Raw genomic sequence first — 115,343 nt, 5'->3', positions numbered from 1 at the left:
GCAGCCCGCTGTCCTGGTCGAAGACCCGTAGTCCACCGGTCACCGTGTCGACCGCGGTGATGCGCAACGCGCGGTCGGGCCACTCCGGTGAGACGAGCCGGGTCTCGATCGCCGCGCGCCGGGCCGCCCCGTGGGGCGTCCTGGCGGCGAGTGCCATACGGCCGATCTTCCGCCCGTACGCCTCGGGAGTGCGCGAGGTCACGGTCGCCCAGGCGTAGCGGAGCAACAGCCCCGCACCGAGTCGGCCGGGGATCTCGCCCTCGGGGACGGCGAGTTGACGCTCATAGACCTCCTTGAGCGTGGCGGCCCGCAGCTGGGCGCCGACGGTCGAACCCGCCGACGTACCGATCACGACATCGGCGTCCGAGAGATCGACGCCGGTCTCGCCCAGCCCGTACAGCACCCCGGCCATCCAGCCGATCCCACTGCTGCCCCCGCCACCGAGCACAAGTGCCCTGCCCGCCATGGTGCCCCGCCTTCCCCGCGCCTCGCCCCGACTGCCGCCGCGATCAAGTCTTGCGCACGCCACTGACAATCACGGATGCGAGCCCCTGATCTCGGACACACGGGGCCACACACATGGGTGCCCGCCCCCGAAGGGACGGGCACCCACCCCGCTCGACCTACCGCGCTCAACCCACCTTCGTCACCGTCCCCGCCCCCACGGTCCGCCCGCCCTCGCGGATCGCGAAGCCGAGTCCCGGCTCCAGCGGGACCTCACGGCCCAGTTCGACCGACATCGTGACGGTGTCGCCGGGGCGGGCGACCGCCGTCTCGCCCAGGTCGATGTCGCCGACCACGTCCGCGGTGCGGATGTAGAACTGCGGCCGGTAACCGGTCGACACGGCGGTCGTGCGGCCGCCCTCGCGGGCCGACAGGACGTACACCTGCGCCGAGAAACGGCGGCTGGGGACGACGCTGCCGGGCGCCGCGACGATGTGCCCGCGGCGGACCGCGTCGCGTGGGACACCGCGCAGCAGCAGCGCCACGCTGTCGCCGGCCTGCGCCTCCGTCATGGGCTTGCCGAAGGTCTCCAGGCCGGTGACCACCGTGTCGACGGCGGCGCCGAGCACTTCGATCCGGTCGCCCACCCGGACCGTGCCGCGCTCGATCGCACCCGTGACGACCGTCCCGCGCCCGGTGATCGTGAGCACGTTCTCGACCGGCAACAGGAACGGCGCGTCCAGATACCGCTCGGGCATGGGCACGTACGTGTCCACGGCGTCGAGCAGCGCGTCGATCGAGGCCGTCCAACGGGGGTCCCCCTCAAGGGCCTTGAGGCCGGACACCCGTACGACGGGTACGGAGTCGCCGCCGTAGCCGTTCGCGGTGAGCAGTTCGCGGACCTCCAGCTCGACCAGGTCGGTGAGCTCGTCGTCGCCCGCGTCGGCCTTGTTGAGCGCGACCACGATGTGGTCGACGCCCACCTGCCGGGCGAGCAGCACGTGTTCGGCGGTCTGCGGCATGATCCCGTCGAGCGCGGAGACGACGAGGATCGCCCCGTCGAGCTGCGCGGCCCCGGTGACCATGTTCTTGACGTAGTCGGCGTGGCCGGGCATGTCCACGTGCGCGTAGTGCCGGGTGTCGGTCTCGTACTCGACGTGCGCGATGTTGATGGTGATGCCACGCGCGGCCTCCTCCGGGGCCCGGTCGATCCGGTCGAACGGTACGAAGGTGGACGCGCCGCGCTCGGCGAGGACCTTGGTGATGGCGGCGGTCAGGGTGGTCTTGCCGTGGTCGACATGGCCCATCGTGCCGATGTTCAGATGCGGTTTCGTGCGGACGTATGCCGTTTTGGACATGGGGGTACCTCGAAGCCTCTCCAGAGGTGAAAAGCCCAGTGGTGAAAAACGGGACCCCGAGGACTCGCCGACCCTCCCCCTGCGGGGTCCGCCGGACGATCCGGAGAGGGTCAGCTTCGGGCGCCGTCGACTGCGGCGACGAGAGCGGGAACGGCAGCCTTCGGAGCACCCGCGACAGGGGGTGCTGCGAGGTGGAAGGCGTACCGGAACATGAGGCCGATCATTGCCGACGCTTTGCCCGGCGTCGAACGATTTATCAGTACGTGGGACCTCAGGCGTTTTCCGTACGTGGGGCTTCAGGCCCCGATGTTCTTCAACGCCTCGCGCACCGACAGCGGCGCGAACCGCCCCTTCTCCCGGGCCAGGAAGCCGCGTACCGCCTCCGGGTCCGTCTTGGCGTACTCGCGCAGGCACCAGCCGATCGCCTTGCGGATGAAGAAGTCCGGGTGCCCGGACTGGAGCAGGCAGTACGCGAAGAGGCGTTCGGTGTCGGTGCGCTCCTTGTAGCGCAGTTGGTGGAGGAGGGCGGTACGGGCGACCCACATGTCCTCGTCGACGATCCACGCGTCCATGTCGGTGACCAGTTTCGGATCGGCCGCGACCAGGCCTCCCACTACGTGGGAGGCGAGTGCGTCGACGGTGTCCCACCAAGGAACCGTCGAGACGAGGTGGCGGGCGATCGGCAGGAAGCCGGATGTGCAGTGCTTCACATGGCGGCGCAGATAGTCCACCGCGAAGTACTGGTACTCGCGCTCGGGCAGCTCCCAGCAGCGCAGGGCGATCGCGGTGCAGTCGGTCTCGTCGGGGCGGGGTGTGCCCTCCAGGACCGTGCGGGACAACGCCCTGCGTACGGGTGTGGTGAGGCCCAGGAAGGGCGCGATGTCCTTCATGTACGCCCGCATGGGCACGGCCCGTTCCGGGTCGGCCACGGCGGCGTACGTGGCCGTGAGCCGCTCCAGCACGGTGTCCGCGAGAACGCTGCCCGGCACCCGCACGGTGCCCGCACCTGTGACGCTCATGAGACGAACCATACGGCGATCACATACACAGGTCGGTTAGTGTCGCCGACATGCTCGCCGATGCCACCACCCACTCTGGGGGCACCCGCTCCGGGGGCACCGCCACGGCCACTCCCCAGGTCACTCCCCAGGCCACTGACCGGATCACCGGCACGGATCTCGCCGCCGCCGTGGCCGTCCCCGCGGTCATGCCCGTCGCGCCTCTGCTGCCCGTCGTGCCCTTGCTGCCCGTCACCCCGGCCGGCTTCGCCGCGCGCTGCACGAGAGCCCTGCTCTCGCCGTGGTCGCGGCTGTCGCTGCTCCTCGTGCTGCTCGCCGGGGCGGCGTCGACCGTGCTGCTGTTCCACCCGCAGCGGCTGCTCTCCGACGGCTGGCCGCCCCAACTCAGCGGCGCCATGGCCGCGTTGGTGTTCGCGGCGGCGTACGGCCTGTGCAGCGTGGCGTTCGTGCCGCGCCCCCTGCTGAACCTCGCTGCGGGCGCGCTGTTCGGCTCCCAGCTGGGCACCGGCGCGGCGCTGGCGGGCACGGTGCTCGGCGCCGGGATCTCCTTCGGCCTGGGCCGTGTGCTGGGCCAGGACGCCCTGCGCCCGCTGCTGCGGGGCCGGTGGCTGAAGGCCGCGGACGGCCAGCTCAGCAAGCACGGCTTCCGTTCGATGATGGCGGCACGGCTCTTCCCGGGACTGCCGTTCTGGGGCGTGAACTACTGCGCCGCCGTCTCCCGTATGCGATGGACACCGTTCCTGCTCGCGACGGCGCTCGGCTCGCTCCCGAACACCGCCGCCTACGTCGTCGCCGGCGCCCGCGCCTCCAGCCCCACGTCGCCGGCCTTCCTGATCGCGATGGCCTGCATCGCCCTGCCGGCCCTGGGCGGCGCGGTGGTGGCCTGGCGCAAGCGCCACCACCTGCGAGCCCCCTGAGGGATCAGACCGCCTCAAGGATCATCGCGTTGGCGAGGCCGCCCGCCTCGCACATCGTCTGCAGTCCGTAACGCGCCCCGCGATCCCGCATCGCGTGCACCAGTGTGGTCGTCAGCCGCGTACCGCTCGCCCCCAGCGGATGCCCGATCGCGATGGCCCCGCCGTGCACGTTGACCTTGGCGAGATCGGCGCCCGTCTCCTGCTGCCAGGCCAGAACGACGCTGGAGAACGCCTCGTTGACCTCGAACAGGTCGATGTCGTCGAGGGTGAGCGACGCCCGGCGCAGCACCTTCTCGGTGGCCGGGATGACGCCGGTGAGCATGAGCAGCGGGTCGGAACCGGTCACCGCGAAACTGTGCAGCCGGGCGAGCGGGCGCAGACCGAGCCGGGCCGCCGCCTCACTCGACGTGATGAGGACCGCGGAGGCGCCGTCGTTGATCGGGCTTGAGTTGCCGGCGGTGATGTTCCATTCGATCTGCGGGAAGCGCTCGGCGTACGTCGCGTCGTAGAAGGCGGGCTTGAGGCCGGCCAGGATCTCGGTCGTACTGCCGGGCCGTACGCACTCGTCGCGCGAGGCACCGTACAGCGGCGCCACCTGCGCGTCGAAGAGACCCGCGTCCCAGGCGGCGGCCGCCTTGAGGTGCGAGGAGACCGCGAAGGCGTCCAACTGGTCGCGTGTCATCGACCACTTGGCGGCGATGAGTTCGGCGCTGATGCCCTGCGGGACGAGGCCCTCCGGGTAGCGCCCCGCGACACCGGGGCCGAAGGGGTCCGTGCCGGGCAGAACGCTCGACCCCATCGGTACCCGCCCCATGGACTCCACTCCACAGGCCACGACCATGTCGTACGCCCCGGAGATCACGCCCTGCGCCGCGAAGTGCACGGCCTGCTGGGAGGAACCGCACTGGCGGTCCACCGTGGTCGCGGGTACCGACTCCGGGAAGCCCGCCGACAGCACGGCCTGCCGGGTGATGTTCACGGCCTGCTCACCGACCTGGGTGACCGTGCCGCCGATGACATCGTCTATGAGGGCTGGGTCGATCCCGGTGCGCTCGACGAGGCTGCGCAGGGTGTGCGAGAGGAGTTCGACGGGGTGGACCTGGGCGAGGGTGCCGTTCGGCTTGCCCTTGCCTACGGGCGTGCGTACGGCTTCGACGATCACTGCGTCACGCATGGGACGGGCCTCCGCTGTTTCCAGTGCTTCCAGCCAGAACTACCAGCCTGAATTACCAGCCAGAACTACCAGCCAGAACTACCAGTGAGTAGGAAATCCAAACTCACCATAGCCCTGTCAGTTGGAAAATCAAACCCACCCTTGAATCGGCCCTAGACTGGACGCCATGCCCGCCCCCAAAGACCCGCGCCCCTGCTCCATCGCCGACGCCCTCGCACTCGTCGGCGAGAAGTACTCCCTGCTCGTCCTACGGGAGGTATGCCTCGGCAACCGCCGCTTCGACCAGCTGGTCCGCAACATCGGCGCCCCGCGCGACGTCCTGACCACTCGGCTGCGCCGCCTCGTCGACGCCGGGATCCTCACCCGGCGGACGTACAGCGAACACCCGCAGCGCTTCGAGTACCGGCCCACGGAGGCGGGACTCGAACTGGAGCCGGTCCTGATGACTCTCATGGCGTGGGGCGACCGCCATCTTCGGAGGGATCAACTGGACCGCCCCATGGTGATCGAGCACATCTGCGGCAACGAACTGGTCCCCGCCGTCACCTGCACGGCCTGCGGCGCCCCGGTCCACCACCAGGACCTGACGGCGCACCCGCAGACACCCGGCTGGACGGTGGCAGGTCCCACCGCGGCCTGAGATCCAGACCTACACCCCCTTGTAGACGTCCAACCGCCCGCACATCCCGAACTTCCCGTACGCGGACGGCTGTTCAGCCCGTACACCAGCATCGGCAAGGTGCGAGAAGTCACCCCGTTCGAGCCGGTCGAGCTGCTCCCCCGTGGCCGTGGCGGCGGCCCGCGCGCCCCGCTCCCAGCGCTCGCGCCACTCCGCGAGCCGGGGTCGTACCAGCGCGGCGGCGGCCCGGTGGAACGCGGCCAGCGCCTCCGGACCCTCCGCGTCGCGCAGCGCCCGGTAGCCCTCCAGGGCGAGGTCGCGCCGGGCCCGGGCGACGCGTTCCTGCTCCGCCTCGGGCGCGTCGGCCGGGATCACGGTGACGGAGGCGTACGTCTCCGGGTCGGTGAGGTACTGCGGAGGCAGTGTGAGCACCGCGTCCCCCGCCTCGGGCAGGCCGCTGTTCTGCATGAGGACGGTGATGCGCAGGTCGTCCTCGTTGACCAGCCGGTGGATGGTGCCCGGCGTGAACCAGGCGACCGTTCCGGCCGCGAGCGGCGTCACCTCGTACCCGGATGTCGTGAGCGTCTGCACCGCACCCTGCCCGCCGGTGACGACGTACCCCTCCGAACAGGTCAGGTGCATATGGGGAGTTCCGCCGCACACCCCGCCATCGACCTCGGCAGGCCAGTCGTAGACGGACAGATGCGAGACGGCGACCCCACCCGGCAGACCAGAAAAACCGCTCACCACGGACGCGCCTCCAGATACTTGGCGATCTCCTCCCGCTCCCACGCCCCGTCGGCCACGACGACCCGGTAGCGCCGGGTGAGTGTGTCGCCGGGGTCGAGCACCAGCTCGTCGTAGAAGGCGTAGGAGGGGGCGATTCCCGCGAACGGCTCGTTGCGTACGAACCAGTGATCGGGGTGAGTGCCCTGGGCGCCGGTGTGGTCGTTCTCGGGGGCGTGCGCGAAGACGATCGTCGCGTGCCCGTCGGTGCCGTCGTGCTCGCCGGAGACGGCGAGCCAGGGGCCTTGGGAGCCCATCAGGTCGGGGCCCTCGCCCTCCGGGCCGATGATCCGGCCGTCGCGGAAGGCGCGCGGGCCGCGCCAGAAGAGGCCCGTGTAGCCGGCCGCCTCACGCCCGTGGGTGGTCGGGCTGCCGAACAGCAGGGGCTCGTCGCGGCGGTTCGTCACGGAGCTCGTCCAGGTCAGCGCCCACGAACCGGACTCCGTGTCGACGTCGTGGACCTCGATCCGGCGCTGCTCGTCGGCCCAGAGTTCACCGCTGTACGGGTGCCAGGTCAGCCGTTCGGCGATGACGAGACGTTCGGCGCCCGAGTCGGAGTGGGTGTCGATCTCGTCGAAGGCGACATGGGCCATCGACCCGACCCGCTCCGGGAGTTGGAGATACCCCTCACCGTGAACGTATGTGTTGCCGCCCCACAGGTTCTGGCCCGACAGATGCGAGGCGGTGAACTGCAGGCCCTTGTGCCAGCGGTGGTCGTTGGGCCGGTAGTCCGTGACGACGTCACCGGCAAGGGTCCTGATCGGGTGGAGGTACGGCTTCGGCGCCTCCCAGGCGGCCTCGGGCCGGTACACGTAGCTGAACAGCTCGACGCCGGTGGACGGTTCGGTCACCGTGATGCGGTCCCCGTGGGCATGGACGATACGCAGGCCGGTCACGCCGACACCTCCTCGCGCGCCACGGGCGCCCAGCCGGGGGCGCCGCCGTGCAGCGCCGTGTAATAGGGGTCTCCGGGGCCGATCTCGCCGGCCCGTACGGTCGTGTCCGTGAAGGCCGACTTGTAGAGCGCGGTGATCAGTTCGAGGCTGGTGCGCCCGTCCGTGCCGCTGCTGCGCGGCCGTTCGCCGGCCCGCATGCTCACGACGAGTTCACGCAGCTGCTCCAGGTGCGAACTCGGCACATCGGGCCCGAAGTCCTGCCAGGCCGCGGTGTCCTCGCCGGACACGTCCGGGGCGGGCGTGATGCGCCAGTTGTCGTTGCTGTGCCCGTACAGGTGGGTGAGTTCGACGGTGGCGCGCTCGCAGTCGATGCGGATACGGCTGACCTCGTCGGGGCTCAGCACGCTGTTCACGACGGTCGCCATCGCGCCGTTCTCGAAGCGGACCAGCGCGGTCGAGACGTCCTCGGTCTCCACGTCGTGGACCAGCCGTCCGGCCATGGCCTTCACCTCGCTCCACGGCCCGAGCAGATCGAGCAGGAGGTCCATCTGGTGGATGCCGTGTCCCATGGCGGGTCCGCCGCCCTCGGTCTCCCAGCGCCCGCGCCAGGGCACGGCGTAGTAAGCGGTGTCGCGGTACCAGGTGGTCTGGCAGTGCGCCACCAGCGGCCGCCCCATCGCCTGCTCGGCGAGCAGCCGGCGCACATGCCGGGAACCGGACCCGAAGCGATGCTGAAAGACGATCGAGGCGTACGGCCCGCCGTCCTTCCCCTCTTCGTCCTCCACGGCGTCGAAGTCGGCGAGCGTCGGGACTGGGGGCTTCTCGCACCAGACCCAGGCGCCGGCCCGCAGCGCGGCGACGGTCTGCGCGCGGTGCAGGGTGGGCGGGGTGCAGATGGTGACGAGGTCGGGCCGCTGTTCCCGGAGCATCTGCTCCAGGTCGGTGTAGGCGTGCGGGATCCCGGCCTCGGCGCAGAAGGACCCGACCGCGTTGGCATCGATGTCAACGGCGGCGACGACCTCGGTCTCGCCCTCTTCGGCGAGCCGGGCGAGCGCGGGGAAATGGGAACCGCGGCCGATGGCGCCCGCGCCGACCACGGCGGCCCGGACGCGTCGGCCGGTGAGCGGGGGCAAGGGCGGGAGGGCCCCGGGGTTGGTGGCGGGTGTGGACATGGTCGTGATCAGCACTCCTCCGGGGACAGCGAGCGCATGCAGCAAGCGCTTTCCTCCGCTGCAACGTATGCGCCGCCCCCGCAGCTGGTCAACACCGCGAACCCGGAGTCGTCGGACCACTCGTGAAACCTCTGTGTACGGAGTCGCGCAACCGCCCTGAAACCTCCGTGCCGGAGTCGCCCGACCGCCGTGAAACCCCTGTGTCCGGCCTGTCACACCGGGACGCTACGCTGCCCCTCACACACACTCGTTCACCGCGCGCGGCGTTTTGGTGTGTCCTTTGCCCCTCCTCGATCAGCACTTGGACGCCGTAACTCCATGTCTTGGTTTGAATCCCTCATCCTCGGACTCGTCCAGGGGCTGACCGAGTTCCTCCCCGTCTCCTCCAGCGCGCATCTGCGGCTCACGGCGGCCTTCTCGGGCTGGGAGGACCCGGGCGCGGCCTTCACGGCGATCACCCAGCTCGGCACGGAGGCGGCGGTGCTGATCTATTTCCGCCAGGATGTCGGGCGGATTCTCGCCGCGTGGTTCCGGTCGCTCACGAACAAGGAGATGCGGCGCGACCACGACGCCCAGATGGGCTGGCTGGTGATCGTCGGCTCCATCCCGATCGGCGTGCTCGGCGTGACCCTCAAGGACCAGATCGAGGGCCCGTTCCGCGACCTGCGCGTCACCGCCACGATGCTGATCGTGATGGGCGTCGTCATCGGCATCGCCGACCGCCTCGCGGCCCGCGACGAGAACGGCGGCCGGCATCGCGCCCCCAAGCAGCGCAAGACCCTGCTGGACCTCAACACCAAGGACGGCCTCCTCTACGGACTCTGCCAGGCGATGGCACTGGTCCCCGGCGTCTCCCGCTCGGGCGCGACCATCAGCGGCGGCCTCTTCATGGGCTACACCCGCGAGGCGGCGGCCCGTTACTCCTTCCTCCTCGCCATGCCGGCCGTACTGGCCTCGGGCGCCTTCGAGTTGAAGGACGCGGCGGAGGAAGGGCATGTCGCGTGGGGGCCGACGATGTTCGCGACGGTGATCGCGTTCGTGGTCGGTTACGCGGTCATCGCCTGGTTCATGAAGTTCATCTCCCACAAGAGCTTCATGCCGTTCGTCTACTACCGCATCGCCCTCGGCATCGTCATCATCGCGCTGGTGACGGCGGGCGCGCTGAGCCCGCACGCGGCGGAGTCTGCGGGCTGAGCCAACTCATGGCGCGGACGCGGCAGTTCGCCTGCGTGACGTCCGGGTACCTCGTCCGACGCGGCACCGGGCCGGGATGCCCGCGTCCGCCCAGGTCGCGGCCGCCGTCTGCGGATTCGACCCCCGGTTCACCGCGCCCGTGACCAACCCCATACGGTCTGAGTAGCCGTCCGGTAGCGCAGTGTCAGTCCTTGCCCCTAGGCTGTTCGCATGTCCCCCGATTTCGTGGCCCCTGGTTCCGTGCGGTCTGCTTCCGAGGTGAACGAGCAGATCCGGGCACTCTGGCTGCGTGCGGGCGGCTCGCTCTCGACCCAGGAGCGGGAGGAATACGAGCTGTTGGTGGTCGAGTGGGCCGCGGCGATACGGGACGAGGTCATCGCGGCCGCCTGAATCCCCGAGCCCGGACCGGTTCAGCGCGCCCCGGTCTCTCGTCTGTCGGCTCATCGCCCGCCCGAGACCCGTACCACCGTCCCCGTCGCGTAGGACGCCTCCGGTGACATCAACCAGGCGATCGCGGCGGCGACTTCCTCGGCCTGACCAGCGCGGCGCAGCGGGATCGACTCCGCCAACCGCTCGGCGCGGCCCGGGTCGCCTGACCTCCCGTGGATCTCCGTGTCGATGACGCCGGGCGCGACCGCGTTGACGCGGATGCCGGCAGGGCCGAGTTCCTTGGCCAACCCGAGCGTGAGGGTGTCGACGGCGGCCTTCGTCGCGGCGTAGTGGACGTACTCACCGGGGCTGCCGAGGGTCGCGGCGGCGGACGAGACGTTCACGATCACGCCGTTTCCTCGTGCCGTCATCACCTGTGCGGCGCGGCGTGAACACAGCAGTGTGCCCAGCAAGTTGACCTCGACGACGCGGCGCAGGTCGGCGGGGGCGATGTCGGCGAGGCGGCCGAACGGGCCGGTCACCCCGGCGTTGTTCACCAGCCCTGTGACCGGGCCGAGTTGCTTCTCGGCCACCGTGAAGAGCCGCTCCACGTCCGCCTCGACGGAGGTGTCCCCGGGCACGCACACCGCACGGGCCCCTGCCCGCCGTACGGCCCCCGCGACCTCCTCGGCCGCCTTCGCGTCCCGGAGGTAGCCCACGACCACGTCGTGCCCGTCCTCCGCGAGCCGTCGGCAGGTCGCGGCGCCGATCCCCCGGCCGCCCCCGGTGACGACCGTGACAAGACGTTTCATGGGTACTCCTCGCAACGAAAAACGACGGACGACAACAGAACACGATGACGAAGTCCGGCGAAGAACCGTCGAACACCACCGAATGTTCCCCACCTCGTATCCGCGTCCCCCTTGGCGCGACACGCTCCGTAGCCAACACTGAGCCGATGACGCAGCGTGTGGAACTGGCGATTGTGATGGACCGGCTGGCCGTGGACGAAATGGTCACCGAATACGCGGTGGCGGTGGACGACGGCGACTGGGAGGCGTACCGGAAACTGTTCGCCCCGGACGGGCGTGCCGACTACCGGTCCGCCGGAGGGATCGAGGGGAACGCGGAACAGGTCGCCGGGTGGCTCGCGGAGAGCCTGCAACTGTTCTCGATGCGGCAGCACCTGATCGTGAACCGGCGGATCCGCTTCGGAGCCCTGGACCAGCACACCGACGACACCGCCCGCGTCCAGGCCGACTACGTCAATCCGATGCGCTTCGCCAAAAACGAGAACGGCGACAGTGACAGCAATGGCGACAGTGACTCCTCCACCGCGCCCGACTTCGTGTGCGGCGGGCGGTACTCGTTCGGGCTGCTGCGGACGGACGACGGCTGGCGGCTGACCGAGGTCGTCGTGGAGGAGAAGTGGCGGCGCCTTCCCGAGCGGCGCCCGGAAGCCGTGGTCCACTGATACGACCGGTTCGGCGTCCGCCGTCCGGGATGACCGGCCGCGGCACGCACACCGGAGTCACCAGCGGGTAGGGGGTTCGCATGAGGAACTTCGGCGACTGGCTCGTCTCCCCCTGGCGGCGTTCCCTGCTCGCCGTGCTCGCGGGCGCCCTGCCCGTGTTCGCGTTTCCGGCGCCGTCCCTGTGGTGGTTCGCCTACGTCGCGCTCGTCCCCTGGATCCTGCTGACGCGCTCGGCGCCGACCGGGCGGCGGGCGGTCTACGACGGCTGGTTCGGGGGGCTCGGCTTCATGCTGGCGGTGCACAGCTGGCTGGTGCCGAGCCTGAGCGTGTTCATCGTGGTCATCGCGGGGCTGCTGGGCGTGCTGTGGGCGCCGTGGGGCTGGCTGGTGCGCCGCTTCCTCGGGGGCGTGCCGTCGCCCCGGCGGGGCGGTGCCGCACTGCTTGTGCTGCCCTCGGGCTGGCTGATGGTCGAACTCGTGCGGTCCTGGCAGGGGTTGGGCGGTCCCTGGGGGCTGCTCGGCTCCACCCAGTGGCAGGTGGAACCGGCGTTGCGGCTCGCGTCCGTCGGCGGGGTGTGGCTGCTGAGCTTCCTGGTGGTGGCCGTCAATGTCGCGGTCGCCGTGCTGGTCGCGGTCCGTGCGGTGCGGGTGCCCGCCGTCGCCGGGCTCGTGGCCACCGCCGCCGTGACCTCGGCGGCCTGGGTGTGGTCGCCGCGCCCCGACGTCGACGGCCACGTGCGGATCGCCGTCGTACAGCCCGGTGTCATCGCCGGCGCCGACAGCGATGTCCGGCGCTTCGACCGCGAGGAGCAGCTGACCCGCCAACTCGCCGGTCAGAACGTCGACTTGATCGCCTGGGGCGAGAGCAGTGTCGGCTTCGACCTCGGCAAGCGGCCCGATCTCGCACGCCGTATCGCCGCCCTCTCCAAGGAGACCGGCGCCGACATCCTGGTCAACGTGGACGCCCAGCGCTCCGACAAGCCCGGCATCTACAAGAGCTCGATCCTGGTCGGCCCGAAGGGTCTCACCGGCGACCGCTACGACAAGATGCGGCTCGTCCCCTTCGGGGAGTACATCCCGTTCCGCTCGCTGCTCGGCTGGGCCACCTCCGTCGGCAAGGCGGCGGGCGTTGACCGCAGGCACGGCACCGAGCAGGTCGTGATGAACGTGGGGCACGGGCTGCGCATCGGCCCGCTGATCTGCTTCGAGACCGCGTTCCCCGACATGAGCCGCCACCTCGCCCAGGACGGCGCGGACGTCCTGCTCGCGCAGTCGTCGACCTCGTCGTTCCAGAACAGCTGGGCCCCCGAACAGCACGCCACCCTCGCCGCCCTGCGCGCCGCCGAGACCGGCCGCCCGATGGTCCACGCCACCCTGACCGGCGTCTCCGCCGTCTACGGCCCGAGCGGCCAGCGCATCGGATCATGGCTGGGCACGAACAAGAGCACCACCCAGGTCTACGACGTCCCGCTCGCCCACGGCATCACGCCGTACGTCCGCTACGGCGCCTGGCCGGTGGGCCTGGCCCTGCTGGTGCTCGCGGCGATGTGCGCCGGTGAGGGCGCGCAGGCGTTCAGGCTGCGGCGGACCGGTCCGCGACCTCTCGTACCACCCGCTCGCACAGTTCATGAGTCGCCAGCGCGTCCCGGGCGCTGAGCACCTTGCCGGCGCGCACGGCGTCGAGGAACGTGAGCACGGCCTGCTCGATGCCGCGCTGGCGGGCCACCGGCACCCAGTCCCCGCGCCGCCGTACGGTCGGCTGGCCCTTGTGGTCGACGACCTCGGCGAGGTTGAGGACCTGCCGCTTGGTGTCCTGGCCGGAGACCTCCAGGATCTCCTCGACCGAGCCGCTGAGCCGGTTCATCACCCCGAGCGCGGTGAAGCCGTCACCGGAGAGCTGGAGCACGAGGTGGTGCAGCAGTCCGTCCTGGGTGCGGGCGCGCACGGTCACGTCCTCGACCGGGCCCGGCACCAGGAACCGCAGGGTGTCCACGATGTGGATGAAGTCGTCCAGGACCATCGCGCGCGGCTCCTCCGGGAGCCCGATCCGGTTCTTCTGCATGAGGATCAGCTCGCGCGGGTGGTCGAGACACTGCGCGTACCCGGGGGCGTAGCGGCGGTTGAAGCCGACGGCGAGCGACACGTTCCGCTCCTCCGCGAGCCGCACCAGCCGCTCGGAGTCCGCGAGTTGGTAGGCGAGCGGCTTGTCGACGTACGTCGGTACGCCCGCCTCCAGCAGCCGGGTGACGATGTCGGGGTGCACGGCCGTGGGCGCGTGTACGAAGGCGGCGTCGAGGCCCTGCGCGAGGAGCGCGTCGAGGTCCGTGTGCCGCCGGTCCGCCGGGAGGTGCAGGCCGTCCCCGACCCGGGCGAGGGTGGCGGGCGTGCGGGTCTGCAGATGCAGTTCGACCCCGGGCAGCCCGCCGAGGACCGGCAGGTAGGCCTTCTGCGCGATGTCACCGAGCCCGATGCAGCCGACCTTCACGGAGTCTCCCTAACGCTCGCCCGGCGGTACCTCCCGTACCTCCTCGGAAGCATACGGCGAGGGGATATCCGCTGGTGCGGGCGGTCGGAGCACGCGAGGATGCGGGCATGACGATCGAGCGCAGTGAACCCGGGACCACCGCCGACGAACGCACCATGCTGGAGGGCTGGCTGAAGTACCACCGGGACACCCTCGCCTGGAAGTGCGAAGGCCTGACCGACGAGCAGTTGAGGACCGCTTCCGTGGAGCCGTCCACCCTGTCGCTCCTGGGCCTGGTACGGCACATGGCGGAGGTGGAGCGGGGCTGGTTCCGCTTCGTCATGGCGGACGAGCGGGTGGACCCGATCTATTACACCGACACGGACCCCGACGGCGAGTTCCATCTCACCGAAGCGGACACCTGGGCCGAGGCGTACGCCACCTGGCAGGGGGAGATCGAGGCGGCGAAGGCGCACGCGGCCCGGTTCGCCCTGGACGACGTCTCCGTGGGCAAACACCGGCGCACCGGCGAGCGCTTCAACCTGCGCTGGATCTACACCCACATGATCGAGGAGTACGCGCGGCACAACGGCCACGCCGACCTGCTCCGCGAGCGGATCGACGGAAAGACCGGCGACTGACACCGGCCACTGACGTCACGTCACCCGGAGCGGGCGCGCGCCGTCCGTAAGGGGGCGGAGATCACCCGTGTGGGGCATCATCCGCCCGTCCGCTGTCCCCATCGGGTCCGGAACCAGCAGAGTTGCGCGGGTGCATCGAACGACGACCACCGCAACGCTCCTGGTCACCGTGGCTGTCTCGGCCCTCTCCGGCTGTGTGACGGTCCAGCGGCCGGCGGCCCCCGCTCCCCCGGCCGTACCGACCCAAGCGTCGGTGCCGCGCCCGGACGGCAGCGCGGAGCCGCAGGTCGTACAGGCCCCGGCGCGGGAGGCGCTGGAACTGATCAACCCGTCCCACCACCCGAAACCCGCCACACACCCGCCGCACCACGCACCGGCCCCGCCCCCAGCTGCGGCCCAGGCACCGGTTCCCCGCTCACACGCGCACGCCCACCCGTATCCACACCCCCATCCGCACCCGAAGCCGCACCACCCCCGGCAGTCGGGCGCGGACATCCCCGACGTGGTCAAGTCGGTGCCCAAGAACACGCAGGACGTCTGCGCTCTGGGCAAGAAGTACGGCGGCTGGCAGTCGGACAGCCCGCAGTCGATCATCTGCGGCCAGACGTACGGGCGTTGAGGCGAGCGGGGCCCCTTGGGGTTGGTGCCAGGACGAGTTGGTGCCAGGGCGGGACCCTACGGCCGCTGTCTCGGCGGACCCCAGGTCTCGCCCCCGCCCGCACCCTCGTCGCCCAGCCTCAACTCCAGCCGCCCGATCGCGGCCCGCACCCCGTTGCCGTAACCGTCGTCGGCGAGGACGGCGCAGGCGCTGCGGGCGCGGCGGATGTGGGTGCGGGCGGCGTCCGGGCGGTCGAGCTTCACGTAGTCGGCGGCGAGGTTGAGGTGCAGGGAGGGGTAGAAGGCGCGGATCGCGATCGCCCCCTCCTGACCGACGTCCGCGACATCCCCGGGGTCTCCAGGGTCAACCGCGTCCCGCCCGTCCGTCAGCTCGTCCGCCGCCGACAACGCCCGTAGATCCCAGGCCAGTTCGTCGGTCGGGTCGTCCTGGGTGTCGGCGAGGTAGTGGGCCAGTGTGCAGCGGTGGAGCGGGTCGCCGTCCTCGCCCAGCTCCGCCCAGAGGACCAGCAGGCGGTCCCGGGCCTCCTCGCGGTCGCCGCCGTGGTGCAGCATGACGATCTGTCCGATCCGCGTCAGCAGAGCGTCCGGTGCCGCCTGCTCCTGTCGCTCCGCCACCGCGTCCTCCGCACTCGCCAGCCACCCTGGCTGTCCCTCTCGACGCTAACCGGCGGCACTGACAATCCCCGTCAGGCGGCCCCGGACCGGCCCCGGTGAGGTCAGCCCAGGTTCGGGATGCGCCAGTCGATGGCGGTGTGGCCCTGCTCGGCCACCGCCTCGTCGATCTGGGTGAACGGGTGGGAGCCGAAGAACTTCTTGGCCGACAGCGGGGAGGGGTGCGCGCCCTTGACCACCACGTGGCGCTCCTCGTCGATCAGGGGGAGCTTCTTCTGCGCGTAGTTCCCCCACAGGACGAAGACCGCCGGGTCGGGGCGCTCGGCGACCGCGCGGATCACCGCGTCCGTGAACTTCTCCCAGCCCTTGCCCTTGTGCGAGTTGGCCTCGCCGGAGCGGACCGTGAGCACCGCGTTGAGCAGCAGGACGCCCTGCTGGGCCCACGGCATCAGATAGCCGTTGTCCGGGATCGGGAGGTCCAGCTCCTCCTTCATCTCCTTGTAGATGTTCCGCAGGGAGGGCGGGGTCTTCACGCCGGGGCGGACCGAGAAGCACAGGCCGTGGCCCTGGCCCTCGCCGTGGTACGGGTCCTGACCGAGGACCAGCACCTTCACCTGGTCGTACGGCGTCGCCTCCAGGGCGGCGAAGACCTCCTCGCGCGGCGGGTAGACGGGACCCTTCGCCCGCTCCTCCTCCACGAACTCGGTCAGCTCCTTGAAGTAGGGCTGCTGAAGCTCGTCGCCCAGGACCCCGCGCCAGGACTCGGGGAGCATGGAGATGTCGGTCACGTCAACTTCCTTACGGTGTGCGGCGACTGCGATGCGGAGCGACCGCGCGGTGCGGTCGCTGCCATGCCCAGAACCTACAGGCGGCCACTGACAACGGGTGCCGGAAGCCGTGTCACCAGCTGGTCTTGCGGTACAGCTCCCACATCATCATGATCGTCGACGGGTCGAGGGCCCGCTCCCCGCCGGAGACGTCCTCGCTGGCGGCCACGTACTGCCGGCCCTGCCACAGCGGCAGCAGCCGCGCGTCGTCGACCATGACCTGCTGGGCGTCCTCGAACTCCTTGACCACGTCGGCCCGGTCGCTCTCCTTGCGGGACTCGGGCAGCAGTACGTCGGTGATCCGGGTCGACGGATAGGGCGTACCGAGCGCGTTCTGCTTCCCCACGAACGGCGCGATGAAGTTGTCGGCGTCCGGGAAGTCCGGGGACCAGCCGCGCCCGAACACCGGGTACTCGCCCTTCTGGTAGCCCGTCACGTACGTCTTCCATGGGCGGCTCTTCAGGGTGATCGCGAAGAGCCCGGAGTCGTCCAACTGCCGCTTGATTTCCCCGAATTCGAGGGCGGTCTCGGAGCCGTAGCGGTCGGTCGTGTACCAGAGGGTGAGCGGGACGCGCCGGTGGATGCCCGCGTCGGTGAGGAGCTGGCGTGCCTTGGGGACGCTGGGGTCTCCGAAGTCGTCGAAGAAGGCGGTGGTGTGGCCGGTGAGGCCTTTCGGGACCATCGAGTAGAGCGGGTCCACGGTGTCGCGGTAGATCTTGTGGGTGATCGCCCCGCGGTCGACGAGCTGGGCGACGGCCTTGCGGACGGCGAGGTTCCCGGCCCATTTGTCCTTGGGATTGAACACCAGGTAGTTGATGTCGGTTCCGGAGCCGTCGACCAGTTGCAGGCTCTTGGAGGCACGGCCCTGGAGGGCGACGATGTCGTCGGCGGCGAGACCCCGGTAGGTGACGTCGATCTGTTTGTCCCGCAGCGCCTTCACCATGGCGCCGGAGTCCTGGAAGTAGCGGATCGTCACCGCGCTGTTCTCACGCTGGGCGAAGCCCTTGTAGCGGTCGTTCTTGACGAGTCGGGCCTGTTTCCCGTCGTCGTACGACTTCAGGGTGTACGGCCCGGAGCCGAAGACCTTGCCGTCCTTCCGCAGCGAGTGCGCGGGGTAGTCGTCGGGGTCGACGATCGACATGGCCGGGGTGGCGAGCACGAACGGGAAGGTGGCGTCGGGCTTGTCGAGGTGGAAGACGACGTCGCGGTCGCCGAGCACCTGTACCCGGTCGAGGCTGCCCAGCAGGCCGGCGGGTCCGCCCGGGACGTCGATCTGTCTGATGCGGTCGATGGAGTGCTTGACGGCCTGGGCGTTGAGGGGGTCGCCGTCGGCGAACTTCATGTCCGCGCGGAGTTCGCAGCGGTACGTCGTGTTCGAACTGTCCGTGAACGCACAGCTCTTGGCCGCGTCCGGCTCAGGTGTGGTCGCGCCGGAAGGGTAGGCGAGGAGCGTCTGGTAGATGTTGCGGAACAGCTCCCAGGAGCCGTCCCAGGAGGCGGCCGGATCGAGTGTGCTGGGGGCGCTGGTGGTGCCGACGACGATGGGGCCGCGGTCGTCGGAATTCCCGTCCGAGAACACTCCGCATCCGGCCGCCAGGGATATCGACGCGATCGCCGCGCCCGCCCGCAGGCCTCGGTTCCGGTTGAACACGCGCTCGCTCCTCGATCCGCCGTACCAAGGGTCGGCAGACCGTACCGCAGTTCCGCGGCCCGAAAAGGTGGTTCGGGAGGGGCTGTTGAGCAGCGTTTTTATGACGACGTTGTCATTCGGCTGTGCGCGTTCTTTGTCTCGACACGGGCGCCGGTTCCGTCAAGGGAACAGTGAAGAGACCGGCGCCCGGGCGGAGTCGGTCAGCCGACTCCGGCGTTGAGGAGGATGCCGCCGTCCACGATGAGGGTCTGGCCGGTGATCCAGTCGGACTGGTCCGAGGTGAGGAACGCGGCGGTGCCGCCGATGTCGGACGGGACGCCGAGGCGGGCCAGCGGGTAGGAGGCGGCGGCCTCCGCCTCGCGGCCCTCGTACAGGGCGGCGGCGAACTTGGTCTTCACGACCGCCGGGGCGATCGAGTTGACCCGGACGCCGGGCGCGAACTCGTGGGCCAGCTGGAGCGTCAGGTTGATCATCGCGGCCTTGCTGACGCCGTACGCGCCGATGAACGGCGAGGCGGAGACGCCGGCCAGGGAGGCGATGTTGACGATGGCGCCGCCGTTGTCCTTCTGCCAGGCGTGCCAGGTCTTCTGGGCGAAGCCGAGGGCCGAGATGACGTTGGTCTCGAAGACCTTGCGGGCGACGTTCAGGTCGAGGTCGGCGATGGGGCCGAACACCGGGTTCGTACCGGCGTTGTTGACCAGGAAGTCGACGCGGCCGAAGGCCTCCATCGTGCGCTCGACGACGACGGTCTGGTGGGCCTCGTCGTGAGCCTTGCCGGCGACGCCGATGACGCGCTCGGCGCCGAGGGCCTCGACGGCCTCCTTGAGGGCGTCCTCGCTGCGGCCGGTGATGCAGACCCGGTCGCCGCGGGCGAGCAGCGCCTCGGCGACGCCGTAGCCGATGCCGCGGCTGGCGCCGGTGATGACGGCGACCTTGCCGGAGAGTTCGGGGAGTTCAGTCATGGTTCCGTGTTCCCTAGTTGAGCGGTCCGCCGGCGACGTACAGCACCTGGCCGGAGACGAACCCGGCCGCCTCGTTCGTGAAGAAGGCGACGGCGTTGGCGATGTCGTCGGGCTCGCCGACGCGCTGCACCGGGATCTGGGTGGCGGCGGCGGCCTTGAAGTCGTCGAAGCCCATGCCGACGCGGGCGGCGGTGGCGGCGGTCATGTCGGTGGCGATGAAGCCGGGGGCGACGGCGTTGGCCGTGACGCCGAACTTGCCCAGCTCGATGGCGAGGGTCTTGGTGAAGCCCTGGAGACCGGCCTTGGCGGCGGAGTAGTTGGCCTGGCCGCGGTTGCCGAGGGCGGAGGACGAGGAGAGGTTGACGATCCGGCCGAAGCCCGCGTCGACCATGTGCTTCTGAACGGCCTTGGTCATCAGGAACGAGCCGCGCAGGTGGACGCCCAGGACGGTGTCCCAGTCGGAGACGCTCATCTTGAAGAGGAGGTTGTCGCGGAGCACGCCCGCGTTGTTGACGAGGATCGTCGGGGCGCCCAGCTCGGCGACGATGCGCGCGACGGCGGCCTCGACCTGTGCCTCGTCGGAGACGTCGGCGCCGACCGCGAGGGCCTTGCCGCCGGCCGCGGTGATCTTCTCCACGGTGTCCTTGCAGGCGGCCTCGTCGAGGTCGATCACGGCGACCGCACGGCCCTCGGCCGCGAGGCGTACGGCGGTGGCGGCGCCGATGCCCCGCGCCCCGCCGGTGACAATCGCGACCCGCTGCTCAGTGGTGGACATTGCTGGTTCTCCTCGCCCTTGAGAAACTCTCGCCCTTGCGCGGCCCGCCGGTGAGCGACCGCTTAGTACCTTCGGCAGACGTGACGCTAGAAGCCATGGCACTCGGTGTCAACGTGCGCGCGGCCCGGTGTGATCCATTACCTCACCAGAAGGTCGAGCAGGCGCTCCGTCTCGGCCGCCGGATCGACGGTGAGACCGGTGTGCACGGGCCCCGGCCGCACCACGGTGGACCGGGGCGCGATCAGCCACCGGAACCGCCGCCCGGCATCGTCGTCCGCCGCCTGCCCGGCCGCCGCACCCCCCGCACACACACCTTCCACGGCACCCAGCGCGGCCCGGATCCCGGCCACGTCGGCCGCCGGGTCGAGAGCGAGCAGCCTCGCCTCGTCCAGATGGGTGCGGGCGCCGACGTAGGACTGGGCGCGGCAGTAGACGAGCACGCCCGCGTTGATGCACTCGCCGCGCTCGACGCGCGGTACGACCCGGAGGAGGGCGTACTCGAAGACGTCCCGGGTGTTCGCCTCGCTCGGGCGGATGATGTGGCGCTCGGTCACTGGAGTCCCTCGATGCGCTCGTGGATGAAGGGCACGCGCGCGAGGAGGGGTGCCGCGTACGCCTCACGGAGGAGGTCCGGGGTGTCGAAGCCGGGTTCGTCGGTCAGCCAGGTGTCGGGGATCTCGGCGGTGACCTCGGCGAGGAGTTCCTCGGTGACGCGCGGGGCCAGGTCGGCGGCCGCGGTCGCCACGTCCGGGGTGAAGCGGGCGAGGGCGTGGTCGGCGGCGTTGTAGGGGCGGGCCGCCGAGGTCCGGGCGCCGGGCCAGTTGTGGTGCCAGATCATGGTGGCGCCGTGGTCGATGAGCCACAGGTCGCCGTGCCACATCAGCAGGTTGGGGTTGCGCCAGGAGCGGTCGACGTTGTTGACCAGCGCGTCGAACCAGACGATCCGGCCGGCCTCCTCGGGGCTCACCGTGAAGGCGAGCGGGTCGAAGCCGAGCGCGCCGGACAGGAAGTCCATGCCGAGGTTGGTACCGCCGCTGGACTTGAGCAACTCCTGGACCTGCTGGTCGGGTTCGCCGAGGCCGAGCACCGGGTCGAGGTCGAGGGTCACCAGGCGGGGCACCCGGAAGCCGAGCCGACGGGCCAGCTCCCCCACGACGACCTCGGCGACGAGCGTCTTGCGGCCCTGGCCCGCGCCGCTGAACTTCATGACGTACGTCCCGAGGTCGTCGCCCTCGACGAGTCCCGGCAGCGAGCCGCCTTCGCGCAGGGGGGTGATGAAGCGGGTCGCGACGACCTCTTCCAGCATGTTCCCGGGCCATCCGTCTCGTCTGCGGTCCCGGGGAGAGTCCGGGGAGTTTCGGCTGCCCATGGTAGCGGGGGGTGATCACGGCCACCGCGTCCTGATCGCGGGTCAGGGGATCAGCTGGTCATGGCCTGGTACACGAGGTTCCGCAGCTGGCGGCGCAGGGGCGTCCGGTGCTTGCCCCAGGTGACGACCTGGGTGCAGAACACGGCCGTGATGCCGTCGGCCGGGTCCACGAAGAAGTGGGTGTTCGCCGCGCCGGACCAGCCGAACTCCCCCTTGTTGCCGAACGAACCCGCGGCCACGGGGTCCGTGACGACGTAGAACCCGAGCCCGAACCCGCAGCCGCGGTGTTCGTCGTCGGGGTACCGGCCGAAGGAGTTGATCTCGGCGCCGCCGGGCAGGTGGTTGGCCGTCATGAGCGCGAGGGTGCGGGGGCCGAGCAGCCGCTCGCCGTCGAGTTCGCCGCCGCGGACGAGCATGGCCGCGAACCGGTGGTAGTCCGCCAGCGTCGACACCAGTCCGGGGACGCCGCTGCCGGAGGGGAACTCCGCGGGCCGGCGGAAGGTGGGCCGCAGTTCCTGGTTCACGGCGAGGCGGCCCGAGTCGGGTTCCGGGCTGTAGATCTCCGCGAGATCCGCCACACGTTCGGGCGCGAGGGAGAACGTCGTGTCGGTCATCCCGAGCGGGCCGAGCACGTTCGTCTCCATGAACGTGTCGAGGCTCTGGCCGGTGCAGACCTCGATGACCCGGCCCAGCACGTCGACGGCGAGGGAGTAGTTCCACGCGGTGCCCGGCTCGAACAGCAGCGGCAGCCCACCCACTTCGGCACACATCTGCTCAAGTGTCGTGCCCGGCAAGGGGAGTACGTCATGGCCCGCCTGGCGGTACAGCGCGTCCACCGGGTCCATGTGGGCCAGCCCGAGCGTCAACCCGGCGGTGTGCGTGAGGAGTTGGCCCACGGTCACCGGGTGGGCGGCCGGGCGGGTCCGCACACTCGCCGGGGACCCGCCGTCGTAGACCCGCATGTCCGCGAACTCGGGGATGTAGGCGCTGACCGGGTCGTCGAGTCCGAGCAGGCCGCGCTCCACCAGCATCATGGCGGCGACGGACGTCACCGGTTTGGTCATGGAGTACAGCCGCCACAGCGTTCCGGGTCCGACCGGGAGCCCGAGGTCGAGGTCCCGGAGTCCACCGCCCGCCGCGTACACGGGTTCTCCGTCGCGGGCGACGACCGCCGACCATCCCGGGATGACCCCGAGGTCCGTCTGCCGGTCGAAGAACTCGGCGATGCGGCCCAGCCGTTCGGCGCTGAAGCCGGACTGCTCGGAGGGCTTGGTGACGCCGAGACGGTCGGCGAACTGCTGCATGTGCGCCTCCGTGTACGGGAGTTGGGGGCTGCCTGGGTCAGCGGGCCGAAGGGGCCGGGGTTCCGGCGATTCCGGCCGCCGCCAACAGCCGTCGCGTGTAGGGGTATTGGGCGTCCGCGTAGACGTCCTCGGTTGTGCCCTGTTCCACGACGTCACCGCGGTACAGAACGACGATCCGCTGGGCGAGATGCCGGACGACGGCGAGGTCGTGGGAGATGAACAGGTAGCTGACGCCCGTCTCCCGCTGGAGGTCGGTGAAGAGGTTCAGGATCTGTGCCTGGACCGACAGGTCGAGCGCGCTGACGGGCTCGTCGCACACGATGAGCTTCGGTGACATGACCAGGGCCCGGGCGATCGCGATCCGTTGCCGCTGTCCGCCGGAGAACTGGCGTGGATAGCGGTCGGCCGCCTCGGGCGGCAGCCCCACCAGCGCGAGCACCTCCCGTACCCGCCTCTGGACTACGGCCCGTTCGTCACGCGCGTGCACGAGCAGCGGTTCGGCCAGGGTCTGGCCCACGGTCAGGGCCGGGTTGAGGGAGCCGTTGGGGTCCTGGAAGACTGCCTGGACGCTCTTGCTCAGCTCCCTGCGCCGGGCACCGCGCGCATGGGTGATGTCCTGGCCCTCGAACAGGATCGTGCCCCGCGTGACCGCCGTCAGCCCGAGCACGGCCCGGCCCAGGGTGGACTTGCCGGAGCCGGACTCCCCGACCAGGGCGACGGTCTCGCCCGGCCGGATGTCCAGGGACACGTCCCGGATGGCCGGGGTGCCCTTGCCGGCGCGGTGGTACGACACCGACAGGTCGCGGATGTCGAGCAGCGGCCGTGCGGTCGTGCTCACGAGGACACCTCCAGCTCTTCGCCCACCAACAGGCAGCGGGCCACGCCCAGTTCGTCGGGCTGAATCAGGACGACCGGCGCCTCGGTGCACCGGTCGACGCGGTCGGGACACCGGTCGGCGAAGTGGCAGCCGACGGGCCACTGCCCCGGGGGCGGCACGGTGCCGGGGATGGTGGGGATGGGCTCGCCCACCGTCGCCAGGCGCGGGTTCGCGGCGAGCAGCTTGCGGGTGTACGGGTGGAGCGGCGCGGTCATGACGCGCTCGGTCGGACCGGCCTCCACCACCTGGCCCGCGTACATGACCAGAGCGGTGTCGCAGGCCTCCGCGATGACGTCCCAGTCGTGACTGATCATCAAAAGGGCCATACCCGTGTCCCGTTGGACGGTGCGCAGCAACTGGACGATCTCGCGCTGGACGGTGACGTCGAGGGCGGTGGTCGGTTCGTCGGCGACGAGGATCCGCGGGCGCCCGGCCAGGGCGACGGCGATGGAGACGCGCTGTGCCATGCCGCCCGAGATCTGCGAGGGGCGCAGCTTCATCACCCGGTCGGGATCGGGGAGTTGGACCTGGGCGAGGAGTTCACGGACCCGGAGTGTGGCGTCCTTGCGGGAGAGCCGTTCGTGGGTGCGTACCGCCTCGCGCAACAGGTTGCCGATGGTGAACAGGGGGTCGAGGCCGACCATGGGCTCCTGCGAGATGAAGGCGATGGTGCCGCCGCGCAGGTCCCGCCACCGGGCCACATCGAACGCGGTGACGTCGGTGCCGTCGATCTCGACCGTGCCAGAGGAGATACGGGCTCCGTTCGGCAGCATGCCGAGCAGCGCCAGCCCGGTCATGGACTTGCCGCAGCCGGACTCGCCGACCAGTCCCACGGTGCGGCCCTGTCCCACGGACAGGCTCACGTCGCTGATCAGAGCGACCTCGCCCTCCAAGGTGTCCGCGGTGACGGTCACCCTGGTGAGCCGTACGACGGGATCCGGCTCAGCGAGCAGCCAGGCGTCGTCGGACACGGGTACCTCAACGGGGGCTGTTGCCTTGGCAGTTGCCTTGCGGCGCCGGGTCGGGGTCGCGTGGGAAACACCGGACCAGCGCTCGGCCAGCAGGTCGCGCAGGCCGTCGCCGAGGACGATCAGCGCGGCCGCCGTGACGGCAACCAGGCCGCCGGTCGGGATGGCCAGCCAGAGGCTCTGGTTCAGCGTCTGTGCGGCGTCGGCCATCATGCCGCCCCAGGACGGAGCGGGCGGCTTCACGCCGAGGCCGATGGAGTTCAGGCCGGCCGCGATGAGCAGGGTGTTCGCGCATGCCAGCGCCGTGTTGACGAGGATCAGGCCGGTGATCCGCGGCAGCACGTGCCGCCGGGCCACGCGCCAGGTGCTGAGGCCGGACACCTGTGCCGCCGCGACGTAGGTCTCACGGCCGACCGTCAGCGACGCCGAGCGGACGACCCGCATCATGCCGGGGACCGACAGCAGGCCGATCACGATCATCGCCGCGGTCATGCTCTGCGAGAACAGGGCCAGCACGATCAGCAGCAGGATGATGCCGGGGATCGACATCACCACGTCGGCCAGCCGCATCAGCACGGCGTCCATACGGCCCCGGCGCAGGCCGATGACCAGGCCCAGGGGGACCGCGATGACCAGGGTGATCGCCACGGCCAGCGCGATGTCCTGGAACGTGTCCGCGCCGCCGTACATCAGCCGCGACAGGACGTCGCGGCCGAGCCGGTCGGTGCCGAGCAGGTGTTTCGCGCTCGGGCCGGTCAGTGCCGCGGTGAAGTCCGCCTGCTGGGGTGGGTACGGCGCGAGCCAGCGGGCGCCGAACGACGCGATCAGCTCCAGGACCAGGATCACGGCCGGGATCGCGATGCGCGGCCGGCGCAGGGCGCGGCGGAGGGCGGACCCGTGAGGTGTGCGCGCCGGGGTGGCGGCGGGCGAAGCGGGAGCGTTCTCCGTCTGCTGGGGAAGCCCGGGTTTCGTCATCGATGTCTCCTGTGTGCTCATGCGGCGACCGCCTGAGGGTTGAGCCAGCCGATGGCGAGGTCGAGCAGGAGGTTCAGTCCGACGACGATGAGCGTGAAGTACACCGCCACTCCCTGGATGACCGGGATGTCGCCGCTGGACGCGGCCGTGACGGCCGCGCTGCCGAGGCCGGGCAGACCGAAGAGTTCCTCGATCACCACGGCCGAACCGAGCAGTCCGATGAGGTTGTTGCCCGCCACGGTCAGGACGGTGACGGAGACATGCCGTAGCGAGTGCTTGAAGAGGATCGACCACTCGCTGACGCCGTTGGCCCGCAGGTTCCGTACGAAGTCCCGGCTCAGCACGTCGGCGAACTGCTCACGGGTCTGCTTGGCGATCACCGTGACCAGTGCGAAGGCCAGGGCGGCCACCGGCAGCAGCAGCGAGCGCAGCCAGCCGCCGGCGGAGGTCCCGAAGAACACGTATCCGTTCGCGGGCAGCAGGCCGAACCGGGTGTTGAAGACCCAGATACCCAGCAGCCCGACCCAGAAGGCGGGGACGGTCATGCCCGCGATGGACGCGGTGTCCGCGGCGATCCGCGTGGTGCGCCCGCCGCGGGCGCCGGCCATGCCCAGCACGATTCCGATCACCAGCGCGAGCAGGGTGGTCGCGATCACGAGCGAGAGCGTCACCCCCAGCCGGGTGTTGAGCGAGCCCGCGACCGACTCGTTGCTGCTGATCGACCGTCCGAGGTCGCCGTGGACCGCGTCCTTCAGCCAGGCCCAGTAGCGCTCCCAGACCGGCTGGTCGAGGTGGAGGCGGTGCCGCAGTGCGGCGATCGACTGGGGTGAGGCGCTGAGACCTCCGATGGACTTGGCGGCGTCACCCGGGATGAACAGCTGGAGGAAGAAGGTGAGCGCCGAGACGAAAAGCAGCAGGGGCACAGCCTGCACGATCCGCATTCCGCTGGTTCGCCACATGACGTGGAGCCTTTCTCCGTAGGGTCACTTGGCGGCGTACAACGACGTCAGGTCGGGCGTGAGATTCGTGGTCGAGAGGTCGACGCCCTTCAGACCGGGCCGTACGTAGACGATCTTTTCCATGGACACCATCGGGATGGTCCAGGAAAGGTCGGACAGGCGCTGTTCGAACTTCTGCCAGCCCTGCTCCTGGAGCTGGGCGGTCGACGCCGAGGCCGCCTGGCTGTAGAGCGTGTCGAGTTGCTTGTCACTGACCTTGAGCGGGTTGCCCCAGCTGTACAGGAGATCGTTTCCCTGGGCGTACGGCGGGGAGATTCCGTCGCCGTAGTCGAACATCATTCCCGCGTACTTCGAGTAGGTGGAGAAGAGTTCGTTCACGTTCGCCGGGACGTTGATCTTGACGTTGATTCCGATGTTCGCCATTTCCGCGGCGAAGGCTTCTGCGGCTTGGGATTCTCCGACACCGGTGAGATTCACGGTGATGGGGAGGGTGAAGCCGTTGGGGTAACCCGCCTCAGCCAGAAGCTTCTTGGCCTTTGTGACGTCGTAGGCGTACTTTCCTTCACTGCCCTTGGTATATCCGCTCGTGCCCTCGAGAACGGGATAGTCCCAGCCCTTCGCGTACGTGCCGTACAGGGCTTTGGCGATCGAGTCCCGGTTGATTGCGTACATCATGGCCTGCCGTACCCGAAGGTCACCCAGCGCCTTGACCATGGCGCCCGCGCGGTCCTGGATCATCAGCTCCATGATCGAGTACGGGCTCGAAAGGACCTGGAATCCGGCGGACTTCGCGGATTTCGCGGTCGTGGAGTCGCCGAGCGCGTAGTCGACCTCTCCCGAACGCAGGGCGCTGAGTGTGCTGTTCTCGTCCTTGATGACCTTGACGACGACCTTTTTCCAGTGCACGCGCGACTTGTCGTAGTACGTGGGGTTGGGGACGTAGGTGTAGGTCTGCCCGGAGACGGTCTGCGACTTGTCGATCACGTAGGGCCCGGCGCCGTGTGTGGTGGTCCCGAGTTCGCCCGTCTTCTTGAGGCCGAGGGGGCTGATGATCTCTCCGGTCGTCGGTCTGGAGAGATAGAGCGGCAGCAGCGGATCGGACGTCTTCAGGCGAATGCGGAGTTCGAGATCGGAAACGACGTCGATCGCCCCCACCGGAGCCAGGTCCGCCGCGAGTGGGCCACCGGCCTTGGCGTAGTACTGCAGTGAACTCTTCACGCCCGCGGCGGTGAGTGCGGAGCCGTCGTTGAATTTCACGCCGGACCGCAGCGTGATGTCGAAGGTCTTGCTGCCGGAACCGACGAAGCCCCACTTGGTCGCGAGGGCCGGCGTGTATGTCCCGTTCGGTGCCTGGCGGATCAGCGTGTCGTATGCCAGCTCGAAGAAGTACTGCTGCGGGTCGGAGGAACCGCCCAGACCGGGGTTCAGGCTGTTGGGCGCGATGGCCGAGGCGACGGTCAGGACGTTCGGGTCCTGGGCCTTCGCGGTGCCGGACGAAGCACTGTTTCCGCCACCGCATGCGGTGGTGAGGAACGCGAGTGCGGCGGCACCGGCCGTGAAGGTGAGAGGAAGGCGCGTGCGTGTCATCTGGGACCTCCGGCGTCGAGGCAATAAGTGGGTACGCGGGATTCACCGGAGGTGAGGGGGGAGGCCGCCGTCATGGCGGTTTCTCGGTGGCGTAAGTCCGCGCGATGTCAGGGGACTTCGGGAGAGTCTTCGAGTACCGCTCAGTCGACTCTTGTGGAGGTCGGTCTGAGCATTGCGTGGGCCCGACGGATACGGTCGGTGCTCTCGCGGAGATATTTCGGCGGTATTTCGGGATCAAGCCGCCTCTGTGCGGCACCCCTGGAATCGAGTGGGCTCATTATTGGGTCCACGGTCCGGACCCAGCACGCCAGGAGTCCGCTGAGCGGACCGCTGCGTAAACGAGACCTTCGCGGCGACGGTGGAGCTGGCCGGGGCGCGCAGCTCTCGGCGTGTTGCTGTGGATCGGGACGCGACGGCGTCCTCGAGTATCGCCCCGGGTTGCCGGTGCCTGTACAGGCCTTATGCACAGCTGACAGCTGAACGACAGGGACGTTTTACGTCTTCCTGATCTCGATCAGGCCAAGCTCACGACACCGTCTGAACGACGGTCACCCGCACCTCGTACCCCTTTGCAGACCCACACATGCTTCCCATGGAAGGAACGTCAGCATGACCAGCGAATCGTTCGAACCCGTCACGGCGCCGTCCCGTCGCACCGCGTTGGCGGCGGTCGGCGCGGCGGGACTCGCCGTCGCGCTGACCGCGTGCTCGTCCAGCGACGACTCGTCGTCGGACACCTCGAGCTCCTCGGACACCTCGGGTTCCACCAGCACGGCCGGCGCGTCCACCGCCCAGGGTGACGCGGGCGGCACCGAGCTCGCGAAGACCTCCGACATCCCCGAGGGCGGCGGCAAGATCTTCGCCAGCCAGGGCGTGGTGGTCACCCAGCCGACGGCGGGCACCTACAAGGCGTTCTCGTCGAAGTGCACCCACCAGGGCTGTGCGGTGAGCAGCATCAGCAGCGGGGCCATCGTCTGCCCGTGCCACGGCAGCGAGTTCTCCGTCACCGACGGCAGCGTCAAGAAGGGTCCGGCCACCCAGGGCCTGCCCGCCGAGCAGATCACCGTCTCCGGGGACTCGATCACGCTGGCGTGACGGTCAGCCACGACGTGCCCTGCGCGGTCGTTTGAGACAGCCCAGCACCTCGTCCGTGGTCGCGACCGTAGCGACCAATGCGAGGGTGTTGCGGATCATCGCGGGGGTGTAGTCAGCGGGCACCCCCGCGATGGCGTCCCTGGGGACGACGACGGTGTAGCCGCGGTTGACGGCGTCGAACACCGCGTTCGGTATGGCCACATTGGCGGAGACGCCGGTGACGATCAGTGTGCGGCAGCCGAGATTGCGCAGCAGTGCGTCGACGTCGGTGCCCTGGATCGGCGACAGACCGTGCAGCCGGCGTACGACGAAGTCCTCCTCGGCGACCTCGATCGGGGGCGCCACGCGCACCGCCGTGGTGCCCGACAGCTGCTGGACTGGCAGGCGTTCGGCGGCGCGGAACAGCCGGGCGTTGTGGTTCGCCCCGCGCCCGTCCGGCCGACGCTCGGCAACGGCGTGGATCACCTGCACCCCGCTCTCGTGCGCGGCGGCGACCAGTCGGGCCACGTTCGCGAGCGCGCCCGACTGGCGTGCGGCGAGGGCGAGTTCGGGCAGTGCACTGTCCGGTCCGACCACCCCCTGTTGACATTCGACGGTCAGCAGGACAGTACTCACCGTGTCGAGGATCTCACTGAGTTGTTCGTGCGACGGCATGGCTCTCCCTTGTCGTCGACGGCCGGGGCGGGCGACAGTAACGAGCATCGCGTGCGGAGGGAAGACGGCCGACGCTCCTCCGGCCGCAATCCCTGACGCAGCGTCAGAAGCGGCTGCCCGCCGCTCGTGCCGTAGTTGAAGGGGATCGCATGACCGCCACTCAGCGTCGAGGCCGGAAGATCATGATGACACCCGAGGAACTGGACGAGTTCCTCACCACCGAGCGCACCTGCCGCGTCGCGACCACCTCCGCGGACGGCGCCCCCCACGTCAGCCCCCTCTGGTTCGCCTGGGACGGCACCTCCCTCTGGCTGTACTCGATCACCCGCAGCAAGCGCTGGGCCGACCTCCGCCGCGACCCGCGCGTCGCGGTGGTCATCGACGGCGGCCACGCCTACGACGAGCTGCGCGGCGTCGAACTCTCCGGCGCCGTCGAGTTCGTCGGCGAGGCCCCGCGCACGGGCGAGCCGCATCCCGAACTCGTCCCCGTGGAGAAGCTGTTCGCGCAGAAGAACTTCGGGCTGGACGCGATGCCTTACGACGGGCGGCACGCGTGGGTACGGCTGACGCCGGACACGCTCACTTCTTGGGACTTCCGTAAGTTGGCGGCGCGGTAAGGCAGTTGCTCAGCCGACGGTCTCCGCCGCGGCCTGCAGCGCCTCGACCGCCGCGCGGATGGACGGGCGGCGGTCGGCGTCGGCGCGCCAGACGACGTAGACGTGTCGGCGGACCCGTTGTTTCAGGGGGACGGTGACGACTCCGGCGGGCATCGGGTTGCGGCCCAGGAGGGGAACGACGCAGACGCCCAACCCGGCGGCGACCAGGCCTAGTTGGGTGTGGGTCTCGGCGGCGCGGTGGCCGATGATCGGTTCGATGCCGCGGGAGCGGAGCGTGAACATCAGCCACTCGTGGCAGAACTCGCCCTCGGCCCAGGTGATCCACTCGTCGTCGGCGAACTCCCCGAGGTCAACCTCGTCGCGCCCGGCCAGCGGGTGACCGGACGGCATCGCCACGTCGGCGGGGTCGTCCAGGATCGGCGCCTTGACCAGGCCGTCGGGCAGGGGCATCGGCTTGTTGTACCAGTCGAGGACGACGGCGAGGTCGAGGTCGCCGCGCACGACGCCCGCGATGCCGCGCTCCGGCTCCTGTTCCGTGGAGCGGACGCGTAGTGCGGGGTGGCGGGCGCGCAGGCCGGCGAGCGCGGCGGGGAAAAGGCCGCGGGCAGCGGTCGGGAACGCGGAGATCCTCAACTCGCCGACGACTTGCCCTCGTTGGGCCTCCAGGTCGGCCTGCGCCAGCTCCACCTGGGAGAGGATGCGGCCCGCGTGCTCCGCGAGCAGTCGGCCGGCGTCGGTGAGCCGTACCCCCCGGCCGTTCTTGGCGAGGAGCTGCTGGCCCACCTCTCGCTCCAGCTTGGACATCTGCTGCGACACCGCCGAGGTCGTCACATGCAGCCCCTCCGCGGCGCCGCTGACCGAGCCGTGCCGGGCGAGGGCGTCCAGGGTGCGCAGGCGCTCCAGATTCAACATGTAAGAGATACTACGAGATAGCTGGCGCCAAATCTCGCTTGTGCTACGAGGTCGGGGCCAGGATCTTGGTATCCATGAGCACAGTCAGCACCGCCACGACCACCGCCGACGCAGCCCTGAAGCAGCCCGGGGACACCACCACGCCCCTCCCCCGCCGCGCCCTCGACTGGCGGCTGCGCTTCGGGGCGCTCTCCCTCATCTGGGGCTTCAGTTTCCTGCTCATCAAGGTGGGCACCCACGGCTACGCGCCCTTCCAAGTCACGTTCGGTCGGCTGCTGTTCGGGACGGCGGTGCTCGCGGCGGCGATGGCGGTGAAGCGGGAGCGGCTGCCGCGCGGTGCGCGCACCTGGGCCCATCTGACGGTCGCCGCGTTCCTGCTCAACGCCCTGCCGTTCTCCCTCTTCGCCTACTCGGAGCTGACGATCCCGTCCACGCTCGCGGGCATCTGCAACGCGACCTCGCCGCTCTGGGGCATGGCCCTCTCCCTGGTCGCCCTCTCCGAGGACCGCCCGACCCGCGTCCGCGTCGCCGGTCTCGGCCTCGGCTTCCTGGGCGTCCTCACGGTCCTCGGCGCCTGGCAGGGCTTCAGCGGCCTGGACGCGAGGGGCACCGCGATGGCCCTGCTGGCCTCGCTCAGCTACGCGATCGGCTGGATCTACGTCCGCCGCACACTGGCGGGCACCGGCGCCTCGCATCTCTCCCTGACGGGGACCCAGTTGCTGCTGGCCACCCTCCAACTGGCCGTCATCACCCCGCTGTTCACGTCCGCGCCGACCCACTTCCCGCTCCTCCCCCTGTTGGCGATCGCCGCGCTGGGCGCCCTGGGCACGGGTCTCGCCGTCCTCCTCCAGTACGGCCTCGTCGCCGAAGTCGGCCCCACCACCGCCCAGATGGTCACGTACTTCATCCCGGTCATCGCCACGGCGGCGGGCGTCGCGATCCTGGGCGAGTCGCTGACCTGGTCGACGCCGGTCGGTGCGGTGATCGTGCTGGCGGGGGCGGCGCTCACGCAGGTGCGGCCGAGGGGGAAGCGGTAGCTGACGCGGCGCGGGCGAGGGACCGTAAGCGCCCGCGCGAAGCGTCAGACGCAGCCGCGAATCGGTGTCGGCCCCCCTGTCGGCGCGCTCCGGGAGGGGAAGGCGAGCGGCAGGGACCACAGTCCGGCCGAGGCGTATGTGCCTCGCCTCCGACGCACCCTGGGACCGGCATCAGACGTAACCGTGACCGCCGGCGGAAGCGATCACCTCCGCCAGCGGTCCGGCCTCGTCGGCCGTCACTGTCGAGACGGCGACACGAATGCCCGGCGGCACGCTCCCCCGGAAGGCCGTGGCCAGCCAACGCGCTTACACCTCACCCCGACGCGCTCAGCCGTCAGCGTCGGGACGGTGATACGGATATCCGGCGGCGCACTCCCCCGGAAGCGGGCACCCCGGGGCCACGGCCCAGCCAACCCGTATCCACCTCACCCTCGACGCACCCGCCAACCGCCCTCAGACATAACCCCGAGCCGGCGCCGGACCACTCGCAGAAGCGATCGCCTCCGCCAGCGACCCCGCCTCGTCGGCCGTCAGCGTAGAGACGGTGACGCGGATACCCGGGGGTGCGCTCAGGCGGAAGCGGGCGCCCGGGGCCACGGCCCAGCCGGCGTGGAGGAGGCGGGAGACCGCGCCGGTCTCGTCCGGTACCGGGATCCACACGTTGAGGCCGCTGGTGCCGTGGGCCGTGACCCCGCGTTCGGCGAGCGCGGCGATCAGCGCGTCGCGGCGGGCGCCGTACGCGGCCGCCACCGCCGGTGTGTCGACCGCGCCGTCGGCCCACAGCCGGGCCACGGCCCGCTGGGTGATGCGGCTGGCCCAGCCCGGGCCCAGGCGTTGGCGACCGCGGACGCGGTCGAGGGTGACGGCGTCGCCGGTGAGTACGGCGAGCCGTAGATCCGGGCCGTAGGCCTTGGCGACCGAGCGGACGAAGGCCCAGGTGCGGGTGGTGCCGGCCAGGGGGTGCAGGGGCTGGTCGACGATTCCGTGGCCGTGGTCGTCCTCGATCAGCAGGGTCTCCGGGTGGCGGCGGAGCACGGAACGCAACGCACGCGCACGCGTGGCGCTCACCACGGCTCCGGTGGGGTTCTGCGCCCGGTCGGTGACGATCAGGGCCCGCGCGCCGGCCTCCAGCGCGACACGCACGTCGTCGGGGAGAGGCCCCTCGTCGTCGACGCGGACGGGGGTCACGCGCAGCCCCAGCGCCGGTACGAGGTCGAGCAGGCTGCCCCACCCCGGGTCCTCCACGGCGACGGTGTCCCCGGGTTTCAGATGGGCGGCCAGGACGCGTTCGATGGCGTCCAGCGAGCCGGAGGCTACGGCCACGGGGCCGGCCGGCACGCCGTCCGCGTCCAGCTCGGCGCGGGCGATGCGGGCCAGCTCCGGTTCGACCGGGTCGTCGCCGTACATGACCGGTTCCCGGTCGGCGCGTTCGGCGGCGTAGGTGAACGCCCGCACCAGGGACGGGAGTTGCGCCGGATCCGGGTTGCCGTGGGACACGTCACGCACCCCCGCCGGCACGTCCACCCGGATGTGCTCGCGCCCGGTCGTGGCCGGTTTGGGCCGCACCCGGCTGCCCCGGCGCCCGGCGGTCTCGATGACCCCGCGCTCCCGCAGCGTCCGGTACGCGGCCGCGACCGTGTTCGGGTTCACCCCCAGCTCGACCGCCAACTCCCGCATGGGCGGCAGCCGTTGCCCGGGCTCCAGCTCTCCCGAACCCACCGCGCGCTCGACGTCCGCCGCAATGTCTGCTGCGCGTCGCCCTTCGATCCGATATCCTCCTAGCACAAAGCGCATTATGCACTAGTGCAATGTAAATGACAACCGGGCACCACACCCCCCCCGACAGCACACACGCCAATGGAGAGCACCATGCAGGGGACCACCTCCCAGCCGACATCACCGCCCGCCGCCTACACGCCGACCGACCGGACGATCCCCACCCGCTCCGCGGAACGGGCTTCGTACGACAAGGAGTTGGTGCACGCGATACTCGACCAGGCCTACGTCTGCCACCTCGGCTTCGTGCGGGACGGCAGGCCGGTCGTGCTGCCGACGCTGTACGGGCGGGTCGGCGAGCGGCTGTACGTGCACGGGTCGACGGGCGCGCGCCCGCTGCGGATGACGGGGCAGGCCGACCCGGGGCTCCCGGTCTGCCTGACGGTCACGCACGTCGACGGCCTGGTGCTGGCCCGTTCCGCGTTCCACCACTCGATCAACTACCGCTCCGTGGTGGTGCACGGCATCGCCCACCAGGTGACGGACCCCGAGGAGAAGCGGACGGCGCTGGACGCGCTGGTCGACCACGTCGTGCCGGGCCGGTCGGCGGACTCGCGGCCCGCCAACAAGAAGGAAATCGCCGCCACCATGGTGATCCGCCTCGACCTCGACGAGGTCTCCGCCAAGCTCCGCACGGGCGGCGCGAACGACGACCCCGAGGACCTGGACCTCCCCCACTGGGCGGGCGTGGTCCCACTCTCCCCCGCCTACGGAGCCCCGCTCCCGAACGACGACCTGGCCCCCGGCACCGAACTCCCCTCCTACCTGGCCGCGTTGTAATGCTCATCCACCCCTGGGACGCGCCGCGCGACGACGCCGAGTGGCAACACTGGCTAGCCGCCCACGACTTCGGCCAGCTGGCCGTCAACGGGCCCTCCGGCGAACCCCCGTTCGTCCAGCCCCTCCACTTCGCCTACGACCCCGGGCGCGGTGAGGCGATCACCCATCTCGCCCGCCCCAACCCGCTGTTGCGCGCGCTGAAGACGAACCCCCAGGTGGTCCTGAGCGTCGTGGACGACTACGTCTACGTCCCCGGCCCCTGGCAGGCGGAGCCGGACGGCCCGCCCGAGCACGGCGTGCCGACCAGCTTCTACGCGGCGGTCCAACTCCGGTGCACCGCCCACCTGGTGGACGACCCCGCCGAGACGGCGACCCTGCTCAACCGTCAGGTCGGCCACTTCCAGCCCGAGGGCGGCTCCTCGACGGTCGCCGCGGGCGAGGCGCCGTACGGACGGATGTTGTCCGGTATCCGGGTGGTGCGGCTCGAAGTGACCGGCGTACGGGCGAAGTTCAAGTACGCGAACCATCGCGCGACCGAGGTCCAGGACCGTATCGCGGCGGGGCTCGTGGAGCGGGACGGTCCTCGGGACGCGGTGGCCCGGGAGCATCTGCTACGGCGGCGGCGCGAGGGCTGAGGAACCGAACTCCCGTCACACCAGGGCTTGTTCGTCGGTGGTCGCCCCGCGCGCTTCTGTCACCGCGAGGCCCGCGACCGAGGTGAGCATCAGCAGGGTGCCGGCCAGGGTCGTGGGGGTCAGTGGTTCGCCGAGCAGGACGACGGCGAGGACGGCCGCGCTCACCGGTTCGAGGAGCATGATCACGGAGACCGTGGCGGACCGTACGACGGCCGCGGCGGCGAAGTAGAGCGCGTAGGCGAGGGCGGTCGGGACCGTCGCGATGTACCCGAGGAGCCACAGCACCCGGACCGGCTGGGCGGTGTGCGGTACCAGTCCCTCGGCCAGGGCGAACGGCAGCAGGCACAGGCTGGTGACCGCGAACGTCCCGACTGCCGTGGCGGACGCGTCGGTCGCGCCGTCGCGCCCCCAGCGTCGGGTCAGCAGGGTCATGGCCGAGCCGCCGGCCGCCGAGACGAGCGCGAGCAGCACGCCCGACGGTCGTACGGTCGCGGCTGGTCCCAGGGACAGCACGGCGAGCCCGGTGAGCGCCCCGCCCACGGCGACCGTACCGCCGGCGCCGAGCCGCTCACCCAGGGTCAGCCGGGCGCCGAGCGCGACGAACACGGGCCCTGCGCCGAGGGCGACGACGGTCGCCACGGCGAGGCCGGTGGCCTCGACGGCCGCGAAGTAGGCCGTCTGGAACACGGCCAGCCCGAGGCCTGTCGTCACCGTCCGCAGGACCTTGCGGCGGAGTGGTTCGGACACGGCGGCGGGACGGACCCGCGGCCGTCGCATGCGGTGGACGGCGAGCAGCAGGACGAAACCGGCCGCGCAGCGCCAGAAGGACAGCGCGAGGGGGCCGAGGTCGCTGGTCCGGTAGACCAGGGAGGCGGCCGCGCCCGCGGTGCCCCAGGCGACTCCGGCGACGGTCAGGTAGAGCAGGCCTCGCCCGATGGGCAGGCCGAGAGCGGCGTTCGGCACGAGAGGTCTCCGCAGAGGTGCAGAAGTGCGACGAGGAGGAACCCCTGTGGGCGGGGTTCATGGACTTCGTCTGCGGGCAGCACTCTTCGGCCCGGGCGGTGCCGGGCGTGAAATCCGGGGGCCCGCCTCAGGTGGCCGGCGGCGGAAGAACGAGTGCGTTCGCGTGCATGACGGCCAGCCTAGGGGTCGGCGGGTGAGAGACGCAGGTCACTTTCGCCGATGTCACAGGGGGCCGGGCTGTCTCGTCTCGGGGGTGTAGCCACTGACGACCACAGCCCGGGAGGGCACACCATGGACGCACGACTGAACTACCTCTCCAGCCCGATCGCCGGCAAGGCCGCCAAGCAGTTCATGGCGGTGGGCAGGACGCTCAAGGGGTCGGCGCTGCCGGCGCTGACGCAGGAGCTGGTGGCGTTGCGCGTGAGCCAGATCAACGGCTGCGCCATCTGCATCGACATGCACACCAAGGAGGCCGGCGCGGCGGGCGAGACCTCGGTGCGGCTGAACCTCGTCGCGGCCTGGCGGGAGGCCACGGTCTTCACCGAGGCGGAGCGGGCCGCGCTGGAGCTGGCCGAGGAGGGGACCCGGGTCGCGGACGCGGCCGGCGGGGTGAGCGACGAGGTGTGGGCGCACGCCGCCAAGCACTACGACGACGAGCAGCTCACCACGCTGGTCATCCTGGTCTCCTTCATGAACTCGGTGAACCGGCTGAACATCATCACCCGCCAGCCGTGCGCGGGCGACTACGAGCCCGGGCTGTTCGGCTGAGCGGGACAACTACGGGCAGGGGAAGGGGATTCGGCGTGAGCAAGGTCGAGGAGTTCGAGGAGCTGCGGCCGCTGCTGTTCTCGATCGCCTATCGGATTCTGGGCAGTGTGGGCGAGGCCGAGGACGCGGTGCAGGAGACCTGGCTGCGGTTCGACGGCACGGCCACCCGGCCCACGTCGACCAAGGCCTTCCTGTCGGCCACGGTGACGCGGATCGCGATCGATGTGCTGCGCTCCGCTCGGGTACGGCGGGAGGAGTACGTCGGTCCCTGGTTCCCCGAGCCGCTGCTGAGCGACCCGTACCAGGATCCGGCGCGGTCGGTGGAGCTGGCCGACTCGGTGTCGATGGCGGCCCTTCTGCTGCTGGAGCAGCTCAGCCCGCTGGAGCGGGCGGTGTTCGTGCTGCGGGAGGTGTTCGCCTTCGGCTTCGACGAGATCGCCACGACCGTGGGGCGTTCGGAGTCGGCGTGCCGGCAGTTGCTGGTACGGGCGCGGCGGCACATGGCGGACAGGCGGCCCCGGTTCGCCGCGGACCGGCAGGAGCGGGAGGAGCTGGCGACCCGGTTCTTCGACGCGCTGAAGGACGGCGACGTGGGCGGACTGCGTGAACTGCTCGCCGCCGACGTGCAGTTCGTCGGTGACGGCGGCGGGAAGGCCCCGCAACTGGCCAAGGCCGTCGCCGGGGCGGAGAACGTGGCCCGGGTGCTGGGCACGGTCTTCCCCTGGCTGATCCGCATCGACGTGTCGTACGAACCGCACGAGGTCAACGGCCAGCCCGGTGCGCTCTTCCGCGACCGCGACGGGAAGGTCCTCCACACCCTGGCCCTCGACGTCCTCGACGGCCGGATCCAGACCATCCGAGCGGTGATCAACCCCGACAAGCTCGGCCACATCGGCCCGGTCGCCGACGCCTGGGCCGTCGACCGCGAACTGAGGCATGCACGTCGGCGACCGAGCTGACGGAGAGGGACGGCGGGCCGGTGGGCCGGCGGGCCGGTGGGCGGTCTGGGGGGGGCGCTGGAAGCTGGGGGTAAATCTAACCACTGTTCACCCAGTTGACCGGTTAGAAATCACCCCAGCCTGCGGGGGGGGCGGGGACGGCGAGCGGGTGGGGGGACGGCAAGCCGTGAGAGCCGGGACGGTAGGCGGCGAGCCGGCTCGCGACGGCCGGCCGCAGCGGGCGGTAGGCCCGCAGGCGGCAGGCAGTTGGCTGCCGACCGATCACGGCGAACGCCGGAACGGCGGGCGGGCGACGGACCCATCGCGGTGCCTGGACGGCAGGCCGTGGGCGGCGAGCCGACAGGCGACGGCCGGCCGCAGCGGGCGGTAGGCCCGCAGGCGGCAGGCAGTTGGCTGCCGACCGATTGCGGCGAACGCCGGGACGGCGGGCAGGACCATCGCGGTGCCCTGACGGCGAGCAACCGGCGGGACGGCAGGCCGTGGACCGCGAGCGGACAGGCGACGGCCGGTCGCGGGTGGCGGCAGGCTCGCGGGCGTTAGGCGGCGGGCCGATCGTGGGGAGCGCCCGGAAGGCAGGCGGAGTACGGGACAGCAGGCCCTGGGAGCCGGGACGGCAGTCGGCAAGCGTGCGGGCGGTGGCGGTAGGCCGATCGCGGCGGGCGCCGGGACGGCAGGTCGCAGGCGCTGATGTGGCGGGCGGTGGGACGACCTGTCGTACGACGCGCTCAGGCCGTCGTCTCCCGGGTGGCCGGCTCGCGTTTCGGGCCGCCGGCGGCCACCGGTTCGGCGGAGCTCTTCGTGGGTGCGGAGGACTGGGCGATGAAGGCGCCCAGCAGGACCACCGCTCCCCCGACGATCTGCGGTGCGGAGAGGTGTTCGCCGAGCAGGATCCAGGCCAGGACGGTCGCGATGACCGCTTCGAGGCAGGCCACGACGCCCGCGACCTGCGGGGAGAGCCGACGGACGGAGACGACTCCGGTGACGTACGCCAGGACCGTGGCGATCAGGACGATCCAGGCGAGCAGGAGGGCGGCCGGGACCGGGCGGCCGTTCATGTGGGCGTCGCCCGCGAGGATCGACCAGTCCATGGTCCAGGGGCGGGCCACGGCGGTCAGGACGAGGGTGCCGACGAGCAGGCCATGGGCGATGACGCCGAGCGGGTCGGGGGCCTCGTCGCCGGCGTCGCCGCCCTGGTCGGACAGGACGAAGTAGCCGACCTGGCAGCAGGCGGCGGCGAGCGCGAGCAGCAGTCCTACGGCGTCGAAGCTCAGGCCCGCCCAGACCTCGACGACGCAGGCGAGCCCGCCGGCCGCGAGGACGACACCGAGCGCGGCGGCACGGGTCACCGGCCGCCGCTGCACGAACCGCACCCAGCCGAGCACCAGGGCGGGGGCGAGGTACTCCACGAGCAGGGCGACCCCTACGGGTATGCGGGAGATCGCGGCAAAGTAGCAGGCCTGGACACCGGCCACCGCGAGCAGCCCGAACCCGAGGAGCAGCGCGGGGCGAGTCCGTACGAGCGCGCGGTGCCGTACCGCGAGAGGCAGCATCACGAGGGCCGCGCCGGCCACCCGCAGCCACACCACGTGCAGCGGGTCGAGCCCCGCCTCGATCAACGGCTTCGCCGCGACCCCGGATCCCCCGAAGGCCAACGCGGACCCGAGCGCCAGGCCCAGCCCGACACCCTTGCCGCTGCCACCTCCGGCCGCACTGCTCTCAGACGTATGCACGGGCACATGATGACAGGGGATGACAGGAGCGTCACCCTCGTTGACACCTGTCTCAGGTCGTGGACCGCCCGGGCCCTTACCGCGGGTTCCGCACAACGACCGAGACCTCAGCAGCCCGGCTCGCCGCCACCCCCGACGTACTCCCCCAAGCGGCCCTCGATCCAGATCAGCACCTCGGGGGACTCGATGCCCGCGCGATGCAGGACCTCGACCGCGCGGGACTCCGGGTCAGCGACGATCGCGGCAAGGAGGTCGACGCCGCAGGCCAGGTCGCCGTCGCGGAGTCCGGCGCGCTCGCAGGCGTACTCCAGGGCGCCGGCGGCCAGCGGCGACCAGCCCTCCGCCGCGGGGATCACGGGGATCGCGCCGGAGTCCTCGACCGTGCCCTGCCAGCGGAGGCCGTAACCGATGCTGCGCTGGACGAGGTAGCCGAGGAGCCGGGCGATCTGCGGGCCGTCGCCGAAGACGGCGCGCGCGTCGGGGTCGGACTCCAGGAGGCTGTGCAGCAGGTGGGCCGTGTCGATCTGGCGGTCCCCGTCCCGCAGGGCCCGGCGGCGCGCACCGGCGACCACCGCTGCCAGCTCTGCACTGAGCCTGGCATCGTTGTCCGCGCGGTGGATTCCTTGCTCGCGGGCCGACTGCCTGGGGATCTGGGGTTGCACACTCTTACCCCATCAGTCCCCCGCATTGAGGGCATCCCCGGAGGGTTGCATTTCGGCGTCCCACACAGAGTGGACCCGGGCGGACGGAATCTCCTCCTTACGGATGAGATCACGCCCCTTGACCCCGAGAGGCGCGCGCCTGCCCGCCGCGCGCCCCGTACGCAACCGCGCTGCACCCGGCGTACGTCTTTCGCGAACGTGGAGAGCAGGTGCTGGCTGGTGGCACTGCCGGCGGTCGACGGCAGGCAGTACGTGTACCGGGTGTACGCCCCGGAGGACGCACTGCTCGCCGACCTGTTCTGGGACGCGTGGCACTGCCACGACGAGAGCGCCCACCCACGCGCGTGGGACCTGTTCGACGCGGCCGTCATACGACGGGTGAGCTGAACCGCACAACTCGGCCCACGCACACAATTCCTGACGGTTCATCAGTATTGAATGTTGCGCGCCCTGCGGCTACGTTCCGCGACACGGTAGCCCGATACGAAGAGGTGGTCGCATGGCCGAAATCAACGCGGAGGCACGCATCGAGGCCCCGGCCGAGAAGGTGTGGGCTCAACTCACGGACTGGACCGCGTACGGCGAGTGGAACGCGACCCACACCAACTTCCCCAAGGGCGGCCCGGACGTGCTCGCGGTGGGCGGGACCTTCCAGGAGAACATGAAGCTGATGGGCTTCCCGGCCGAGGTGGAGTGGACCATCGAGGAGGTGGAACCGGCCCGGGTGTTCGCCATCCGCGGCAAGGGCCCGATGGCCGTGAACGTCGCCACGCGCTACACGCTCACGCCCGACGGCGACGCCACGACGGTCCGGATCGACGGTGAGTTCACGGGGGCGGCGGTGTCGTTGATGGCGGGCAAACTGAAGGACTCGGGTACGGCTGCCCTGAACGAGTCGCTGCGCAAACTGGCCGGGCTGGTGGCCTGAGGAACGCGCCGGGGCACCGCAGGAACGGGAACGCGCACAGGGAAGGCGCCCCACGGAAGTTCCGTGAGGCGCCTTGGCCTGCCACCTCTTCCGACCCCGAGGACATCAGTCCTCGTCGGCCAGAATCAGGTACAGCTTCTTGCGGGCGTCGTTGATGACGGTCAGCGCCTTCTCGCGCTGCTCCTTGCTGCCGGTCTTCCAGACCTGGCCGAAGGCCTCCATCAGACCGAAGCCGGCCTGGCGGATCTCACTGAGGGCCTCCCAGTCGACCCCGCGGGAAGCCTCTTCCCAGGGGGCGTCAGGACCCTCCTCGGCCGCGGTACGGCCGGCCTCGGTGAGGGCGAAGAGCTTCTTGCCGCCCTCCGACTCACTGGCGATCAGGCCCTCGTCCTCCAGCAGCTGCAGGGTGGGGTAGACCGAGCCGGGGCTCGGCTTCCACGCGCCGCCGCTGCGCTCGGCGATCTCCTGAATCATCTCGTAGCCGTGCATCGGCCGGTCCTTGAGGAGGGCCAGGATCGACGCGCGTACGTCGCCGCGCCGCGCCCTGCCGCCCCTCGGGCCGCCGCGCCCTCGTCCGCCCCAGGGGCCAGGACCGAAGCCCGGTCCGAAGCCGGGACCTCCGGGACCACCAGGTCCACCGGGCCCGAAGGGACCGAAAGCCCCACGCCGCCCGTCAGGGCCACCCCGGCCGCGCCGGGAAGGGCCGTCCTGTCCATGTCCACGCTCGTATCCGTGGGTACGCATCGCAATCACTCCATTCCATCGTTGATCTGTCGCGATGCGTCAACGATATATCGGGACTGTTCGGATGGCAACCCCTTCCGACAACCCCCTTCCGACAGCCCGGTTCCAGAGCCCGGTCCGACGGCCCCGTCCGACCCCTTCCGACGACGGCCCCCTAGAGTCACCGGCGTGACCGAGCAGCCGCCTCCCTACCTCGCCGCGATCCGGGAGTCGTACGACACCGTCGCCGCCGCCTACGTCCAACTCGTCAAGGAACCGGGCGAGTTGGCCCCGCTGTCCCGCGCGATGCTGGCCGCGTTCGCCGAGACCGTGCGGGCGGCCGACCTCGGGCCGGTGGCGGATCTGGGGTGCGGGCCCGGCACGATCACGGCCCATATGGCGGGCCTGGGGGTGCCTGTCTTCGGCATCGACCTCTCCCCGAGGATGATCGAACTGGCCCGCCGCGCCCACCCGGACCTGACCTTCACCGTGGGCTCGATGACCGCGCCGCCGATCGGGGACGGCGAGCTCGGCGGCATCCTCGCCCACTACTCCACCCACCACACGCCGCCCGACCAACTCCCCGTCGTCTTCGGCGAGTTCCACCGCACGCTGGCCCCCGGCGGCCACCTGATGCTGGCCGGACACGTAGGCGAGGACCAACTCCTGCGCCCGACACAGGCGTACGGCGGCCATCCCGTGTCCTACGAGTCCCACCTGCTCCCGCCGGACCGGATCGCCGGGCTGCTGACACAGGCCGGACTCACCCTCACCGCGCGCCTGGTCCTGGAGCCGGCCGAGGGGGCGAAACGGACGCACGCCGCCTTCATGGCCCGGAAACCGGAACACCCCGCAGCCCCATAGCCGCCCCCGAATCGGTCCAGTCCCCGCGAATTGGCCTTGGCCCGCGGCTCCACGCGGCGCCTAGCGTCAGGCCATGCGGATTCGAATCGTCGACGCCTTCACCGACCGTCCCTTCGCCGGCAACCCGGCCGGGGTGCTGCTCCTCGACGCCTTCCCGACGGACGACCGGCTCCAGAAGATCGCGTCGGAGGTGAATCACGCGGAGACGGCGTTCGCGCACCGGCTGCCCGAAGGCGGGGGCGCGGACTGGGCGTTGCGGTGGTTCACGCCGGCGACCGAGGTGGCGATGTGCGGGCACGCGACCCTCGCCACGGCCCACGTACTGCACAGCACCGGCGCCCACGAAGGGACCGTGCGGTTCGCCACGCGGAGCGGGGTGCTCGTCGCCACGCCGGCCGAGGACGGGTCGATCACGCTCGACTTCCCGACCGCACCGCTCACCCCCGTCGAGATCCCGGACGGTGTCGCCGAGGCCCTGGGCGCCGAGCCGCTGACCGCGTTCGACGCCGGCCCGAACATCGGCGACCTCGTCGTCGAACTCGCCGACGAGAAGACCGTCGTAGGACTCGCCCCAGACCTCAAGGCGCTCGCCGCCGCCTCCGAGCGCGGCATCATCGCGACCGCGCGGGCCGAAGACCCCAGCCGGGGCTACGACTTCGTGTCCCGCTGCTTCTTCCCGAACATCGGGATCGACGAGGACCCGGTCACCGGCAGCGCGCACACGGCGCTGGCTCCCTACTGGGCCGAGCGGCTCGGGGGCACGGTCCTCACCGGGCTGCAGGCCTCGCCCCGCTCCGGACGCGTCCGTACCGAACTCCGGGGCGGCCGGACCCTGTTGACCGGACGCGCGGTCACGGTCATCGACGGCGAGCTGCTCGCCTGATCCTCAACAGACCTGCCACGCAAGCTACTTACCCGACCTACGCCGTCGGTAGCCAGCCCACCTTCCCCGCCAGCAGCGCGTAGCCGACGAACGCCCCGATGTCGAGCAGGGAATGCGCCACCACCAGGGGACCCACGCGACCCCAGCGCCGGTACAGGTAGACGAACACCACGCCCATCACCATGTTGCCGACGAAGCCGCCGATGCCCTGGTAGAGGTGGTAGCTACCGCGCAGTACGGAACTGGCCACCAGCGCGGTGCCCGGTGTCCAGCCCAACTGGCCGAGGCGGCGCAGGAGATAGCCCACCACGATCACTTCTTCGAGGATCGCGTTCTGCATCGCGGAGAGGATCAGGACCGGGTACTTCCACCAGACGTCGGGCAGCGCCTCCGGTACCACCGTGAGGTTGAAGCCGAGGCCGCGGGCGGACAGGTAGAAAGCGATGCCGGTGCTGCCGATGACCGCCGCGATCGCAGCCCCGCGCCCCAGGTCGGGCCAGGGCCGGGTGCGGTCGAAGCCGATCGTGCGCAGGCTCTCGCCCTCTCTCAGGAGGAAGTGCGCGACGAGGGCGACGGGCACGAGCGCCGAGGCGATGCCGAACAGCTGCCAGGCGAGATCCAGCCAGGGACGGCCCGGCGCGGCCGAGGCGTTGAGGGTGGCCGCCTGGTCCTTGAGGCCTCCCGGTTTCGTGACCGATCCGACAAAACTGATCAGGGCTGACACACCGCTCGCACCGAGCGAAAGCCCCAGAACGAGCAGTGCCTCGGACCGGAGAATCCGCCGTGTGGGCCGCTCCAGCGGAAAAGTTTCGGCCACCTGCCCTGCCTCCACCTGCACACCTGCCTTCAGTTCGGAAATCCCGCCTCATGCCCATCTTCGCCCCGCTAGGGTCTCGAAAGAACTTACGAAGATCGTGCGTGACAGGCCGTTGGGGGGACGGACGCGATACGGGGCGAGCCTCCCCCATGTCTGCCATACGGCCGCATACCGGCACGTGGTTCAACAGGGAGGGGCACCACCGTCATGGGACGTCACAGCTTGCCCGATCAGTACGGGGCGGGCGGCAGCGACCCCCGTCCTCGCGCGCGCCGCCGTACGGTCGCCATCGCCACGGTGCTCGTGCTGACCGTCGCCGGCGGTACCGCCGTGGCGGTGCAGAGCGGGTTGCTCTCCTTCGGTTCCTCCTGCCGGAAGGACGCGGTACGGCTGAGAATCGCCGCCTCTCCCGACCTGACTCCCGCCCTGCGCGCGGCGGCCGGGCAGGCGCGCGACGAGGGCATCACGTCCGACGGACAGTGTCTGAACATCTCGGTGACCGCCCAGGAGTCGTACAAGTTCGCGGACACGCTCAAGGCGGGCAAGCACCCGGACGCACAGGTGTGGGTGCCCGACTCGGAGCTGTGGGTGAACGAGGTCTCGTCGGCCGCCGACAGCGACGCCACCGAGGTCACCCCCGCGGGCAACGTGGCCTCCACGCCGGTCGGGGTGGCGATGGTCCCGGCCGCCGCGAAGTCGCTCGGGTGGCCGAAGAAGACGTACAGCTGGCTGGACCTGGCCGGTGCCACCCTCACGGACGATTCGCTGCGGCTGGGCGCGGCCGACCCGGCGCGCAGCGCGACGGGGCTGCTGGCGCTCACGCAGCTGAGTACGGCCGCAGCCAAGGTCAAGGGCGGGGCCACGCAGGCGGCGGCGATGATGAAGACCCTGTCGCAGCGGACCTCGGACACCGACGGCCAGGTCCTCGATACCTTGCCGCGCAACTCGTCCGGCACCGAGCAGGGCAATCCGAAGCGCAACCAGGCGCTGGTCCTCAGCGAGCAGTCGGCGTTCGCGTACAACGCGTCGGCGGACAGCGACGGGAGTCTGGACCTCTTCTACCCGAAGGACGGCTCCCCGCGGCTCGACTATCCGTACAACCTGGTCGACCAGGAGCGGCTGACCACGGACCAGAGCCGGGCCGCGATCCGGTTCATGACCTATCTGAGCCAGTCCGCGCAGCAGAAGCTGATGGAGAAGTACGGCTTCCGCACCGATGACGACGCAGCGCCGAAGGCCGTGGTCGCGAAGGCCGGTGGCAGCAGTCCGCAGCCGTACGCCGTCGCCGCGCCCGAGCCCGCCTCCGACACGGCGCTCCAAGAGGCCCTGGGCACCTGGACGATCACGGTGCAGAGCGCGCGGATCACCACGGTCGTCGACGCGTCCGGCTCGATGGCGGAGACGGTGCCGGGGACCGGGCAGTCGCGGATGGACGTCACGAAGGCCTCGCTGTTGCAGGCGCTTGCCACGTTCACGCCGGAGGACGAGATCGGGCTGTGGGAGTTCTCGACGAAGCTCGACGGCGACAAGGACTACCGCGTCCTCGTCCCGACCGAGCGGCTCGGCGACCACAAGGGCGACGGCACCCAACGGGACGCCCTGTCAGCGGCGTTCGGCTCGCTGAAGCCGGTGCCGAACGGGGCGACCGGGCTCTACGACACCACGCTCGCCGCGTACAAGGCGGCCACGTCCTCTTACGCGAAGGGGAAGTTCAACGCGCTGGTCATCCTGACCGACGGGGTCAACCAGGACCCGGGCAGCATCTCCCGCTCCACGCTCATCAAGCAGTTGCGGCAACTCGCCAGCCCTGAACGGCCGGTGCCGCTCATCATGATCGGGGTGGGTCCTGAGGCCGACAAGGAGGAGGCCCGGCAGATCGCCGAGGCGACCGGCGGCTCGGGCCACGAGGTGAGCAACCCGGCCCAGATCCAGTCGGTGATCCTCCAGGCCATCGTGGCGGCGGGCGCGTCGGCCAACGCGGGGTGAAACAGGGCCAGTTCACCCCACCCCCACACCTCGTCCCACCTCCGCACCTCACCCCAGCGGCACCGGCTCCGGCAACCCCACCGGCCACGTGTGCACCGGCTCCCCGAGATGCATCAACTCGCTGTAGCGGCGGGTCGTCGCGGCCAGCGCGGCCTCCCTGCTGAGCCCCTGCTCCAGTGCGCGGTGGAACGTGGCGGACTGCCAGGTCGCGCCGTTCGCCCGGCGGCGGCAGCGCTCGTCGATCACGCCCAAGTACAGGTCCCGGTCGGCCGGTTCGACCCCCCACGCGTCCAGCCCGGCCTCCGCGAGCGGCAGCAGTTCGTCGCGTACGAGGGCCACCGCGTCGATCTCGGTGGTGCCGCCGAGGCGTCCGCGCCGGGGCCAGAGCAGGCGGGCGTCGATGCCGTGGCGGCACGCGGTGTCGAAGTTGGCGGCGGCGGCCTCGAAGGGCAGCCGGGTCCACACCGGGCGCGACTCCTCGGCGAGGGCGCGGACGACGCCGTAGTAGAACGCGGTGTTGGCGATGACGTCGGTGACGGTGGGGCCGGCCGGCAGGACGCGGTTCTCGACGCGCAGGTGCGGGACGCCGTCGGCGATGCCGTAGACCGGGCGGTTCCAGCGGTACACCGTGCCGTTGTGCAGGACGAGTTCGGCGAGGGTGGGGATGCCGTCGGCGTCGAGGACGTCGAGGGGTTCCTCGTCGTCATGGATCGGGAGCAGGGGCGGGAAGAAGCGCAGGTTCTCCTCGAAGAGGTCGTACGCGGAGGTGACCCAGCGCTCGCCGAACCAGGTGCGGGGGCGGACGCCCTGGGCCTGGAGTTCGGGCGGGCGGGTGTCGGTGGCCTGCTGGAACAGCGGGGGCCGGGACTCGTGCCACAGCTCGCGGCCGAACAGGAAGGGCGAGTTGGCGCCCACGGCGACCTGGACGGCGGCGACGGCCTGGGCCGCGTTCCACACGTCGGCGAAGCGGTCCGGGGTGACCTGGAGGTGCAACTGCACGGAGGTGCAGGCGGCTTCGGGCGCGATGGAGCCCGAGGTGCAGGTGAGGTGCTCGACGCCGTCGATGTCGAGGACGAAATCCTCGCCGCGGGCGGCCACGATCTGGTCGTTGAGCAGGGTGTACCGGTCGACCGCGGAGAGGTTCGAGGAGACCAGGTCGTCCCGGTCGAGCGTCGGCAGAATGCCGATCATCAGTATTCCGGCGTCGACCTCGCCCGCTTTCCGATGGGCATATGCCAGTGACGTACGGATCTCCTCGGCGAGCCGATCGAATACCCGGCCCTCCAATCGGTGTGGGGCAATGTTGACTTCCAGATTGAACATGGCGAGTTCTGTTTGGAAATCTCGGCTCGCGATGCGTTCCAGCACCTCGCCATTCAGCATTCTCGGCATGCCGTCGGAACCGACGAGGTTCAGTTCGATCTCCAGCCCCATGAGGTTCTTCGGGCGGTCGAACCGCTTCTCGGCCAGCAGCCGCTCCAGCCCCGCCAGACAGCGCCGCAGCTTGGCGCGGTAGCGCTGACGGTCGGCGAGCTCGAACGATCCTCCCGAAACGACCTTCTCACCCACGATGCCTCACCTCCTCGTCCCACTCGTCCCCGGGTCAGGAAGGATGATGCCCAGACCTGGCGATCGATAACGTCCCCGGACCGGCCCGGCGCCCGCTACTCTGGTCGAACGTGACCCGCGGCACATTCACGAGGCATGCGGCAGCGAGCAGTTCCCGCACAATGAAGACCTCGTGAAAAACGCCGACGCGAATTGGCCGACCCCATCGGCGACATATCCCGAGGTCATCGCCGTAGGGCCCGTTCGGAACCGGGATGATTCCCGTGAATCGCTGGCCTAATAGGTCCTTGTTGTTCATACGGGAAACGGTTAGACGAAACATCGTCTGAACCCGTGTCGTATAAACTCCGCGAACAAGGCAGAAGGTTGGCGCCCCGGTCCTGGAACCTGCCGTCTAGGTGACGTGCGGCAGGCCGTACCCATGTTCACGGAACCCGGCCCGGCCTCCCTGACCCCGAGAGCTGACAGCGCCGTCCGCCCCCGCCCCGCCCTCGCGCCACCAGTGCCTGTCGAATGAGAGGCGACCCACCATGCCGCTGCATGTCCCCCCGGCTCCCGCGCCCGCCCTGCGCTCCGTTCTCACGGCACTCGGTTCCCCTACCGCGGTCCGCGAGGCGAAAACGCCGTCCCTGCGCGCGGCCCAGGGACCGGCAACACCCGAACTCCCCCTGCCCCTGCATGTGTTGGACCGCGTGTCCGCGGACGGGACGGCCGTCACCCGGCTGGCCGGATGGCGTTTCCTGATCCGCTGCGGGGACCGCGCGGTCGCCGCGGCCGAGACGATGCTGACCCCCGACGGGTGGGCGTTCTCGCACTTCTTCGAGGGCCCGTACATCGCTTCCACCGAGCGGGCGCTGCGCCAGGCCGAGAACATGAAGGGCGCCTACCAGCCGCGCCTTCTCTCCGTGCCCGGTCTCTACATGCTCACGCTCTGGCTGCACGGCGACCTCACGGCGGACGGTGCCAGCGGCCACCCCGTCGCGTCCGATCTGCTGGTCCCGCTGGCCCCGGCACCGCCCGGCATCGCGGCCCATCGTCCGCACCGGGTCGCCGAGTTGCTGCCGGTGCTGACCCATCGGGTGACTCCGGCGCCACTGCTCGGTTCTCCCGCCTGACTTTCCCCTCCGGTCGCCCTCGTACCCCGTCATCGAATTCCCGGTGGCGGGGTACGATCGCGTTTCCGGCCCTTTCACGCTCGTAACGCTCGTCCGAGCACGAAAAAGCTCGTACGAGCTGGGAATTGGGATGAACCGTCCGCGCGGGTGATGCGTCATGAACCTGTGAGAAGCGGTGCTGCTAAATCCCTGCGGATTGACGTCCATGGGGCAACACTGGGTTCGGACCGACTCAACACCACGGGGGACGGACATGACCACAACAGAGCGAGAGATCCCACCAATGTGCAAGCACCAGCCACCGTGTCCCACAGCCGAATCCGCCGACCGGGAATCCGCCCGCCTCATGGCGCACCACCCGGAACAGGGCTGGAGCCTGCTGTGCAACGGCGTTCTCCTGTTCGAGGACACCGGTGAGCTCCTGCCCGACGGGCAGATCATCGCCCCGCACCGCCAAGTGGTGACAGCCGCTTGAGCATTTCCCGCGTGAGCATTTCAGGGACATGAGGGGCCGGCCGCACACATGAAGTGCGCACCGGCCCCGACGCATTTCCGGGGTTAGTCACCCTACGTAGTCGGCCGCTGTCGGAGTGCCTCCTGGTAGTCGAACCAGTCGAAGGCCGCCTCCCCCTCGGTGACGTACATGCCGATCACCCGCCCGGTGAATCCCCCGGCCACTTCCGTGGACAGATAGCGCCCGTCCAACTCGGCCAGTTCTACGGCGCCTTCGGAACCCTCCACTGAGAACGTGAGGGTGTCGGGGCCGCGCGTACCGACGTCGGCCGTGCTGATGTCGACGGTCAACGTGAGCGGACCTGGCCGCACCGCGTGCTCGGCGATGCGCTGCCGCACCGGGCCGATCCGCGCGACCACGCTCACCGCTCCCCCGGCGACCTCGATGTCGTAGTGATGCGCCTCGTCCATGCGGACGGAGAGACCGGCGCGGCCGAAGCCGGGGTCGATCCGGACGGACGCGCGGCAGTCAGGGTGCTGTTGGCGGCGGCCGAGGAACACCGGGGCGGACTTCGCGTCGAGGGTCAGCCAGCCCGGGCGCTCGGTCAGCGACCAGCTGTCGTCCGGTCGGCTGCGCGGGGAGATCCAGGTGTGGGCGAGGGCCGGGGCGTCGAAGTCGTCGCGTACCGGCGGGAGTTGGAAGGGATGCCAGGCCTCCGGTGCCGGGTGCTGTTCCCGTACCGGGCCGACCCGGGGCCAGCCGTCGATCCACTCCACCGGGGTCAGGAACGTCTCGCGGCCGAGCACGTGGAAGCCGGGGAACCAGCCCCGGGGACGGGTGCCGAGCAGGACCATCCACCAGGTGCCGTCGGGGGCGGTGACCAGGTCGGCGTGGCCGGTGCTCTGGATGGGGAGGTCCGTGCTGCGGTGGGAGAGGATCGGGTTGGCGGGGGCCGGTTCCCAGGGGCCGCGCGGGGAGCGGGCGCGGGCGATCGAGACGCTGTGGCCGTGTGCGGTGCCGCCCTCGGCGATCATCAGGTACCACCAGTCGCCGACGCGGTAGAGGTGCGGGGCCTCGGGGTGCTGGAGTCCGGTGCCGGACCAGATCGGGATCGGGCCCTCCAGGACCTTGCCGGTCGTCGTGTCGATGCGGGACACCGTCACCCCGGCGAGAGCACACCAGCAGTTGCCGTCCTCGTCCCAGGCCAGGTCGGGGTCGATGCCGGGGATGTCGACGACTACCGGGTCCGACCAGGGGCCCTCGGGCCGGTCGGCGGTGACGATGAAGGTGCCTTTGCCGCGCACGTCGGTGGTGATCAGATAGAAGCGGCCGTCGTGGTGGCGGAGGGTGGGGGCGTAGATGCCGGCCGAGGCGGGGGTGTCGTCCGGCAGGTCCAACTGCCCTGGCCGGTCAAGGGCGTTGCCGATCTGGCGCCAGTGCACCAGGTCGCGGCTGTGGAAGAGCGGGGCCCCGGGGACGTACTCGAAGCTGGAGCACGCGAGGTAGTAGTCCTCGCCGACCCTGCACACGCTGGGGTCGGGGTGGAAGCCGCCGATGACCGGGTTGTCGTAGGTCCGCATGTGTCCCCGCCCCTTCGTACGGCCCGTGCTCGAAAGTTTCGGGCCGACTGACGAATATTACGGAGCCGGACTGTAGGTGGAACCTTCGGCGGGGGCAAGGGCGGGTGCGGGGGCGAGGTGGAGGCTGAGGACCATCGTGAGGCCGCCGCCGGGGGTGTCCTCGGCGCTGAGTGTGCCGCCGAGGGCCTCGGTGAAGCCGCGGGCGACCGCGAGGCCGAGGCCCACTCCGGCGCCGCGCGGGGCGTCGCCGTAGCGCTGGAAGGGTTCGAAGATGCGGTTCTTGGCCTCGTCGGGGACGCCGGGGCCGCGGTCGACGACCCGGATCTCCACGCGGTCGGCGATGGCACTCGCCTTGACCAGTACGGGAGTTCGCTCCGGGCTGTACTTCACCGCGTTCTCGACGATGTTGGCGACGGCGCGTTCGAGGAGGCCCTTGTCGACGGGGACCATGGGGAGGCTTTCGGGGATGTCGAGTTCGACGCTGTCCTCGGGGACCCCGCCCAGCGCCATCGGGATCACCTCGTCGAGGTCCGCCTCGCGGATGATCGGGGTGACCGTGCCGGTCTGGAGGCGGGACATGTCGAGTAGGTTCCCGACGAGGTTGTCGAGGCGGTCGGCGCCGTCCTCGATGCCGGCCAGCAACTCGGCCTGGTCCTCCTCCGACCAGGCGACGTCCTCCGAACGGAGCGAGGACACCGCCGCCTTGATGCCCGCGAGGGGTGTGCGCAGGTCGTGGCTCACGGCCGCCAGGAGTGCCGTGCGGATGCGGTTGCCTTCCGCCAACGCCCTTGCCTGGTCGGCCTCTTCACGGAGGCGACGGCGGTCCAGGACCACGGCTGCCTGCGCGGCGAAGGCGGCCAGCACGCGGCGGTCCTCGGCGGGCAGGACCCGGCCGGAGAGGGCGAGGGCCATGTGGTCGCCGACCGGTACGTCGACGTCCGCGTCCTCCGGGTTCTGGCAGGGGCGGGGGCCCACACTGCCCGCGCAGGTCCAGGGTTCGACGTCGCTCGCGCGCTCCAGCAGGGCGGCGGACTCCATGCCGAAGGTCTCCCGGACGCGTTCCAGGAGGGCCTCCAGGCTGGTCTCGCCGCGCAGCACGTTGCCCGCGAGGAAGGAGAGGATCTCCGACTCGGCGCGCAGCCGGGCGGCTTGGTGGGTGCGGCGGGCCGCCAGGTCGACCACCGACGCGACCGACACCGCGACGGCCACGAAGATCGCGATGGCGACGATGTTCTTGGGGTCGGCGATGGTGAAGGTGTGCACGGGCGGGGTGAAGTACCAGTTAAGGAGCAGCGATCCGACCGCGGCCGAGGCCAGTGCGGGGAAGAGTCCGCCGAGCAGGGCCGCCGCCACGGTCAGGGTCAGGTAGAGCAACATGTCGTTGGCCAGGCCGACTTCGGGGGCGACACTGCTCAACAGCCAGGTCAGCAGCAGCGGTCCGCCGATTCCGGCCAGCCAGCCCCAGACGATCCGGGCGCGCCCGAGCCGCGCGCCCCGGTTCACGGGCAGTCCCCGCCCCTTGCCCGCCTCGTCGTGGGTGATGAGGTGGACGTCGAGATCGGGGCCGGACTCGCGGGCGACCGTGGAGCCGACGCCGGGCCCGAAGACGTACTGCCAGCCCTTGCGGCGGGAGACGCCGAGGACGATCTGGGTGGCGTTGACCCCGCGTGCGAAGTCCAGCAGTGCCGCCGGTATGTCCTCGCCGACGACGTGGTGAAAGGTGCCGCCCAAGTCCTCGACGAGGGTGCGCTGTTGGGCGAGTTCCTTCGGGGAGGCGGAGGTCAGTCCGTCGCTGCGGGAGATGTAGACCGCCAACACCTCGCCGCCCGCGCCCTTTTCGGCGAGCCGGGCGGCCCTGCGGATGAGGGTGCGGCCCTCGGGGCCGCCGGTCAGGCCGACGACGATCCGCTCCCGCGAGCCCCAGATCGCCGAGACGCGGTGTTCGCTGCGGTACTCCTGGAGGTAGGCGTCGACCCGGTCGGCGAGCCAGAGCAGCGCCAACTCCCTTAGAGCGGTGAGGTTTCCGGGCCGGAAGTAGTTGGAGAGGGCCGCGTCGACCTTGTCCGGTTTGTAGATGTTGCCGTGGGCCATCCGGCGCCGTAGCGCGGGGGGTGACATGTCGACCAGCTCGATCTGGTCGGCGCGGCGGACGACTTCGTCGGGGACGGTCTCCTGCTGGCGGACGCCGGTGATGGACTCGACGATGTCGCCCAGGGATTCCAGGTGTTGGATGTTGACGGTCGAGACCACGTCGATGCCCGCCGCCAGCAGCTCCTCGATGTCCTGCCAGCGCTTGGCGTTGCGGGAGCCGGGGATGTTGGTGTGCGGCAGCTCGTCGACGAGGGCCACCTCGGGGTGGCGGGCGAGGACCGCGTCGACGTCCATCTCGGTGAACGTCGTGTCCCGGTAGGCGAGTTCGCGGCGCGGGATCTCCTCCAGGCCGTGCAGCATCACCTCGGTGCGCGGTCTGCTGTGGTGTTCCACGAAGGCGACCACGCAGTCGGTGCCCCGCTCGATTCGCCGGTGCGCCTCGGACAGCATCGCGTACGTCTTGCCGACGCCCGGTGCCGCGCCCAGGTAGATCCGGAGCTTGCCGCGTCCCATGTCATCCTTCGAAGCGGTAGCCCATGCCGGGCTCGGTGATCAGATAGCGGGGGCTCGACGGGTCCCCCTCCAGCTTGCGGCGCAACTGGGCCATGTAGACCCGGAGATAGTTGGTCTTGTTGCTCTGGGTCACCCCCCACACCTCCTGCAGCAGGTACTTCTGCGTGATCAGGCGGCCGGGGTTGGTGACCAGGATCTCCAGCAGATGCCACTCGGTGGGGGTGAGCCGGATGTCGTGTCCGTCGCGGGTGGCCTTCTTGGCGAGCAGGTCGATGGTGAAGTCGTCGGTGGTGACGAGGGTGGTCGCCGGGGCGAGCGGCACGTCCTCGACGCGGCGGACCGCCGCCCGTAGCCGGGCCAGGAGTTCGTCCATGCTGAACGGCTTGGTGATGTAGTCGTCGGCGCCCGCGTCGAGGGCGGCGACCTTCTCGTCGGAGGCCTGCCGGGCCGACAGCACCAGGATCGGGACCCGGGTCCAGCCGCGCAGCGCCTTGATGACGTCGACGCCGTCCATGTCGGGCAGTCCGAGGTCGAGCATCACGACGTCCGGCTGTCGCGCGGCCGCGAGCCGGAGCGCGGTGGCTCCGTCGGGGGCGGCGTCGACGCCGTACTGCCGGGCCTGCATGTTGATCACGAGGGCCCGTACGAGTTGCGGGTCGTCCTCCACCACCAGCACCCGTGTCATGGGGGTGTGCCTTTCGTGTGGTCCCTGGCATGGCGGCGGGAGTCGGCGGCACCGGGGTCTCCCCCGGGCCGCCGACTCCCCTGCCGGTCGTGTAACGCCATCAGCTCTTCGTCACAAGGGACTTGAGCGCGATGTTGAGCTCCAGCACGTTCACCGTCGGCTCACCGATGAAGCCGAGGGTGCGGCCGTCGGTGTGCTCGTCGACCAGCTTCTGCACCTGGGTGACGGACAGGCCGTTCTTCTCGGCGATGCGGTGGACCTGGAGGTCCGCGTACGCCGGGGAGATGTCCGGGTCGAGGCCGGAGCCGGAGGACGTGACCGCGTCGGCGGGCACCTGGGACGCCTTGACCGTGTAGCCGGGCACCGAGTTGTCCTTGATGACCGCGGCCTTGGCGTCCTTCACCTGCTGGACGAGGACCTTGCTGTCGGCGGAGAGGTTGGTGGCGCCGGACAGGATCAACGAGTACTGCGTGTTGATGCTGTTGGTGCCGAGCCCGTTCTGCGGCCGGCCCTGGAACCATTTCAGATCCGGGTCCGGGGTCTCCTGCCCCTTCTTCAACGGCAGGTTGTACGACTGCCCGATGAGGGACGAGCCAACGACCTTGCCCTCCGACTTGATCTCCGAGCCGTTCGCCTTGCCGGGGAAGATCCCCTGGGCGATCCCGGTGACGACCAGCGGGTAGATGACGCCCGTCACCAGGGTCAGCACGAGCAGGGCACGCAGGCCCGCCCAGAGCAACCGGGCTGTGTTGGATACCGAGTTGTTCATAGCCGATCAGCCGATTCCGGGGATGAGGGAGATGAGGAGGTCGATGATCTTGATGCCGATGAAGGGCGCGATCAGCCCGCCGATGCCGTAGATCCCCAGGTTGCGGCGGAGCATCTTGTCGGCGCTGACCGGCCGGTACTGCACGCCCCGCAGGGAGAGCGGGACCAGCGCGATGATGACCAGCGCGTTGAAGATGACCGCGGAGAGGATCGCGGAGTCGGGCGAGGCCAGGTGCATGATGTTGAGCTTGTCCAGGCCCGGGTAGACCGCCGCGAACAGCGCCGGGATGATCGCGAAGTACTTCGCGACGTCGTTGGCGATCGAGAACGTCGTCAACGCGCCCCGGGTGATGAGGAGTTGCTTGCCGATCTCGACGATCTCGATGAGCTTGGTCGGGTTCGAGTCGAGGTCGACCATGTTGCCGGCCTCCTTCGCGGCCGACGTGCCGGTGTTCATCGCGACGCCGACGTCCGCCTGGGCCAGCGCGGGCGCGTCGTTCGTGCCGTCACCGGTCATCGCGACCAGCTTGCCGCCGGCCTGCTCCCGCTTGATGAGCGCCATCTTGTCCTCGGGAGTGGCCTCCGCGAGGAAGTCGTCGACGCCCGCCTCCTCGGCGATCGCCTTGGCGGTCAGCGGGTTGTCACCCGTGATCATGACGGTCTTGATGCCCATGCGGCGCAGCTCGTCGAACCGCTCCCGCATGCCCGCCTTGACGACGTCCTTGAGGTGGATGACACCCAACACCCGTGCGCCTTCGGTGTCTTCGACCGCCACGAGCAGCGGGGTGCCGCCGGCCGCGGAGATCCGGTCGGTGAGCGCGCCGGCGTCCTCGGACACCTCGCCGCCCCGCTCCCGGACCCAGGTGACGACCGAACCGGCCGCACCCTTGCGGATCTTGCGCCCGTCCACGTCGACGCCGGACATCCGGGTCTGCGCGGTGAACGCGATCCACTCGGCGTGGGCCAACTCGCCCTGGTGGCGCTCCCGCAGACCGTACTTCTCCTTCGCCAGGACGACGATGGAACGGCCCTCGGGCGTCTCGTCGGCCAGCGAGGAGAGCTGGGCGGCGTCGGCGACCTCGGCCTCGGTGGTGCCGGTCACCGGCACGAACTCGGAGGCCTGACGGTTGCCGAGGGTGATGGTGCCGGTCTTGTCGAGCAGCAGCGTGGAGACGTCACCGGCGGCCTCAACTGCCCTGCCGGACATGGCCAGTACGTTCCGCTGGACGAGGCGGTCCATGCCCGCGATGCCGATCGCGGAGAGCAGCGCGCCGATCGTGGTCGGGATCAGACAGACCAGGAGGGCCACCAGCACGATCATCGTGAGGTGGGTGCCCGCGTAGTCCGCGAACGGCGGCAGCGTGGCACAGGCCAGCAGGAAGACGATGGTGAGGGACGCCAACAGGATGTTCAGCGCGATCTCGTTGGGCGTCTTCTGCCGGGCGGCGCCCTCGACGAGGGCGATCATCCGGTCGATGAAGGTCTCGCCGGGCTTCGTCGTGATCTTGATGACGATGCGGTCGGAGAGGACCTTCGTCCCGCCGGTGACGGCCGAGCGGTCGCCGCCGGACTCACGGATGACGGGCGCGGACTCGCCGGTGATGGCCGACTCGTCGACACTCGCCACTCCCTCTACGACGTCACCGTCGCCGGGGATGATGTCGCCGGCCTCGCACACGACCAGGTCACCGATGCGGAGTTCGGTGCCGGGCACCTGCTCCTCGACGGTGCCGTTGAGCCGCCGGGCCACCGTGTCGGTCTTGGCCTTGCGCAGGGTGTCTGCCTGCGCCTTGCCGCGGCCCTCGGCGACGGCCTCCGCCAGGTTGGCGAAGATGACGGTCAGCCACAGCCAGGCGCTGATCGCCCAGCCGAACCAGTCGCCCGGGTCCTTGAAGGAGAAGATCGTGGTCAGCACGGACCCGATCCACACCACGAACATCACGGGCGACTTGACCATCACCCGCGGGTCGAGCTTGCGGCAGGCGTCGGGCAGGGACTTGATCAGTTGCTTCGGGTCGAACAGGCCCGCGCCGACACGTCCCTCGTCCTTGTGACCGGTCGGCACATCGCTGTGCGGCGCCCTGGTCGGAGTGGCTGTGGACATCGAGTCCTCTTGGTTTTCTATACGGGTGCTCATGACGCCAGCCCCTCGGCCAGCGGTCCCAGCGCCAGGGCCGGGAAGTAGGTCAGACCGGTGATGATGAGGATCGCGCCCACCAACAGACCGGTGAACAGCGGCTTCTCGGTGCGCAGGGTTCCTGCCGTGACCGGCACCGGCTTCTGCTCGGCGAGCGAGCCGGCCAGGGCCAGCACGAACACCATCGGCAGGAAGCGGCCGAGCACCATCGCGAGTCCGGTCATGGTGTTGAACCAGTCGGTGTTCGCGTTCAGGCCTGCGAACGCCGATCCGTTGTTGTTCGCGGCGGAGGTGAAGGCGTACAGCACCTCGGAGAACCCGTGCGCGCCGGAGTTCAGCATCGAGTGCGGCGGGGTCGGCAGCGCCATGGAGGCCGCCGCGAAGATCAGCACCAGGGCCGGGGTGATCAGGATGTAGCAGGCCGCGAGCTTCATCTCGCGGGTGCCGATCTTCTTGCCCAGGTACTCGGGCGTACGGCCGACCATCAGTCCGGCGATGAACACCGCGATGACCGCCATGATCAGCATCCCGTAGAGGCCGGAGCCGGTACCACCGGGTGCGATCTCGCCCAGCTGCATGCCCAGGATGGTGATTCCGCCGCCGAGACCGGTGAACGAGGAGTGGAAGGAGTCCACCGCGCCCGTCGAGGTCAGGGTGGTCGACACCGCGAAGATCGAGGAGGCCCCTACGCCGATGCGCTGTTCCTTGCCCTCCATCGCGCCGCCGGCGATCTGGAGCGCCGGGCCGTGGTGGGCGAACTCGGTCCACATCATCAGGGCGACGAAGCCGACCCAGATGGTGGCCATGGTGGCGAGGATCGCGTAGCCCTGCTTGATCGAGCCGACCATCACGCCGAAGGTGCGGGTCAGCGCGAACGGGATCACCAGCAGCAGGAAGATCTCGAACAGGTTCGTGAAGGGCGTCGGGTTCTCGAAGGGGTGGGCACTGTTGGCGTTGAAGTAACCGCCACCGTTGGTGCCGACCTCCTTGATGGCCTCCTGCGAGGCGACCGCGCCGCCGTTCCACTGCTGGTGGCCGCCCATGAACTGGCCGACCTCGTGAATGCCGGAGAAGTTCTGGATGGCACCGCAGGCGACGAGCACGAGCGCGGCGACGACCGAGAGCGGCACCAGGATGCGAATGACGCCGCGCACCAAGTCGGCCCAGAAGTTGCCGAGTTCACCGGTGCGCGAGCGCGCGAAGCCTCGTACGAGAGCCACCGCGACGGCGATACCGACGGCCGCGGAGACGAAGTTCTGCACGGCCAGACCGGCGGTCTGCACGACGTGACCCATGGTCTGCTCGCCGTAGTACGACTGCCAGTTGGTGTTCGTCACGAACGACACGGCCGTGTTGAACGACTGCGCCGGGTTGACCGAGGAGAAGCCCAGCGAGCCGGGCAGGATGCCCTGGAGGCGCTGGAGGAGGTAGAGGAAGAGGACGCCGACCGCCGAGAAGGCGAGCACGCTGCGCAGATACGCGGGCCAGCGCATCTCGGTGTTCGGGTCGGCACCGATGCCCTTGTAGATCCACTTCTCGACGCGCAGGTGCTTGTCGGAGGAGTAGACCCTGGCCATGTAGTTGCCGAGGGGGATGTAGGCGAGCGCCAGCGCCGCTATCAGGGCGATCAGCTGGAGCACACCGGCGAGGACGGGACCCATACGCTACTCAGAACCTCTCCGGGAAGATCAGGGCGAGGACGAGATAGCCCAGCAGGGCGACGGCCACGACGAGGCCGACAATGTTCTCGGCGGTCACAGCTTCGTCACCCCCTTGGCGACGAGGGCCACCAACGCGAAGACCGCGATCGTGGTGACGACGAAGGCCAGATCGGCCATCGTGAGCTCCTGGAATGAGGTTCGAATGGAACGGACGCTTAGAGGTAACCGCGCCCGTGACCGGATTCGGCCGCCGTTGACGGGTCCCTTACGGCGACGCATACGCCTTTGACGCGACTCTTACGGCAAGGGCGCGGGGCCGCTCGGGAAACCCCGCCATTCGGCGTACCGACGGCTAGAACAGCCGGAACCGCAGTCGGCAGATCACCGCGTCCGTGTCCCGTCGTACGGCATGGGCGACGACGGCGCCCCGCTGGTTCTGGAGCAGGCGCTGCCACAGCCGTACCGGCTCCACCTCGGCGATCAGGACGGTGACCCGGGTGTCCGGCTCCGTCGCCGAGACGTCCCGTACGTAGGCGGCGATGGGGCGGCCCAACGTGCGGCGCTCGCAGGAGAGTTGGACCAGGGGGACGCCGGGGTCCCATTGCGCCCAGGCGCGTTCCAGGGCGTGCAGGTTGGCGCGGTCCTCGGGGTCCGGATAGCAGACCGTGACCGCGCGCACCTCGTCGCCGAGGGAAGCCGCGGCCGTCAACGCCTCGGAGGTGAGGCGGGAGAGGGACGAGACCGGCACGATCACGACGGACCGGTCGCGGTGCGGGGGATCCGGGATACGGCCGAGACCGAGCCGTTCGCCGATGTGCGCGTAGGCGCGGTGCACGGTCTCGAAGGCCGCCACGAGCAGCGGCAGGGTGATCACGATCAGCCAGGCGCCCTCCTCGAACTTGGTCGCGGTGACGACGACGGCCGCGATGCCGGTGAGGAGCGCGCCGAACCCGTTCAGCAGGGCTTTGCCGCGCCAGCCGGTGCCGCGTTCGCCGCGCCAGTGCCGGACCATGCCGACCTGCGCGACGGTGAACCCGACGAAGACGCCGATCGCGAAGAGCGGCACGAGGGTGTTGGTGTCGCCGCCGGAGAACACCAGTAGGGCCGCCGAGACCGCGGCCAGCGCGAGCACGCCGTGCCGGTGCACCTGGCGGTCGGCCTTGAGGGCGAAGACGTGCGGGAGGTAGTTGTCGCGGGCCAGCAGCTTCAGCAGCACCGGCAGCCCGCCGAAGGACGTGTTCGCGGACAGGGCGAGCAGGATCATCGTCGCGAACTGGATGACGTAGAAAGCCCAGTTGTGGCCGAGGGAGGCGTCGGCGAGCTGGGCGAGGACGGTGACTCCCTGGACGGGCTGGAGATGGAAGCGGGAGATCAGCACCGACAGGCCGATCAGCATCACGCCGAGCACCGCGCCGAGGGCGACCTCCGCGCGCTGGGCCCGCTTCGCGCGGGGTGCGCGGAAGGAGGGCACGGCGTTGGCGATGGCCTCGACGCCGGTGAGGGCGCTGCAGCCGCTGGCGAAAGCTTTCAGCAACAGCAGGGTGCCGACGCTCGTCGCGTTGTCGGCGAGCGCGGAGGCGTGTCCGTCGGCGGTCGCGGTGCTCACGGGCGCGGATCGGAACAGGCCGACCGCGATGAGCACGAGGATGGAGCCGACGAAGACGACGGTCGGCACGATGAAGGCGCGGGCCGACTCGACGATCCCGCGCAGGTTCACCGCCGTGACCAGCACGAGCACGGCGAGGCAGAGCCACAGCCGGTCGTCGTAGAGCCCCGGGAAGGCCGAGGTCAGAGCGGCGACACCGGCCGTGACGGCCACCGCCACATTCAGGACGTAGTCCAGCACCAGCGAGGCCGCCGCCACCAGGCTCGTCCGCGCGCCCAGGTGGGTCTTCGCCACGGCATAGGAGCCGCCGCCGTCCGGGAAGGCCGCGATGACCTGCCGGTACGAGGCGACGAGCACCGCGAGCAGACCGGCGATGGCGAGCGTGACCGGGAGGGTGAAGCCGAGCCCGTGCGCTCCGGCGGCGGCCAGCACGAGGACGATCGCCTCGGGGCCGTAGGCCACCGACGCCATGGCGTCCAGGGAGAGGGCCGCGAACCCGGCGAGGGCGGTCAGCCGGTGGCGTTCGCCGGTATCCGGGGGCTCCTCGTCGGCGGGCGTCGCGCCCGGCTGGACGGTGAGAACGGTCATGCTGGTGGCTCCTTCACGTACGGACGCGCGGTGACGGGAACGCGCGAGTGCGCTTCAGGTTCTGTCCCGCCGTGGCCGGTTTCCCCTTCTCCTTGCGTCTTCTTCGCGCCGAACACACGTTCTTTGACGCGAACTTGACGACCGTGTGACCAGGGCAACCGCCCGCCACCGCTGCGAGGGCGTCAAGAAGCACCGGCCGCCCGTCAGAGTCGCGTCAAGGCCCGGCCTCCGTACGCCCGGAGTCCCTACCGTCACCACCATGGGACGCCCCGACCACGCACCCGCGTCCGCGCACGACCGCCGATGGAGGCGCGACCTGCGCGACACGTTCCGCTGCGCGGGCGCGCTGCTGGGACTCCTGCTGCTCGTCGACCACTTGAGCGGCCGTCTCACCCTGTGGCGCGGCGCGCTCTGGCTCGCCCTCGCCGTCCTGCTCCTCGTGGTGCTGTACCCGGCCCGGGTCCGGGCGGGCGAGGGCTGGCTGTCCTCACGCGGCCTGCTGCGCGAGCGCCGCGTCCGCACGGACCGGCTGGTGTCGGTGCGGTGCCTGGAGGGAATCTCTCAACGGCTGGTGCTGCGCGACGAGTTGGGCGGCAGGGTCGAGATCGACCCCGACGTCCTCGTCACCAACCCCGACCTGTGGCACCGCGTCTCCGAGGGCTCCCGAAAGTCCGTGGCCTCCGGCTCGCTCACGTGCGGGGCGACCGCGCTGCGCCGGGTCGCGGAACGCGTCGAGCGCGAGACCGCGGAGACCGTGTTCAAGGTGTCCGGCCTGGAGTAGCGGCCGCGGTCGAGGCCGATGGGTCCACGCGTTCGGCCAGCGGAAGTGACACCACCATCGTCAGGCCGCCACCCGGGGTGTCCTCGGGTGTGAGCGTCCCGTTCATCGCCTCGGTGAGGCCACGCGCGAGGGCGAGGCCCAGCCCGAGCCCGGTGGTGTTGTCCGTGTCGCCGAGCCGCTGGAAGGGCTCAAAGAGGCGCTCGCGGCCGGTAGTTGGCAGCCCGGGCCCCCGGTCCACGACCCTCAACTCCACCCGCCCGCCCAGCGCACTGGCGGTGACCATGACTCGCCGCCCGGCCGGGGTGTGCCGGGCCGCGTTGCCGGCCAGGTTGGCGATCACGCGCTCCAGCAGCGGCGGATCGACGAGCACCGGCGGTATCGACTCCACGTCCCGCAGATCCACGTCGGGCACGTCGGCGAGCGCCATCGGCAGCACCTCCTCCAGGCTCGTGGCCCGCAGGCTCAGCGGCAGGACGCCCGCTTCGAGGCGGCTCAGGTCGAGGAGATTCTCGAGCAGTCGGTTGAGCTTGGCCATGGACTCGTCGGCGGTGGCGAGGAGTTCGTCCCGGTCCTCCGCGGAGAACTCGACATCCCGCCCGCGCAACGAAGTGACCGCCGCCCACCCGGCCGCGAGCGGAGTCCGCAAGTCGTGTCCTACGGCCCGCAGCAGCGCGGTACGCAAGCGGTCGGCGGCCTTCACCGGCTCGATCTCGGCGGCGGCCTCGGCGAGTTGGGCGCGTTCGACGGCGGAGCCGACATGCGCGGCGAAGGCGGCCAGCACCCGGCGCTCCGAGGAGGACAGGGTGCGTCCGCGCAGGACCAGGTAGGCGCCGGGGCCCGCGGGGACGGTGGTGACTCCGGAGCCGACCTCGTGGTCCGGTGGTTCGTCGACGAGTTCCGCCGAGTCGGTGCCGAAGGTCTCGCGGGTGCGTTCCAGCAGCGCCGGGATGGTCTGGCCGCCGCGCACGATGCTGCCCGCGAGGGACGACATCGTCTCGGCCTCGGCGGTGGCACGCGCCGAACGCCGGGAGAGTCGTAGCGAACGGTCGACCACGGCGGCGACCGTCGCCGCCACGACCGTGAACACCCCTAGCGCCAGCAGGGCGTTGGGGTCGTCCAGGGTGAACTGGCCGATGGGCGGGATGAACCAGTAGTTGAGCAGCAGCGAGGCCGTGACCGACGCGATGACCGCCGAGGCCACGCCGCCTATGCAGGCGACCCCGACCACGGCGAGGAGGAACAGCAGGGCCTCGCTGGTGAGGTTGACCGTGCCGCGCACCTGGGCGAGGCAGACGGTGAGGAGCACCGGCAGTACAAGTCCCGCCACGGGCCCGGCAATCAGGCGTGCCGTGGACAGCGTGCGGCGGCGGGAGGGCAGCAGGGTGCCGCGTCCGGCCCGCTCGTGCGTGACCCGGTGGACGTCGATGTCGCCGGAGAGTTCGGTGACCGTCTCTCCCGTGCCGGGGCCGGTCAGGAACCGCTCCAGCCGGCCCCGGCGGCTGGTGCCGAGGACGAGTTGGGTGGCGTTCTCGGTGCGGGCGAAGTCGACCAGGGCGGTGGCGACGCCGTCGCCGACCACCGAGTGGTAGCTGCCGCCCAGGTCCTCGACGAGACGCCGCTGCCGGGCGAGCGAGGCATGGGAGACCCCGGCGGCGAGTCCGTCGCTGCGGGCCACGTGCACGGCGAGCAGATCACCGCCGGCGGACCGGTCGGCGATGCGGGCGGCGCGCCGGATGAGCGTGTCGCCCTCCGGGCCGCCGGTGAGGGCGACGACCACCCGTTCCCGGGTCTCCCACACCCCGCCGATCGCGTGCTCGGCACGGTACGTGTGCAGGGCCTCGTCGACCCGGTCGGCGACCCACAGCAGCGCCAACTGCCGTAGCGCGGTGAGGTTTCCGGGCCGGAAGTAGTTGGCCAGGGCCGCGTCGATCTTCTCCGGTGTGTAGATGTTGCCGTGCGCCATGCGCCGCCGCAGTCCCTCGGGCGGCATGTCGATCAGCTCGATCTGCTGGGCCCGCCGTACGACGTCGTCGGGCACCGTCTCGTGCTGCGGGACCCCGGTGATCTTCTCGACGACGTCCTTGAGGGAGGCCAGATGCTGCACGTTGACGGCGGTGACGACGTCGATGCCGGCGGCGAGCAGCACGTCGATGTCCTGCCAGCGCTTGGCGTTGCGTCCGCCGCCGGGGACGTTGCTGTGCGCGAACTCGTCGACGACGGCGACCTCGGGGTTGCGCGCGAGCACCGCGGGGAGGTCCATCTCCTCGAAGTACCCACCCCGGTAGGCGCATTGGGCCCGGGGCACGACCTCCAGGCCGTCGAGCATCGCCTCGGTGTGCGGGCGCCCGTGGCACTCGGCGAACCCCACCACCACATCGGCGCCCCGAGCGGCCCGGCGCCGTGCCTCGTCGAGCATGCGGTACGTCTTGCCGACACCCGGGGCCGCCCCGAGGTAGACCTTCAGTCGCCCGCGTCGTACGTCGTTCATCGCCTCCCAGACAAGCGCCCCGCAGCGCCTCGGGCAGGCTTCTTGACGCGTCTCTGGCGCCGCCCGCGAGGACGTTGACACTGTCTTGACGGCGCCCGGCCGGGTTAGGGTGTGCGCGGTGTGCCGGGAAGTCTGGTCGGCGGGGAGTCCGCATGGGCTCGTCCAAGACCACAAGGGGACGGCATGCGCGGCGTCGGTACGGTTCTGGCACTCGTGGTACTGGCGACGCTGGTCGCGACGTTCGCCCGCCGCTGGCGGATCCCCGCACCTTCCCTCCTCGTGGTCGCCGGTCTCGCCGTGGCCCTGCTGCCGGGCACCCCGGCGATCGAGATCAGCCCCGACGTGATCGGCCTGGTCGTCCTGCCGCCGCTCCTCTACGCCAGCGCCGAGGACATGTCGTGGCGCGAGCTGAAGGCGGTGTGGAAGCCGGTCGGGATCCTCGCGATCGGCCTGGTCCTCGCGTCCGCGGCGGCGGTCGGCTGGGTGGCGTCGATGGTGACCCCGCTGTCCTGGCAGATGGCGTTCGTCCTCGGCGCGGTCCTGGCCAGCACCGACCCGGTCGCCGTCACCGCACTGGGCCGACGCCTCGCCCTGCCGCCCCGGATCCAGGTGCTCGTCCAGGCCGAGTCCCTGTTCAACGACGCGACCTCGCTGGTCCTGTTCCGGGTCGCGGTGACCATCGCCGTGACCTCGGCGGCGGCCAACTGGGGTACGGCGGGCGGGGAGTTCGTCGTCCTCGCCGGCGGCGGCACGGTCATCGGAGCGGCCGTGGCCTACGTCGTCACCCTGATCCGCCGCCGCACCGAGGACCCGGTCCTGGAGACGGTCATCTCCCTCGTCACGCCGTACGCGGCGTACGTCCTGGCGGAGGGCGCCCACACCTCCGGCGTGACGTCGGTCGTGGTGGCAGGCGTCGTCCTGGGCGGCCGCGGCGACCGCCTCACCAACGCCCGCATACGGCTCCAACTCCACGCCGTCTACGGCACGGTGGTGTTCCTCCTGGAGAGCGTGGTGTTCTCGCTCATCGGACTGGCGCTGCCCGCCCAGGTACGGGCACTGTCCGACGGCGACCGCGCGTGGCCGCTGTACGCGCTCGCGGTGGCGGGCACCCTGATCGCCGTACGACTGCTGTGGCTGGCACCGCTGTCGGCACTGGTGCAGCGCAAGGGCGGGGTGCACAGGGTGAATTGGCGGGTACCGATGGTGCTGACCTGGGCGGGCACCCGGGGTGTCCTCCCGCTGGCGGCGGCCCTGTCGATCCCCGAGGTCACCAGGACCGGCGCCACCCTGCCCGACCGCCCCCTCGTCCTGGTCCTCACCACGTCGGTCGTGGTGGTCACCCTCGTGGTCCAGGGCTTCACCCTCGCGCCGGTCGTCCGCCGCTCCGGCATCGCCCTGGAACCCGACCACACGGAACGCGAAGAGGCCTCCGCCCGCTGCCGGTTGGCCGACGCGGGCATCCGCCGTCTGGACGAACTGGCCGAGCTGGAGGCGGTCCCGGACGTGGTCCTCGACCGCCTCCGCCGCGGCCTCAACGCCCGCCTCGACAACGCCCGCGACCGCCTCTCCGACAACAACGGCCAAGCGGCGCACGCCGAATCGGCCGACCTGGTCTACCGGCAGCTCCGCCGCGACCTGATCGCCGTGGAAACGGTCGAACTACAGCGCCTCTACGACGACCACGCCATCAGCGACACGACCCGCAGGCGGCTCCAGCGGTCCCTGGACCTGGAGGAGGCAAGGCTGGCGGACGCCTGACCGCTCACCGGAACTCGGCGAACCGCGCCCGCAGCCCGAGGACGGTGAGCGCGGCCGCCGCGAGGAGGGTTCCGAGCGCGGCGGGCAGCAGCTCGCTGATGTCCGAGTGCCCGGCGGCGGCAAACTGGTCAAAATGCCGCTGATTGATGGCGGTGACGTCGTCCAACGCGCCCATCCAGGCCTCGAAGTGGGCGTTGGACGTACCCGGTTCCCAGCCCATGCAGAACTGCACGGCACCGGCCTCGTCCCCCTCCGCGAGCAGCTTGCGGATCATCCGGTCGTCGCGCTGGTAGACGGCGTACGTCTCGACGGTCTTCTCCGCCGCGCCCCGCTCCCCCGCGAAGGTGATGTTGTCCAGCTCGCGCCGGAACTCACCGGTGAAGTGCAGGACTTGATGATCGGCCTCGTACTCCCGCCAGGTGACGGCGAGTCGAGAGTCGTAGGTGCCGAGGCTCGCACCCTTCAACCCGTACAGCTCCTGGGACTTGGCGAGGAAGGACCACGCGTACTGGTCACGCCGCTGCGGATCCAGGAGATAACGGCTCTCGTCGGCGTTGGCGTCGTAGGCGATCGCACGGGCCCGGGACAGCGCGACGACGGAGTCGAAGGCGTCGCGACGGGCGCCGTGCAGATCCTCCCGGGTGGCGGAGAGCAGTTGAACACCGAGGAGAACGGCGAGGACAGCGCAGACGGTGGCGGCCAACATGCCTGCGTTCAGCGTCCGTTGGAACCGCCGGGACAGATACCACTGAAGCAACCCGAGTACGACGAGCAGCAGCACACCGAGCGCGAAGACGGCGACAATCTGGTCGTGGAGCGCGGAACGGGCCGCCGTGTACTCGGAGTTGAACACGGCGTCATTGGACGACACCAAGTCCCGGGCCTCGGGCAGGAGTTGCCCCTGAACCAGATCGGTAGCCCGGCGATAGTCGCCCAACGCGGCCGCCCTACCCCCCGCGCGACCGTCATTCTCCAGAGCCCGCCCCACGAGTTCCTGATACTCGGCGAAGAAGTCGGTGAGGGACTCCACGGTCTCCTCGTCGCCCCGGTCCCCCTGGGCAGCGACGGCCAGGGTGCGGAGGTCGTGCCCGATCTCGTCCCGGGCATCACCGTAGAACCCGACCGCCTTCTCGTACGGCGTCCGCAGCCGCCCCTTGCCCGCGTCCCCGTTGGCGAGCAGGAGGTTGGCGACCTGGGCGTCCATGTCGTTGAGGGCGAGTTCGAGGTCGGCGGCGCTGGTGGTGCGGGGTGCGTCACGGCCGGCCACGGTGTTCCAGGTACCGGAGGCGGAGAGACCGGCCAGCGCGAGCAGCAGGGCGAGGCCGGTGGCGAGCAGAACCGTGACCGCGCGCAGGAGACGCAGCCGGGCGGGCACGCCGGCCCAGTAACGGCGGCGGAGAGCGGCCCGCGCGGCCACGGTCCGTCGGCGCAGGCGACGCCAGGGGCGCTTCCCTGTCGGGGCCGGACCGGAGCTCCCCCCGGCCGGACCGACCGCCGGCCGCACCGACGCCGGCGAGGGAGCCGGTCTCTTGGGCCTCCGCGATGTACCGGCCGTGATCGTCATGGCGCCTCCCCCTGCCCGTCCCCCACGTCCGCCAGTCTGGAACCGGACCAGACCGGGAACGACGCGCGTTGACGAAGCCCTGACGCACCCCCGGCCGGGATTGACGGGCCCTTGACGGGGTCGCAACTGCCTTGCCAGCCAGGGGCGTTCGGCACGAGCGCAGGCACCTCCCACATCCAACCCCGCCCCGCCGGCACCCCCTGGGGGCGCGGGGAACTGCGCGACCAGCCCCAACGCCCCCGCACCCGCCACACAACAGAACCCCCGAGCTCCAAGGCGCCGAAACACCAGCCCCCAAGCCCCCACCCCCGTAACGCTGGGTATCCACCACCCCGAACCACCCCCACCCCACCCCCCATACAGCCCAACGCACCCCCAACCAGCCCCATCCCCCCTTCCTGATGCGCCCCCACCCCCAACCCGGCCAGTCTTAACGCAAGATTGACGCCGAAGGCCCCCGCATCCGTGGGCCCACGCGTCACTCTCCGCTTACGCTGGTGCCGCCGTCCGCGTGATGGCCAGAGACCACACGCTGACCCGCACTCCAGGAGCACGCCGATGGCCACGACCGAACACCCTCCCAGTCGTCTGCGCGCCTGGATGCTGGAGGGCCTGGCCGACATGGGCAAGGGCAGCCACCAGGTCGCGCAGACCGCACCGGAACCCCAGCAGCACGTCCACCAGGGCCAGCGCTGGTGGCGGGTGATGTGCCTGACCGGCGTCGACTACTTCTCCACCCTCGGCTACCAGCCGGGCATCGCGGCCCTCGCCGCCGGCCTGCTCTCCCCCGTCGCGACGATCGTCCTCGTGATCGTCACCCTCGCCGGCGCCCTCCCCGTGTACCGACGCGTCGCCGAGGAGAGCCCCCACGGCGAGGGTTCCATCGCGATGCTGGAACGGCTGCTGTCGTTCTGGAAGGGCAAGCTCTTCGTCCTGACCCTGCTCGGGTTCGCGGCGACGGACTTCCTGATCACGATCACCCTGTCGGCGGCGGACGCCTCCACCCACCTCGTGGAGAACCCGCACCTGACGAGCATGCTGCACGACAAGCAGATGCTGATCACGCTGATCCTGGTCGCCCTGCTCGGCGCGGTGTTCCTGAAGGGGTTCCTGGAGGCGATCGGCGTCGCCGTGTACCTGGTCGCGGCCTACCTCAGCCTCAACGTCGTCGTCGTGATCGTCGGCATGTGGCACGTGGTCACCCACGGGCACGTGGTCACCGACTGGAGCAGCGCCCTGACCACCGAGCACGGCAACGTGTTCGCGATGATCGGCGTCTCCCTGCTGGTCTTCCCCAAGCTCGCGCTGGGCCTGTCCGGTTTCGAGACCGGCGTGGCCGTCATGCCGCACGTCGAGGGCGACCCGGACGACACCCACGAGAACCCCAAGGGCCGTATCCGCGACACGAAGAAGCTGCTGACGACCGCCGCGCTCATCATGAGCGTGTTCCTGATCGCCACCAGCTTCATCACCACGGTGCTCATCCCGGAGAAGGAGTTCAAGGCGGGCGGCCAGGCCAACGGCCGCGCGCTCGCCTATCTCGCGCACGAGTACCTGGGCAACGCCTTCGGCACGGTCTACGACCTCTCGACCATCGCCATCCTGTGGTTCGCCGGTGCCTCCGCGATGGCAGGCCTGCTCAACCTGATGCCGCGCTACCTCCCCCGCTACGGCATGGCCCCGCACTGGGCCCGCGCGGTCCGCCCGATGGTGATCGTCTTCACGCTGGTCGCGTTCCTCGTCACCTGGATCTTCGACGCCAGCGTCGACGCGCAGGGCGGCGCCTACGCCACCGGCGTCCTCGTCCTCATGTCCTCGGCGGCGATCGCGGTGACCATCGCGGCCCGCCGCGCCCAGCAGCGCAACTGGACCGTCGTCTTCGGCATCGTCTCCGCCGTCCTGCTCTACGTCACCGTCGTGAACGTCATCGAACGCCCCGACGGTGTGAAGATCGGCGCCTGCTTCATCGCCGGCATCATCCTGGTCTCCCTGCTGTCCCGGCTGGCCCGCGCCTTCGAACTCCGCGTGACGAGCGTGCAGTTGGACTCCATGGCGGAACGATTCATCCGTGACATGGCCAGCCGGAAGATCCGCTTCGTCGCCAACGAGCCCGACCGCCGCGACAAGGCCGAGTACCGGGACAAGATCGAGCAGATCCGCAACGACAACGACATCCCCGGCGAGGACTTCGTCTTCGTGGAGGTGACGGTCCTCGACGCCTCCGAGTTCGAGGCGGGCCTGACGGTACGCGGCGAGGTGCTGCACGGCCGCTACCGCGTCCTGACCCTGGAGTCGTCCTCCATCCCCAACGCCCTGGCCGCGCTGATGCTCCACGTCCGCGACTCGACGGGCCGCATCCCGCACATGTACTTCGAGTGGACCGAGGGCAACCCCTTCGCCAACTTCCTCCGCTTCTTCCTCTTCGGCCAGGGCGAGGTCGCCCCGGTCACCCGGGAGGTACTGAGGGAGGCGGAGCCGGACCGCAACCGACGCCCGCGCGTGCACACGGGCTGACGCACACCGCGCCCTCGTCTACGCACCGGCCGACCGTCCGGGACCGCCCGAGCCGACGTCACCGTAAGAGGCACGACAAAATCCGGCACCGGTGTGTAAGAGCCCCGTCAGCGGCCCCCGCAGCGCGCTGTCCGCGGCCTAGCGTCGGCCTCATGCGGCACAGCACCCTCCCACCGGACCCGGCCGGCGATCGCCACTGGCGTGGCGACGCCCGGCTGGCGACGGGCTGCGCGCTCGGCTTCCTCGTCATGACCCTGCTGGTCGACGGGGAAGCCGGAACCCTCACCCTGATCCGCGCGCTGCTGTGGTTGGTCCTGTCGGCGGTGCTCTTCGTCGTCCTGCTGCCGCACCGCGTCACCGCGGGCCCCGGCTGGCTCACCGTGGACAGCCCGCTGCTGCGGCGCACGGTGCACACGGACGCGCTGACCGTCGTACGGCAGTACGGAGACGTCTCCACCCGCCTGGTCCTGCGGGACACGTACGGACAATGGCTCGAACTGGACCCCCGCGTCCTGGTCGCCAACCCCCTGCTCTGGCACGAGCTGGACACGGGCATGCGGCGCTCGATGGAACGCGGCACACTGCGCCAGGGCACCGACGTCCGGCGCCACCTGGGCCATCTGATCGACGACGAGACCGCGCGGTCGGTCCTCAGGGCGTCGGGGATTTCCTGACCGCGCGCCGCGTCCGGCGGATCAGGACCTTGCCGAAGCCCAGTTGCCCGACGATCTCGATCCGCAGCTCGACCGGAGCCCCCGCGTCACCGGGCCCGCGCGCCTTGAGCTTGCCGTAGTTGAGCACCAGGGAGTCGGTGTCCACCACGATGCCCGGCGGGAGCAGCAGCCGTAGCGCACCGAGGTGCATGTCGAGGTCGATGCGGAGCGTGGGCTGGGTGATCACCGCCTGGGTGAAGTCGAGGGTCACATCGCCCAGACGCGACTGGATCTCCAGCCGGCGCGGCACCACCCAGCCATCACCGCGCCGCGTCGAACCGCCGTTCTGCTCGATGCGGGCGACGTCCTTCACCTCGACCGGGGTCGCACCCGCCACCACCGGCAGGTCGGCCGTGAGCACCGCCAACTCCCCCATCGTGCGGGCGGTCAGGGCCGCCTCGACGCGCTCGTCGAGTTCCTCGGCGGTCAGTCTGCCGTCGCCCGCCGCGCCGGTCAGCGCCTCCACGACGCGGTCCCGGTCCGCATGCGAGGCCCGCAACCCGGTAGTGCTCGTCAGCTCACCCGACATACCCTCACCCCGATCGACCGCCTGGCGCTATATCGCGTTATACCCCAGAGCCAACCCCCCGTCCACCGGTTCACGTTTCTGGCCCTAGGGTGGCGCGTATGCAGTCCTACACAATCGGCCAGGCGGCGCGGCTGCTCGGCGTGAGCCCGGACACCGCGCGCCGGTGGGCGGACGCGGGCCGGGTCACGACCCACCGCGACGAGGGCGGGCGCCGCCTCATCGACGGGATCGATCTGGCCGCGTTCTCCGTCGAGTTGGCGAAGGCGGGCGGTGTCGAGGAGGACCCCTCCTACACCTCGGTGCGCAACGCGTTCCCCGGCATCGTCACCGCGATCAAGCTCGGCGACGTCGCCGCCCAGGTCGACATCCAGGCCGGCCCGCACCGCCTGGTCTCCCTGCTGACCCGCGAGGCCGTCGAGGAACTCGGCCTGGAGGTCGGCATGGAGGCCACCGCCCGCGTGAAGTCGACGAACGTGCACATCGACCGCGTGTGAGGCGGGCAGCGGCCTCTGTCCGTCACCGCGTCACTCGTTGACCGAGTAGGAGTGCGCGCCGGTACCCGCCAACGCGCCCCCGTCCACGATCAGATACTCGTCCCGGATCGGCCGCCCCGCGAAGAACGCCTCCAGGATCTCCCGCGTGCCGGCCGCGTACCGGGCCTGCGCCGACAGCGAGGAACCGGAGATGTGCGGGGTCATCCCGTGGTGCGGCATCGTGCGCCAGGGGTGGTCCGCCGGAGCGGGCTGCGGGAACCACACGTCACCGGCGTACCCCGCCAACTGCCCACTGCGCAGGGCCCGGTCGACGGCGTCCCGGTCCACGATCTTCGCCCGCGCGGTGTTGATGAGATACGCCCCGCGCTTCATCTGCGCGAGCAGCTTGTCCCCGAACAGCCCCTCCGTCTCGGGGTGCAGCGGCGCGTTGATGGTGACCACGTCGCAGTGCGGCACCATGTCCTCGGCGCTCTCGTGCCAGGTCAGCCCCAACTCCCGCTCCACGTCCTCGGGAAGCCGGTGCCGGTCGGTGTAGTGCAGCTTGACGTCGAAGGGCGCGAGCCGCCGCAGCACCGCGAGCCCGATCCGCCCGGCGGCGACCGTCCCGACGTGCATGCCTTCGAGGTCGTACGAACGGGCCACGCAGTCCGCGATGTTCCAGCCGCCGTCGAGCACGACCTGGTGGGACGGCAGGTAGTTGCGCACGAGGGACAGCGTCATCATCACGACGTGTTCGGCGACGCTGATGCTGTTGCAGTACGTCACCTCGGCGACCGTCACGCCGTGCGAGATCGCCGAGTCGAGGTCGACGTGGTCGGAACCGATGCCGGCGGTGACCGCGAGCTTGAGGTTCTTGGCGGCGGCGATCCGCTCCGGGGTGAGGTACGCGGGCCAGAACGGCTGCGAGATCACGATGTCGGCGTCGACCAGTTCCCGGTCGAAGACCGAGCCCTCGCCGTCCTTGTCGGAGGTGACGACGAGCGTGTGCCCGGCCGCCTCCAGGTAGGCACGCAGGCCGAGTTCACCGGAGACACTGCCGAGCAGCTGCCCCGGGGTGAAGTCGACCGCCTCGGGAGTGGGAGTGGTCTGACCGCCCGGATAGTGGTCGATCACGGGCAGGTCGTCGCGGGCGTACGAGGTCGGGTATCCGTCGATCGGGTCGTCGTACAGGACACAGAGAACCTTGGCCATGTCGCGGCTCCTCAACTCCGTTGTCGGAAGATGCACTTCACGATCCTCGGGGTGAATCGCCCTGGTCAAAGCGAACGTTGCTATGCCTAGATAGCCCGCTCCTATCAGCTGCCGTCGCCCAGGTACGTGTGCAGCAACTCGTCGAGCGCGTCCCTTACGCCCGCCTCCCTGGCCACCTTCAACAGCGCCTCCGCCAGCACCGATTGGGGCTCGCTGCGGGCGACGACCAGTCCGACCCGGGGACCGTGCGCGGGCCCGTTCAGCGGTACGACCCGCATCCCGTCCGGTACGTCGAACATGTGCAGCCACGCATGCGAGATCACACTGGACCAACGGCCCCCGGGCAGCAGGGTGTAGAGCCCTGCCACGCTGTCCGACTCGATCGCCGGGGAGACCGTGGCGCCCTCGGCGGCGAAGCACTCGTCGATGATCCGGCGGTTGCGCATCCGTGAGTTGAGCAGACAGAGGGGAAGCGTGGCCGCCTGTGCCCAACTGGCCTTGGAGACACCGGCAAGTGGCCCGTCGACCGGCGTGAGGAGGACGTACCGCTCCTCGTAGAGCGGGAGGCGGCGGACGTTGCGCAGGGTGTCGTCGTCCAGGTACGTCATCGCCGCGTCCAGCTCGAACTCGGCGAGCCCGTGGGCGATGCCGACGGACGACAGCGACTCCAGGGCGACCCGGGCCCGGGGGTGCCGTACGCAGAACGGGGTGGTGAGGAGGGAGGCGGCGGGCAGCGCGGTCGGTACCACGCCCAGCCGGAGCGTGCCGGTCAGTCCGCCCCGCAGCGCGGACAACTCCTGGTGCAGCGCGTCCTGTTCGGCCAGGATGCGGTGCGCCCAGGCCAGCACCACCTCGCCCTCCGGGGTCAGCCCCTCGTACCGTCGGCCGCGCCGCACGATCGGCACGTCCAACTCGTGCTCCAGGCGCCGGATCGCGGCCGACAGCGAGGGCTGCGAGACATAGCAGGCCGCCGCGGCACGCGCGAAGTGCCGCTCACGGGCGAGCGCGACCAGGTACTCCAGCTGACGCAGCAGCACGCCCAACCTCCCCTGGAATGTTGGAACCTGGCATGTTGGACCGCTGAACGTGCAGGTTAGGCGCTGTCCGTCCGGCACAACAGGGCCGCCCACAGGTCGAGGCGGTCGTAGAGGCGGGAGAGGTCGCGGCCGGTGAAGTGCTCGATGCGGCCTATGCGGTAGTGCACGGAGTTGACGTGCAGATGCAGCGCCTCCGCCGTCCGCGCCCAGGAACCGTCACAGGCCAGGAAGGTCTCCAGCGTCTCCAACAGCACGGCGTTGGACCGCAGTTCACCGAGCACGGTCCGGCTGTAGGCGGTACGGACCTCGGCCGGAACACCGGTGAGCAGCGCGTCGAGTCCCGTGAGCGTCGCGGCGTCGGTGAGCGCGGAGCCACCCGCCGCAGCGGTACTCCGCGCCGAGGCAAGTGCGTAACGCGCCTCCGCCAAGTCCCCGTTGAGCGCCTGAGCGATGTCGACGGAGGCCCCGGTCCCGCCGTAGAGCGGCACGCCGTTCTCGGCGGAGGCGACAAGCGGCCAGACGTCCTGCAACGCCCCGACCTCCACCCCGCCCACGACCGCGAAGGCGGTACCGTCCGCCAACCGCCCGACAGCACCCGGCCCCGCATGCGCGACAACCTCCGCCAACGCCCCCTCCGCCAGCCCCGCCCGCTGAGCCCCGGTCTCCGCGACGAGCACCCGGTACGGCCCGTCGTCCGGCAACCCACAAGCCCGTAGCGCGGCCGCCACGGCCGCACCCTCCGCGCCCGGCACGGCGAGCAACGCCCCCAACTCGTCCGCCGTCTGCCGCTCTTCGGCCCGCGCCCGCACCCGCGCCTCCTGGCAGCGCCCCAACACCGAGGCCAGCTCGTGCACCATGCGCGGCGGCGCGTCGTCGGGGTCGGGAAGGTAGAGGTGCCAACGCTCGTACGGCGAGACCCCGTCGGCGTCGACGGGTACGGCCTCCCCCAGCAGTCCGGCCGCCTTCTCCACCGGTATCGCGGAGGCCATCGGCGTCGCCGCGACCGTCCGCCCGGAGGGCGTGAGGACATACGCGACGGCCCGTTCGAGGTGCGCGAAGGCGGTCGTCACGATCGCCTCCGGCCCCACCCCCTGCGCGGCCATCCGGCTCAGCCGCCCCCGCACGTTCTCCGGCAGCGTGTGCCGCCGGCTCAGCTCGCCCCACCGACCGAGGTACACGGTGTCGGTGATCGCGCGGAACATGATGTGCGCCGGTACGGCGGCCACCGGCACCCCGTGCCGCACACACGCCTCGACGAGATCGTCCGGCACCGAGCCGTGCGTCTCCTCCCCCGCGAGCAGCGCGGCGGCCCCCGCACCACGCAGCGCGGACACGAACCGCTCGGCCCGCCCGGGCCCGTCCTCGGCGGTCCACCACACCAGCCCGCTGAGCACCACCTCGTCCCGCCGCACGAAACGGGCGGGGTCCTCCAGGTCGGTCACGGTCACTCCGCTGATCTCCCGGGCCAGCTGGGCGTCCTCGGCCCACAGCAGGCGCAGGCCGAGGGACTCGTCCTGAAGAAGGTGTTCGACGTGCATGGTTCCGGCTCCTCGCATCTCGCATTCGCCAGGTGAATGCGAGTGATTGCATGGTAAGTGCAAGACCAATCGGCCGAAACGCCTCTTGGTTGATCCTCCAGTGTCCGGCCGTGGAACGTCGACGTTTCCGTGCTGTGAACTAGTCGTCCCGACCGCCTCCGCGTTGCTTCACTGGCGGTCATGGACCTGAACACGGTGGCCGAGATCCTCGACGCCCGGCAGCCGACACCCTGGCGGCCGGGCGACGCCTGGCTCGGCGGCGGCACGTATCTCTTCTCCGAGCCGCAACCGCACCTGCGCCGCCTGGTGGACCTGAGCCGCACCGGCTGGACGCCCGTCGAGCACCACCCGGACGGTTCCCTGGAGATCGCGGCCACCTGCACGATCGCCCAACTCTCCCGCTTCGCGAAGGAGTTGGAGAAAGCCGCGGCCCCACTGTTCGAGCAGTGCTGCCGCGCCTTCCTCGCCTCCTTCAAGATCTGGAACTTGGCGACGGTCGGCGGCAACCTCTGCAACGCCCTGCCCGCGGGCCCGATGATCTCCCTCACGGCCGCCCTGAACGCCGAGTGCCTCCTCCTGTCCCAGGACGGCGTACGACGCCGGATCCGCGTCGCCGACTTCGTGACCGGCGCGGGCCGCAAGGACCTCGCCGACGGCGAACTCCTCCGCTCGATCACAATCCCGGCCCGCGCCCTGACCTCCCGTACGGCCTTCCGCCAGGCGTCCCTCTACGGCCTCGGCCGCTCCGGAGTCCTGGTCATCGGCACCCTGGACCCACTCGACGGCTCACTCGCGCTGACGATCACCGCGTCCACGGTCCGCCCGTTCCGCCTGTGGTTCCCGCTGCCCCCGACGGCCGAGCAACTGCACGCAGCAATCGCCTCCGCCGTAGCGGACGACGAGTGGTTCGACGACATCCACGGGCTGCCGGAGTGGCGGGCGCACATGACGTTCCGCTACGCCGAGGAGATCCGCCGGGAGCTGGGAGAGACCGCAGCATGAAGATCGACGTCAACGGCCGGTCCTTCGCCGAGGAACCCCGCCCGGGTCAGTGTCTGCGCACCTACCTCCGCGAGCGCGGCTGGTTCGGCGTGAAGAAGGGCTGCGACGCGGGCGACTGCGGCGCCTGCACGGTCCACGTGGACGGCGAGCCGGTGCACAGCTGCCTCTACCCGGCCTTCCGCGCCGACGGCCGCGCCGTCACCACGGTCGAGGGCCTGGCCGCCGAGGACGGTGAACTCCACCCGGTCCAGCGGAAGTTCCTCGACGCGCAGGGCTTCCAGTGCGGCTTCTGCACGGCCGGCTTCCTGATGACGACGGCCGCCCTGAACGAGGACCAACTCACCGACCTGCCAAGGGCGTTCAAGGGCAACCTGTGTCGCTGCACCGGCTACCGCGCCATCGAGGACGCGGTACGAGGCGTCTGCCACGCCGAGGCACCGGGCGCGGGCGAGGCGGTCGGCCGCAACCTCCCCGCTCCGGCGGGTCCGCAGGTCGTCACCGGCACGGCCCGCTACACCTTCGACATCGACGTCCCCGGCCTGCTCCACATGAAGCTCCTCCGCTCCCCGCACGCCCACGCCCGCATCACCGCGATCGACACCACGACAGCGCTCCAAGTCCCGGGCGTGCACGCCGTGTTCACCCACTACGACGCCCCGGAACGCCACTTCTCCACGGCCCGCCACGAACACCCCACGGAGGACCCGGACGACACCCGCGTCCTCGACGACACCGTCCGCTACATCGGCCAACGCGTAGCCGCCGTGGTCGCCGACAGCGAGGCCGCCGCCGAGGAGGGCTGCCGACGCGTCGAGGTGACGTACGAGATCCTGCCGTCGGTCCTCGACCCGGAGGAGGCGATGCGCCCCGGCGCCCCGGTCGTGCACGACAAGGACGCTGCCACGGCTCGCATTTCACGCCCGCAGAACAACGTGGTCGGCGAGGCACACGGCGAGATCGGCAGCGTGGAGGCGGGCTTCGCAGAGGCCGACGCCGTCTACGAGGACACCTACCGCACCCAGCGCGTCCAGCACGCGAGCCTGGAGACGCACGGCGCGGTGGCGTGGTTCGACGAGGACAACAGGCTGACGGTACGCACCAGTTCACAGACCCCGTTCCTCACCCGCCGCGCCCTGTGCGCGCTGTACGACCTCCCCGAGGAACAGGTCCGGGTCGTCGCCGGCCGGGTCGGCGGCGGCTTCGGCGGCAAGCAGGAGATGCTCGTCGAGGACATCGTCGCCCTCGCGGTCCTGCGCCTGCGCCGCCCGGTGAAACTGGAGTACACCCGCGCCGAACAGTTCTACGGCGCGACCACCCGCCACCCCTTCACGATCAACGTGAAGGCAGGCGCCCGCCGCGACGGCCAACTCACCGCACTGCAACTGCGAGTTGTCTCCAACACCGGCGCCTACGGCAATCACGGCCCCGCCGTCATGTTCCACAGCGTCGGCGAGTCGATGGCCGTCTACCGCGCCCCGCACAAGAAGGTCGACGCCTTCTCCGTCTACACGCACACCGTCCCGGCGGGCGCCTTCCGGGGCTACGGCCTCGGCCAGGTGATGTTCGCCGTGGAATCGGCGCTCGACGAACTGGCCCGCCAACTCGGCCTGGACCCACTGGAGTTCAAGGCGAAGAACATCATCGGCCCCGGCGAGGCGATGATCACCCCCGGTGGCGAGGAGGAGGACCTGCACATCGCGAGCTACGGCCTCGACCAGTGCGTGTCGATCGTGCGCCGCGCGCAGACCGAACCTGGGGACGCCGCTCCTGACGGCTGGCTGGTGGGCGAAGGAGCGGCCCTGGCGATGATCGCGACCGGCCCACCCGGCGGCCACATCGCCGACGCGAAGGCGAGCCTCCTCCCCGACGGAAGCTTCGATCTCGCCGTAGGCACAGCGGAGTTCGGCAACGGAACCACCACGGTCCACCGCCAGATCGCGGCCGGTGAACTCGCCACCACCGTCGACCGGATCACCGTCCGCCAGTCCGACACCGACGTCGTACGGCACGACACGGGCGCCTTCGCCTCCACGGGCACGGTGGTGGCGGGCAAGGCCACTCTCCGCGCCTCCCGCGCTCTCGCCGACCAACTGCTCGACTTCGCCGCCGCCCATCTGCAACTCCCGTGTGCCGACTGCACGTTGGCCGAGGAGGCCGTACTGCACCCGGGCGGCCGTCTCACCCTGAAGGAGCTGCACGCGGCGGGTGCGGCGGTCGGGATGGAGTTCAGCGCCGACGGGCACTTCGGCGGGACGCCCCGCTCGGTGGCCTTCAACGCGCAGTGGTTCAGGGTCGCCGTCGATCCCGGCACCGGCGAGATCCGCATCCTGCGCAGCGTGCACGCGGCCGACGCGGGCAAGGTGATGAACCCGATGCAGTGCCGGGGGCAGGTGGAGGGCGGGGTCGCCCAGGCGCTCGGCGCGACCCTCTTCGAGAACGTACGGATCGACGAGCAAGGCGCGGTGGAGACGGCCGCGTTCCGCCGCTACCGGCTCCCCCAGTACGCGGACGTGCCGCGCACCGAGGTCCACTTCATGGAAACGGCGGACGCCATCGGGCCGTTGGGCGCCAAGTCGATGAGCGAGAGCCCCTTCAACCCGGTCGCGCCCGCCTTCGCCAACGCGCTGCGGGACGCGACGGGCGTGCGCTTCACCGAACTTCCGCTGACCCGAGACCGGGTGTGGCGGGCACTGGCGGGATCGTCCCGTATCCCCCGTCCACCCGTATCGCCCTGATCCCACTGATGTGCCGGGCCCCGCAACGGTCCTGCGGAAGCACCAGTTGCGGACCGGCACGGTCCAGCGGGGTGTCGTCGACGCTGACAGCGAGCAGAACAGGGGCATGAGCGAAGTCGGGGTCGATCTCGGCCCAGGACAGCAGCGCGTGGTGCCCGTCCGCACCGCTGACCGCGATGAGGAAACGCAGCCGGTCCTTGCGGCGGACGGGGTCGAAGCCGGGGCCGGCCGAGGACAGGACGTCGTAGAGACGGGGTCCCGCGAAGCGGTGCACCTGGATGCCGCTGGTGGCGCACTCGAAGCTGACCCGCACGCGGTGCAGCGGCCAGTCGAGCAGGTCGGGCACGGTCAGCCGGGCGGGGCGGGCCAGGTCCCCGGTCAGGTCGAGCTGCGCGAGCGTCACGAGCCATCACCTCCCGGAATGTGGTACCCGGACGGCACTCCCGTACAAACGCACATGCGCGGCCCGCAAGCGAATAGTGCAGCTCATGCGATGCGACAGGAGACTTATGCCTTGCAAATGCGGCAGTATCATCGCGGCACGGCCGTTGCGGTCGTCCCAGGGCGCGACCACCCCTTTCATGAGCCCCTTTCATGAAGAGACCAGAGGAGTAGAACCGTGATGACCCGTTCCGCGCGTCGGACCCGCCGGACCCTACAGGTGGCCGGGGCGGGAGCCGCCGCGCTGCTGGCCCTGAGCGCCTGTTCCTCCAGCGACGACTCGTCCTCCTCGAAGTCCGACTCCTCGACGTCCGCGTCCCCGAAGATGTCCGGCACCGTCACCGTGTTCGCCGCCGCCTCGCTGCAGGAGTCGTTCACGACCCTGGGCAAGGACTTCGAGAAGGCGAACCCGGGCACCAAGGTCACCTTCAACTTCGGCGGCAGCGACACCCTCGCCGCGAGCATCACCGGTGGCGCCCCGGCCGACGTGTTCGCGGCCGCGAGCCCCAAGACCATGGCGATCGTCACGGACAAGGGCGACGGCGTCGGCACGCCGGCCACCTTCGTCCGCAACCAGCTGGAGATCGCCACCCTGCCGGGCAACCCCGACAAGGTGACCTCCCTCAAGGACCTGACCAAGTCCTCGCTGAAGGTCGTGCTCTGCGACAAGACGGTGCCGTGCGGCGCGGCGGCCCAAAAGGCGCTCACGGCAAGCAAGTTGAAGCTCACCCCGGTGTCGTACGAGGCCGACGTCAAGAGCGCCCTGACGAAGGTGGAGCTCAAGGAGGCCGACGCCGCGGTCGTCTACAAGACCGATGTGCACGCGGCCGGCAGCAAGGTGCAGGGCGTGGAGTTCCCCGAGTCCGCCAACGCGATCAACGACTACCCGATCGTCCTCCTCAAGAACGCGCCCAACGCCGTCGCCGCCAAGGCGTTCATCGCGCTGGTGCAGTCCGCCGAGGGCCAGAAGGTGCTGTCCGCGGCGGGCTTCCTCAAGCCGTGACCCAGCCAGACACCTCCGACGCCGCGGCCGAGACCCTCAAGGCCGGTCCGCGGCGTCGCCGTGTCCGGATGACCGGCCGCGGGGTGCCGCTCCCCCTCCTGATCCCCGCGCTGGTAGGGCTGGCGTTCCTACTCCTCCCCCTGATCGCCCTTCTCGTACGGGCCCCTTGGCGCTCCCTCCCCTCCCAGCTGACCAGCACGGAGGTCTGGCAGGCGCTCCAGCTCTCCCTGTTCAGCGCGACCGCGGCGACGGCCGTGAGCCTGGTCCTGGGCGTCCCGCTGGCCTGGGTCCTGGCCCGCACGGAGTTCCCCGGCCGCGGCTTCCTCCGCGCCCTGGTGACACTCCCGCTGGTCCTGCCCCCGGTGGTAGGCGGCGTGGCATTGCTCCTCGCCCTCGGCCGCAACGGAGTCGTAGGCCAGTGGCTCGACTCCTGGTTCGGCATCACCCTCCCCTTCACCACGACCGGCGTCGTGGTGGCGGAGGCGTTCGTTGCGATGCCGTTCCTGGTCATCAGCGTCGAGGGCACCCTGCGCGCCGCCGACCCCCGCTACGAGGAGGCGGCCCAAACCCTCGGCGCCTCCCGCTTCACGGCGTTCCGCCGGGTCACGCTCCCCCTGATCGCCCCCGGCATCGCGGCGGGCGCGGTCCTCGCCTGGGCCCGCGCACTGGGCGAGTTCGGCGCGACGATCACCTTCGCCGGCAACTTCCCCGGCCGCACCCAGACCATGCCGCTGGCGGTCTACTTGGCCCTCCAGAACGACCCGGAAGCGGCCATCGCGTTGAGCCTGGTCCTCCTCGCCGTGTCGATCGCGGTCCTGGCAGGCCTACGGGACCGCTGGATGACCACGTCATGAGCAACTGCCGTACGACCGCCCGCAGATCAGCACCCTGGACGTGCACGTCATGACCGACACCGCCGACGTCGAACTCACCGGCGCCCAGGGCCTCGACGCCCATCTCGTCGTGGACCGCGGCACGTTCCGCCTCGACGTAGAACTGACCGCCGCCCCCGGAGACGTCGTAGCCCTGCTCGGCCCGAACGGCGCAGGCAAGACGACCGCGCTGCGCGCCCTGGCGGGCCTGGTCCGCCTGACGGACGGTCATCTATGGCTGGACGGCGCGGAGTTGAACCGCACACCACCGGAGTCCCGCCCTGTAGGAGTCGTCTTCCAGGACTACTTGCTGTTCCCCCACCTGACAGCACTCGACAACGTCGGCTTCGGCCCACGCTGCCAGGGAGCGACAAAGGCGGAGTCCCGTACCATCGCCGCCGAGTGGCTGGACCGCATGGGCCTCGCCGAGCACGCAGCCGCCAAGCCCCGCAGACTCTCCGGCGGCCAGGCCCAACGCGTCGCCGTGGCAAGGGCGTTGGCGACCCGCCCGCGCCTGCTCCTCCTCGACGAACCCCTGGCAGCCCTGGACGCGCGCACCCGCCTGGACGTACGTGCCCAACTCCGCCGCCACCTGGCCGAGTTCGAGGCGGTGGCGGTCCTGGTCACCCATGACCCGCTGGACGCCATGGTGTTGGCCGACCGCCTGGTCGTGATCGAGCAGGGCATGATCGTCCAGGAGGGTACCCCGGCCGACATCGCCCGCCATCCGCGCACGGACTACATCGCCCAACTCGTAGGCCTCAACCTCTACAAGGGCCGGTCCGACGGCCACACGGTCACCCTCGACACGGGCCCCACGATCACGACCACGGAGGACCTACAGGGCGAGGTGTTCGTAGCGTTCCCGCCGAGCGGCGTAACTCTCTACGGCGACCGCCCCACCGCCGCCAGCGCCCGCAACCTCTGGCACTGCGAGGTAGCGGGCCTGGAAACCCACGGCGACCAGATCCGCGTAGACCTGACCGGCGAACTCCCCCTGACCGCCGACCTCACGACGGTAGCGGCGGCCGAACTGGACCTGCACCAGGGCGCGTTGGTGTGGGCGACGGTGAAAGCAACCCAGACGCACGCGTACCCAGCTTGAGTGGTCCCGCGCCCCTGTACGGGCGCGGGACTGTGTCGACTTGTGGCTCCGCCACGGGGCGCAGCCAACCACAACGAACTCCCAGCCGAAGTCCAACCCGGTCCGACAGCGCCCCAAAGGGGCGCGGGGAACGGCGCGACCAGCCACAACGAACCCGCGCCCGAAGTCCGGTCTACCAGCGGAGTGCCTAGTCCTCGTACGCATCCAACGGCGGGCAAGAACACACCAGGTTCCGGTCACCAAACGCCTGGTCGATCCGACGAACCGGCGGCCAGTACTTGTCGGCAACGGACACACCGGCCGGGAAGACAGCCTCCTCGCGCGTGTACGCGTGCTCCCACTCCCCACCGAGCGCGGCCGCAGTGTGCGGAGCGTTGCGCAGCGGGTTGTCCTCCGCCGGCCACTCCCCCGCCCCGACCTTCTCGATCTCCCCACGAATGGCGATCATCGCCTCGCAGAACCGGTCCAGTTCGATCAGGTCCTCGGACTCGGTCGGCTCGATCATCAGCGTCCCGGCCACCGGGAACGACATCGTCGGCGCGTGGAACCCGTAGTCGATGAGCCGCTTGGCGATGTCGTCGACGCTGACCCCGGTCGCCTTGCTGATCGGCCGCAGATCGATGATGCACTCGTGCGCGACGAGCCCACCGGGCCCGGTGTAGAGCACGGGGTAGTGCGGCTCAAGGCGCTTGGCGATGTAGTTGGCGCTGAGCACCGCCACCTGCGTGGCCCGCTTCAGCCCCTCCCCACCCATGAGCCGGACGTACGCCCACGAGATCGGCAGGATCCCGGCGGAACCCCAGGGAGCCGCCGAGATCGGCCCGACTCCCGTCTCCGGCCCGGCCGCAGGCTGCAACGGGTGGTTCGGCAGATACGGCGCCAGATGCGCACGCACACCCACCGGCCCGACCCCCGGACCACCGCCACCGTGCGGAATGCAGAACGTCTTGTGCAGATTCAGATGCGAGACGTCGCCGCCGAAGTGCCCCGGCTTGGCAAGCCCCACAAGGGCGTTGAGGTTGGCGCCGTCGACGTAGACCTGCCCGCCGGCTTCGTGGACCTGCGCGCAGATGTCGGCGACGTGCTCCTCGAACACACCGTGCGTGGACGGGTAGGTGATCATCAGCACCGACAGCTCGTCGCGGTACTGCTCGATCTTCGCTCGCAGATCCTCGACGTCGATCTCACCGTCCTCGGCGGTCTTCACGACGACGACCTTCATCCCGGCCATCACGGCGCTCGCGGCGTTGGTGCCGTGCGCGGAGGACGGAATCAGACACACGGTCCGCTGCTCGTCACCGTTGGCCCGGTGATACCCACGAACAGCGAGGAGCCCGGCCAACTCCCCCTGCGAGCCGGCATTCGGCTGCAACGACACCTTGTCGTACCCGGTGACCTCGGCGAGCCGCTCCTCCAACTCCCGGATGAGCGTGAGGTATCCCTGCACCTGCTCGGCGGGCGCGAAGGGGTGCAGTTGCCCGAACTCGGGCCAGGTGACCGGCTCCATCTCGGTGGTCGCGTTGAGCTTCATCGTGCAGGAGCCGAGCGGGATCATGCCCCGGTCGAGCGCGTAGTCCCGGTCGGCGAGCCGCCGCAGGTACCGCAGCATCGCGGTCTCGGAGCGGTGGTCACGGAAGACAGGGTGCGTGAGATACGCGTCGGTACGCAGCAACCCCTCGGGCAACGTGTCCTCGGCCGACACATCCAGCGCCTCGATGTCCCCGTCGACCCCGAACGCGGTCCATACGGCGGCCAGTTGGGCACGGGTCGTCGTCTCGTCGCAGGCGATCGACACCTGGTCGGCGTCCACGAGGTACAGGTTGACGCCGTCTTCACGGGCAGCGGCGACGACCTCAGCAGCCCTGCCGGGAACGCGCGCGGTCACGGTGTCGAAGTAGCCGCCGTGGACGACCTCGACGCCGCCGGCCCTCAGCCCCGCGGCGAGGATCGTGGCATACCGATGCGTCCGCCGCGCGATGCCCTTGAGCCCCTCGGGCCCGTGGTAGACGGCGTACATCCCGGCCATGACGGCAAGCAGCACCTGGGCGGTACAGATGTTGCTGGTGGCCTTCTCCCGACGGATGTGCTGCTCACGCGTCTGCAGAGCGAGGCGGTAGGCCTTGTGTCCGTCGGCGTCGACGGACACGCCCACGAGCCGCCCGGGCAGGCTGCGCGCGAACTTCTCGTGCACGGCCATGTATCCGGCGTGCGGCCCGCCGAAGCCCATCGGCACCCCGAACCGCTGCGTCGTACCGACCGCGATGTCCGCGCCCAGCTCACCCGGCGACTTCAGCAGCGTCAGCGCGAGCAGATCGGCGGCGACGGTGACGAGCGCGCCGAGCGCGTGCGCCTGCTCGATCAGCGGCTCGATGTCGCGTACGGCACCGGAGGCGCCCGGGTACTGCACGAGGACGCCGTTGATCTCACGCTCGGCGATCTCGGCCGGGATGCCCTCGCTGAGGTCGGCGACGACGACCTCGACCCCGGCCGGCTCGGCTCGGGTCTCGATCACGGCGATGGTCTGCGGCAGCGTGTCCGCGTCGACCAGGAAGAGCCCCTTCTTGTTCTTGCCCATGCGCCGCGACAGCGCCACGGCCTCGGCGGCGGCCGTGCCCTCGTCGAGCAGGGAGGCCCCGGAGGTCGGCAGCCCGGTCAGATCGGCGACCATGGTCTGGAAGTTCAGAAGGGCTTCGAGCCGCCCCTGGGAGATCTCCGGCTGATACGGCGTGTAGGCCGTGTACCAAGCCGGGTTCTCCATGACGTTGCGCAGGATCACGGGCGGGGTGAACGTCCCGTAGTACCCGAGCCCGATCATGGAACCGAGAACCTCGTTGCGGTCCGCGAGGGAACGCAGCTCGGCCAGCACCTCGGCCTCGGTACGGGCGCCCGGCAGATCGAGAGCGTCGGCGTTCTTGATCACATCGGGGACCGCGGCGGCCGTGAGTTCGTCGAGCGAGCCGTATCCGACCTGCGCGAGCATCTTGGCCCGCGCCTCCTGGTCGGGCCCGATGTGGCGCTGCTCGAACGGGATGCCCTGTTCGAGCTCGGAGAGCGGAATGCGAGGGACGGTCATTAGGGAGGCCTCCTGGTCGGACACGACCTTCGAGGGCACCACGACAGCGGGGTGCCGGACGGCCTCCCCCTCTGTCATCTCAACCTGAGAGCTTCACCGGGCATCCCGAAGGCGCCCGGCTTTCACCGTCGGTGAGAGCGAACACCGTCGACACTGTCGACGACACCCGCCCTGCTTTCCAGAGTGACCTCGTCCGTGCGGTACGTGAGCCTGAGAGATTCCGGGGAGGATTTGCTCCTTCGGCGCCTCCGGTGAAGTCTGGAGGACTCTCCCGCACGGGGTCAGCAGCCGATGGCCAGCCTACCAGCGAGCGTTGAACCCGAGCTTTCGAGTGGCCACCTTCCCCAATGTGCTCTTTTGTAGTGCTTACGGATGAGTTGCGACCAGGAGGAGGGCCCGTGCAGACCGATATCGATCCGCGCAACCTGATCGGCCGCAAGGCGTTCGACCGCACCGGCGCCAAGATCGGCACGATCGACGAGGTCTACCTCGACGACGCGACCGGCGAACCGGAGTGGGCGGCCATACGCACCGGCCTGTTCTCCAGAGACGCCTTCGTCCCCCTGGAGCCCAGCGAACTGATCGAGGGCACCCTGCACATCCCCTTCGACCGCTCCCTGATCAAGGACGCCCCCGACTTCGGGGTGGGCCGCCACCTCTCCCCGGACCAGGAACTCCAGCTCTACCACCACTACGGCCTCGACGTGGGCCCGCCTCCGTCCTTCCCGGACCACGACTTCGGCAAGCTGGCGGGCTCGGACGACACGTGAACGGGTCGGGCGGGCGGGGCGTCGCCGGGTCTTGAAGTCTCCTGGGGCGTTGACGCTGCGGGCGGGGTACCCGGGCGTCGCGTGTCCGGGGGCGGCGATGCGGCAGGCGAGGTGTCCGAGCTGGGGGTCACCAAGGGCGTCCGCGCAGCAAGCGCGCCAGTGGAACGACACGCCCCGTCCGGCGACAGCGGCTCAACCTGCGAAACGCCGGGGCTCGGCTCCACCGACGGCAGCGGCTCCCCAGGCAAGTCACCCGGCTCCCGCCCCGCCAAAGGCGACGACTCCGCCGACGGTTCACCGGAACCTCGCGCCGCCAACGCAGACGCCTCACCCGGCAACGCATCGGAACTCCGCGCCACCAACGGCAACGGCTCCGCCAAATCCAGCTCAGGATCATCGGTCCGGAACGTCCGCACTCGCCCCGGCCCCGAGTCCTCAGGCGTCTCGAACCGCACCGTGACCCGCCCCAGCCCGCTCCCCTGCACCCACCCGTGCCCGAACCCGGCGTGGCGCACATCGTGCCCCGCGGGCCAGCGCCGCTCCACGGGCGCCACCGGCTCCTCACCCGGCTCCACCTCGGGGTGCTCCTCCTCAAGAAGATCGGGCTCCCCCGCCGCCTGCGCGAACAGGTCCTCCTGCGTGTAGTCGGCGAGCCCGGAGACCCCCACCCCGAGCAGCCGCACCCCGCCCGTGGTGTCCACGGAGTCCAGCAACCGGGCCGCGGCCTCCCGCACCACCCCGGGATCGTCGGTGGGCCCACGCAGCGTCTCGGACCGGGTCAGCGTCGAGAAGTCGTACCGCCGCACCTTCAGCACGATGGTCCGCCCCGACAGCCCGGCCGCCCGCAGCCGCCGCACACACCGGTCGGCCAGCCGCTGCACCTCCAGGCCCACCCGGGTCCGGTCATGGATGTCCACGTCGTACGTGTCCTCGACCGACACCGACTTGGTCTCCCGCTCGGCCACCACGGGCCGCTCGTCGTGCGCGAGCGCCATCGCGTACAGCGCGTGCCCGTGCGCCTTGCCCACCAGCCGTACGAGCTCGTCCTCGCCCGCCTCGGCGATCTCGTCGACCGTGGTGATCCCGGCCCGCCGCAGATGATCACCCGTCGCCGGCCCGACCCCCGGCAGTGTGCGCACCGACAACGGCCCCAGCAACGTCCGCTCGGTCCCGGGCTCGATCATCACGAGCCCGTCCGGCTTGGCCCGCTCGGAGGCGATCTTCGCGATCATCTTGGACGCGGCGAGTCCCACCGACCCGGTGAGCCCCGTGACCGCCCGTATGTCCGCCCGCAGCCGCGCCCCGGTCAGCTGCGCCGACTCGGCGTCCCAGGCCGCTCCCCCGGCCTCCAGGTCCACGAACGCCTCGTCCAGGCTCAATGGCTCCACCAGCGGCGACAACGCCCGCAGCAGGCCCATCACCTGCTCGCTGATCGACCGGTAGAACCCGAAGCGCGGCACGAGATACGCGGCGTTCGGAGCGAGCCGGCGCGCCTGGGCCATGGGCATCGCCGAGTTCACCCCGAAGACCCGCGCCTCGTACGACGCGGTGGCGACCACCCCACGCGGCCCGAGCCCGCCCACGACGACGGCCTTGCCGCGCAGGCTCGGCTTGGACGCCTGCTCCGCCGAGGCGAAGAAGGCATCCATGTCGAGATGCAGGATCGTGGGCGCGGTTCTCACATCTCCGATGCTGCCCTACGCCACTGACAATGCCCCGCTACGGCTCCCGCCGGGCCCTCAGACGGCCCGGTTGCGCCGCCTGGCCAGCTCGTCGGCGGGGTTGGACCCGACGAGCGTCTCGCCGGTGTCGACGCGCTCCCCGTGCAGCTGCGACAGGGCGCTCTCGACATCCCGCCACACGACGCCCACGGCGATGCCGAAGACCCCCTGGCCGCCCTGGAGCAGGGCGTGGACCTCGTCCGGTGAGGTGCACTCGTAGACCGTGGCGCCGTCGCTCATCAGCGTCATGCGCTCCAGATCGCGGAAACCGCACTCCCTGAGGTGCAGAACGGCGCTGCGGATGTTCTGCAGCGACACACCCGTGTCGAGGAACCGCTTGACGATCTTCAGAACGACGACGTCCCGGAAGCTGTAGAGCCGCTGTGTCCCCGACCCGTGTGCGGGCCGCACGCTGGGCTCGACGAGCCCCGTGCGCGCCCAGTAGTCCAGTTGCCGATAGGTGATGCCGGCCGCCGCACAGGCCGTGGGGCCCCGGTAGCCGATCTCCTCGGACGCCATGGACGTCGCCCCTCCGCTGCTCGGCACTGCCGCCGGCCGCTGCGGAATGCGATCGGCCGTACTGCCGTGAAGCGGGTACGGACCTCTGTCCCCGAAACTGCGTTCCGGGGCACCCCCAGCCGTACCGTCGCCGCTGCTTCTCACGCCGACCTCCGTCCTTGACCTGCCTTCTCGACGGTAGGCAGTCACCAGGGGTGCGTCAACGATCGCCACACTCGGCACGCCGAGTGATAATCACCCAAGGAGTGGTTTCCCGTGTCCCACCGCGGGGAAAGGCTAGCCGAATGCGCTCGCGGAGAGCCGCAGGACGCTCTCACTCGCCGGTGGCAAATGCCAGCATTTTCTCGCCGGCCCTCGGCTCACTGGCTGTTGGTGCCGAAGTCCTCGGGCGAGATCTGGTCGAGGAACTCGCGGAACTTCTCCACCTCGTCCTCCTGCTCGTCCGGGATCGCGATGCCCGCGTCGTCGAGCACACCGTCACTGCCGTAGATCGGCGTCCCGGTGCGCAGCGCCAGCGCTATGGCGTCGGACGGACGGGCGCTCACCTCGACGCCGCTGGCGAAGACCAGCTCCGCGTAGAAGACGCCCTCCCGCAGATCCGTGATGCGTACTTCGGTCAGCTCCTGGCCGACGGCCTCCAGCACGTCCTTGAACAGGTCGTGGGTCAGCGGTCGTGCGGGGGCCATGCCCTGCTGCGCGAAGGCGATCGCCGTCGCCTCCCCGGGCCCGATCCAGATGGGGAGGTAGCGGTCGCCTCCCACTTCACGCAGGAGCACGATCGGTTGGTTGGAGGGCATTTCGACCCGGACACCTACGACATCGAGCTCGTTCACACAGCAACCCTAGGCCGTGCCCGGGACGTTTGGGTAGTCGGGCCGAGAACGGGTGCCCGATCAGGCAGCCGCGGAGCCGCCCGTCTCAGGGCAGGCGTACGCCCAGCGCGGTCTGCACCAGAGCGGCGTGCAGCTTCACCGTGAGCCCCGCCAGTTCCTTCGTACGGGCCTCCGCGTGGGCCCTGGTCTGCGGATTGCGGTGGCGCTTGAGCGGGGCCACCACCTGGTCGACGAGCCCGGCCTCACGGTCGGCGGCGGCCTTCATGGCGCGCAGATGCCGCGGTTCGATCCCGAACCGCCCGAGTTCGAGGACAAGTCCGGCCACGGTGACGGCTTCCGCGTCGTACACCCCGTCCGGCAGCGGGGCGATGAGTCCGTACGACTCCCACTCGTCGAGCTCCTGCTCGCCGATGCCGGCGGCGGCCATCAGCTCGGCCCGCCCGATCCGGGCCGCGGTGGGCGCCTCCACGGGCTCCAGGACGACCTCACCGTCCCGCTGACGCCCCACGGTGGGCAGCGGCGCCGCCTCACCGCGCTCCATGGCGTCGAGGTGCTCGCGGATCACCTTGAGCGGCAGATAGTGGTCCCGCTGCATCCTCAGGACATGGCCGAGGCGTTCGACATCGGCGGGGCTGAACTTGCGGTACCCGGAAGGGGTCCGCTGCGGCTCGATGAGACCCTCCGACTCCAGGAAGCGGATCTTGGAGATGGTGACTTCGGGGAACTCGTCGCGCAGCACGTTCAGCACCGTGCCGATGCTCATCAGCCCAGTGTCCGCGGCGGCGGTACCGTGTCCGGCACCGCCGCTCGGTGTTTGAAGCATGGACCTTCCTGGGGGAATCCCCCGGACCCAGTCCGAGGGAGGGTCAGTAACCCCGCTGGCTCGCGTAGAACACCAGCCGGTACTTGCCGATCTGCACTTCGTCACCGTTGGCCAGCGAGACCGAGTCGATGCGCTCACGGTTGACGTACGTGCCGTTCAGGCTGCCGACGTCGGCGACCGTGAACGAACCGTCAGGAGAGCGCCGGAACTCCACATGGCGGCGCGAGACCGTCACGTCGTCCAGGAAGATGTCGCTCTGCGGATGACGGCCGGCCGTGGTCAGCTCGCCGTCCAGCAGGAAGCGGCTGCCCGAGTTCGGACCGCGCCGCACCACCAGCAGCGCCGAGCCCAACGGCAGGGCGTCGACGGCGGCCTGCGCCTCCGGGGAGAGCGTGGGCATCTGCGTCTGACCGGTCACTTCGGCGTCGTAGGCCTCAAGACCGGAGATGGAGATCGTGGAGGTCGTCTCGGACGGACGCTCCGGGGTCGCGCCGGGGCGCAGCGGCGCACCGCAGTTGGAACAGAAGCGGCTGTTCTCCGCGTTGCGGTTACCGCACCTCGTACACACCAGGGCCGACATAGGGGAAAACCCTCCACCCGTACTTGAGGTTGACGGTTGCCCGAAACCTATGTCGCCGGACTGCGCAGGGTCAACCGACGGCGCGCCCTGGCCCGCGACCTGGTCGCGGAACAGCGGGCGCTGGCCTTCTGCGTCCGGTTGTGCGCGGTGGCGAGCGGTCTGGTTGTCGCTGCTCTCTTTCGCACTCTTGCCGAACAACTTCGCAAACAACTTCACGGGCGATTCCCCTTGACCGAAACAGACCCGCCCGTGGGGCAGGACGAACCCTGATTGAACACACCGGTTGACCCGGACATCCTCACAACGTCCGTATCCACCAGACAGTTTCCACCACGCACCACCCAATCGGTGCGTCGACCCCCCGCAACCTCATGCCCTCGAGCAACGGCCCCCATGCACCCGCGGTTCACCGGGAGGACGACCGAGCGTAGTCAGGCTGCTTCGCGGCCCGCAAGGCATCCACGACGATCTTGGCCGACCGCCCGACGGTAACGGTGGCCTGCTCCTTCTCGAGAGTCTGCACCACACCTCCAGGGATGTTGAGCGCCGGTTCCAGATCCTGCGGCTTGCCGATGACCTTGAAACGATAGGGGGCGTTGATCTTGTTCCCGTCGACACTCACGCTCTTGCCGGAGTCCGTCAGATACGTGTTGGCGACGACCCGTACGCCGTTCACCTGGATCGCCTCCGCGCCGGCCGCGCGCAACTCCTGGACCGCGTCGAGCAACATGTCCGCCTCGACCGTTCCCTTCGTGTCGTCGATGGTCATCGTGATGCCGGGTCCCTGCGCGGCCACGGTGCCCGCCAGAATGCCGAGTTGCTTCTCCTTCTCGGCCGTCTGCTTGCGGGCCTCCTCGGCCTGGTCGGAGCTGTTCTCCAGCTCGTCGCGCTGTTTCTGCAGACCCTGCTTCTCGTCTTCAAGACGCTGAGTACGGTCGTCCAGTTCATCGAGAATGCGCACAAGATCTTCCTGCCGTGCCCCACGCAGCGCGCTGTCGCTGTTGCTGTTCGAGGCGACCTGTACGGCCAGCCCGAAACCGAGGCCGAACAGCAGTAGCGCGACGATGAGTTGGGCCCGGCTCACGCGCGGCGGCCACAGCCCCTGCACCAGCCGCTGCCGACCCGTCACGGTGGGCCCGGACTTCTCCTCGGGAATCGGCGCCTCCGAGGAGGCAGACGCCTGGACCTCTTCGGGCAGTTCCCTGCGCAGCCTGTGTTCAGGCCGCCCGTCTTCGTGGCTCATCGACCTCACGCCCGGAAGACGTGCCGGCGAATGGCCGCGGCGTTGGAGAAGATCCGGATGCCGAGGACGACCACGACACCCGTGGACAGTTGGGCGCCGACGCCCAACTTGTCGCCCAGGAACACGATCAGGGCGGCCACGACCACGTTCGACAGGAACGACACCACGAAGACCTTGTCGTCGAAGATGCCGTCGAGCATGGCCCGCAGCCCGCCGAAGACCGCGTCGAGCGCCGCGACGACGGCGATCGGCAGATAGGGCTCCACGACCACCGGCACCTCAGGCCGGACCAGGATTCCGGCCACCACTCCCACGATGAGGCCCAGTACGGCGATCACGATGTGCCCTTCTCAGTTCTCGGCTGTGCTGTACGTACGATCACACTCGGCGCGGCGGGCAGCCGGAGATCGCTCTCCACGGCGATGGTCGCCCTGATGCCGTAGTTGTCTTCCAGGGCGTGCAGATAGAGCCCGTCGGCACCGTTCTGGAACCTGGTGCTCAGCCGTTTGCCGTCCCCCACCGCGAGCACCGTGTAAGGCGGTACCAGCGGCTTGTTGTCGACCAGTATCGCGTCACCGGCGGCCCTGATCGCCGACAGCGCCGTCAGCCGCTGCCCGTTGATGGAGACGGCCTCGGCGCCCGCCGCCCACAGTCCGTTGACGACGCGCTGCATGTCGCGGTCGCGCACCCGTCCGGTGTCGGAGAAGTCCGCGGTCTCACGCGGGTTGTCGCCCCCGCCGGAGCTGGCTTCCTTCGCGTCGTCGACGACGAGCTTCACACCGGGGCCGTGCACCGCGGTGGCACCGGACAGCATGCTCACCAGGTCGGCCTGCCCGCTGCCACCGCTGGCCTTCAGCGCCGCCCGCTGCCGCGCGCTCACATCGTCCCGAAGCGTGTCGACGGAGCCCTCCAGCTTGTCCGCCGACGTGGTCTCCTTGTCGATACGGTCGATCAGCTCCTGGCGCTCCTTGGCCACCACGGGGGCGGCCACACGCGCCTGTGCCGCTCCTACGGTCACGACGAGCGCCGCCAGCACCAGGCCGGCGGCGAGTCCGAGCTTCGCCCGGAGGGTCTTCGGCATACCGCTCTCGCCCGCGGCCTTCTTCCGGGCGGCCGCCTCGGCGTAGCCGTCGTCGAGGCTGTGGTCCATGACATTGGTGAGCAGCGACATGGACGCGTCCGGGCGCGCAGGGCGCGTGGGTGTGCTCCGAACGGGGGGCTGCTGCGGCATGCCGCACATCGTCGCACGTGGTGGCCTGTACCTCCGAATGGCCCCACCGGCGTGCCGGACAGGCCCCCTTGGGGAAACATGTCCGGCACGCGTGCGTGCTCCGTGTTTTACCGTCCGGCGCTGTCCACGACCGCCGACCACTCGTCCAACAGGGCCTGCGCGGAGGCGTCGTCGGGCCCTTCGGCCCACAGATGCGTGACCGCCTCGGCGACGTCGGGCAGCACCATCACCCAGCGCCCGTCGGTCTCCACGACCCGCACACCGTCCGTCGTATCGACAAAGCGATCACCGGCCGCCTCGACGACCCGGCGCATCACAAGTCCCTTGACGGCCCAGGGAGTAGCCAGGTCCCGCTTGAGGACGTGCGCCCGCGGAATCCGGGCGTCGATCTGGCTCAGCGTCAACTGCGTCCGCGCCACCAGCCCGATGAGTCGTACGAAGGCTGCAGCACCGTCGAAGACGCTGCTGAACTCCGGGATGATGAACCCGGCCTTCCCGTCCCCGCCGAAGATGGTCGTCTCGTCACGCCCGACCCTGGTCAGGTCGTCCGGTGAGGTCGTCGTCCACTCGACCTGCGTCCCGTGATACGCCGCCACCTGCTCGGCGATCCTCGTGGTGGTCACCGGGAGTGCCACCCGCCCGCTGCGCCGCTCCGCGGCCACCAGGTCGAGCATCACGAGCAGGGCCCGGTCGTCCTCGACGATCCGCCCCTTCTCGTCGACGAGCGAGAGCCGCTCACCGACCGGGTCGAACCGCACCCCGAACGCGGCCCGCGCGGAGGCCACGATCTCGCCGAGCCGCACCAGCCCCGACCGCCGTGTGTCCGCGGTCTCCGTCGGCCTGGACTCGTCGAGCCCTGGATTGATCGTCAGGGAGTCCACGCCGAGCTTGCCGAGCAGGCTGGGCAGCACGAGCCCGGCACTACCGTTCGACGCGTCCACAACGACCTTCAGGCCGGATTCGGCGATACCGGTCGTGTCGACATTTCGCAGCAGAGACCCGGTGTACGAGTCGAAGACGCTGGCCGGGAAGTGCAGGTCCCCGATCTCGCCGGGGAACGCACGCCGGTACTCCTGCCGCGCGAACACCCGGTCCAGCTTGCGCTGACTCCCCTGCGAGAGGTCTGCACCCTGGCTGTCGAAGAACATGATGTCGACCGAGTCCGGCACACCGGGTGTGGTCCGGATCATGATCCCGCCGGCACTGCCCCTCGCGGTCTGCTGCCGGGCCACGGGCAGCGGTACGTTCTCCAGGTCCCGTACGTCGATCGCGCTGGCCTGCAAGGCGGAGATGACCGCCCGCTTGAGCGCACGGGCGCCTCGGGAGTGGTCGCGGGCCGTGGTGACCGTGGACCCCTTCTTGAGAGTCGTGGCGTAGGCGCCGGCGAGGCGGACGACGAGTTCCGGCGTGATCTCCACGTTCAGGATCCCGGAGACACCGCGTGCACCGAAGAGGTGCGCCTGACCTCTGTTCTCCCAGATGACCGACGTGTTGACGAAGGCACCGGCTTCGATCGTCTTGAACGGGTAGACCCGCACATTGCCCTGCACGATCGATTCTTCACCGATCAGGCACTCGTCACCGATGACGGCACCGTCCTCGATCCGGGCCGCACGCATGATGTCGGTGTTCTTTCCGACGACACAACCACGAAGGTTGCTGTGCTGACCCACGTACACGTTGTCGTGTACGACGGACCTGTCCAGAAAAGCCCCGGCCTTCACGACGACGTTCGAACCGATGACGGTGTACTCACGGATCTCGGCGCCGGCCTCGACCTTGGCGTAGTCACCGATGTACAGCGGCCCGCGGAGAACCGCGTCGGGGTGCACCTCGGCGCCCTCGGCCACCCATACGCCCGGCGACAACTCGAAGCCGTCGATCTCGACATCGACCTTGCCCTCGAGGACATCGGCCTGCGCCTTCACATAGCTCTCGTGGGTACCGACATCTTCCCAGTAGCCCTCGGCGATAAAGCCGTAGACCGGCTTGCCTTCCTTCATCAACTGTGGGAAGACATCGCCGGACCAGTCGACGGGCACGTCGGCCTCGACATAGTCGAAGACTTCGGGCTCCATGACATAGATGCCCGTGTTCACCGTGTCGGAGAAGACCTGACCCCAGGTCGGCTTCTCGAGGAAACGCTCGACCTTTCCCTCTTCGTCGACGATGGTGATGCCGAATTCCAGCGGATTGGGCACCCGGGTCAGACAGACCGTGACCAGCGCACCCTTTTCCTTGTGGAAATTGATCAGTTCGGTGAGGTCGAAGTCGGTCAGGGCATCACCGGAGATGACGAGGAAGGCATCGTCCTTCAACGCCTCTTCGGCGTTCTTGACGCTTCCGGCGGTACCGAGTGGCTTCTCCTCATTGGCATACGAGAGCTCCATCCCGAGCTCTTCGCCGTCACCGAAGTAGTTCTTGACCAGCGAGGCCAGGAACTGCACGGTGACTACGGTCTCATTGAGCCCATGCCTTTTGAGCAGCCTGAGCACGTGTTCCATGATCGGTCGATTGACCACGGGCAACAGTGGCTTGGGCATGCTTGAGGTCATGGGGCGAAGGCGTGTGCCTTCGCCTCCGGCCATCACGACGGCCTTCATGTCGGAAGCGTCCTCCTCTGCGAGACGACGGTCTAGCCGACTTCACCAGTCCAGATTGTCCCGCACTTTTGCGCAACGGGCCATCGAGCGACTGTTACCGCCCAATCGGCAAGGTCAGTCGGCCATGGCGTCCGCACGCAGTAGGCGGCGGACTTGTACCACGTAGAGGACTCCTGCCCACCAATACAGCGTTGTACCCCATCCTGCGAACGCCCATCCGAAAATGGCTGCGAGTGAGGGGAGCCATCCACTTCCGTCACTGAGCAGCAGCAACGGGAAGGCGTACATCAGGTTGAACGTAGCGGCCTTGCCCAGGAAGTTCACCTGCAGCGGCGGATAGCCGTGCCGCCTGAGGATGCCCACCACCACCAGCAGGACCAGCTCTCGCGCCAGCAGTGCGGCGGTCAACCAGATTGGCAGAATCTCGCGCCAGGTGAGCCCGACGAGAGTCGAGAGAATGTAGAGCCGGTCCGCGGCCGGATCAAGGAGCCGGCCGAGACTGCTGATCTGGTTCCAGCGTCGCGCGAGCTTGCCGTCCAGGTAGTCGCTGATCCCGCTGAGCATCAGCACCAGAAGTGCCCAGCCATCGCTCTCGGGACCGCCGAACTCGGGCCTGAGGATCAACCACAGGAAGATGGGTACGCCGACCAGGCGCGCCATGCTGAGGATGTTCGGGATGGTGAGCACCCGGTCTGTCTGGACGCGGGTCTCCTGGACCTCCACCCGGGGGCCTCCTGTGGGAAAACGTGCCAACGATTCCCCCTGACCTTACCCCAACGCAAAAAAGCTCTGGCTCTTGGGCTGTATGCCCAAGAGCCAGAGCTCTAAAAGGAGTTCGGCGGCGTCCTACTCTCCCACAGGGTCCCCCCTGCAGTACCATCGGCGCTGTAAGGCTTAGCTTCCGGGTTCGGAATGTAACCGGGCGTTTCCCTCACGCTATGACCACCGAAACACTATGAAACACATCAACCGCACCACACCCAGTGGCCCTGGACATGGGGTTGTTCGTGGTTTCAGAACCAACACAGTGGACGCGAGCAACTGAGGACAAGCCCTCGGCCTATTAGTACCGGTCACCTCCAGCGGTTACCCGCCTTCCAGATCCGGCCTATCAACCCAGTCGTCTACTGGGAGCCTTAACCCCTCAAGGGGGTGGGAACACTCATCTCGAAGCAGGCTTCCCGCTTAGATGCTTTCAGCGGTTATCCCTCCCGAACGTAGCCAACCAGCCATGCCCTTGGCAGAACAACTGGCACACCAGAGGTTCGTCCGTCCCGGTCCTCTCGTACTAGGGACAGCCCTTCTCAATGTTCCTGCGCGCGCAGCGGATAGGGACCGAACTGTCTCACGACGTTCTAAACCCAGCTCGCGTACCGCTTTAATGGGCGAACAGCCCAACCCTTGGGACCGACTCCAGCCCCAGGATGCGACGAGCCGACATCGAGGTGCCAAACCATCCCGTCGATATGGACTCTTGGGGAAGATCAGCCTGTTATCCCCGGGGTACCTTTTATCCGTTGAGCGACGGCGCTTCCACAAGCCACCGCCGGATCACTAGTCCCGACTTTCGTCCCTGCTCGACCCGTCGGTCTCACAGTCAAGCTCCCTTGTGCACTTACACTCAACACCTGATTGCCAACCAGGCTGAGGGAACCTTTGGGCGCCTCCGTTACTCTTTAGGAGGCAACCGCCCCAGTTAAACTACCCATCAGACACTGTCCCTGATCCGGATCACGGACCCAGGTTAGACATCCAGCACGACCAGACTGGTATTTCAACGACGACTCCCACCGAACTGGCGTCCGATGCTCAAAGTCTCCCAGCTATCCTACACAAGCCGAACCGAACACCAATATCAAACTGTAGTAAAGGTCCCGGGGTCTTTCCGTCCTGCTGCGCGAAACGAGCATCTTTACTCGTAGTGCAATTTCACCGGGCCTATGGTTGAGACAGTCGAGAAGTCGTTACGCCATTCGTGCAGGTCGGAACTTACCCGACAAGGAATTTCGCTACCTTAGGATGGTTATAGTTACCACCGCCGTTTACTGGCGCTTAAGTTCTCAGCTTCGCCCAACCGAAGTTGGACTAACCGGTCCCCTTAACGTTCCAGCACCGGGCAGGCGTCAGTCCGTATACATCGCCTTACGGCTTCGCACGGACCTGTGTTTTTAGTAAACAGTCGCTTCTCGCTGGTCTCTGCGGCCACCCCCAGCTCAAGGAGCAAGTCCTCTCACCGGTGATGGCCCCCCTTCTCCCGAAGTTACGGGGGCATTTTGCCGAGTTCCTTAACCATAGTTCACCCGAACGCCTCGGTATTCTCTACCTGACCACCTGAGTCGGTTTAGGGTACGGGCCGCCATGAAACTCGCTAGAGGCTTTTCTCGACAGCATAGGATCATCCACTTCACCACAATCGGCTCGGCATCAGGTCTCAGACTATGTGTGATCCGGATTTGCCTAGACCACGTCCTACACCCTTACCCCGGGACAACCACCGCCCGGGATGGACTACCTTCCTGCGTCACCCCATCACTCACCTACTAACCGCTTGGGCCGGCGGCTCCACCACTTTCCATTCCCCGAAGGGTCCGGAACGGCTTCACGGCCTTAGCATCACGATGCTCGATGTTTGACGCTTCACAGCGGGTACCGGAATATCAACCGGTTATCCATCGACTACGCCTGTCGGCCTCGCCTTAGGTCCCGACTTACCCTGGGCAGATCAGCTTGACCCAGGAACCCTTAGTCAATCGGCGCACACGTTTCTCACGTGTGTATCGCTACTCATGCCTGCATTCTCACTCGTGAACCGTCCACCACTAGCTTCCGCTGCGGCTTCACCCGGCACACGACGCTCCCCTACCCATCCATACAGGCGTTGGCCCTATTGTATGAATGACACGACTTCGGCGGTACGCTTGAGCCCCGCTACATTGTCGGCGCGGAATCACTAGACCAGTGAGCTATTACGCACTCTTTCAAGGGTGGCTGCTTCTAAGCCAACCTCCTGGTTGTCTCTGCGACTCCACATCCTTTCCCACTTAGCGTACGCTTAGGGGCCTTAGTCGATGCTCTGGGCTGTTTCCCTCTCGACCATGGAGCTTATCCCCCACAGTCTCACTGCCGTGCTCTCACTTACCGGCATTCGGAGTTTGGCTAAGGTCAGTAACCCGGTAGGGCCCATCGCCTATCCAGTGCTCTACCTCCGGCAAGAAACACACGACGCTGCACCTAAATGCATTTCGGGGAGAACCAGCTATCACGGAGTTTGATTGGCCTTTCACCCCTAACCACAGGTCATCCCCCAGGTTTTCAACCCTGGTGGGTTCGGTCCTCCACGAAGTCTTACCTCCGCTTCAACCTGCCCATGGCTAGATCACTCCGCTTCGGGTCTTGAGCGCGCTACTAAACCGCCCTATTCGGACTCGCTTTCGCTACGGCTTCCCCACACGGGTTAACCTCGCAACACACCGCAAACTCGCAGGCTCATTCTTCAAAAGGCACGCAGTCACGACGCACCAAGTAAACTTGATGCGCGACGCTCCCACGGCTTGTAGGCACACGGTTTCAGGTACTATTTCACTCCGCTCCCGCGGTACTTTTCACCATTCCCTCACGGTACTATCCGCTATCGGTCACCAGGGAATATTTAGGCTTAGCGGGTGGTCCCGCCAGATTCACACGGGATTTCTCGGGCCCCGTGCTACTTGGGTGTCTCTCAAACGAGCCGTTGATGTTTCGACTACGGGGGTCTTACCCTCTACGCCGGACCTTTCGCATGTCCTTCGCCTACATCAACGGTTTCTGACTCGTCCTGTCGCCGGCAGACGACAGAAGAGAGATCCCACAACCCCGTATACGCAACCCCTGCCGGGTCTCACACGCATACGGTTTGGCCTCATCCGGTTTCGCTCGCCACTACTCCCGGAATCACGGTTGTTTTCTCTTCCTGCGGGTACTGAGATGTTTCACTTCCCCGCGTTCCCTCCACTTGCCCTATGTGTTCAGGCAAGGGTGACAGCCCATGACGACTGCCGGGTTTCCCCATTCGGAAACCCCCGGATCAAAGCCTGGTTGACGACTCCCCGGGGACTATCGTGGCCTCCCACGTCCTTCATCGGTTCCTGGTGCCAAGGCATCCACCGTGCGCCCTTAAAAACTTGGCCACAGATGCTCGCGTCCACTGTGCAGTTCTCAAACAACGACCAACCACCCGTCACAACCCACCGAAGCAGATTTTTACCGGGGTCGGCACTGAAGGCAGCCTCTCGGCCGTGCCCTCAGACACCCAACAGCGTGCCCGGCATCCCCACCGCTCTGATCAGCTTTCCACGCCCCCAAAAGGGCAGTACTTGCAGTCCGAGACGGACGGCGACACCGAATAATCAACGTTCCACCCTTGAGCAACCAGCACCGGACATTCGCCGATGTACTGGCCTCTGACCTCACCCCGAAGGGATCGGTAAGAAGTGCTCCTTAGAAAGGAGGTGATCCAGCCGCACCTTCCGGTACGGCTACCTTGTTACGACTTCGTCCCAATCGCCAGTCCCACCTTCGACAGCTCCCTCCCCACAAGGAGGTTGGGCCACCGGCTTCGGGTGTTACCGACTTTCGTGACGTGACGGGCGGTGTGTACAAGGCCCGGGAACGTATTCACCGCAGCAATGCTGATCTGCGATTACTAGCAACTCCGACTTCATGGGGTCGAGTTGCAGACCCCAATCCGAACTGAGACCGGCTTTTTGAGATTCGCTCCACCTCACGGTATCGCAGCTCATTGTACCGGCCATTGTAGCACGTGTGCAGCCCAAGACATAAGGGGCATGATGACTTGACGTCGTCCCCACCTTCCTCCGAGTTGACCCCGGCGGTCTCCTGTGAGTCCCCGTCACCCCGAAGGGCACGCTGGCAACACAGGACAAGGGTTGCGCTCGTTGCGGGACTTAACCCAACATCTCACGACACGAGCTGACGACAGCCATGCACCACCTGTACACCGACCACAAGGGGGGCACTATCTCTAATGCTTTCCGGTGTATGTCAAGCCTTGGTAAGGTTCTTCGCGTTGCGTCGAATTAAGCCACATGCTCCGCTGCTTGTGCGGGCCCCCGTCAATTCCTTTGAGTTTTAGCCTTGCGGCCGTACTCCCCAGGCGGGGAACTTAATGCGTTAGCTGCGGCACCGACGACGTGGAATGTCGCCAACACCTAGTTCCCACCGTTTACGGCGTGGACTACCAGGGTATCTAATCCTGTTCGCTCCCCACGCTTTCGCTCCTCAGCGTCAGTAATGGCCCAGAGATCCGCCTTCGCCACCGGTGTTCCTCCTGATATCTGCGCATTTCACCGCTACACCAGGAATTCCGATCTCCCCTACCACACTCTAGCTAGCCCGTATCGAATGCAGACCCGGGGTTAAGCCCCGGGCTTTCACACCCGACGTGACAAGCCGCCTACGAGCTCTTTACGCCCAATAATTCCGGACAACGCTTGCGCCCTACGTATTACCGCGGCTGCTGGCACGTAGTTAGCCGGCGCTTCTTCTGCAGGTACCGTCACTTTCGCTTCTTCCCTGCTGAAAGAGGTTTACAACCCGAAGGCCGTCATCCCTCACGCGGCGTCGCTGCATCAGGCTTTCGCCCATTGTGCAATATTCCCCACTGCTGCCTCCCGTAGGAGTCTGGGCCGTGTCTCAGTCCCAGTGTGGCCGGTCGCCCTCTCAGGCCGGCTACCCGTCGTCGCCTTGGTGAGCCATTACCTCACCAACAAGCTGATAGGCCGCGGGCTCATCCTGCACCGCCGGAGCTTTTAACCCCCACACATGAGTGCAGGAGTATTATCCGGTATTAGACCCCGTTTCCAGGGCTTGTCCCAGAGTGCAGGGCAGATTGCCCACGTGTTACTCACCCGTTCGCCACTAATCCCCACCGAAGTGGTTCATCGTTCGACTTGCATGTGTTAAGCACGCCGCCAGCGTTCGTCCTGAGCCAGGATCAAACTCTCCGTGAATGTTTTCCCGTAATCGGGACCACACACACGAGAGCGGAACAGTCAGGCGGAATAAGCCCGACCGTTCACAGCGTCCTCGCTGTATGTTTTCTTCAAAGGAACCTCGCCCCAGCCGTGATGGCCGGAGACGGGGTATCAACATATCTGGCGTTGATTTTTGGCACGCTGTTGAGTTCTCAAGGAACGGACGCTTCCTTTGTACTCACCCTCTCGGGCTTTCCTCCGGGCTTCCCTTCGGTGTTCCAAACTCTATCAGTGTTTTTCCGGCCCCCTGACCACCGTCCTGCAGGCATGCAGAAGGTGACCCCGGGATAGGATCTGACAAGTTGGGTGCTGCCAGGCCAAGCAAAGACGCTTGGTTGCGTCGCTCGGCCTCAAGCAGGAGTACGACTGTACATGCGGCCGTAGAGCAGGTGCAAATCGATTAGAGGTGTGGTCTAGACCACTAATCCGGACCTCTCAGGCGGAACCGGTACTACATATGACATACCCTGCTGCTCAGTGTGCCGTCCGGGACAGGTAGTGACGGCCCCATCACATTTCCACCCCTGGGAGGCTTCCCATGACCAGCGTGACGTCCCCTCTCGCAGGACGTGCCATCGGACTGACGGAGGTGCCGGATCCGGTCTTCGCCGGAGCCATGGTCGGCCCCGGCATGGCCATCGACCCCGTACGTGAGCCTTCCGAGGCCGTCTCTCCCGTGGACGGAGTGATCGTCTCCCTCCACCCGCACGCCTTCGTCGTCGTAGACAGTGAGGGGCACGGCGTGCTCATCCACCTCGGTATCGACACCGTGCAGCTCAATGGCGAGGGCTTCGAGCTGCTCGTCAACAAGGGCGACACCGTGACCCGAGGCCAGAGCATCGTGCGTTGGAACCCGGCCGCCGTCGAGACCGCCGGCAAGTCCCCGGTATGCCCGGTCGTGGCTCTCGAAGCAACGGCCGATGCCCTCTCCGGTCTCCGCGAGGACGGCGATGTGAAGGCCGGCGACGCTCTCTTCACCTGGGCGTGACGTCAGTGCCGTCGTGTGACGGCGAGCAGGACAACCACCGCGGCGGCGGGACCCGCCGCACTATCGGAGACGGGTGAGATGGAGACAACGCTGCGAGGCGTCGGTGTGAGCCACGGTGTGGCGATCGGCGAGGTTCGGCACATGGGGACGGCGGTTCTGGAACCGCCTGCCAAGCAGATTCCGGTGGAGGACGCCGAGCGCGAACAGGGGCGCGCCCGCCAAGCCGTGGACGCTGTGGCTGCCGACCTGATGGCGCGCGGCAATCTGGCGGGGGGCGAAGCCCAGGCGGTGCTCGAGGCGCAGGCCATGATGGCCCAGGACCCCGAGCTGATGGCGGACGTGGAACGTCGTATCGCCGTCGGCAGTACCGCGGAGCGGGCCGTCTACGACGCCTTCGCCGCCTACCGTGCTCTGCTGGCCGGTGCCGGTGAGTATCTCGCCGGTCGGGTGGCCGACCTCGATGACGTGCGGAACCGTATCGTCGCCCGGTTGCTCGGGGTGCCGATGCCGGGTGTTCCGGACAGCGACGAGCCGTACGTCCTTATTGCCCGTGACCTTGCGCCTGCCGATACGGCTCTGCTGGACCCGACACTGGTGCTCGGTTTCGTCACCGAGGAGGGCGGGCCGACGAGTCACAGCGCGATCCTGGCGCGGGCGCTCGGTGTGCCGGCCGTGGTGGCGCTGCCGGGGGCCGGGGAGTTGGCCGAGGGCACGGTGGTCGCCGTGGACGGCAGCACCGGCGAGATCTTCGTGAACCCCAGCGATGAGAAGAAGGAGCAGTTGGAGGCCGCGGCCGCCGCGCGCAAGGCCGCTCTCTCCGCTTCTACGGGTCCTGGTGCCACCTCCGACGGGCACAAGGTGCCGCTGCTCGCCAATGTCGGCGGGCCTGCCGATGTACCGGCCGCGCTGGAGGCGGGTGCCGAGGGTGTGGGGCTCTTCCGTACCGAGTTCCTCTTTCTGGACGACAGCAAGAACGCTCCGTCCGAGGAGAAGCAGATCGAGGCCTACCGGCAGGTGCTCGAGGCGTTCCCCGAGGGGCGCGTCGTCGTGCGGGTGCTGGATGCAGGCGCGGACAAGCCGCTGGACTTCCTGACGCCGGCCGACGAGCCGAACCCGGCTCTGGGTGTGCGCGGTCTGCGGTCGTTGCTCGACCACCCCGATGTGCTGCGCACTCAGCTGACGGCGCTCGCGAAGGCCGCCGAAGGGCTGCCGGTCTATCTCGAGGTCATGGCGCCGATGGTCGCGGACCGTGCGGACGCGAAGGCGTTCGCGGACGCGTGCCGGGAGGCCGGACTGCGGGCCAAGTTCGGTGCGATGGTGGAGATTCCGTCGGCCGCGCTGCGGGCGCGCTCGATTCTGCAGGAGGTCGAATTCCTGTCGCTGGGGACCAACGACCTCGCGCAGTACACCTTTGCCGCCGACCGTCAGGTGGGTGCGGTGTCCCGGCTGCAGGATCCGTGGCAGCCCGCGCTGCTCGACCTGGTCGCGATGTCCGCCGAGGGGGCGAAGGCCGAGGGCAAGAGCTGTGGTGTCTGCGGTGAGGCCGCGTCCGACCCGCTGCTGGCTTGTGTGTTGATCGGTCTGGGGGTCACCTCGCTTTCGATGGGTGCGGCTTCGATTCCTTACGTGCGCTCGGCGCTGGCGAAGTACACGTTGGCGCAGTGCGAGCGGGCAGCGCTGGCCGCGCGCGCAGCGGACAGTGCCGAGGAGGCGCGCGCGGCTGCTCAGGCGGTGTTGTCCGGCGAATAGGCAGATAGGGAAACAGTTGGGCGGGAAGCCTTCCGTCGGCTGTGGTTCAGGGGCGGCTCACCCATGGGTGAGCCGCCCCTGGCGTTTCAGTGGTGGTGTCCTCCCGGGGGCTGCTCCAGGTCCCCGAGGTCCGGCGGTACGCAGTAGTCGACGCCTGATTCCGGGGAGATGAGGTCGCCGGATTCGACGTCGGTGCAGTAGGCGTCGAAGACCTCGCCGGCGGTCAGGGCTTCCAGGCCGTCGCCGCGCAGGCGCCAGCCGTAGATGCAGTCCGGGGTGTCGGGGCTGGTGGTCCGCATGACGAGGCCGCCGGGGCTTCGGGTGGCGAGGCCGAGGGCGAGCACCGTGGTGAATTCGAGGGCCTCGGCGTCGTCCAGGTGCGTGGTGTCGTCTTCGTCCTGGTCGGCGTGGAGGATGGCGACGAGGGTTTCCGGTGCTCCCGAGACGCTGCAGACGAGGTGTCGGTTGCCGGGGCGGGCTGTGTCGAGGATGCGGACGAGGAGGCCGGAGGCCCGGGTGAAGGCGGCGCGGCCGATGTCCTCGCCGCAGGAGGCGCAGGCTCCGAGGCGGGCGAGGAGTGTGGTCGCGTACTCCCAGGTCGCCTGGCGGACAGCCTCGTCGACCAGGGCCGGGAGGAGGTCGGCCAGTGGCTGGCCTTCGTAGAGCAAGGTCGGGCCGGTGGCGGCGAGTTCGGCGGTGAAGCGGGCTCGGCTCGACGGGATGTCGGGGTCGAGGCCGCTGTTGACGCAGAACTCGGCGTACTCCTCGGGGTCGAAGAGGGCCACGCTGGTGTGGCTGCCCTGGAGGGCGCGGCTCCTGAGGAGGGCCTCCACCTGCTGGAGGTAGGCGGCGTGGTCGTCGAAGGTGAAGCTTCGATAGCGCCGCATGGTGCTGAAGTCCTGCTCGTCGGTCAACAGACCGATGGTTCCCGCGATTTCGCGGCGCAGAACGCGTCGCATGGTCTGGTGGTCGGTGTGCGCCATGTTTCCCCCTGTGCACGGTCGATCAATGCTCACTCACAGTAACTGGCGGCACTGACAGCGGCGTCCGAACGAGGGGTTCGCGGACCAGGCGGTGCTGAATCATGCAGGTCAGGGCGATGAAGGCGCCGAAGACGGTCCAGCCGAGGGGGCCGGTGGCGATGGCCGCGGTGACCGCGAGTGGGCCGATGCTGCGCTGGGTGGACTGGGCGAGTCCGTGCACGCCGAGGTAGGCGCCCTGTGCGGTGTCGGGTGCGAGGGCGACGGAGAGTTCCCACGAGATGGTGGCGTGCAGCATTTCCGCCACGGTGAAGGCGACCGCCGAAGCGGTGAGGAGCACGATCGCCGTGACGGCTCCGCCGGTGGCCGAGAGCGCCAGGGTCGCGCCGCCCAGGGCGAAGGCGGCGGAGAGCGGTATCAGCAGGTTGCGGGTGGCCGCTGTCGTGGTGGCGAAGCGGGCCAGGGGGACGATGAACGCCACCACCATCACGTTGTTGAGGACCATCAGCAGGGGTGCCAGTCCGTGCGGTGCGTCGCTGGCGTGGGCGATCCAGAGTGGCAGGCCGACCTTGAAGACGGCGTCGTCGAGGAAGAGGACGGTCTCGGTCGTGACGTACGCGAGGTAGGTGCGGTCACGCCAGGGGTTCGGTGGCCTGCTTGCGGGCGGCACGTTCTTCGACGTCGCTACGGTGCGCTGCGGCGACGGGGGTTCGCCGCAGCCCGCGGTGAGGGTCGCGACCGCGACGAAGGAGAGGGCGTCGCCGAGGAGGAGCCAGTGGTAGGCGGCGGTCGTGCCGAGGGCGAGGGCGGCCGCGGCGGTGAGACCGCCCAGGGCCCAGCCCGCGTTGGCCGCGGTTCGGCTGATGGCCTGGTAGCGGATGCGGTCCGGGCCTGCCACGCGGGTGGCGTAGAGCTTGGTGAGCACGTTGGCGGCGCGGTCCCCGAAGCCGCCGGCTGCCGAGAAGACGATCAGCAGGACGTAGTTGTCCGTGGTGAGCAGGGCGAACGAGGCCAGGGCGCGCAGGAGTTGGAGGGCGACGAGCACGCGGGTCAGTGGGAACCGGTCGGCCAGGCGCCCTCCCAGAGGTGCGCCGGCGATGCCGATGGCACCGGCGATCGCGGCGAGGGTGCCCACCTGGGCCACGGAGAGATGCGAGACGTAGGTGAAGTACAGGACGGAGACAGACGCCCACAGGCCGCTGCCGGTGCGGTCGACGAGGGCGATCGCGAGCATTCTGCGGCCGTCGCGTCCTCCAGGTATGCGTTTCGGCCGTCCGGCTGCGCGACGCGTCGTACTCACTACTCCCCCTTGCGTTGAATTATGTATTGATACATAGTGATCGACGTGGCAATACAATATGGGATCAGTGGTGCGACGGCCAAGGGGATTGCCGCGTCCGTCGAACGGCGTGTGACCGAGGGGGCGTTGGGGCCGGGTGCCGCGCTGCCTCCGGTGCGGCGGCTCGCGGACGAGCTCGGGGTGAGCCCGGGGACCGTCGCCACGGCGTACAAGGAGTTGCGCCGGCGGGGCATCGTCGTCACGCGCGGGCGGGGCGGGACAGTGGTGGCACAGGCTCCGTCGGTGGCGGCGCGGCGGCCGCCCCGGGTACCGGAGGGTCTGCGGGACCTGGCCGGCGGGCACCCCGATCCGGCGTTCCTGCCGGCCCTGGTGCCGCCTTCGCGGCTCTCCCCCGGTGCGCGGTCCCACCGGTCGACGCCACGGCTGGCGCGGTTGGAGGAGACCGTACGGGACTGGCTCCGGCCCGACGGTGTGCCTGTGGAGCACGTGACCTTCGCGCACGGGGCGCTGGATCTGATCGGGCGGCTGCTGTCCGTGGAGTTGCGGCCCGGGGACGCCGTGGCCATGGAGGACCCCGGTTATCACCATCTGCTGGACCTGGTCACGGCGTTGGGGCTGCGAATGGTGCCTGTCGCCGTGGACGACGAGGGCATGCGTCCCGATGCCCTGCGCGCGGTACTACGGGTGGGTGTGCGCGCCGTGGTGTGCAGTCCCAGGGCGCAGAATCCGTACGGGGGTTGCTTCTCGGCCGCGCGCCGGGACGCGCTCGTCGAGGTGCTCCGGGACGATCCGGAGGTGCTGGTCGTGGAGAACGATCACGCGTCCTCCGTAGCGGCCGCTCCCCTGTGGTCGCTGACGTCCGGTGGGCTGTCGCGATGGGTGCATGTGCGGACGGTGAGCAAGTTCCTGGGAACCGACCTGCGGTGGGCCGCGGCGGCCTGTGATCCGGTCACGTTGGCGCGGCACGACGGGCGGTTGCTGCTGACGTCCGGCTGGGTCAGTCATCTCCTCCAGGAGACCGTCCACGGGCTGATGACGGACGACGGCACGCGCGCGTTGGTCGCGCGCGCGAAGGAGGCCTATGTGCTGCGCCGGGAGACCCTCCGCGAGGAGCTGAGCGGGCGGGGAATCGACGCGCACGGGGCGAGCGGCATGAACCTCTGGGTGCCCGTGCGGGACGAGTCCGCCGTGGTCAACGGGCTGCGGTCGTACGGCTGGTGGGTCGCCGCGGGGGCGCGGTTCCGGCTGTCGTCCGAGCCGGGTGTACGGATCTCCGTCGCCGAGCTCGAACCGGCCGACGCGGCTCGGCTGGCCTCGGACTTCGCCGCCGTGCTCGGCGAGGGCGAGTCCGAGGCCACCTATGGAGGGTGATCGTCCTCTACGGGAGGGTGATCAGGCGCGTTTGCGGGCGAGGTCCTCGTAGAAGCTCAGCAGGTCGAGGTTGTCGATGGAGCCCGGGTTGACCGCCTTCTCCAAAGGGGTGCCCTGGAGGAGGCGTTTGACCGGTACCTCGATGCGCTTCCCGGTGAGCGTGTGCGGGACGCCGGGCACCTCGATGACCTCGTCGGGTACGTGGCGTGGGGAGAGCTGTTCGCGGATCGCCTGCTTGATGCGGCCCAGGAGGGCGTCGTCGAGGACCGCTCCGGGGGCGAGGTGGACGAAGAGGGGCATCCAGTAGCCGCCGTCGGGCTGTTCGATGCCGATGACGAGGGACTCCTTGATCTCCGGGAGCCGTTCGACCGCTTCGTAGATGTCGGCCGAACCCATGCGCACGCCTTGCCTGTTGAGCGTGGAGTCGGAGCGGCCGTGGATGACTACGGAGCCTCGGGAGGTGACGGTGATCCAGTCGCCGTGGCGCCACACTCCGGGATACGTGTCGAAGTAGCTGTCGTGGTAGCGGGTGCCGTCCGGGTCGTTCCAGAAGTAGATCGGCATGGACGGCATGGGGTTGGTGACCACGAGTTCGCCGACCTCGTCGACCAGGGGGTCGCCGTTCGGGTCCCAGGACTGGAGGTCGGTTCCCAGGCCTGGGGCCTGGAGTTCGCCGATGTACACCGGGAGGGTCGGTACGGCTCCCGCGAAGCAGGAGCAGACGTCCGTGCCGCCGCTGACCGAGGCGATCCACAGGTCGTCGCGGACCTCGTCGTGCAGCCAGCGGAAGCCGTCGGGGGGCAGGGGTGATCCGGTGGTGGCGACGCACTTCACCGTGGAGAGGTCGAAGTCCCGGGACGGGTGCACGCCGGCCTTGCGGCAGGCCATGACGTACGCGGCCGAGGTGCCGTAGAGGGTCGCTCCGGTGCGTTCGGCGACGCGCCACTGGGCGCCGATGTCGGGGTACCCGGGGCTGCCGTCGTAGAGGACGATCGTCGTGCCGGTCAGGAGGCCGGAGACGAGGAAGTTCCACATCATCCAGCCGGTGGACGTGTACCAGAAGAAGCGGTCCTCGGGGCCCAGGTCGCAGTGCAGGCCGAGTTGCTTGAGGTGTTCTACGAGGATGCCGCCCTGGGACTGGACGATGGCCTTGGGGAGGCCGGTCGTGCCCGAGGAGTAGAGCACCCACAGGGGGTGCTCGAAGGGGACCTCTTCGAAGACGGGCTCCACGTCGGCCGACGTCAGGGACGACCACTCCAGGGCGCCTTCGGGAGCTTCGGTGCCGAGCAGGGGGATGTGGACGACCGCGCGCAGTGTGGGGAGTTCGCGGCGGAGTTCGGCCACCGTGTCGCGGCGGTCGTGTTCCTTGCCGCCGTAGCGGTAGCCGTCGACGGTGAACAGGACGACCGGTTCGACCTGTTGGAAGCGGTCGAGGACGCTGCGGGCGCCGAAGTCGGGGGCGCAGGACGTCCAGACGGCGCCCACGGCGGCCGTGGCGAGCAGCGCGACGACGGCCTGGGGAATGTTCGGGAGGTAGCCGCTGACGCGGTCTCCGGGGCGTACGCCGAGGGTGCGCAGTTCGGCGGCCAGGGAGCCGACCTGGCGGCGCAGCTCCGCCCAGGTGACCGGGCTCGGTTCATGGGTCTCGTCGACGTACAGGAGGGCCGGTTCGTCCGCGCGGGTCTCCGTCGCGCGCAGGGCGTGCTCGGCGTAGTTGAGGGTCGCTCCGGGGAACCAGTGGGCGCCGGGCATCGAGCGGTCGCCGAGCACGCGCGCGCAGGGGGTCGAGAAGCGGACGTCGAACCACTCGGTGACGGCCTGCCAGAACGTGTCCAGTTCGTCGACGGACCAGCGGTGCAGTGCCGCGTAGCCGCCCTCGGCGGGCGCTCCGTGGTGTTCGGCCGCCCAGGACTGGAACCTGGTGACCTGTGCCTGGGCGATGCGTTCCGGATCTGGCTGCCAGAGCGGCAGGGGGTTCGCGGTCGACATGGGCGGCTCCCGGGACTGTGCGCGTCGTGTGCGTCGGGTCGCGCACGTGCGGGGGTGTGCGCGTGACGCGGCTGACACGGACGATGCCATGTGATCGACTTCTGCACCAGGGCGGGCTCCACATGGTCCGTGTCGTGAAGATGTGGTCCCACCACGGGTGAACGGCAGTTGAACGACACGGTTATCCGGGGCCTGTAATGGCAGGGTGAGCAGCATGGACGGTCGTGACCTGGTGCGTTCGGTGAAGGTGGTCGGTTCGACGGGGGCGGCGCAGGGTTTGCGTACCGTACGGGCGGCGTGGCGCAGGCGGCGTGCCGACGCCACCGGGCTGCCCTCGCGGGGCGCTGAGCGGGCTCGGGTCCCGGGGCCGGTGCGGGAGGCGGAGCCGGGGCCGGGCGGCGGGGTCATCCGGTTCAGCCGCTCCGAACTGCGCATCACCGTCGCCGCGAACGGGGCCGTCTTCTGGGGCTGGGACGGGTCCGGTCCGGAGCCGTCGTACGCGCTCGGCGGGCGCTGTCCCGAGCCGGATCCCCGGGCGGTCCTGGAGCCGGACAAGGACGGTGGCTGGCGGGTCGTGGCGGAGCGGGTGACGGTCTCCGTGTCGCGGCACGGCGCGGTCGAGGTGCGTACGCCCGGAGGTGTGACGCTGCGCCGGGATCTGCCGCCGCGCTGGTGGGAGCCGGTGGGCGGCGGCACGGCACGCTGGATGCAGCGCTCGGAGGTGGCGGCGGACGCCCGGTTCTTCGGGCTCGGCGGGCGCGCATCGGGCCCCCGGTTGCGCGACGGGACGTACCGGCTGTGGAACACCGACCCCGGGCATGCCTTCGCGCCGGGTGACGATCCGCTGTACGTCACGATGCCGGTGCAGTTGGTGGTCGCCGACGCGGCCACGCATCTGGTGTTCCACGACACCTCCTGGGACGGCACGGTGACGCTGCGGGAGGGCGAGGAGGGCGCCGGTTCCGGGCACGACCGGGCCGGGGCGTCCGAGCTGCGGATGGACGGCGGTCCGCTGCGCTGCTGGGTCGTGGTGGGCACCCCCGCGCGCGTGCTGCACGCCTGGGCCTCGCTCACCGGTGCTCCCGCGCTGCCGCCGGCCTGGGCGCTGGGGCACCATCACGCGCGGTGGGGCTTCGGCAGCGAGCAGGAGGTGCGGCGGATCGTCGCCGGCTACCAGGAGCGCGGTCTGCCGCTGGACGCCGTCCACCTGGACATCGACCACTACGACCAGCACCAGGTGTTCACCGTCGACCGCGAGCACTTCCCCGAACTGCCGTTGCTCGCCGAGGAGTTGCGGCGGGACGGCATCCGGCTGGTTTCGGTCGTCGACCCCGCGGTGAAGGCCGAGCCCGGGAACGCCGTCTACGACAGCGGTATGGCCGAGGATGCCTTCGTGCGTGACGCCTCGGGGCGGCTGGTGCGGGGAGTCGTATGGCCCGGCGAGGCCGTTTTCCCGGACTTCACGCACGCGCGTGTGCGGGCGTGGTGGGGCGGGCTCTACAAGGAGCGGCTCGCGCAGGGCTTCGCGGGGTACTGGCACGACATGAACGAGCCCACGTCGTTCACCGCGTTCGGGGAGTCGACCCTGCCCCGTTCGGCCCGGCACGACTTGGACGGGCGGGGCGGCGACCATCGCGAGGCGCACAACGTGTACGCCCTGTGCATGGCAAGAGCCGCCTACGAGGCGCTGCGCGAACTGGCCCCCCAGGAGCGGCCGTTCCTCTTCTCGCGCTCCGGGTGGGCCGGGATGCAGTCCTACGGGGGCACCTGGTCCGGTGATGTGGCCACCGGCTGGCCGGGGTTGCGGGCCTCGCTGTCGCTGGTCATGGGGCTCGGGCTGTGCGGGGTGCCGTACTCGGGTCCGGACGTGGGCGGTTTCGACGGGAGTCCGTCGCCCGAGCTGTATCTGCGCTGGTTCCAACTCGGCGCGTATCTGCCGCTGTTCCGCACGCACGCGAGCCTGCGGGCGGGGCGTCGGGAGCCCTGGGAGTTCGGTGCCGACGTGCTGGAGCACGCGCGCGTGGCGCTCGTCGAACGGCGGCGGCTGCTGCCGTACTTCATGACGCTGGCCCATCTCGCGCGACGGACCGGGGCGCCCTATGTGCGGCCCCTGTGGTGGGGCGCGCCGGAGGATCGCGCGCTACGGGACTGCGAGGACGCCTTCCTGCTGGGCGACTGTCTCCTGGTGGCGCCGGTACTCGATCCGGGGTCGGACCGGCGTGCGGTGCAGTTGCCGCGGGGGCGCTGGTACGACACGGAGACGGAGCAGGCCTACGAGGGACCGGCCCAGGTTCTCCTCGACGCCCCGTTGTCGCGGATTCCGGTGCTCGCGCGCGCGGGTGCCGTGCTGCCTGTGCAGGGCGCGGACGGCGGGCTGGAGCTGGAGGTGTGGGCGCCCGCCCGGGGGCGGACCGGGGGCGGGCTGGTGGTGCCGGACGCGGGCGACGGCTGGGACGAACCGGAGATCGAGCGGTACGTCGCCCACTGGGAGGGCCGGCGGGTGGTCGTGGAGCGGGAGCGGGAGGACGGCGTGAGCGCGCCGTCCTACCCGGTGCGGGTGCGAGGGCTGGGTGAGGGCTGACCTCAGAGGTACCGGCCTTCGAACCAGGCCCTGACGGCCACGGAGTGCAGCGGGAAGGCGAGCTCCTCAGGCCTCCGCAGCAGGTGCCAGCCCTCCGTCTCGTCGGTGGCGACGGACTTGGGCAGGCCCTCGACCGGGCGCTCGGGAAGGGCCCCGAAGAGCAGCAGATGGCCGTCGGGCGAGCTGATGGCGTCGACGAGCCGTACGTCGCGACTCGCGGCGTCGATGCCCGTCTCCTCCCTGAGTTCGCGGACGAGGGCCTGTCGCCAGTCCTCGCGGTCGTCGACGTAACCGCCCGGGAGGGCGACGCCTCCGCGCGCGGGGGCGACGGTTCGGGTGATGACGACCAGGGCGCTGCCCTTGGTGTCGTACACGGGCTGGAGTGCGACGGCTACGGGCAGCGGGTTGCGGTACGCGACGGTGCCGCAGGCCGGGCAGGTACGGGGCCAGCCGGAGACGCCCTCTCCGTAGGGCGATCCGCAGCTCGAACAGTGGCTGTTCGGCCCGGAGTTGGGGACGGAGGCTTGAGTTTCGGACACCCGGCGGACTGTATCCGATCAAGCGGAGGGCGTCTTTCCGGGGGCCGCACGCGTGAACGGGAAACGGCCGGAACCACCCCCGTGGGCCCCGGCCGTCCCTCCCGATACCACGACGCCGTAAGTGGCTCGATGGTTCACCGAAACGCCCTGCTCATTTTCCGTTGCCCGTGGCACACTTCTGACGTTCCGTCAGATCCAGTGCTGTGGAGGGACGTTGTCGCGGACACGCACACCTGTGGTCACCGATTGGTTCACCGGGGACGGGGACGACTTCCGGCTCCTCGGCACGCGCTGCTCCGCGTGCGCCTCGGTCTTCTTCCCGCGTGAGGACGGCCACTGCCGCAATCCGGCCTGCGCGGGCGGCGAGTTGGCCGAGGTTCCGCTGTCGCGGCACGGCCGTGTCTGGTCGTACACGGACAGCCGGTACCGGCCACCGTCACCGTATGTGAGCGATCCGGAACTTCCGTGGGAACCGTACGCGTTGATCGCTGTGGAGCTGGAGGCCGAGCGGATCGTGGTGCTGGGACAGGCGGTTCCCGGGATCACCGTCTCCGATCTGACGGTGGGCATGGAGGTGGAGGTCGTCCCCGGTGTCCTGAGCGAGGACGCGGAGACGACCTGGACGACCTGGCACTGGCGGCCTGCGGGGGTGGCGGAATGACCGCGGACGTGGCGGTGCTCGGCGCGGGCATGCACCCTTGGGGGAAGTGGGGGCGCGGCTTCGTCGAGTACGGGACGGCGGCGGCCCGGGCGGCGCTCGCCGACGCCGGGCTGGAGTGGCGGGACGTCGGCTCGATCGTCGGCGCGGACACGGTGCGTGGCGGATATCCCGGGTATGTGGCGGGCGCGACGTTCGCGAAGGCGCTGGGCTGGCAGGGTGCCCGGGTGGCGAGCGTGTACGCGGCGTGCGCGTCCGGGGCGCAGGCCGTCAACGCGGCGCGGGCGCAGATCCTTTCGGGGCTCGCGGACGTGGTCCTGGTCGTGGGCGCCGATGCAGCGCCCAAGGGGTTCTTCCGGCCGGCCGGCGGCGAGCGGCACGACGATCCGGACTGGCTGCGCTTCCGGGTCCTCGGGGCGACGAATCCGA

Annotated in this window: 98 protein-coding genes, 3 rRNA genes, 1 pseudogene and 1 riboswitch (2 of these 103 only partly in view); of the genes and pseudogenes, 39 read left to right on the top strand and 63 right to left on the bottom strand. The window is 69.6% G+C overall.

Features of this window, described 5'->3' with window-relative positions:
* The 3 genes from OG504_RS43685 to OG504_RS43675 form a co-directional block, all read right to left on the bottom strand.
* Positions 1-466, bottom strand: the 5' portion of a protein-coding gene (locus tag OG504_RS43685; protein ID WP_405994720.1) for a patatin-like phospholipase family protein. Its footprint begins 386 nt before the window's first position; the window shows 466 of its 852 coding nt (coding positions 1-466); it begins with the start codon at positions 464-466; its stop codon lies beyond the left edge, outside the window.
* 166 nt (positions 467-632) lie between these two features.
* The gene (tuf, locus tag OG504_RS43680; protein WP_405994719.1) at positions 633-1,802 is read right to left on the bottom strand and encodes an elongation factor Tu; all 1,170 of its coding nucleotides are present in this window, start codon (positions 1,800-1,802) and stop codon (positions 633-635) included.
* Positions 1,803-2,098: 296 nt separating this feature from the next.
* The gene (locus OG504_RS43675; protein WP_405994718.1) at positions 2,099-2,821 is read right to left on the bottom strand and encodes a DNA alkylation repair protein; all 723 of its coding nucleotides are present in this window, start codon (positions 2,819-2,821) and stop codon (positions 2,099-2,101) included.
* A gap of 50 nt (positions 2,822-2,871) precedes the next feature.
* Here OG504_RS43675 and OG504_RS43670 point away from each other — a divergent pair, with 50 nt between their 5' ends.
* Positions 2,872-3,738, top strand: coding sequence for a TVP38/TMEM64 family protein (locus tag OG504_RS43670; protein WP_405994717.1), 867 nt, complete (start codon positions 2,872-2,874; stop codon positions 3,736-3,738).
* Positions 3,739-3,742: 4 nt separating this feature from the next.
* On the opposite strand, the gene OG504_RS43665 is transcribed toward OG504_RS43670, so the two are convergent.
* On the bottom strand, positions 3,743-4,912 hold the full coding sequence (locus OG504_RS43665) for a thiolase family protein (RefSeq protein WP_405994716.1): 1,170 nt from the start codon (positions 4,910-4,912) through the stop codon (positions 3,743-3,745).
* 166 nt (positions 4,913-5,078) lie between these two features.
* Here OG504_RS43665 and OG504_RS43660 point away from each other — a divergent pair, with 166 nt between their 5' ends.
* The gene (locus OG504_RS43660; protein ID WP_405994715.1) at positions 5,079-5,552 is read left to right on the top strand and encodes a winged helix-turn-helix transcriptional regulator; all 474 of its coding nucleotides are present in this window, start codon (positions 5,079-5,081) and stop codon (positions 5,550-5,552) included.
* Between the two features lie 9 nt (positions 5,553-5,561).
* Here OG504_RS43660 and OG504_RS43655 read toward each other — a convergent pair whose 3' ends face one another.
* The 3 genes from OG504_RS43655 to OG504_RS43645 are packed head-to-tail and all read right to left on the bottom strand — an operon-like array spanning position 5,562 to position 8,385.
* Positions 5,562-6,281: a cupin domain-containing protein gene (locus tag OG504_RS43655; RefSeq protein WP_405994714.1), complete on the bottom strand. Its 720-nt coding sequence runs from the start codon at positions 6,279-6,281 to the stop codon at positions 5,562-5,564.
* Positions 6,275-7,213 (bottom strand): PmoA family protein, encoded by a 939-nt coding sequence (locus tag OG504_RS43650; RefSeq protein WP_405994713.1) that lies wholly within the window; start codon positions 7,211-7,213, stop codon positions 6,275-6,277. Before OG504_RS43650 ends, OG504_RS43655 begins: the two co-directional genes overlap by 7 nt.
* Complete coding sequence (locus OG504_RS43645; RefSeq protein ID WP_405994712.1) at positions 7,210-8,385, bottom strand: Gfo/Idh/MocA family protein; 1,176 nt, start codon at positions 8,383-8,385, stop codon at positions 7,210-7,212. The genes OG504_RS43650 and OG504_RS43645 overlap by 4 nt, the downstream gene beginning before the upstream one ends.
* A gap of 318 nt (positions 8,386-8,703) precedes the next feature.
* On the opposite strand from OG504_RS43645, the gene OG504_RS43640 reads away from it, so the two are divergent.
* Together OG504_RS43640 and OG504_RS43635 are read left to right on the top strand one after the other, a co-directional pair.
* Positions 8,704-9,579, top strand: a complete 876-nt coding sequence (locus tag OG504_RS43640) for an undecaprenyl-diphosphate phosphatase (protein ID WP_405994711.1) — start codon at positions 8,704-8,706, stop codon at positions 9,577-9,579.
* Positions 9,580-9,789: 210 nt separating this feature from the next.
* Positions 9,790-9,969 (top strand): hypothetical protein, encoded by a 180-nt coding sequence (locus tag OG504_RS43635; RefSeq protein ID WP_318015009.1) that lies wholly within the window; start codon positions 9,790-9,792, stop codon positions 9,967-9,969.
* 50 nt (positions 9,970-10,019) lie between these two features.
* Here the strand turns inward: OG504_RS43635 and OG504_RS43630 are convergent, their stop codons facing one another.
* Entirely contained in the window at positions 10,020-10,760 is a 741-nt protein-coding gene (locus OG504_RS43630) for an SDR family NAD(P)-dependent oxidoreductase (protein WP_405994710.1), read from the bottom strand.
* Between the two features lie 146 nt (positions 10,761-10,906).
* Between OG504_RS43630 and OG504_RS43625 the strand changes: the two genes are divergently transcribed.
* Both OG504_RS43625 and lnt read left to right on the top strand, forming a co-directional pair.
* A complete protein-coding gene (locus tag OG504_RS43625) occupies positions 10,907-11,422 on the top strand; it encodes a nuclear transport factor 2 family protein (protein WP_405994709.1) in 516 nt (171 codons plus the stop codon).
* Between the two features lie 80 nt (positions 11,423-11,502).
* Positions 11,503-13,077 carry an apolipoprotein N-acyltransferase gene (gene lnt / locus OG504_RS43620; RefSeq protein ID WP_405994708.1) on the top strand — a complete coding sequence of 525 codons (1,575 nt, stop codon included), beginning with the start codon at positions 11,503-11,505 and terminating at the stop codon, positions 13,075-13,077.
* Here lnt and OG504_RS43615 read toward each other — a convergent pair.
* The gene (locus OG504_RS43615; protein WP_405994707.1) at positions 12,995-13,906 is read right to left on the bottom strand and encodes a Gfo/Idh/MocA family protein; all 912 of its coding nucleotides are present in this window, start codon (positions 13,904-13,906) and stop codon (positions 12,995-12,997) included. The two genes, lnt and OG504_RS43615, sit on opposite strands and share 83 nt — an antisense overlap.
* A 107-nt stretch (positions 13,907-14,013) precedes the next feature.
* On the opposite strand from OG504_RS43615, the gene OG504_RS43610 reads away from it, so the two are divergent.
* Together OG504_RS43610 and OG504_RS43605 are read left to right on the top strand one after the other, a co-directional pair.
* Positions 14,014-14,526, top strand: a complete 513-nt coding sequence (locus OG504_RS43610) for a DinB family protein (RefSeq protein ID WP_405994706.1) — start codon at positions 14,014-14,016, stop codon at positions 14,524-14,526.
* Between the two features lie 130 nt (positions 14,527-14,656).
* Positions 14,657-15,145, top strand: coding sequence for a hypothetical protein (locus OG504_RS43605; RefSeq protein WP_405994705.1), 489 nt, complete (start codon positions 14,657-14,659; stop codon positions 15,143-15,145).
* A 56-nt stretch (positions 15,146-15,201) separates the two neighbouring features.
* On the opposite strand, the gene OG504_RS43600 is transcribed toward OG504_RS43605, so the two are convergent.
* The 12 genes from OG504_RS43600 to OG504_RS43545 form a co-directional block, all read right to left on the bottom strand.
* A complete protein-coding gene (locus OG504_RS43600) occupies positions 15,202-15,759 on the bottom strand; it encodes a hypothetical protein (protein ID WP_405994704.1) in 558 nt (185 codons plus the stop codon).
* Between the two features lie 101 nt (positions 15,760-15,860).
* Complete coding sequence (gene ung, locus OG504_RS43595) at positions 15,861-16,544, bottom strand: uracil-DNA glycosylase (RefSeq protein WP_405994703.1); 684 nt, start codon at positions 16,542-16,544, stop codon at positions 15,861-15,863.
* A 112-nt stretch (positions 16,545-16,656) separates the two neighbouring features.
* Positions 16,657-18,234 carry an ABC transporter substrate-binding protein gene (locus tag OG504_RS43590; protein ID WP_405994702.1) on the bottom strand — a complete coding sequence of 526 codons (1,578 nt, stop codon included), beginning with the start codon at positions 18,232-18,234 and terminating at the stop codon, positions 16,657-16,659.
* Positions 18,235-18,434: 200 nt separating this feature from the next.
* Positions 18,435-19,196, bottom strand: coding sequence for an SDR family oxidoreductase (locus tag OG504_RS43585; protein WP_405994701.1), 762 nt, complete (start codon positions 19,194-19,196; stop codon positions 18,435-18,437).
* Between the two features lie 13 nt (positions 19,197-19,209).
* The gene (fabG, locus tag OG504_RS43580; protein WP_033283407.1) at positions 19,210-19,971 is read right to left on the bottom strand and encodes a 3-oxoacyl-ACP reductase FabG; all 762 of its coding nucleotides are present in this window, start codon (positions 19,969-19,971) and stop codon (positions 19,210-19,212) included.
* 137 nt (positions 19,972-20,108) lie between these two features.
* On the bottom strand, positions 20,109-20,525 hold the full coding sequence (locus OG504_RS43575) for a DUF3037 domain-containing protein (RefSeq protein WP_405994700.1): 417 nt from the start codon (positions 20,523-20,525) through the stop codon (positions 20,109-20,111).
* Positions 20,522-21,277, bottom strand: a complete 756-nt coding sequence (locus OG504_RS43570; protein WP_405994699.1) for a HipA family kinase — start codon at positions 21,275-21,277, stop codon at positions 20,522-20,524. The genes OG504_RS43575 and OG504_RS43570 overlap by 4 nt, the downstream gene beginning before the upstream one ends.
* A gap of 113 nt (positions 21,278-21,390) precedes the next feature.
* Positions 21,391-22,644, bottom strand: a complete 1,254-nt coding sequence (locus OG504_RS43565) for a serine hydrolase domain-containing protein (RefSeq protein WP_405994698.1) — start codon at positions 22,642-22,644, stop codon at positions 21,391-21,393.
* Positions 22,645-22,681: 37 nt separating this feature from the next.
* On the bottom strand, positions 22,682-23,482 hold the full coding sequence (locus tag OG504_RS43560) for an ATP-binding cassette domain-containing protein (protein ID WP_405994697.1): 801 nt from the start codon (positions 23,480-23,482) through the stop codon (positions 22,682-22,684).
* Positions 23,479-25,464, bottom strand: coding sequence for a dipeptide/oligopeptide/nickel ABC transporter permease/ATP-binding protein (locus OG504_RS43555; RefSeq protein WP_405994696.1), 1,986 nt, complete (start codon positions 25,462-25,464; stop codon positions 23,479-23,481). The genes OG504_RS43560 and OG504_RS43555 overlap by 4 nt, the downstream gene beginning before the upstream one ends.
* 17 nt (positions 25,465-25,481) lie before the next feature.
* Entirely contained in the window at positions 25,482-26,423 is a 942-nt protein-coding gene (locus tag OG504_RS43550; RefSeq protein WP_405994695.1) for an ABC transporter permease, read from the bottom strand.
* A 24-nt stretch (positions 26,424-26,447) separates the two neighbouring features.
* Entirely contained in the window at positions 26,448-28,010 is a 1,563-nt protein-coding gene (locus OG504_RS43545; protein WP_405994694.1) for an ABC transporter substrate-binding protein, read from the bottom strand.
* A 609-nt stretch (positions 28,011-28,619) separates the two neighbouring features.
* On the opposite strand from OG504_RS43545, the gene OG504_RS43540 reads away from it, so the two are divergent.
* Complete coding sequence (locus OG504_RS43540) at positions 28,620-29,105, top strand: Rieske (2Fe-2S) protein (RefSeq protein ID WP_405994693.1); 486 nt, start codon at positions 28,620-28,622, stop codon at positions 29,103-29,105.
* Positions 29,106-29,108: 3 nt separating this feature from the next.
* Here the strand turns inward: OG504_RS43540 and OG504_RS43535 are convergent, their stop codons facing one another.
* The gene (locus OG504_RS43535; protein ID WP_405994692.1) at positions 29,109-29,759 is read right to left on the bottom strand and encodes a cysteine hydrolase; all 651 of its coding nucleotides are present in this window, start codon (positions 29,757-29,759) and stop codon (positions 29,109-29,111) included.
* Between the two features lie 149 nt (positions 29,760-29,908).
* Here OG504_RS43535 and OG504_RS43530 point away from each other — a divergent pair, with 149 nt between their 5' ends.
* Positions 29,909-30,376, top strand: a complete 468-nt coding sequence (locus tag OG504_RS43530; RefSeq protein ID WP_405994691.1) for a pyridoxamine 5'-phosphate oxidase family protein — start codon at positions 29,909-29,911, stop codon at positions 30,374-30,376.
* A gap of 9 nt (positions 30,377-30,385) precedes the next feature.
* Here OG504_RS43530 and OG504_RS43525 read toward each other — a convergent pair whose 3' ends face one another.
* The gene (locus OG504_RS43525; RefSeq protein WP_405994690.1) at positions 30,386-31,288 is read right to left on the bottom strand and encodes a LysR family transcriptional regulator; all 903 of its coding nucleotides are present in this window, start codon (positions 31,286-31,288) and stop codon (positions 30,386-30,388) included.
* Positions 31,289-31,362: 74 nt separating this feature from the next.
* Between OG504_RS43525 and OG504_RS43520 the strand changes: the two genes are divergently transcribed.
* Positions 31,363-32,325: a DMT family transporter gene (locus OG504_RS43520; RefSeq protein ID WP_405994689.1), complete on the top strand. Its 963-nt coding sequence runs from the start codon at positions 31,363-31,365 to the stop codon at positions 32,323-32,325.
* Positions 32,326-32,778: 453 nt separating this feature from the next.
* Here the strand turns inward: OG504_RS43520 and OG504_RS43515 are convergent, their stop codons facing one another.
* A complete protein-coding gene (locus OG504_RS43515) occupies positions 32,779-34,110 on the bottom strand; it encodes an aminotransferase class I/II-fold pyridoxal phosphate-dependent enzyme (RefSeq protein ID WP_405994688.1) in 1,332 nt (443 codons plus the stop codon).
* A gap of 84 nt (positions 34,111-34,194) precedes the next feature.
* Between OG504_RS43515 and OG504_RS43510 the strand changes: the two genes are divergently transcribed.
* Together OG504_RS43510 and OG504_RS43505 are read left to right on the top strand one after the other, a co-directional pair.
* Positions 34,195-34,881 (top strand): pyridoxamine 5'-phosphate oxidase family protein, encoded by a 687-nt coding sequence (locus OG504_RS43510; RefSeq protein ID WP_405994687.1) that lies wholly within the window; start codon positions 34,195-34,197, stop codon positions 34,879-34,881.
* Entirely contained in the window at positions 34,881-35,516 is a 636-nt protein-coding gene (locus OG504_RS43505) for an FMN-binding negative transcriptional regulator (protein WP_405994686.1), read from the top strand. Before OG504_RS43510 ends, OG504_RS43505 begins: the two co-directional genes overlap by 1 nt.
* A 15-nt stretch (positions 35,517-35,531) precedes the next feature.
* Here OG504_RS43505 and OG504_RS43500 read toward each other — a convergent pair whose 3' ends face one another.
* Entirely contained in the window at positions 35,532-36,479 is a 948-nt protein-coding gene (locus OG504_RS43500) for a DMT family transporter (RefSeq protein ID WP_405994685.1), read from the bottom strand.
* A gap of 291 nt (positions 36,480-36,770) precedes the next feature.
* Here OG504_RS43500 and OG504_RS43495 point away from each other — a divergent pair, with 291 nt between their 5' ends.
* A complete protein-coding gene (locus OG504_RS43495; RefSeq protein WP_365307442.1) occupies positions 36,771-37,247 on the top strand; it encodes a carboxymuconolactone decarboxylase family protein in 477 nt (158 codons plus the stop codon).
* Between the two features lie 35 nt (positions 37,248-37,282).
* Positions 37,283-38,206: an RNA polymerase sigma-70 factor gene (locus OG504_RS43490; RefSeq protein WP_405994684.1), complete on the top strand. Its 924-nt coding sequence runs from the start codon at positions 37,283-37,285 to the stop codon at positions 38,204-38,206.
* Between the two features lie 725 nt (positions 38,207-38,931).
* Here OG504_RS43490 and OG504_RS43485 read toward each other — a convergent pair.
* Both OG504_RS43485 and OG504_RS43480 read right to left on the bottom strand, forming a co-directional pair.
* The gene (locus OG504_RS43485) at positions 38,932-39,942 is read right to left on the bottom strand and encodes an EamA family transporter (RefSeq protein ID WP_405994683.1); all 1,011 of its coding nucleotides are present in this window, start codon (positions 39,940-39,942) and stop codon (positions 38,932-38,934) included.
* A 101-nt stretch (positions 39,943-40,043) separates the two neighbouring features.
* Positions 40,044-40,598 (bottom strand): Clp protease N-terminal domain-containing protein, encoded by a 555-nt coding sequence (locus OG504_RS43480; RefSeq protein WP_405994682.1) that lies wholly within the window; start codon positions 40,596-40,598, stop codon positions 40,044-40,046.
* Between the two features lie 219 nt (positions 40,599-40,817).
* Between OG504_RS43480 and OG504_RS43475 the strand changes: the two genes are divergently transcribed.
* Positions 40,818-40,985 carry a hypothetical protein gene (locus OG504_RS43475; RefSeq protein ID WP_106971117.1) on the top strand — a complete coding sequence of 56 codons (168 nt, stop codon included), beginning with the start codon at positions 40,818-40,820 and terminating at the stop codon, positions 40,983-40,985.
* Between the two features lie 112 nt (positions 40,986-41,097).
* Positions 41,098-41,526, top strand: a complete 429-nt coding sequence (locus OG504_RS43470; RefSeq protein ID WP_405994681.1) for an SRPBCC family protein — start codon at positions 41,098-41,100, stop codon at positions 41,524-41,526.
* A 105-nt stretch (positions 41,527-41,631) separates the two neighbouring features.
* Here the strand turns inward: OG504_RS43470 and OG504_RS43465 are convergent, their stop codons facing one another.
* Positions 41,632-42,270 (bottom strand): PadR family transcriptional regulator, encoded by a 639-nt coding sequence (locus OG504_RS43465; RefSeq protein ID WP_078652573.1) that lies wholly within the window; start codon positions 42,268-42,270, stop codon positions 41,632-41,634.
* Between the two features lie 168 nt (positions 42,271-42,438).
* Here OG504_RS43465 and OG504_RS43460 point away from each other — a divergent pair, with 168 nt between their 5' ends.
* On the top strand, positions 42,439-43,113 hold the full coding sequence (locus OG504_RS43460) for a class I SAM-dependent methyltransferase (protein ID WP_405994680.1): 675 nt from the start codon (positions 42,439-42,441) through the stop codon (positions 43,111-43,113).
* A gap of 73 nt (positions 43,114-43,186) precedes the next feature.
* Positions 43,187-43,996: a PhzF family phenazine biosynthesis protein gene (locus OG504_RS43455; RefSeq protein WP_405994679.1), complete on the top strand. Its 810-nt coding sequence runs from the start codon at positions 43,187-43,189 to the stop codon at positions 43,994-43,996.
* Between the two features lie 37 nt (positions 43,997-44,033).
* Here OG504_RS43455 and OG504_RS43450 read toward each other — a convergent pair whose 3' ends face one another.
* A complete protein-coding gene (locus OG504_RS43450; protein ID WP_019059387.1) occupies positions 44,034-44,834 on the bottom strand; it encodes a CPBP family intramembrane glutamic endopeptidase in 801 nt (266 codons plus the stop codon).
* 186 nt (positions 44,835-45,020) lie between these two features.
* On the opposite strand from OG504_RS43450, the gene OG504_RS43445 reads away from it, so the two are divergent.
* Positions 45,021-46,799 carry a substrate-binding and VWA domain-containing protein gene (locus OG504_RS43445; RefSeq protein WP_405994678.1) on the top strand — a complete coding sequence of 593 codons (1,779 nt, stop codon included), beginning with the start codon at positions 45,021-45,023 and terminating at the stop codon, positions 46,797-46,799.
* Positions 46,800-46,847: 48 nt separating this feature from the next.
* Here the strand turns inward: OG504_RS43445 and OG504_RS43440 are convergent, their stop codons facing one another.
* Positions 46,848-48,368, bottom strand: coding sequence for a glutamate-cysteine ligase family protein (locus OG504_RS43440; protein ID WP_405994677.1), 1,521 nt, complete (start codon positions 48,366-48,368; stop codon positions 46,848-46,850).
* 530 nt (positions 48,369-48,898) lie between these two features.
* Here OG504_RS43440 and OG504_RS43435 point away from each other — a divergent pair.
* Together OG504_RS43435 and OG504_RS43430 are read left to right on the top strand one after the other, a co-directional pair.
* Positions 48,899-49,483: a hypothetical protein gene (locus OG504_RS43435; protein ID WP_405994676.1), complete on the top strand. Its 585-nt coding sequence runs from the start codon at positions 48,899-48,901 to the stop codon at positions 49,481-49,483.
* Between the two features lie 283 nt (positions 49,484-49,766).
* A complete protein-coding gene (locus OG504_RS43430; protein WP_033283380.1) occupies positions 49,767-49,958 on the top strand; it encodes a DUF5999 family protein in 192 nt (63 codons plus the stop codon).
* Positions 49,959-50,050: 92 nt separating this feature from the next.
* Here the strand turns inward: OG504_RS43430 and OG504_RS43425 are convergent, their stop codons facing one another.
* The 8 genes from OG504_RS43425 to OG504_RS43390 all read right to left on the bottom strand — a co-directional run bounded on the left by OG504_RS43425 (position 50,051) and on the right by OG504_RS43390 (position 61,566).
* On the bottom strand, positions 50,051-51,517 hold the full coding sequence (locus tag OG504_RS43425) for a glycoside hydrolase family 43 protein (protein WP_405994675.1): 1,467 nt from the start codon (positions 51,515-51,517) through the stop codon (positions 50,051-50,053).
* 57 nt (positions 51,518-51,574) lie between these two features.
* Positions 51,575-54,121, bottom strand: coding sequence for a DUF4118 domain-containing protein (locus OG504_RS43420; RefSeq protein WP_405994674.1), 2,547 nt, complete (start codon positions 54,119-54,121; stop codon positions 51,575-51,577).
* Between the two features lies 1 nt (position 54,122).
* Entirely contained in the window at positions 54,123-54,806 is a 684-nt protein-coding gene (locus tag OG504_RS43415; protein ID WP_033283378.1) for a response regulator, read from the bottom strand.
* A gap of 100 nt (positions 54,807-54,906) precedes the next feature.
* The gene (locus tag OG504_RS43410) at positions 54,907-55,575 is read right to left on the bottom strand and encodes a potassium-transporting ATPase subunit C (protein ID WP_405837920.1); all 669 of its coding nucleotides are present in this window, start codon (positions 55,573-55,575) and stop codon (positions 54,907-54,909) included.
* Positions 55,576-55,581: 6 nt separating this feature from the next.
* Positions 55,582-57,678, bottom strand: a complete 2,097-nt coding sequence (gene kdpB, locus OG504_RS43405; protein ID WP_405994673.1) for a potassium-transporting ATPase subunit KdpB — start codon at positions 57,676-57,678, stop codon at positions 55,582-55,584.
* A 29-nt stretch (positions 57,679-57,707) separates the two neighbouring features.
* Complete coding sequence (gene kdpA / locus OG504_RS43400; protein WP_405994672.1) at positions 57,708-59,372, bottom strand: potassium-transporting ATPase subunit KdpA; 1,665 nt, start codon at positions 59,370-59,372, stop codon at positions 57,708-57,710.
* 7 nt (positions 59,373-59,379) lie between these two features.
* Complete coding sequence (gene kdpF, locus OG504_RS43395) at positions 59,380-59,469, bottom strand: K(+)-transporting ATPase subunit F (RefSeq protein WP_016434100.1); 90 nt, start codon at positions 59,467-59,469, stop codon at positions 59,380-59,382.
* A 255-nt stretch (positions 59,470-59,724) separates the two neighbouring features.
* Positions 59,725-61,566, bottom strand: coding sequence for an APC family permease (locus OG504_RS43390; RefSeq protein WP_405994671.1), 1,842 nt, complete (start codon positions 61,564-61,566; stop codon positions 59,725-59,727).
* Positions 61,567-61,825: 259 nt separating this feature from the next.
* Between OG504_RS43390 and OG504_RS43385 the strand changes: the two genes are divergently transcribed.
* Positions 61,826-62,347, top strand: coding sequence for a hypothetical protein (locus OG504_RS43385; RefSeq protein ID WP_405994670.1), 522 nt, complete (start codon positions 61,826-61,828; stop codon positions 62,345-62,347).
* On the opposite strand, the gene OG504_RS43380 is transcribed toward OG504_RS43385, so the two are convergent.
* Positions 62,325-64,835 (bottom strand): ATP-binding protein, encoded by a 2,511-nt coding sequence (locus OG504_RS43380; RefSeq protein WP_405994669.1) that lies wholly within the window; start codon positions 64,833-64,835, stop codon positions 62,325-62,327. The two genes, OG504_RS43385 and OG504_RS43380, sit on opposite strands and share 23 nt — an antisense overlap.
* A gap of 183 nt (positions 64,836-65,018) precedes the next feature.
* Here OG504_RS43380 and OG504_RS43375 point away from each other — a divergent pair, with 183 nt between their 5' ends.
* The gene (locus tag OG504_RS43375; protein ID WP_405994668.1) at positions 65,019-66,593 is read left to right on the top strand and encodes a Na+/H+ antiporter; all 1,575 of its coding nucleotides are present in this window, start codon (positions 65,019-65,021) and stop codon (positions 66,591-66,593) included.
* 4 nt (positions 66,594-66,597) lie between these two features.
* Here the strand turns inward: OG504_RS43375 and OG504_RS43370 are convergent, their stop codons facing one another.
* Positions 66,598-68,010 (bottom strand): hypothetical protein, encoded by a 1,413-nt coding sequence (locus OG504_RS43370; protein ID WP_405994667.1) that lies wholly within the window; start codon positions 68,008-68,010, stop codon positions 66,598-66,600.
* 705 nt (positions 68,011-68,715) lie between these two features.
* Here OG504_RS43370 and OG504_RS43365 point away from each other — a divergent pair.
* Positions 68,716-70,671, top strand: a complete 1,956-nt coding sequence (locus tag OG504_RS43365) for an amino acid transporter (RefSeq protein WP_405994666.1) — start codon at positions 68,716-68,718, stop codon at positions 70,669-70,671.
* A 152-nt stretch (positions 70,672-70,823) separates the two neighbouring features.
* Entirely contained in the window at positions 70,824-71,345 is a 522-nt protein-coding gene (locus tag OG504_RS43360; RefSeq protein WP_405994665.1) for a hypothetical protein, read from the top strand.
* Here the strand turns inward: OG504_RS43360 and OG504_RS43355 are convergent.
* Positions 71,323-71,913, bottom strand: coding sequence for a DUF1707 domain-containing protein (locus OG504_RS43355; RefSeq protein ID WP_405994664.1), 591 nt, complete (start codon positions 71,911-71,913; stop codon positions 71,323-71,325). The genes OG504_RS43360 and OG504_RS43355 overlap by 23 nt on opposite strands.
* A gap of 98 nt (positions 71,914-72,011) precedes the next feature.
* Between OG504_RS43355 and OG504_RS43350 the strand changes: the two genes are divergently transcribed.
* Positions 72,012-72,407 carry a molybdopterin-binding protein gene (locus OG504_RS43350; protein WP_405994663.1) on the top strand — a complete coding sequence of 132 codons (396 nt, stop codon included), beginning with the start codon at positions 72,012-72,014 and terminating at the stop codon, positions 72,405-72,407.
* A 30-nt stretch (positions 72,408-72,437) separates the two neighbouring features.
* Here the strand turns inward: OG504_RS43350 and OG504_RS43345 are convergent, their stop codons facing one another.
* The 3 genes from OG504_RS43345 to OG504_RS43335 all read right to left on the bottom strand — a co-directional run bounded on the left by OG504_RS43345 (position 72,438) and on the right by OG504_RS43335 (position 76,173).
* Positions 72,438-73,598, bottom strand: coding sequence for an NAD-dependent formate dehydrogenase (locus tag OG504_RS43345; protein ID WP_405994662.1), 1,161 nt, complete (start codon positions 73,596-73,598; stop codon positions 72,438-72,440).
* A 104-nt stretch (positions 73,599-73,702) separates the two neighbouring features.
* On the bottom strand, positions 73,703-74,635 hold the full coding sequence (locus OG504_RS43340) for a LysR substrate-binding domain-containing protein (RefSeq protein ID WP_405994661.1): 933 nt from the start codon (positions 74,633-74,635) through the stop codon (positions 73,703-73,705).
* A gap of 56 nt (positions 74,636-74,691) precedes the next feature.
* Positions 74,692-76,173 (bottom strand): helix-turn-helix domain-containing protein, encoded by a 1,482-nt coding sequence (locus OG504_RS43335; protein ID WP_405994660.1) that lies wholly within the window; start codon positions 76,171-76,173, stop codon positions 74,692-74,694.
* A 180-nt stretch (positions 76,174-76,353) separates the two neighbouring features.
* On the opposite strand from OG504_RS43335, the gene OG504_RS43330 reads away from it, so the two are divergent.
* Together OG504_RS43330 and OG504_RS43325 are read left to right on the top strand one after the other, a co-directional pair.
* Positions 76,354-77,175 carry an FAD binding domain-containing protein gene (locus OG504_RS43330; RefSeq protein WP_405994659.1) on the top strand — a complete coding sequence of 274 codons (822 nt, stop codon included), beginning with the start codon at positions 76,354-76,356 and terminating at the stop codon, positions 77,173-77,175.
* Positions 77,172-79,910 (top strand): molybdopterin-dependent oxidoreductase, encoded by a 2,739-nt coding sequence (locus tag OG504_RS43325; protein ID WP_405994658.1) that lies wholly within the window; start codon positions 77,172-77,174, stop codon positions 79,908-79,910. The genes OG504_RS43330 and OG504_RS43325 overlap by 4 nt, the downstream gene beginning before the upstream one ends.
* On the opposite strand, the gene OG504_RS43320 is transcribed toward OG504_RS43325, so the two are convergent.
* Positions 79,825-80,313, bottom strand: a complete 489-nt coding sequence (locus OG504_RS43320) for a molybdopterin-dependent oxidoreductase (protein WP_405994657.1) — start codon at positions 80,311-80,313, stop codon at positions 79,825-79,827. The two genes, OG504_RS43325 and OG504_RS43320, sit on opposite strands and share 86 nt — an antisense overlap.
* Positions 80,314-80,532: 219 nt before the next feature.
* Here OG504_RS43320 and modA point away from each other — a divergent pair, with 219 nt between their 5' ends.
* The 3 genes from modA to OG504_RS43305 are packed head-to-tail and all read left to right on the top strand — an operon-like array spanning position 80,533 to position 83,331.
* Positions 80,533-81,354, top strand: a complete 822-nt coding sequence (gene modA, locus OG504_RS43315; protein ID WP_405994656.1) for a molybdate ABC transporter substrate-binding protein — start codon at positions 80,533-80,535, stop codon at positions 81,352-81,354.
* Entirely contained in the window at positions 81,351-82,208 is an 858-nt protein-coding gene (gene modB / locus OG504_RS43310; protein WP_405994655.1) for a molybdate ABC transporter permease subunit, read from the top strand. Before modA ends, modB begins: the two co-directional genes overlap by 4 nt.
* Positions 82,209-82,257: 49 nt before the next feature.
* Positions 82,258-83,331, top strand: coding sequence for an ABC transporter ATP-binding protein (locus OG504_RS43305; RefSeq protein WP_405994654.1), 1,074 nt, complete (start codon positions 82,258-82,260; stop codon positions 83,329-83,331).
* 187 nt (positions 83,332-83,518) lie between these two features.
* Here the strand turns inward: OG504_RS43305 and gcvP are convergent, their stop codons facing one another.
* Positions 83,519-86,404, bottom strand: coding sequence for an aminomethyl-transferring glycine dehydrogenase (gene gcvP / locus OG504_RS43300; protein WP_405994653.1), 2,886 nt, complete (start codon positions 86,402-86,404; stop codon positions 83,519-83,521).
* A gap of 188 nt (positions 86,405-86,592) precedes the next feature.
* A riboswitch (glycine riboswitch) is annotated at positions 86,593-86,688 on the bottom strand.
* Between the two features lie 114 nt (positions 86,689-86,802).
* On the opposite strand from gcvP, the gene OG504_RS43295 reads away from it, so the two are divergent.
* Positions 86,803-87,174, top strand: a complete 372-nt coding sequence (locus tag OG504_RS43295) for a PRC-barrel domain-containing protein (protein ID WP_405994652.1) — start codon at positions 86,803-86,805, stop codon at positions 87,172-87,174.
* A 254-nt stretch (positions 87,175-87,428) separates the two neighbouring features.
* On the opposite strand, the pseudogene OG504_RS43290 reads toward OG504_RS43295, so the two are convergent.
* The 13 genes and pseudogenes from OG504_RS43290 to OG504_RS43230 form a co-directional block, all read right to left on the bottom strand.
* A pseudogene (locus OG504_RS43290) lies at positions 87,429-88,856 on the bottom strand (DNA polymerase IV); the annotation flags it as partial.
* Between the two features lie 57 nt (positions 88,857-88,913).
* Entirely contained in the window at positions 88,914-89,558 is a 645-nt protein-coding gene (locus tag OG504_RS43285; RefSeq protein WP_327405541.1) for a MerR family transcriptional regulator, read from the bottom strand.
* A gap of 215 nt (positions 89,559-89,773) precedes the next feature.
* The gene (locus OG504_RS43280) at positions 89,774-90,247 is read right to left on the bottom strand and encodes a bifunctional nuclease family protein (RefSeq protein ID WP_006123076.1); all 474 of its coding nucleotides are present in this window, start codon (positions 90,245-90,247) and stop codon (positions 89,774-89,776) included.
* Between the two features lie 85 nt (positions 90,248-90,332).
* Entirely contained in the window at positions 90,333-91,070 is a 738-nt protein-coding gene (locus tag OG504_RS43275) for a MerR family transcriptional regulator (protein WP_405994651.1), read from the bottom strand.
* Between the two features lie 43 nt (positions 91,071-91,113).
* Entirely contained in the window at positions 91,114-91,995 is an 882-nt protein-coding gene (locus OG504_RS43270) for an FHA domain-containing protein (protein WP_327405539.1), read from the bottom strand.
* Positions 91,996-92,056: 61 nt separating this feature from the next.
* Complete coding sequence (locus OG504_RS43265) at positions 92,057-92,893, bottom strand: DUF881 domain-containing protein (protein ID WP_405994650.1); 837 nt, start codon at positions 92,891-92,893, stop codon at positions 92,057-92,059.
* 5 nt (positions 92,894-92,898) lie between these two features.
* Positions 92,899-93,231, bottom strand: coding sequence for a small basic family protein (locus tag OG504_RS43260; RefSeq protein WP_019059351.1), 333 nt, complete (start codon positions 93,229-93,231; stop codon positions 92,899-92,901).
* Entirely contained in the window at positions 93,228-94,064 is an 837-nt protein-coding gene (locus tag OG504_RS43255; protein WP_405996578.1) for a DUF881 domain-containing protein, read from the bottom strand. The genes OG504_RS43260 and OG504_RS43255 overlap by 4 nt, the downstream gene beginning before the upstream one ends.
* A 167-nt stretch (positions 94,065-94,231) precedes the next feature.
* A complete protein-coding gene (locus OG504_RS43250) occupies positions 94,232-96,727 on the bottom strand; it encodes a sugar phosphate nucleotidyltransferase (protein ID WP_405994649.1) in 2,496 nt (831 codons plus the stop codon).
* Positions 96,728-96,841: 114 nt separating this feature from the next.
* Positions 96,842-97,450: a CDP-alcohol phosphatidyltransferase family protein gene (locus tag OG504_RS43245; RefSeq protein WP_019059348.1), complete on the bottom strand. Its 609-nt coding sequence runs from the start codon at positions 97,448-97,450 to the stop codon at positions 96,842-96,844.
* Between the two features lie 110 nt (positions 97,451-97,560).
* Positions 97,561-97,677, bottom strand: a 5S ribosomal RNA gene (rrf, locus tag OG504_RS43240).
* A 93-nt stretch (positions 97,678-97,770) separates the two neighbouring features.
* Positions 97,771-100,893, bottom strand: a 23S ribosomal RNA gene (locus tag OG504_RS43235).
* Positions 100,894-101,207: 314 nt separating this feature from the next.
* Positions 101,208-102,735, bottom strand: a 16S ribosomal RNA gene (locus tag OG504_RS43230).
* Together the 16S, 23S and 5S rRNA genes form the textbook arrangement of a ribosomal RNA operon.
* A 562-nt stretch (positions 102,736-103,297) precedes the next feature.
* On the opposite strand from OG504_RS43230, the gene OG504_RS43225 reads away from it, so the two are divergent.
* Together OG504_RS43225 and ptsP are read left to right on the top strand one after the other, a co-directional pair.
* On the top strand, positions 103,298-103,747 hold the full coding sequence (locus tag OG504_RS43225) for a PTS glucose transporter subunit IIA (RefSeq protein ID WP_405994648.1): 450 nt from the start codon (positions 103,298-103,300) through the stop codon (positions 103,745-103,747).
* A 78-nt stretch (positions 103,748-103,825) separates the two neighbouring features.
* Positions 103,826-105,496, top strand: coding sequence for a phosphoenolpyruvate--protein phosphotransferase (gene ptsP, locus OG504_RS43220; protein ID WP_405994647.1), 1,671 nt, complete (start codon positions 103,826-103,828; stop codon positions 105,494-105,496).
* 86 nt (positions 105,497-105,582) lie between these two features.
* Here the strand turns inward: ptsP and OG504_RS43215 are convergent, their stop codons facing one another.
* Together OG504_RS43215 and OG504_RS43210 are read right to left on the bottom strand one after the other, a co-directional pair.
* On the bottom strand, positions 105,583-106,479 hold the full coding sequence (locus tag OG504_RS43215; protein ID WP_405994646.1) for a hypothetical protein: 897 nt from the start codon (positions 106,477-106,479) through the stop codon (positions 105,583-105,585).
* A 22-nt stretch (positions 106,480-106,501) separates the two neighbouring features.
* A complete protein-coding gene (locus OG504_RS43210) occupies positions 106,502-107,710 on the bottom strand; it encodes an MFS transporter (protein WP_405994645.1) in 1,209 nt (402 codons plus the stop codon).
* 111 nt (positions 107,711-107,821) lie between these two features.
* Between OG504_RS43210 and OG504_RS43205 the strand changes: the two genes are divergently transcribed.
* Entirely contained in the window at positions 107,822-109,147 is a 1,326-nt protein-coding gene (locus tag OG504_RS43205) for an aminotransferase class I/II-fold pyridoxal phosphate-dependent enzyme (protein WP_405994644.1), read from the top strand.
* Between the two features lie 21 nt (positions 109,148-109,168).
* Here the strand turns inward: OG504_RS43205 and OG504_RS43200 are convergent, their stop codons facing one another.
* Positions 109,169-111,136, bottom strand: coding sequence for an acetoacetate--CoA ligase (locus tag OG504_RS43200; RefSeq protein WP_405994643.1), 1,968 nt, complete (start codon positions 111,134-111,136; stop codon positions 109,169-109,171).
* A 214-nt stretch (positions 111,137-111,350) separates the two neighbouring features.
* On the opposite strand from OG504_RS43200, the gene OG504_RS43195 reads away from it, so the two are divergent.
* Positions 111,351-113,717, top strand: coding sequence for a TIM-barrel domain-containing protein (locus OG504_RS43195; protein WP_405994642.1), 2,367 nt, complete (start codon positions 111,351-111,353; stop codon positions 113,715-113,717).
* 2 nt (positions 113,718-113,719) lie between these two features.
* On the opposite strand, the gene OG504_RS43190 is transcribed toward OG504_RS43195, so the two are convergent.
* Positions 113,720-114,256 (bottom strand): NUDIX domain-containing protein, encoded by a 537-nt coding sequence (locus tag OG504_RS43190; RefSeq protein ID WP_405994641.1) that lies wholly within the window; start codon positions 114,254-114,256, stop codon positions 113,720-113,722.
* A 235-nt stretch (positions 114,257-114,491) separates the two neighbouring features.
* Here OG504_RS43190 and OG504_RS43185 point away from each other — a divergent pair, with 235 nt between their 5' ends.
* Complete coding sequence (locus OG504_RS43185) at positions 114,492-114,917, top strand: Zn-ribbon domain-containing OB-fold protein (protein ID WP_405996577.1); 426 nt, start codon at positions 114,492-114,494, stop codon at positions 114,915-114,917.
* Positions 114,914-115,343, top strand: partial view of a lipid-transfer protein gene (locus OG504_RS43180; RefSeq protein ID WP_405994640.1) — the 5' end (the start) only. Its footprint extends 761 nt past the window's final position; the window shows 430 of its 1,191 coding nt (coding positions 1-430); its start codon is at positions 114,914-114,916; its stop codon lies beyond the right edge, outside the window. The genes OG504_RS43185 and OG504_RS43180 overlap by 4 nt, the downstream gene beginning before the upstream one ends.

This window comes from Streptomyces sp. NBC_00986, assembly GCF_045162565.1.
Taxonomy (GTDB): Bacteria; Actinomycetota; Actinomycetes; order Streptomycetales; family Streptomycetaceae; genus Streptomyces.
Note: the sequence above shows the minus strand (reverse complement) of the source record. Positions and strands in the feature narration are given on the sequence as shown.

Coding starts and splice junctions, on each gene's coding strand:
- tuf (WP_405994719.1), bottom strand. CDS start 1,802: ATGTCCAAAACGGCATACGTCCGCACGAAACCGCATCTGAACATCGGC.
- OG504_RS43675 (WP_405994718.1), bottom strand. CDS start 2,821: ATGAGCGTCACAGGTGCGGGCACCGTGCGGGTGCCGGGCAGCGTTCTC.
- OG504_RS43670 (WP_405994717.1), top strand. CDS start 2,872: ATGCTCGCCGATGCCACCACCCACTCTGGGGGCACCCGCTCCGGGGGC.
- OG504_RS43665 (WP_405994716.1), bottom strand. CDS start 4,912: ATGCGTGACGCAGTGATCGTCGAAGCCGTACGCACGCCCGTAGGCAAG.
- OG504_RS43660 (WP_405994715.1), top strand. CDS start 5,079: ATGCCCGCCCCCAAAGACCCGCGCCCCTGCTCCATCGCCGACGCCCTC.
- OG504_RS43645 (WP_405994712.1), bottom strand. CDS start 8,385: ATGTCCACACCCGCCACCAACCCCGGGGCCCTCCCGCCCTTGCCCCCG.
- OG504_RS43640 (WP_405994711.1), top strand. CDS start 8,704: ATGTCTTGGTTTGAATCCCTCATCCTCGGACTCGTCCAGGGGCTGACC.
- OG504_RS43635 (WP_318015009.1), top strand. CDS start 9,790: ATGTCCCCCGATTTCGTGGCCCCTGGTTCCGTGCGGTCTGCTTCCGAG.
- OG504_RS43630 (WP_405994710.1), bottom strand. CDS start 10,760: ATGAAACGTCTTGTCACGGTCGTCACCGGGGGCGGCCGGGGGATCGGC.
- OG504_RS43625 (WP_405994709.1), top strand. CDS start 10,907: ATGACGCAGCGTGTGGAACTGGCGATTGTGATGGACCGGCTGGCCGTG.
- lnt (WP_405994708.1), top strand. CDS start 11,503: ATGAGGAACTTCGGCGACTGGCTCGTCTCCCCCTGGCGGCGTTCCCTG.
- OG504_RS43610 (WP_405994706.1), top strand. CDS start 14,014: ATGACGATCGAGCGCAGTGAACCCGGGACCACCGCCGACGAACGCACC.
- OG504_RS43585 (WP_405994701.1), bottom strand. CDS start 19,196: ATGACTGAACTCCCCGAACTCTCCGGCAAGGTCGCCGTCATCACCGGC.
- fabG (WP_033283407.1), bottom strand. CDS start 19,971: ATGTCCACCACTGAGCAGCGGGTCGCGATTGTCACCGGCGGGGCGCGG.
- OG504_RS43570 (WP_405994699.1), bottom strand. CDS start 21,277: ATGCTGGAAGAGGTCGTCGCGACCCGCTTCATCACCCCCCTGCGCGAA.
- OG504_RS43565 (WP_405994698.1), bottom strand. CDS start 22,644: ATGCAGCAGTTCGCCGACCGTCTCGGCGTCACCAAGCCCTCCGAGCAG.
- OG504_RS43555 (WP_405994696.1), bottom strand. CDS start 25,464: ATGACGAAACCCGGGCTTCCCCAGCAGACGGAGAACGCTCCCGCTTCG.
- OG504_RS43550 (WP_405994695.1), bottom strand. CDS start 26,423: ATGTGGCGAACCAGCGGAATGCGGATCGTGCAGGCTGTGCCCCTGCTG.
- OG504_RS43545 (WP_405994694.1), bottom strand. CDS start 28,010: ATGACACGCACGCGCCTTCCTCTCACCTTCACGGCCGGTGCCGCCGCA.
- OG504_RS43540 (WP_405994693.1), top strand. CDS start 28,620: ATGACCAGCGAATCGTTCGAACCCGTCACGGCGCCGTCCCGTCGCACC.
- OG504_RS43535 (WP_405994692.1), bottom strand. CDS start 29,759: ATGCCGTCGCACGAACAACTCAGTGAGATCCTCGACACGGTGAGTACT.
- OG504_RS43530 (WP_405994691.1), top strand. CDS start 29,909: ATGACCGCCACTCAGCGTCGAGGCCGGAAGATCATGATGACACCCGAG.
- OG504_RS43525 (WP_405994690.1), bottom strand. CDS start 31,288: ATGTTGAATCTGGAGCGCCTGCGCACCCTGGACGCCCTCGCCCGGCAC.
- OG504_RS43520 (WP_405994689.1), top strand. CDS start 31,363: ATGAGCACAGTCAGCACCGCCACGACCACCGCCGACGCAGCCCTGAAG.
- OG504_RS43510 (WP_405994687.1), top strand. CDS start 34,195: ATGCAGGGGACCACCTCCCAGCCGACATCACCGCCCGCCGCCTACACG.
- OG504_RS43505 (WP_405994686.1), top strand. CDS start 34,881: ATGCTCATCCACCCCTGGGACGCGCCGCGCGACGACGCCGAGTGGCAA.
- OG504_RS43495 (WP_365307442.1), top strand. CDS start 36,771: ATGGACGCACGACTGAACTACCTCTCCAGCCCGATCGCCGGCAAGGCC.
- OG504_RS43470 (WP_405994681.1), top strand. CDS start 41,098: ATGGCCGAAATCAACGCGGAGGCACGCATCGAGGCCCCGGCCGAGAAG.
- OG504_RS43465 (WP_078652573.1), bottom strand. CDS start 42,270: ATGCGTACCCACGGATACGAGCGTGGACATGGACAGGACGGCCCTTCC.
- OG504_RS43455 (WP_405994679.1), top strand. CDS start 43,187: ATGCGGATTCGAATCGTCGACGCCTTCACCGACCGTCCCTTCGCCGGC.
- OG504_RS43445 (WP_405994678.1), top strand. CDS start 45,021: ATGGGACGTCACAGCTTGCCCGATCAGTACGGGGCGGGCGGCAGCGAC.
- OG504_RS43435 (WP_405994676.1), top strand. CDS start 48,899: ATGCCGCTGCATGTCCCCCCGGCTCCCGCGCCCGCCCTGCGCTCCGTT.
- OG504_RS43430 (WP_033283380.1), top strand. CDS start 49,767: ATGTGCAAGCACCAGCCACCGTGTCCCACAGCCGAATCCGCCGACCGG.
- OG504_RS43425 (WP_405994675.1), bottom strand. CDS start 51,517: ATGCGGACCTACGACAACCCGGTCATCGGCGGCTTCCACCCCGACCCC.
- OG504_RS43420 (WP_405994674.1), bottom strand. CDS start 54,121: ATGGGACGCGGCAAGCTCCGGATCTACCTGGGCGCGGCACCGGGCGTC.
- OG504_RS43415 (WP_033283378.1), bottom strand. CDS start 54,806: ATGACACGGGTGCTGGTGGTGGAGGACGACCCGCAACTCGTACGGGCC.
- OG504_RS43410 (WP_405837920.1), bottom strand. CDS start 55,575: ATGAACAACTCGGTATCCAACACAGCCCGGTTGCTCTGGGCGGGCCTG.
- kdpB (WP_405994673.1), bottom strand. CDS start 57,678: ATGTCCACAGCCACTCCGACCAGGGCGCCGCACAGCGATGTGCCGACC.
- kdpA (WP_405994672.1), bottom strand. CDS start 59,372: ATGGGTCCCGTCCTCGCCGGTGTGCTCCAGCTGATCGCCCTGATAGCG.
- OG504_RS43390 (WP_405994671.1), bottom strand. CDS start 61,566: ATGACCGTTCTCACCGTCCAGCCGGGCGCGACGCCCGCCGACGAGGAG.
- OG504_RS43385 (WP_405994670.1), top strand. CDS start 61,826: ATGGGACGCCCCGACCACGCACCCGCGTCCGCGCACGACCGCCGATGG.
- OG504_RS43380 (WP_405994669.1), bottom strand. CDS start 64,835: ATGAACGACGTACGACGCGGGCGACTGAAGGTCTACCTCGGGGCGGCC.
- OG504_RS43375 (WP_405994668.1), top strand. CDS start 65,019: ATGCGCGGCGTCGGTACGGTTCTGGCACTCGTGGTACTGGCGACGCTG.
- OG504_RS43365 (WP_405994666.1), top strand. CDS start 68,716: ATGGCCACGACCGAACACCCTCCCAGTCGTCTGCGCGCCTGGATGCTG.
- OG504_RS43360 (WP_405994665.1), top strand. CDS start 70,824: ATGCGGCACAGCACCCTCCCACCGGACCCGGCCGGCGATCGCCACTGG.
- OG504_RS43355 (WP_405994664.1), bottom strand. CDS start 71,913: ATGTCGGGTGAGCTGACGAGCACTACCGGGTTGCGGGCCTCGCATGCG.
- OG504_RS43350 (WP_405994663.1), top strand. CDS start 72,012: ATGCAGTCCTACACAATCGGCCAGGCGGCGCGGCTGCTCGGCGTGAGC.
- OG504_RS43345 (WP_405994662.1), bottom strand. CDS start 73,598: ATGGCCAAGGTTCTCTGTGTCCTGTACGACGACCCGATCGACGGATAC.
- OG504_RS43335 (WP_405994660.1), bottom strand. CDS start 76,173: ATGCACGTCGAACACCTTCTTCAGGACGAGTCCCTCGGCCTGCGCCTG.
- OG504_RS43330 (WP_405994659.1), top strand. CDS start 76,354: ATGGACCTGAACACGGTGGCCGAGATCCTCGACGCCCGGCAGCCGACA.
- OG504_RS43325 (WP_405994658.1), top strand. CDS start 77,172: ATGAAGATCGACGTCAACGGCCGGTCCTTCGCCGAGGAACCCCGCCCG.
- modA (WP_405994656.1), top strand. CDS start 80,533: ATGACCCGTTCCGCGCGTCGGACCCGCCGGACCCTACAGGTGGCCGGG.
- OG504_RS43305 (WP_405994654.1), top strand. CDS start 82,258: ATGACCGACACCGCCGACGTCGAACTCACCGGCGCCCAGGGCCTCGAC.
- gcvP (WP_405994653.1), bottom strand. CDS start 86,404: ATGACCGTCCCTCGCATTCCGCTCTCCGAGCTCGAACAGGGCATCCCG.
- OG504_RS43275 (WP_405994651.1), bottom strand. CDS start 91,070: ATGCTTCAAACACCGAGCGGCGGTGCCGGACACGGTACCGCCGCCGCG.
- OG504_RS43265 (WP_405994650.1), bottom strand. CDS start 92,893: ATGAGCCACGAAGACGGGCGGCCTGAACACAGGCTGCGCAGGGAACTG.
- OG504_RS43255 (WP_405996578.1), bottom strand. CDS start 94,064: ATGTCGCTGCTCACCAATGTCATGGACCACAGCCTCGACGACGGCTAC.
- OG504_RS43250 (WP_405994649.1), bottom strand. CDS start 96,727: ATGAAGGCCGTCGTGATGGCCGGAGGCGAAGGCACACGCCTTCGCCCC.
- OG504_RS43225 (WP_405994648.1), top strand. CDS start 103,298: ATGACCAGCGTGACGTCCCCTCTCGCAGGACGTGCCATCGGACTGACG.
- ptsP (WP_405994647.1), top strand. CDS start 103,826: ATGGAGACAACGCTGCGAGGCGTCGGTGTGAGCCACGGTGTGGCGATC.
- OG504_RS43215 (WP_405994646.1), bottom strand. CDS start 106,479: ATGGCGCACACCGACCACCAGACCATGCGACGCGTTCTGCGCCGCGAA.
- OG504_RS43210 (WP_405994645.1), bottom strand. CDS start 107,710: ATGCTCGCGATCGCCCTCGTCGACCGCACCGGCAGCGGCCTGTGGGCG.
- OG504_RS43200 (WP_405994643.1), bottom strand. CDS start 111,136: ATGTCGACCGCGAACCCCCTGCCGCTCTGGCAGCCAGATCCGGAACGC.
- OG504_RS43195 (WP_405994642.1), top strand. CDS start 111,351: ATGGACGGTCGTGACCTGGTGCGTTCGGTGAAGGTGGTCGGTTCGACG.